We start from the raw sequence: 115,343 nt of genomic DNA, 5'->3' as shown, positions 1-115,343 counted from the left end.
CTACAGGCGGTGATATTGGCAACCCAGGCTTTTATAACATTAACAACACACCCCTACCAGGCATAACCATTACTCAATCTGGTAGTAGCACAGATGTAACTGAAGGTGGTGTGACAGATAGTTACACCATAGTCCTGAAAACTCAGCCTACAGCAGATGTCACAATTAACATCACTGTTGATAATCAGGTAACAACCAGTTCCTCAACTTTGATTTTCACTTCCCAAAACTGGAATATAGCCCAAACTGTAACGGTGACTGCTGTTGATGATAATGTCATTGAAGGGACACACACCAGTACGATCGCCCACAATGTTAGTAGTAGCGATACCAATTACAACGGGATTGCGATCGCTAACATCAACATAAATATTACCGACAACGACGCACCACCCAACACCAATGTCAATGTCCAAATCACCGAGTATATGTACACTGGTGCTAATGGTGAATTCGTCGAGTTTACCAACATTGGTACTACCGCAGTAGACTTTACTGGCTGGAGTTTTGATGACAATACTCGCATTGCTGGTTCCTTCAATCTCAGTGCATTTGGTATCGTCCAGCCTGGGGAGTCGGTAATTTTAACGGAAACTGCGGCGGAGACATTCCGTACTGCGTGGAACCTACCCACCTCGGTAAAAATTATCGGTAACTCTAACCAAGGTTTGGGACGCGCTGATGAAATTAACCTGTATGACAGCACCGGCCAGCTAATAGACCGCCTCGCCTACAACGATGAAGTATTCACCGGGACTATTCGCACCCAAAACGCTAGTGGTTGGACGACAGCAGCGAATCTTGATGCTTTCGAGATTACTACCAACTGGCAGCTTTCTGCCATCAATGATGGTCAGAATTCCCGCTTGTCTACAGGTAATGATGTGGGTAACCCAGGGACTTACATTCCTAACCCCGTATCCACTGTGGGCGCGCCGAAAATTACAGTTAATCCCAGTACAACGGACTTCCTGGATGGGCAAAACCTACCTGTTCCCTTACCCCAAATTGGTGCTGGTGCTATTAGTGGTGTCATTAATGATCCTACCGACCCAGCAAGGACATTGGGTATTAACTTCACCTTGAGTGATACTGACACGCCAGTTGAAAACCTGACAATCACAGTCACCAGCAGCAATCAGGCGGTTGTCCCTGATGCCAACCTGACCTTCACTGGTACTGGTGCAGAACGCAATCTAAAAATTAATCCTGCTGGTGTTGGTTTAGCCAATATTACCGTTACCGTGAGTGACGGTACACTCAGCAGTTCCTACATTATTAACTACGCCGCCTCAGCCGGATCTGTTAGTCCCAGTACCCGTTTCCTCACAGGGACAAGTGACGCTTCTAGTGCGATCGCTATTGATGCTAATTATATGTTCGTTGCCGACGACGAAGACCAAACAATTCGGCTGTACGATCGCCGTAATTCTGGTTTACCACTAGCCAGCTTTGACTTTACCTCATTACTGGGCTTATCCGGTTCCAGTGAAGTAGATATCGAAGCCTCTACCCGCATTGGTAACACAATTTACTGGTCAGGTTCCCACAGCAACAACAGTAATGGTAACGATTCACCCAACCGGGAACGGATTTTTGCCACGCAGATTTCTGGTACAGGGGCAAGTGCTACCCTGACATTCCAAGGATACTATCAATTCCTCGAAGATGATTTAATTGCTTGGGATAATAACAACGGTCATGGTTTGGGCGCTGGCTTTTTAGGGCTGGCTGGAAGTGCTGCAAATGGTGTATCGCCTGAAATTCGCAACGGTTTCAACATTGAAGGCTTGACAGTTGCACCCGATGGCAATACGGCTTATGTTTCCTTTCGTGCGCCTAATCAACCAACAAGCGATCGCACTAATGCCCTAATTATTCCTGTCACTAATTTTACCAATATCCTGAATACCACAGGCGGTACATCTGGTACTGCTAGCTTTGGTGCGCCTATTTTCTTAGACTTAGGTGGTCGTGGTATCCGCAGTATTGAGCGTAACTCTAGTAATCAATACCTGATTATTGCTGGCCCCCCAGGTGGTGCTACAGGAGTAGCCCCCAATGATTTCCGTCTCTACACTTGGACTGGTAACGCTACTGATGTACCTGTATTACGTATTGCTGATTTAACAGCGTTGAATACTAACGGTAGCTTTGAATCCATTGTGGAAGTGCCAGATTCCCTCACCAACAATACCCAGATTCAATTGCTGGTAGATAACGGCGATACCGTTTGGTACAACAACGGCACAATTTCCAAAGACTTAGCTCAGAATAACTTCCAAAAATTCCGCAGTGAAGTCATAACCCTTGGTTCTCCAGTCTTCACTCTACCAGTAGGAGCAATTTCCCTCAAGACTCCTTACTCTCAAGAGTTTAATAATCTGATTAGTTCGGGTTCAGAAACCTGGACTGATAGCTCTACAATCGCTGGTTGGTATACTGCTAGAACCGGAACCGGCACAACCATTGTCGCCTCAACAGGAAGCAACACCGCAGGTAATCTCTACAGCTTCGGTTTGGATAGTTCAGACCGTGCTTTAGGTTCTATCGGTTCAGGTAACGCAGCCGCAGGTACATTTTATTGGGGTAGCAGGTTTTTTAACGACACAGGTAATGTAGTTAATCAGCTGTATGTTAACTATTACGGTGAACAATGGCGTAGTGGTGGTACTACTTCTAATCCTCAAACCGTTGATTTCCAATATCAAACCGGTGCAACAAGCTTAACTGGTGGTACTTGGGTTGATGTCAACAATCTAGATTTTACTAGTCTGATCAACAATACGACTGCTGGCGCACTCAATGGTAATGCAAGTGCCAACCGCAATCTAATCTCCGGCACAATTAGCGGTTTATCTCTCAATCCTGGTGAAGAAATTTGGTTACGTTGGGTCGATATTGACCATCCAGGCACTGATCATGGTTTGAGTATTGATGATGTAAAAGTTTCCACTGCCCCATTACCTAGCATCACCTTAATTGAGTCTGGTGGTAGCACCAACGTTACTGAAGGAGGGGCAACGGATACCTACACCATCGTCCTAAATACCCAGCCCACAGCCAATGTTACCGTTACCATTAACCCTGATTCTCAAACTACTACTAGTGTCAATACTCTCACCTTTACCCCTGCTAACTGGAATACACCCCAAACTGTAACGATAACCGCAGTTAATGATGACCTAGTAGAAGGCACACACACCAGCGTGATTACCCATACAGTAACTAGTGACGATACTAGCTACAACGGAATTAACATCGGCTCAGTTACTGCCACAATTACCGATAATGATGTTGCCCTCACCATTACCAAAATTCACCAAATTCAAGGTAGTGGTACAACCTTTAACTCTGCTTTTGGTAGCATTCGCACAATTGAAGGTGTTGTGGTTGCTGCATTCCCCGGTGGTTCAGGTTTAAATGGCTTTTTCGTCCAAGAAGAAGATGCAGACGCTGATAATGACTCTACAACTTCTGAAGGAATCTTTGTTTTCGACCCCACAGGCCAGTTCTCTGGTAGCGTTGGTGATAAAGTCCGGGTGACTGGCAGTGTGAGCGAATTTAGCACTAACAATGGTGTCAGCAGCCTGACCCAACTTTCTAGCGTCAGCAGCATCATCAACTTAGGCGCAGACATACTACCAACAGTGAGTAATATCCAGTTACCTGTGACGACTGTCGCAGATTTGGAACGCTACGAAGGGATGCGGGTAAATATCAGTGCTGGTAGTGGGGATTTAACTGTTACCGAACATTTTCAACTTGGTCGTTTCGGTCAGGTGGTTCTCTCTGCAACTGGTACTAGTAACCAAACAGGTACGGATGGCAGGTTGGAACAATACACCCAATTTAATGACCCCAGTGTTACCGGCTACGCTGCTTATTTAGATGAGATTGCCAAACGACGGATTATCTTAGATGACGGTAGCAGCACACAAAACCCTGCAACCATTATCTTTGGTCGTGGTGGTGAACCTTTAAGTGCTACCAATACCCTACGGGGTGGTGATACTGTTGCTAGTATCACCGGCGTTTTAGACCAACGCTTTGAAGGATACCGCGTTCAAACCTCAACAGGTGTAGACTTTACACCAGCCAATCCTCGTCCAGCAACCACGCCAGATGTAGGCGGTACACTCAAGGTTGCCAGCTTTAACGTCCTAAATTACTTCAACGGTGATGGTACTGGTAGCGGCTTCACCAGTCCTGAACAAAGGGGTGCAGAAAACCTGACTGAGTTCAACCGCCAGCGTGAAAAGACCATTGCAGCCATTCTGGGGTTAAATGCTGATGTTGTGGGTCTGATTGAAATTGAAAATGATGGTTACGGTGCTAATAGTGCCATTCAAGATTTAATTAATGGACTCAATGCTGTTGCCGGTGCGGGTACTTACGCTTTTATTAATCCAGGACTGTCTCAACTAGGTACGGATGCGATCGCCGTTGGTTTTATCTATAAACCTAATAGTGTCACTCCTATTGGTACAGCCGCCACAGTCGCCGATGGCTTTGGTCAAGGTGCGTTTGATAACAATAACCGTAAACCCCTAGCCCAAACTTTCCGACAAAACTCCACAGGTGAACAGTTCACAGCCGTCATCAATCACTTCAAATCTAAGGGTTCGAGTTCTGGAAATCTTGGTGACGCTGACGCTGGTGATGGTCAAGGTTTATCTAATGGGACACGGACTCGTGCATCCCAAGATTTAGCAGCATGGTTAGCGACAAATCCCACAGGGACTACTGACACAGATTACCTTATTCTGGGCGACCTCAACGCCTACGCCCAAGAAGACCCAATTAGGGCTTTGGAAAATGCCGGATATAACAACCTGCTGCCAAATACTACCTATTCCTACGTTTTTGATGGTCAGTGGGGTGCTTTAGATCATGCTTTAGCTAATGCCTCACTGACATCACAAGTAAGTAATGCTGTCAAGTGGCATATTAATGCTGATGAACCCAATGTCCTCGACTACAACACCAATTTCAAGTCAGTAGGACAACAAACCAGCTTATACAGTCCCGATGCTTTCCGTTCCTCAGACCATGACCCGGTGATTGTAGGGCTAAATTTAAACACTGCACCCGTAGCTGTAAATGATATAGCCACGACCAATGAAAACACTGCTGTCAACATTAACGTCCTGACTAATGACAGTGATGTAAATGGTGATTCTTTACAACTGAGTTTGGTATCTAACCCTGTCAACGGTATTGCTGTTGTCAATGACAATGGTACACCAGGTAACTTTGCTGATGACTTTATTATCTACACTCCCAATACTGGCTACCTTGGCAATGACAGTTTCACTTATGGTATCAGTGATGGTAAGGGTGGCACAGCCACAGCATCTGTGAGTCTGACGATCAATGCTAGTGGCGGCATTATTGGTACTCCAGATAACGATATTCTCACAGGTACTAAAAGGAATGATCTCATCCGGGGTTTGGGTGGTAATGATTTATTAATAGGTGGTGACGGTAACGATACCCTCTATGGTGACAGAGGCAAAGATATCTTACTAGGTGGTAACGGTAACGATACCCTCTATGGTGGTGACGGCAATGATACCTTAATCGGTGGTAATGGAGATGATCTGTTAGTTGGTGGTCAGGAAAGTGACTTATTGATTGGCGGTAACGGCCGCGATCGCTTCTATCTGAGTGATACTAGAACTGGAGAGTTTGATATTATTACTGACTTAAAAGTTGGGCAAGATACAATCTTAATCTCCAAGACAGAATTTGGACTTAGCCAAGCTTTGGGTACACTTGATCCTGCACTCTTCCGCCTCGGTAGTAATGCGACAGCAGCAGGCGATCGCTTCATTTACAACAATACTACAGGTCAACTGTTTTTTGATGAAGATGGCATTGGCGGTGCAGCCAAAATTCACATAGGTTTGTTATCTAATAAACCCGCAATCACTAGTAGCAATATTACTATAGCTGCATAAACTTTCCGCTTAAACAAACCCCAGTTTTTTCACAAACTGGGGTTTTAGTTTATGTATGTATTTCCCAGCAAAAATATAGCCATAGCCAGATAGATTAAAACATCAAGCTAAGATGAAAACCTGACAGCACAATAATTTCAAGTCTGTCAAGCATCAACTGTCAACAACCATAACTGAGTTTATTTGTCATAAATAGACATTATACAGATAATATTTTTCATTGAATAAATAAAAATACTTATAACAGAGATAACTTATAAATCATGCGTACAAACACTGAACGGCAGAGTCAGCGCCCTAGTAAGTTCAGTGAAACGACGATGGTTTATTCAGGCTCTACTAAGGAAAATAATGACAGCTTTGAAGAACATATTACGCAACTCCAATTTGGTGAAAAAAGGAGTTACCACAAGGGAATTTTTATATGGCAGCAAGTGAGTCCTCTATGCAAACTGATGGTATGGAGTTATTGCGCTCATACCACCATAATCCTTCTATTAAACTTCGTAACAGACTGGTTCAATTACACACTGGCTTAGTAAGAAAAATGGCTCATAAATTTAGCCATCAATGTAATGAACCTTATGAAGATTTGGAACAAATTGGTTATTTTGGTTTAATTAGAGCTATAGAGCGTTTTGATCCCAGCCAAGGATATGCTTTTAGTTCCTTTGCTGTGCCATATATTAGAGGTGAAATGCTGCATTTTCTCCGCGATCGCAGTACGCTATTAAAAATTCCTCGTCGTTGGCAAGAATTATATAATGAAGGACAAAAAATCCGTAAAGAATTATCAATATCTCTAGGTCGTCCACCCAAGGATGCGGAAATTGCCAAGCACCTCAAGGTATCGGTGCAAGAATGGCAAGAAACTAAGTTGGCTGCCCAAAATCGGATGCCTTTAAGTTTAGATGCTACGGCAGTACACTATGTAGATTGCCAAATCACCTTGGGTGAAGCTTTACCCTGTCCCCGTACCATTGCCCAACAACAACAGGATGAAGAACGGCAACAACTCCAAGGGGCAATTAGTATGTTAGAAGAAAAGCCCCGTCAAGCTGTGGAAATGGTCTTCTTGAAAGAACTTTCTCGCAAAGATGCTGCTAAAAACATCGGTACTAGTCCTATGACAGTAACGCGATATTTGCAAAAGGGTATTCAAGATTTAATTTGTTATTTACAACCACAAGTAATGCCCACTGGTTCATAGTCAATAGTCAAAAGTCTATAGTTTATTTACTAATGACCATTGACTAATGACTAATCTACCGAGATTTTAGATCAGCGATCGCTCCTTTAGTCATAGCAGCAATGGCTTTATCGGTGGCTTTAGGTAGATGATAATATTTACCTCCTGAGGTTTTCGCTAATTCCTTAGCAAAGCCGGTAGAGACAAATTTACTTTCGGTATCGATAACGAGTAACTGCATCCCCAAAGCCCGGATTCTGGCGGCGATGTTTAATAGTTCGGCTTTGATATCCGGTTTTTCTCCTGATTCTTGTGGTTCACCCAAAGAACGTGATAGAGGAATATTACCCCGACCATCGGTGATAGCTACAATGACGACTTGTCCAACATCTCCACCCATTTGGGCATTGACACCGACGCGTACAGCTTGGGTTAAACCATGAGCTAGGGGCGAACCACCACCACAGGGTAATCTTTCCAGTCGGTTCCGTGCTAAGGCAATAGAACGAGTTGGTGGTAGTAATACCTCTGCTTGTTCTCCCCGGAAGGGAATCAAAGAGACTTGGTCACGGTTTTGATAAGCTTCGGTGAGTAGTTGCATCACCGCACCTTTAGCTGACTGCATCCGATTTAAGGCCATTGAGCCAGAAGCATCTACCACAAAAACAACCAACGCCCCGGCTTTGCGTACCAAGCGCTTTGAGCGAATGTCACCTTGCTCAACAATAACTTTTTTATCAGGCTGTCTTTCTCGTCGTGCTTTTTGATAGGGTGCAGCTGCCCTGAGGGTGGCATCTACTGCAATGCGGCGCACTTTCCCCTTAGGCAACATAGGCTTAATATAGCGCCCCCGGTCGTCGGAAAAGATGATACTCCGACTACCGGATTTACCTTGGCGTTGTGCCATCTGAGCAAAATACAGGACACTGTTATCTAAAATTACCCCTTCTGGGTCAAAGATAAATTCTTCGGGAATGTCAGGGGGTTCTGGCTGTTCTTGTTCCTCTGGTTTATCTTCGTTGTTTTCCTGTTCTTCTTCTTGTTCTTCCTCTGACTCGTCTTGGCTTTGTGGTGGCGGTGGTGGTGGCGGTGGCTGGTCTGGTGGTGGTGTCTGAATCACCGTTGCCCGTGGTACAATTACCAACTCCACCGCCCGCCGCAAATCTTCAGCGTTGACGGTTGTCCGCCCATCTAAAGCCGCCGCCGCTTTAGCAACCCGCACAGCAAATAACTCAGCGCGATGACCTTGGACAGCGCCGCGAATGGCTTCGTCTACTAAGTAGGTTATTTGTTCTTGAGTGATTGTGACTTCCTTCAACCATTCCCGCGCCAAGATAATTTGGGTTTTGAGTGAATCTAAATCTTCGTTGTATTGCTGGAGAAAATCTTGGGGAGATTTGGAATAGGCGATCGCCTGCTCAACAGCTGTTACTCTTTGATCTAGACCGAGAACACCGTCAGCCGAAAGAGCGATCGCAATTCTATCTAGTAAATGTTCCCGTAATGCGCCTTCTTCTGGGTTGTAGGTGGCGATAAACAGAGATTTGCAAGGATGCTGAAAACTAATCCCCTCACGCTCAATTTGGTTACGTCCTTCCGAGAGGACTGTTAATAGCTGGTTGGATATTTGGTCATCTAATAAATTGATTTCATCCACATACAGCACACCCCGGTTAGCTGTAGCGAGTAAACCTGGCTGAAATATGGTGTCTCCTTGCTTCACCGACTGTTCCACATCCACAGAACCCAGGAGTCGGTCTTCTGTCACACCCAGGGGAATCTGTACAAAAGGCGAGGGGATAATTTCCGTGGGGACATCTTGAATATTCTGTTCGGCGTACTCCGCCAATAGATAATCATCCCATTCTTCTGGGTGGTTGGAGTCGCAATTGCTCAATGAGCCTTTAACAACTTCAATGGGTGGGAGTAGGGCGTGGATAGCACGAGCCATTACAGATTTTGCCGTACCACGACGGCCTGCGATCGCTACTCCCCCCAAACCAGGATCGACTGCTGCTAACAGCAACGCTAGTTTGATGGCTTCTTGACCGACTACGGCTGTCAAGGGAAAAGCAGTAATTGTGGGATTAATAGTAGGCGCAGGCATTGGTTTGCAAAATAGCTAGTCTCGGCTTTTAGCATATCAATTTCTGGCACATTTAGAATAAGGGTTATGAGGACAAAGGCTTTGTATTACCCTGGGGATAAAAATCTATGAGTATCGCTCAAGCTAAACGCTTCACCCTTGATGAGTACCAAAAACTCACAGAATTGGGCTTTTTCCACGAAGATGACCACATTGAGTTAATTAACGGAGAGCTGATACAAACGGTATCCAAGGGTAAAGTTCATGAGACTTGCTTACGCAAATTATTACGAGAATTACCTAAATTAGTCGGTGATAGGGCTACTTTACAGTCCCAAGCCCCAATTACTTTACCGCCTAACAGCGAACCAGAACCGGATTTTGCCATTGTGAAAAACCGAGATGATAATTATTTATCTGCTCACCCTAGCCCTAGTGATGTCTTGCTAGTGATAGAAGTTGCTGATTCTTCCTTAAGCTATGACCAAGATATCAAAATACCTCTCTATGCTAAAGCAGGTATTGCGGATTATTGGATATTCAATTTATTTGATAATTATTTGGAATCTTACAGCCAACTTTATCAAAACAGCCAGGGAAAACACGGATATCTTAATAAGAGAATTGTCTTACCTAATCAGGTGATATCCCTACCATATTTCCCTGATTTATCTCTGGATGTAAGTAGAATATTGCCTATAAAACTGAATTTTTAAAGGTTGTATAAATTGTGTTGACAAGCTTTTTATACTATGTAAATCTAGTCTTAGACAGCAATTATAACTGCCTAAAGTTACTGGTTTTTGATGTTGTCTCAGCAGCAGAATTCCTAGTTTCCTTCCCAGTTTTGTGCCATCCTTTCCCTTAAGTATTGATTTAATTAACTTCATCTCCAACAAGATGATGAGCTAATCGAGAGCAATATTTAGGGGAGAAGATGATACAAAACTCCGCAGCAAGCCAGGAATTCTACGGCTGAGACATGAATCAAAAAGAAGTAAGTGAAAGACTGTGGCTAGTAAGGAAACACTTTTTGAGTATGCTTCCTTACACAAAGCTATGCTTTTGCTAGATGTGTGATTGTAATGCTGTCCAGTAAACCAAACAATACTGGATAACTCCCAATGTCAGATATTCTTTCCATCTCAAACAAACAAAAAACCAAAAGCAAAAATACAGTTGCGCTTACTTGTGATTATCAGAATGTTCCATTAACGCCAGACACAGCTAAGTTATTGCTAGAATTTGCTACATCAAAAGGACGATTAATTCACAAAAATATCTACTACAATTCACAAAATGAAAGTCAAGCTGCTGCAAAATCCAATCTAGCCAGTCTAAATTTTGATTTGATTGATGTTCCTTGTCCTTTAAAGAACAGTGCTGACAATCAATTGATGGTTGATTGTCTAGATTATGTTCATAGAGATATGTCACCTGACACATTTATTCTGGCATCGGGTGATGGAGATTTCGCAAAATTAGTTAGTAATTTACAAAAACTGGGAAAGTCTGTCATTGTTATTGCTCAATTCGGTAATGTAAAAAAAGCACTGAAAGAGCTTGCTGATGAGTTTTACTTTATAGATAAGTTAAACCAGGAAATTCAGCAAAATACTCAACATCAAAACACTCCGGGCAAATCTCCAATTACTTATAATGAAGCTATCAAGCATTTAATTGAGGCAATTAAATTTGCATCAGTTCAAGGTAAAACCACAACCTTTTCATCCATTGACAAATTAATGCGTCAGAGTTGTCATCAATATCAAGGATTTTCATCTATCTGCAAAAATGATGGCAAGAAATTTAAAAACTTTAGTCAATTCGTTGATACTGCTGTCAAAGATGGTAAAGTACAAAAGCGTAATGAAAAATTGTTTCTAATTGAATTAGACAGAATACCTGCTTAAATTCAATTATAAAAACCCAGTTTATTTGCTTACCTGAGTTTATCTAAAACCGCAATAGTGGCGGTTTTTTTATGTTTAAACATAATAACCTTTTTCTATTTATCAACTTTCCCAATAGTTAATTCCTGCAACAATCACCACACAAAAATGCACAAAATTCTAATGTTTCGTGATGAGAAACTTTTACGCCGTGCGCTTACTCACCGTTCTTATGTAAATGAAAATCCAGAAGAAGGTGAACATAATGAACGCTTAGAATTTCTTGGTGATGCGATATTAAATTTCTTAAGTGGTGAGTATCTCTATCGCAGTCACCCTGACAGAGGAGAAGATGAATTAACGCGACGGCGTTCGGCGTTGGTAGATGAAAAACAACTAGCAAAATTTGCTATTGAGGTAGGCTTAGATTTTAGGATGCGCCTGGGAAAAGGTGCTATTCGAGATGGCGGTTATCAAAATCCTAATTTACTTAGCAGCACTTTTGAAGCGGTGATTGGTGCTTATTATCTAGATAATAATTCCAATATTGAAGCCGTGCGCGCAATTATAGAACCTTTATTTGAATCTGTACCCGAACAAATTGTAGTTGTTCGCTCTAATGTAGATTCAAAAAATCGGTTTCAGGAATGGGTACAACGCAACATCGGCCCAACTCCTCCCAAATACTTAACAAAACAAATAGGTGGTCTTTCTCATGCCCCAGAGTTTCAAGCTAAGGTTTTGGTAGGAGAAAAAGAGTATGGAGAAGGTATAGGTAAAAATAAAAAAGAGGCTGAGAAAGCAGCAGCCGAAAATGCTTTAGCTAATTTGAACAAACAAGAATTATTACCATGAATATACTCGAACATACCTACAAGATATATTTATCGTGATGCTGTCAAGAATACCTTAATCCGTCTTTCGTTACTTTTGGTAGTGGGTTTTTGTGGGCATTGCCCACCCTACATTTTTGATATTTTTCTATCTGGAAGTTACTAAATAAACTCAATTAATTTTCACGAAACAAACCACCGTCGAATTAACTCCACCTGAAAGCGATAACCATCTGCAACTTCTTCAATCAACTCTCGTTGTAATAATAGTGGAATCGTTCTTTCCCAAACATCAGGAAACTGTTGTGATAAATTTTGCTGGCTGACAATTACCCCTTCCCCTTGAGCCGCAATAAACCGTAAAATCTTCTGTCCGTTTGTATCTACTTGGTTGTTTTGAATATCAGCAAAGAAAAACCCACCACTCTGCAAAGCTTCTGGTATGGCTGCTTCCACATCTGCTAAACTTGCCAAGCGTCGAATAGAAGGGTCTTGCTCATTTTTCAAAACGATAATTTCTCCACAGAGTAGCTGTACTAAAAACGGATGACAACGGGTAAGTTGCAAGACTCGCTCAACTGCGTCTGGTTCATAGCGGAGAGTAAAATCTTTGACTGGATGTTCAATTAATTGTCGTGCTTCTTCTTCCTTTAAATAGGAGATATGCACCACTTGGACGTTAATTAAATAACTAGCCCAACGCTGATATTCTTGGATGGTATGAGAGCCAGCTAATAACATTTTAAAGCGGGGACGATGTTGAATTAAGTGGCGTAACATCCCTAAAACATCTTCCTCATCGAAGCGTCCTCTATTTATGGCGCTGTCTAATGCCTCAAACTCGTCTAACATTAGCAAGGCGGTATTTTGTTCAAGTACTTGTTCTACTTGGTCTAGCCATTCATCAAACCGTGTAAAGGGGTCATCGGCTAATGTTTCGCGTGTAATTTTTGGCAACGTTAAGGCGCTTTGCTGTTTGGCAGAAGTTGTCATTCCTCTAGCAAGATTGTAGAGAAAACCTGCGTAGTCACTGGCTGATGAGGGTGCGCCTTGTAAATCTACAAACATGGGGATGATGGAATTGGGGAGTAACTTCCCGATGTTGTTGAGGAGAGAAGTTTTGCCCATGCGTCGCTGACCGTAGAGTAGTAAGGGAGGACGACGGCGGTCTACAAGTAAATGCTCAATGTGTGTAGCAATATCAGTCCGACCTGTGAAAATTGCTTGCTCTAGTGTCAGGGGTACGCCAGTGATGTATGGTGAGTCAATTTCTTGGCGCAGTTCCGTAGCTTTAACTAGTTCCTCTATATAGTCGGTAATTACATCACGCCAATTTGCGACTATGGGACGGAAACGGAATGTGTATTGGTCGCTGCTACGAGTAAATTCCTGTAAATGTCCATTTAATTTGTCAGCAACATTTCTGAGGACTAGGCGCTGGTTATATGTACTGTTTTGATTGAGTGCAGCGTCTACATCTTCACTAATGCTGCTGAAAATACTAAGTATAGGGTTAACTGGACTTTGTAATTCCCCAATTTCTAGACTGTGGTGAATTTGACGGATAGTTTTGACATCTGTGCAAGCTTGTAAATTGCGTGCATCTAGTTCAATTTGTACTACTTGAGCAGCCCAACGCTGGGGACTGGTAGCTAAATATTCTAGGGCGGCTTTGCTTTCAACTGGGTTATGTTCGATGACACAAAGTAGATGCTTATCTAAGGCTGGTAAATGTAAACGTTGCCATTCATCCCAGAAAGCGGAGTGATAGCGAAATAAACAAGGGCTTTTGGCGTTACGTCTTTTGTCTAATAGATAGAGTAGATTATTCCATACTATGAGAAATAGCCAGAATAGGATAGGCCGCCATGAGTTAATGGTAATTGCCACACCAAACGCCGTGCCAAATACTGGGCCATAATAGGCACCTCTCACCACAGATCCTGCTACGCCTACCGCCATACCATAGGTCACGCCGTACACCATGCCAAACGCCACGTCAAATGCCACACCGAACGCTACACCGTACGCCATACCGAATGCCATACCTCCTGCCACACCTCTTGCTACATCTCTCACCAAGCCATACACCACGCCGTACGTAACGCCGAACACTATACCGTACGCCATACCGAATGCCATACCGAATGCCATACCTCCTGCCACACCTCTCACCACACCGAACACAACGCCTTCCACTACGCGAAAAGCTATATTTATGATTGGTTCACCCAATACCCACAGGGCCAAGCCCAAGAGTAAGTTAGCTAGGATAGGTAAAATCAAGTAGCCTTGAATTATCAGTCGCCATAGGGCAATATTCCGCCATTTTCTCTGTGTGATTAAAGAAATTAAAGGTGTCTCTGTGTCTAATGTGGGGTCAATGCCCTCAAGGTGGTTACGCCAAGCTGCGGGGCGGAATAATAACCAGAAGAGCAATTGCAGGCTACCCAGTATTAAATTTGGGTGCTGTTCTGGTGCATTGGTGTAGGCGTTGCGGGGTATGTTGTTAGGCATTTGATTTGCCTGTTTGGGTGTTAAAGATGAGATGAGAAAGCTTGTTGATATTTATTTAAGAGTTTGCACGGCAGGATGTGCGAGAATTTTCGCGTCAGCCGTTAGTAGCGGACACCCATAAATTCTTGCAGTAGCTACAATAACTTGGTCAAATGGATCTTTGTGAAAGCCTGTGAGTTGAGTTGATTCAACGATTATGGGAATGGTTATGTCGAGTAGCTGCACTCCCGGATAAGCTAAAGCTGCTGTAAACCACTCGTCAACTGGATAAGGTAGAGTTAGCTTACCAATCTCTACTAGTTTGGCAACTTCCCAACAAGACATTATGCTGATTCCAAACCCTTGGGATTCATGTTGTTGCAACCAGCCTTGATATTTTGGGGTTAGTCTTGCATCACCTTGAATCCACCAAACCCATATATGGGTGTCTAATACAATCATTGCAAGGCTTCCCAATCTTCCAGAGGAACAGCAGGTTCAAAAGGGTCATCATAACGATACGGTTGTTTGCCACGCAAGGGATACAGATTCGCCTCTTGGGGATGAGTATGACCTTCTAAAATGATAATTTCAACATTTTCCCCAGCCTGAAATGGTAAGTCTTTGATTATCAAAGTTCCGTCTTCAGTTAATTTTGTTTCAATTCGATGTGCTTTCATGGTGAGTCTACTTTTTCTAATGTAATAAATCAGCAAATCGTTTCATCTGTTGTAAACCTTCCTCACGCCAGTTATCATTATTTTCGCCTTCTTCTAGGGTAAATAATCTTTCTCGACAGAGAATTTGTAATATCAGTGGATGACATTGGCTGTGAGTTAAAATCCATTCCACATCTTCATCCGGAAAAGGTATGGGCAAACTCGCTATTAATTCCCTTGCTTCCAGTTCTGTCAAGGCTTCTATATATGCGGTGTAGCCGAAAATATTGAAAAAGGGTGAACTATGTCCTGTGTTGTGTGCCAATTCGGTCGGTGATTCGGGACTAGATAAAATAAATGCTAGATTTCCCCGTGTATGGTTGGTGACTAAAGACCGCAAGCTTTCCCAAAATGTATCATCCAACTCTGGACAACGTTGTAAACCAACGCCAATCTCATCTAGTAAGATGACTGTGGGAGAAGATAAGTTTTCGCTGACTACATCCATGAAATTCTCTAAATCGCATGGCGTTGGCGCTTTCATTTTTAATGATGCGAGGATGTGCTTTAATAGTCCTTCCCGGCTTTGCATTCGTGTGTCTTGCAAGTCTACAAAAACCCATTGGTAAGTTTCTGGATGGGGTAGCCAATCAGATTTCTGACCAGGACGTAGTTTTTCTGCTGGGGTGGTGGTGATGTTTTTTAAGTAGTGCAGTAAAGAGGTTTTCCCACTGCACTTTTTACCAATAATGGCGGCGTTTTGCAGGGGATGGCGTTTGAGCAGGTTAAACAGGCGCTTTAATTCTTTCTCGCGTCCAAAAAAGTAACGTGGTTGAGTGATGGGTGCGCCAGTGATGAAGGGTGATGCTTCCCCGTTAGTTGGTTGATTTTCTAGTTCTTTATATGCTGTTTCTCGCCAGTCTAGTCCTAATTTTTCACAAATTTCTAGAAAATATTCATAATCAATAGCCTTACCACTGAAAAAGTTTTTGACTGTGGATATTGCAGGTGTTATGTGTTCACAAAACTTTGTCTGGCTGGGATAGCCATTACGCCGAAGTGCTAACTTTACTTTATTAGTATACTCTGGTGCTACCCGAAGCGATCGCGCCATCACTCCTCATAAAAAACTATTGAGAGTATATCAGCATTTGATACCACCTAAGCTGTATTAATAGTGATTGAGCGCCTCAAACGTCTGACAACCTCAAATCATCTAGATAAATCGCAAAAGTCGTCTATTAGCGAACGCTTGCTCAACCTGATACTCAACCAGCCTCATCTTTAAATAAGGATAACGAGTTAAAGGTTATCTAAATGAAACGCGTATTGGGAATTCTGCAAGTTAGTTTACTATTTTCTGGGGTGGTTATGTGCGCTACAGTGACTTATGCGGCGATTAATATGGCTACTGGTCAATATAAGGTGGAGATTGCCGTTAATGATAAAGGACTCAATATTAAGTCGGATATTGACAAGAGAGAATGCAAGATAGATTTAACACATACTCAAGTACTGCAAGGGAAAGACGCTGAACAAAAGCGGTTTAATTAAGGGTAAGTCAGAGGTGGGGAGTGAATCACTTCTCACTTTTGACAGTTGTGAATTTTCTTCCGTCTACTTCCCCTACTTTCTGTTTCTTAATCACTAAAACAAAGCTGGTACTCTTCTGTAGTTATATTAGGGTGGGTTGTGAGATAATTGTGCAGGCGATCGCAAGCACGGTCGAGTAACGCATCTAGATTTAGGGTTTGTAGTTCTATCCCCTCTAGGTTCCAGACTTTGATTGTAGTATCATGCCCACCGGATGCCAAAATTTTACCGTCGGGACTAAAACTTACACTTCTGACACCGCCGCGATGTCCTTGGAATGTTTTTAGTAATGTGCCATTAGTGACATTCCATAGCTTAATTGTGCCGTCATCACTAGCTGAGGCGATGGTTTTACCGTCTGGTGAAAAACTTAGGTTGTAAACTACGTCACTATGACCACGTAGGGTATAGATTAGTTCACCAGCTAAATTCCAGAGTTTGATAGTTTCATCTTGACTAGTTGAGGCGAGAGTTTGACCGTCTGGTGAAAAGTTGACACTCCACACGCTAGCGCTATGACCTTGTAAAGTCCTGATTAGCGTACCATCTAAGCTCCAAATTTTGATGGTTTTATCAGCACTAGCGGAGACAATATTTTTGCCATCAGCGCTAAATTTGATATCTGTCACCCAACCATTATGCCCTGAGAGAGTTTTTAACAAGCGACCGTTGACACTCCAAAGTTTAATGGTTTTGTCAGCACTACCAGAAGCTAATATTTGCTTATCAGGACTGAAACTTAAGCTCGTTATCCAATGGTTGTGACCTGGTAAACTACGGAGTAAAATGCCATCCAGATTGTAAAGGTGGATAGTATGGTCAGGACTAGCTAAGGCAACGATGTTATTGTCTGGGGTGAAACTGACACTGGTGACATCAGGTAGAGGAGACGATAAGGTTTGCAGTAATTTCCCATCCAGACTCCAGATTTTCATAGTGCTGTCGGTGCTGAGTGAGGTAATTTTCTGACCATCATTGCTGAATTTGACGTAACTAACGCTACCTTGATGTCCATAAAAGGTTTTGGGTAGTGTTCTGTTCACAGTCCACAGTCTGACAGTATTATCATCACTACCTGAGGCTAATGTATTGCCATCGGGACTAAAACTGAGACTATTGACTTCATGATTATGTCCAGCGAAAGTTTCTAAGATATTGCCATCACGCGACCACAGGGTAATAGTTTTATCAGCGCTGGCGGTAGCAATTAACTGTCCATCAGGTGAAAAAATTACTTGCCAAACAGCTTCATTATGTCCCTCTAGAGTTCTTAGCAAAGTACCGTTACGATTCCAGAGTTTTACGGTATTGTCTGCACCAGCTGAAGCAATGGTTTGCCCATCGGGGCTAAAACTAACACTCAACACTTGTTTTGTGTGGGAGGGGATGGTGATTAAAGGGCGACCGTCTAAACTCCACAGTCTAATTGTCCCGTCGTCACTGGCGGAGGCGATGGTATCACCTTCTGGGGAAAAACTGACACTCTTGACACCTTGGCTATGTCCATTGAGAGTGAGTAGTAATTTACCTGCACGACTCCAAAGATTAATGGTATTGTCACTACTACCAGAGGCGATAATTTCACCATCGGGGGAAAAACTGACACTCTTGACACCTTGGTCATGTCCTTGGAGTGTGGCGATGAGTTTACCGTTGCGTTGCCAAAGTTTGATGGTGCGGTCTGCACTACCAGAGGCGATAATTTCACCATCGGGGGAAAAACTGACGCTATTTACTCCATCATGATGACCAGTGAGAGTGTTCAGCAATTTACCATCTCTACGCCAAAGATGGATGGTGTTATCTACACTACCAGAGGCGATGACTTCACCATCTGGTGAGTAACTGACACTAGTTACCCAAGCATTATGCAGTAAACGGTTGCGTTCTTGAGTGTTGTAGACTGCTTGTTGTAAAGCGGTTGCTGTTTGTGTGCGGGTATCTGGAGGGATGCCTAAGCTAATATTTTGTACTTCCTTCCCGGCTTGCACACTAGTCATGAGTGCTTCTAATTGTTTGTGGGAGAGGAGAAAGTTTTCCGACAGAGAATTTAAAGCTTGAATTTCTTTGATTTGGGCGTTTTGGGTTTGTTGATAAGCAAAAACCGCTAAACCAAAGGCGGTTAAACCCAAAGTACTGATAATACTGACAGCCCTTTGGGCTTGTCTGAGTCGGCTTTGTTCCTGGTTCTGTTTGCGCCGCCTTTCATGGAGACAAGCTTCAATGAAATGCTGAACATCCCAAGATAGTTCATCGGTGTAATTCAGATAAATTTCCTCGGCTTCTGCTAACCGGACACCTTGTAATAAAAAGTCAGGCTGTTGGTTGTTTTGCTGCCATAAAGCCGCCGATTGTTCAATTTGTCGATGCGATCGCAATCTACTACGATTTTCCTCCAACCACCACCGTAGAGTTGACCAGTGACGAATTATCACCTCATGGGCTACTTCTATCGTCACAGAGGGATTGGGTAAATTTTTCTCCTCTGCACCCCTGCACCCCTGCACCCCTACACCCCTGCACCTTACCTCTTCCCAATCCCCATTCACCACCACTAACTTAGCCGCAGTCAAAACTTGCAATGTTCTTTCTACTAAAGCAACAGGGTATTTTTTGACAATTAACTCAGACTTGAGTAGCCGCCGCCTGGTGTCTTCTGTCCCTTCACCTAACTGTGTCAGGGATAAAAAAATCCATCTTGTGCATTCTTGGGCTTCTGGGTCTAAAGTGTCGTAAACTCCTTGGGCTTTCCTCTCCAATGCGCCTTTAATGCCGCCCAAGTATTGCTGATAAGCTTGTAAGGTAATTACGCCCTTGTCTCGATATTCCCACAATTGTTCGAGAACAAATTCTAGTAATGGTAAATCTCCGGGGGAGTTATGTAACTCTTGTAACAGCACCTCGACTAATTCCGGGTCTACTGTTAATCCTACTTTTTCGGCGGGGTGAATAATAATGCGGCGGTACTCTTCTTGAGTTAAGCAAGGCGGTAGCAAAATACTTGACTGTTGTAAAAGCTTTGCTAAAGTAGGTATTTCTAAACAAGGGGCGATAAAATCTGCCCTGAGAGTAACAATTAATTTAAATTTGTCTGGTGATAACTCCAACGCACCTAAAACAGTGTCCAGAAATCTCTGCCTATCTTCACTGGCTGCCAGGGTAAATAATTCTTCAAATTGGTCTAACACCAACACTACCATTGGTTCACTACGATGATGTAGCCAATGAACAAATCCTTGCGCCCCTTGATATAACATCCCTTCTAGCTGCATTTGTTGGTACGCTTTTTCTTTTTCAGTACCACTATCGACTAAGCAATGGGATAAGTTGACTAGAGGATTTTCCCCAGGACGGAGGCTTTTCATCCACCATTGTTGACTCCCTGGTAATTGCTGACCCCGGCGGAGTTGGGCAATTAAACCCGCCTGGACGACGGAAGATTTACCGCTTCCCGATGCACCCACTACAGCCATAAATGACTTAGTTGCCAAGTCTGCGATAAGTTGTTGGGTGAGGGTTTCTCTACCGTAAAAATATTGGACATCTTCCTCTTGAAAGGCTTGTAATCCTCTGTAAGGACAAATACCTAAATCAACGATGGCGTTTGGCTGTTGACCTTTAGCGGTTGTACTGGCAGGGATAATTTCAATTACCCCTTTTGCACCTGATAGCCAAATGTGTAAAGGTAATGGGGAGGATAGTTGCAATTGGTTAATCCAAGCGGCAACTGATAGGTTTGGTTGTTCCTGATGCGCCTGTAAAGTAGAGTGTAGCGTTTGCAAGAATTGTTGAGGATTTTCTGGTGATGAAGCAGCCGCTATGATACATTGTCCTTGCTCGAACCCCAGTTGTAAGTCTTCTACCCAATCTTGTAAGGATATGTGACTATGTTGGTCTAAAGGACAATCTAAGATGATAATTTGTTGAGAATATAGCGATCGCCTCAATTGTTGTCTTAACCAAGAACGACTCAACTGAATATTTTCTCCCAGTACTAACACAGGTTCACCAGTTGGGCTTTGCGCCAATTTACCCCGCAAATATAACAGGATTGTGGCAAAATTATTTTGCTGGTTGTCTGTCTCTAATTCTCTAGTTTGTAAACAATTGCTAATTGTAGCCTGTAAATCTTGATTGGTATGAGCCAGAGGCCAATACTCAATCCCAAAGCCTCCTACAGTCCCTAACAGTTGACTAAAAGCCAGGGTTGTTTGATTAATTGCTAACCCTTCCACAATCAAGGCTTTTCGAGAGTCGGGAGACACAACTAACGCAGGTTTGACTCCCAAAATTACTTCCCCCACACCTTCAACAATACGTTTTGGTGTTTGCAATGGATATTCTGAATAAACCTGAGTATTTCCCCGACTACGATTTTGTTGATTAATTAGCCGTAATTGTTGGTTAGTTTGTTCAATATATTGTCGTGTCTGGTGATAAACGTAGCGATAAAGCCCATCAGCATCAATCAAACCTTGTATGTCTGCGGCTTCACCCCGCAACCCCCGCATTAAATAATAAGTAAATACGCCGTGTCCTAATTCGGGAAATTCCCAAGATTGTTGATTGGTATCGCAGGAAAGTAAAGCGTAGAATCCTTTACTTTGCTTTGCCCGTTGGCGTAATAATTCCACTATTTGGGGTGTAGGATTAGGCAAAGATGCTGGTGTGTAGTTACTCCTTACGCCTCTAAATGTGAGGCTACCACTATGACAAGCATCTAGCCAAACTAGCTGCGTCTGTGCTTGGCTATTTTCCAAGCATTGCAGAAGTTCTGGTAAACCTAAACCTGTATTTAATAAATCATCTGTTTGAGTATCTGCTAAACACAAAATCGCCTGCTGAGAACTAGGTTCTAGCATTCCGTGACCAGAAAAGTAAAATAAAATTGTGTCTTCTGGTTGAGCCTGATGAGTAACTTGCTTTAAACTATCTTGTACTTTGGCCAGTGTGGGTAGTTGGCTAGCAAAATCATGATGTACCCACTCTGATTTATCAGCAAACCTGCAAGTTGCATCGGCTAAAGCTGTTGCTAAACCTTGACAGTCCACAGCCGAATAACGCAATGCTGGTAGTCTTTCATCTTGGTATTGGTTAACTCCCACTAACAACAGCCAAAGTTTTGCTTTCCCTGTTGCTAGGGTATGAGTTGAATGACTGGTAGCAACACCGAGTGGAGACATTTTTTTAATTCAAAATTTTCTACAGAAAACTAAATATAAGAATCCGAAATTAATATATTTGTACTATCTCGCTTGGACACGATGGCTCGTGACTTACGGGAGGTAAACAGACTCGATATCTTATCTTATATAACTATGGTTTTCTCCCGGATACTATATTGACATAAGCTAGAGTTTAATTGATTAATCTCGACTATAAGTTAGGTTTAATGTCGTTTTATACAACTATGCACCAATAAATTCTGCAAAATGTTAACAATAAAATACATTTCTGAATAATTATTAGTAATATGATATTCATACTTGATTTATAAAATACACCTAGTATTGAGCAATGCCCACCGTATCATGGTTTTGGTGGGCATTACCTACAGATGCTGATATTTTTATGTACAAGTGTGGGTTAAACCAACAATAATCAAATCGGATTCTTTTATAAAAGTTTGGCGAAGTTATTTTATAACTTTTGTATTGAATAAAGATAGTAAAAATTAGCCAACATGGCTACAAAAAGCGACTCGCTTTTGATAGAGTATGCAAAGTAAAGTAATTAAGAGCTTAATTGTTCTATCTTTACTATTTTCAAGAGCATTTAAAGCAGACTGATGTTGATTAGTCTGCTACTTTTTCTAACAATATTGTTAGATTGACGATAGCGATCGCCTACGGTGGGCGTTGAGGCTGTCAACCGAGTTGGTAATACTTTACCACAACACCATCTCCTAGTTTTAAAAGGCAAAATTACACTATCATCCTTTGTTGATTTCCTCTGTTTTTACCTCATACCAATTATGTATGAGGTATTTTTATAGGAAAAAGTTAGGTTTAAAACCCCGCCTCTAGTGGGCGTTCGCGTTAGCGTCTCGTCAGAGAAAAAATCCTTGTTTCCCAAGGTAGGTGGAAACCCCAACGCCAGTTCTCTCAAGTCGGGAAACCCCTTCGGATACTCCTACGGAGAAGCAAGCTACGGCAGTCCACCCGGCGGCATAGCCGCACGTGTGGCTGCACTCACCGCCCACGAGACTGGCTTCCCCTTGTGGGTGGCTGTCTTTAATTTTGAATTTTGTAGCTTTAGCTTCCCGAAGGGTATTTTGAATTTTGAATTGATTCATTTCCCTGAATTTATACCAACTACTCCCACCATAATTAAAGTCATAGAGATAAACTTAACCATTGTCATAGATTCACGAAACCAAATCAAACCAACACCAGCAATTAAAGCAGTTCCTAAACCTGCCCAAACAGAGTAAGCGATACTGATGTCAATATTTTTGAGTGATAGTGTCTGAAAAGTAAAACAAAGTCCATAAAACACAAATATCAAAATAGAAGGTGTCAATTTATTAAAACCATCTGATAATTTCATGCAGGTGGTGCCGGAAACTTCAAATATAATTGCCATCAGCAAGTAAACTAAACTTGTAGACATATTGTGATGTATTTTTAACAAAAGCAAAATGTATGATCAGCAAAAATTAATTATGCTGCCATCTAAATAGTTTATGAATTTATTTTTCCCGTTTCTGCTATCTGGGGAACAGCTATGTTGAAAGTCTCATATTCCAGACTTGCTGACTAAGATTCATGTCTCAAGTAGAGTTTACCGAACCCGTAAATTGTGTATTTTCCCTACCTAATAATACTGTATTTTCTGGTTCGGTCATCATCATCTATTAAGTGATAAAAACCGAATTTACATACACATATTTTCTCAATATGATGAGAACAAATAAAAGATTAATGCCTGGAAGCAATTCCTAGAGAAACCTTAGAGGAGTCAAAACTATGACACTTATTCGTTGGAACCCTTGGCAAGATTTAAACACTTTACAACGTCAATTAAATCATTTGTTTGAGGAAGATATGCTACCATCAACAGTATTAGAAAGAACCTTAACTAGAGTTCCGGCTGCTGAACTACATGAAACAGCAGAGGCAATTCATCTAAAACTAGAACTTCCTGGGATTGACCCTAAAGATGTAGATTTACAAGTCACTGACAAAGCAGTTTATATTAGTGGTGAACGTAAATCTGAAACTAAGACGGAAGATAAGGGTGTTATCAAAAGCGAATTCCAATATGGCAAATTCCAACGTGTAATTCCTTTACCTGCACGTATTCAAAATACCAACGTCACAGCAGAATATAAAGACGGTATCTTGAATTTGACATTACCTAAAGCCGAAGCAGAAAAGAATAAAGTCGTGAAGATTAACATTGAATCTGCTGCTGGCTAACTAGCTTGTAGGATGAGCATATTGCTCATTCTACAAAATATTTGATGAACGGCGATCGCTTACGATATTACATAGGCGATCGCATTTACATTGGACTATCAATATAAAACTTTACTATTGCTTCCACGAAACCTTCAAAAGAACTAAAGTCTGTTGACACAACAGAAACATTCAAACCCAACTTTTCGGCATTTGCGGCGGTGTAGGGGCCAAAACAAGCAACAACACAATGCTGAAACTCACTCTGGGAGTGAAACATTTTTAAAAAACTTTCTATTTCTGCCGTACTACTAAAGGCAATCACATCAATTAAGCCTTGTTGGATTAAATTTATTTCCACCGAGTAAATATTCTTGTCTAAAGATTGAGTTATGTATGCAGGTACACGAATTACCTCCATACCCAATTTTTCTAAATCATTGATAAAATTAGGCACAATATTAGGCTCTGGTATGCCTATAACTTCTGGCACTGGAACCAGAATTTTTTGTCCACTAATTCCATGTATTTGTGAAAATTTAGCCACAATCCCCACTGGGCTAGATTCCTCAGGAATTAAATCGACCCTACCAAACAAAGATAATAAAACATCTATATCTTTTCCTAATGCACATAATTGACAATTTTGCAATTTAGTTATAGAAATATCTAAATTATGTAGACGCTCAAAAAATGCTATGATGCCGTTTCTACTAGTAAATGCAATCCAATCAAATTCATTTATGCAGCTGATCACAGCATCTAATTGAGAAAAGTTAGATAAATAGCAGGTTTCTATCGTGGGCATGAGAATTGGTAAACCACCCTTGCAAATAATTTGTGTAGACAACCTAGAAGCGTAGTTTCTTGGCGCTGTCACTAAAATCCTTTTTCCGTATAAGGGCAATTGGTGAGATGCAGTTAGTAAATTAGACATTGGCAAATATCGAATCAGCAGCGTAATTGTATAGTGTGTTGTTGTTAAGCTGAAAATAAGGGATTAAGTGTGTTAGCAGATATCCGCGCCGCAATCTTTGATATGGATGGTTTGCTTTTTGATACAGAAAGCATTGCTCGCTGGGCATGGCAGCAAGCCCTAGCCAGTCATGGATATATAATGAGTGATAATTTTTATAGTGAATTTGTCGGGCGTGATTTGTCATGGCGAGAAAAAATTCTCAAACAAAGATATGGTAATGATTTTCCTTTTGAGGCGATAAAAAAACACCGCATTGAAATTGGCGATCGCCGAGAACTGCAAGAAGGTTTGCCAATGAAACCAGGTGCGTTAAACTTATTGTGTCAACTAAATAGTTTAGGGATTATCATCGCCTTAGGAACAGGCACATCCCGCAGCCGCACTATCCGCCGTTTAAGCAACGCTGGCATCTTGCCTTACTTTACAACCATTGTCACCAGCGAAGATGTACCACAAGGTAAACCCGCACCAGATATATATCTGGAAGTTAGTCGCAGAATTCATGTTGCACCTGTGCAGTGCGTAGTTTTTGAAGACTCATGTGTAGGGGTAGAAGCAGCCTTCAGTGCTGGGATGTATCCGATTATGGTTCCCGACATAGAACAACCATCACCGGAAATCAGATGCTTGACTTACAAAATTTTAGACTCTTTAGAACAAGCCAGTGAATTTTTAGAACAGAGGCTAAAGGCTTAGATTACCCAATCTATTGTTTGCTACTAGCCATTTGTCTAGGTTAAATTCTCCCCATTTTTCCGATGCTATCTCCGCCGACAAAACGGCAAGATATGAACATCCAAGAAAATATGTAGAGAAAATTGATGTCTTCATTAATAGGGTTATCCAATAGTTTAGCCGAAATAGTCGAACAGGCCGGTAGTTCTGTCGTTGCTGTGAATGCAGGTACACGGATTTCCTCTAGTGGAATTCATTGGCGCAATGGAATTATTATCACCTCGGATGAATCACTTCCTCGCTATGACGAAATTACCATTACTGTATCCGAGGGACAAAGCCTACCTGCGACTTTCCTCGGTCATGATTCAAGTACTGATATAGCCGTCTTTCAGCTACAAGATACCCAAATTCCTGTAGCCAAAATTGGTGATGCAACTACCCTCAAAGTTGGTCATCTAGTATTGGGTTTGGCTAGAAGTAGCCAAGGTGACATCCGTGCAGCGATGGGGTTGGTGAGTGCGTTGAGTGGGGCTTGGCGCAGTATGAGTGGCGGAAATATAGACCAATTCATTCGTCCAGATATCAACCTCTACCCTGGTTTTGCGGGTGGGGCGCTTGTAGATGTTGCTGGCTACTTAGTGGGAATGAACACATCTGGACGACGGGGTACGGCTTTGACTATTCCAGCAACTACAGTTAATCGTGTTATTGACCAATTACTAGCCAAAGGTAGAATTTCCCGTGGCTATTTGGGTGTAGGAATGCAGCCAGTCCGGTTACCCGACAATCTCCAAACAGCCTTAAATTTAAGTTCCACCACGGGGGTAATTGTTGTCAATATTGAAGCTGCTAGCCCGGCTGATCATGCAGGTTTGTTACTAGGAGATGTGTTGGTCAAATTTGATGGTATTGCCGTTCATGATACAGGTGATGTACTGGCATTACTTAATAATAGCGATCGCATTGGCAAATCTATCACATTACAAATCATTCGCGGTGGGGCGTTGCTGGACTTAAATGTTGTCGTCGGTGAAAGTCAGGCGATTGAGGAAGGTAAAAAGCATGAACCACATGGCAGAGGGCATGAGGGCGGTAGAAGACATGAGGGCGGTAGAAGGCATGGCAAGAGATAGGAAAACAGTAATTTGTGGTTAATACTACCAGGAAAAATACGGTATTAAATTAGATGATTGGCGTAATGGTAGTTGCTGCTTCCCATGTGGTAAGGGCGGGATTATCTGCGGTGATAGCGGGTAATCCTCAGATGACTGTTGTGGGGAGTGTATCAGATATTGAGGAAATGACAAAGGAACTTCAGCAATTACAACTAGATTTAGTGCTGCTGGATTGGGGCAGAAACTCTCAATCAGATTGGGATAAATTACTGCTACTACAAGAAGAACAAGACCCATTGAGAGTGATGCTGATTGTCAAAGAACCGGAGGGAATTGATATAGAAGCAGCACTACGTTCTGGCGTGCGGGGTATATTACTTGATACCAGCACAGAATCAGAAATTTTAACAGCAATTGAAGCGATCGCCCTTGGTCTTATTGTCATACATCCAGATGTCCTAGAATTTTTTTCTGTACGGGAAAAAGCAGTAACTAATCCTGTCCAATCCTTAACACCGCGAGAAATCGAGGTTTTACAAATGCTTGGTTCCGGCTTAGGAAATAAAGCGATCGCTCAAAGTTTACATATTTCCGACCATACAGTGAAGTTTCATGTTTCCTCTATCTTTCAAAAACTAGCTGTTTCCACCCGCACGGAAGCCGTTACCGTTGGTGTTCGACTAGGCTTAATTCTCTTGTAATTTTTGCAGTTATATTAACAACTATTAAAGAAAAGATTAAGTAATTGATTAGTATAATTAACTTGTTTTAACTATGTAATTTACGCAGCCATTAAGGTATCATTCTCTAGATAGCTAGATATCAGCCATCTCCTCAATTAAAAGCCTAGAAACGATATTCTTATGCTCAAAATTCCTAATGTGCAGAAGTTATTTTTTACTACTGCTTCTTTAGTATCAATCACAGCAATTTTTTGTAGCCAACCTGCACTTGCAGCCTCTTTTAAGCCAACCCCCCTAATTATCGACGACGATGGCAGCCAAGACGGCATGACTGCATTGGCTTATATGCTAGCCAATCCCAAATTTGATGTCCAAGCAATTACCATTGCCCAAGGTATAGCCCGCCCAGAAAGTTTTGTGAACAACCTGGAACGAATGCTAGGCAGACTAGATACTTCTGGTATCCCTGTTGGCATTGGCAGATCAACTCCCTTGGCAGGAGACAATACTTTTCCAGAATTTATTCGTGCCGGTGCAGACACTTTTTGGTCTCCCTTCGTCCAACTACCTGATACAGCACCACCTGTGGTAACTCGACCAGCCGCAGAACTAATTGTGGAGAAAGTGAAGCAGTCATTAGCACCTGTAGCAATCTTGGCAACTGGCCCTTTGACCAATATTGCTGAAGCATTGCGCCTTGACCCCACAATTATCAACAATATTGCCGTCATCGAAATCATGGGAGGCGCTGTTTTCGTACCTGGAAATCTCCCAGTCCTGCCTGATCCCCCATTTTCTACCAACACTACAGCTGAGTTCAACATCTGGGCTGATCCCTTAGCAGCACAAGAAGTATTTGCAGCCGGAGGGCAAGGATTAAAAATTCAGTTGACCCCCCTGGATGCTACAAACCAGATTGCCTTCTCTCGTGCCGATCAACAAGCATGGCTAGCTACTGCAACACCAGAAAGTGAGTTAGCGGCAGAATTTTTAGACTTTGCCTTGACAGTAATTCAAAGTAACAATGACCCCAACCCAGCTTGGGATTTAGTTGCAGCCATTAACCTGAGTGAACCAGATTTCTCAGTAGAAACTCCCTTATACCTGGAAGTTGATACGACCTCAGATCCTGGGGGTACTCAAGGGCGAACTCGCGCTATTTCTAATTTGCCCCCCAATGTTCTAGTTTCCCTCAATCCCAGTTTTAATAATTTGCCCTTCCGACCAGGCCAAGTCTTCTCTTACTTACAAACCCAGTCTGTTCCCGAACCCACATCAATTGCAGGAATCTTAATTCTAGCCACAGTCAGTGCTGGGATGATGACGCGACGTTCTCAAAAAAAAGTTTAGTAGTGAAGTTTGGGTATAGGGTATGGAAGATTAACTACTTTTCTATGCCCTATGCTTGGCATTCATTTAGCGTTCCGCAGGAAAGACTACGCCAACAAAATCCAAAATTAATTACCCTACAAATAAATCGTGGGTCTGAAATTAATATCTTGCTACAAAACTCATCAATAAAAAACTCCACCCACCATTCTTTTTGAGACTCTACGCCAACGCGTAGTCTTTCCTAAACATTTGTAGGCAAAAATTATGCAGCAGCGAACATTTGCTTCAAATTTTCTGCACTTGTTACTTGTAAATATTGTTTTGCCATTTCTGGTGTTAAAAGTTCTATCATGATTTTGTTTTCTAACCAAAACTCAATCACATCAAAAAAGGAATCACGGTTACAGCGTACTGTTCTCCAACCTTCCCGTTTGCCAATTTCTGCAATTTTTTCTTCTGTAGCAGAGACTGAAATAGCTGCGTGAGTGGCGGTAAAGCCGGAAACATTGGCAGCTTCTGCAAAAATACCTCCTTGCTCACCTTCACCCGGCTTTATATATGTTTCTAAAGGATAAACTTCAATTCCTGTACCGTATTCATCCAACGGAAAAACCATGTAGCTACCTGGATGGGGGAAAAAGGGAACGGCTTCTCCATTCATAACTTCTGCTAGCACCTGAGCAACGTGCTGGGGATTTTCGACAGAAATAGATATGTGGTGAATCATAATATTACCTCTCGCCCTGTCATTATGGGGCTAATAAACTTCATTTTTAGTGGAGTTAGAATTTCCACAATTGCCTTAATTACTTCTCATTGCTGACGCAGCAATTTATGCAATCATGAACAAAAAAATGAGTGAGTGGCTTTCTCTATTATGATTCACTACTATTAATTGGGACTACTTCTCATCCTTTTGGTGTCCATCAATGGGTGTATTTTAACGTGAGTCTCCAACGGAGGCGCTAGGCTAACTTTATGCCAAAGTTGCTACAAGTTCTTTGAGGCGATCGCGCCCATCCCGAAACACAGACCAACCATCTCCAACTAACACGGCTTCTACCTTCTCTAATGCAGCTAATCTGCGAACTGAAGCTGCTACTTTTTGCTTATTCACCAGCTTATCATCAGGTAAGGTTTCCAAGCCCCCTGCTCGATATGCCCGGACTAAATCCCCTGTAATTAAGGTTGTTTCTTCCAATAGTAATGCTAACTCTCCGGGAGTTTTAGACCCTTCGAGTTCCAGTACTTTGAGTCCTGGGACAAGTTCATCACCATCAGATAACCAGCGATCGCAATATATAGGAAAATGCTCTTTCTCTGCGACTGGCCCAGCTATTTTGGTATAGGTTTGGTCGGCAATTTCCTTCGCTGACCTCACATGATCGGAGTTTGTCAGGACAATCCAAGCCACTCCACCCAGAGACTCCAAGTGTTTCCAATCATGATTTGATAAAGCTACTGGATCAATCAAGATATTGCCTTCAGGACGAACCCAGGCAAACCCATTGAAATCAATATTTCTTGCAGGGTTGAAAGTAGACCAGCTATATAGATCAGGACGGTGCAGGGATTTCATAATAATTCTGGTTCTATACCTTCAATAGCTTTCAGTTGATCAATCAGCATCATTAATTTATCAATAATTCCGTCTTTAGTTCAAAAATAAAAATATAGAGATAGAAAGTAGAGGGTAGAGGGCAGTACTCACTACCCCCCACTGCTTAGACATAACCAAAATGGCGTTCTCACTCAGCAACGCCAACAAAATCAACAGTATAAGGTTCTTCCAGTGATTGTTGAGTACTGGCTTTGATGGCATCAAGATAACGGTGGAGTAACTGCAATTGTTGGAAATTGGGGCGGTAGGTGAGATTGCCTTGTTTTTCAAAAAGTGGTGCGTAGCTGTTGGCGTAGCCCGTCGTAGACATCGCTTGATAGTCAAGATTGCTGAGAGAATGTTGGGTAAGCCAGGTAGATTCTGGGGAAGTGGGTATTAAGCCGGCTGGTAATTCTCCTTCGAGGAACGCTAATAGTCTTTGCTGACAAATATTAGTATTGATTCCACGTCCTTCAAATAACTGGAGAACTTCACTAAAAGATAAAGTCCGGTTGGGCAAGAGTCGCAGTAATTCTGTAAATAGGAAGTAGTCTGTGTATTGATGTCTAGATTCTTCCAAGACTTGGGAATGTAGGGGTAGTAAAGCTAAACCACAAGCAACACGACTACAATTAGGTGCGCCATTTTCTCCCAGGTATGAGTCTTGAATAATCTTGGCATTGGGAAGCTTTTGTCGCAACCACAGGTTGACAACCCCTAAATTAGCCACCCCACCGGTGAGAATTGCTTGATTAATTGCTTCTGTGGGGATACCACGAGCTACTAATAATTTGTTGAGTTCACGATTTAGACGACGGGCAAAGGGAACAAATACCTGACTTTCTAATTCTCGACGCTGTAAAACCCATCGTTGGTCTGCTAATTCTAGAGTAAAAGATTCTTGGTGTTGCAAAATCAGCTTTAATGCTAGGGCTGCGTCTAAAACTGCTTGTCCTAACAGAGAACTTTCCAAATGTTGCTGGAGGCGAATCCGTGCTGGAATATCAGGTTCTCCCAAACGAGGCAATTCTAATTTTTCCAATCCCAAACTTTCCCATTGCATCCGGTCTAAACCAGGCATAGACGGTTGCCATTGCCAAGGATTACTGGTAATTTTCTGATTATCTTCTGGGCTTTCCCAGCGAGCTTTCCGATATTTTGGTGATGCGAGTAATTGACAGATAATATCCTGCTCTATTCCTTTGCTGGCATAGGCAAAACTGTGAAGCATGAAATTATTATGTGTCAGTTGGGATAGATTCTCAGGAATATCCACCAGCGCCATTTCTGTGGCTGTTCCGCCGATATTCATGATTAAGGTGTTACCCACCAGAGCATGATCACTATTTTTGGCTGGGGATAAACCTTGGTGGGTGCTTAATTGTACTACCTGACCATTACCACCATCAATAAAACTGAGAAGACTAGCGATCGCCTCTTCCACAAAAAACACTTGTTGGGGATGTTGAACTAACTTACTTGTGAGTAAAGCTTCTCGGACATTAAAGCGATATTGTTCTGACCAACTGGAAGGACAATTACAAATAATTCCCGCAATACTACTGACAATACCATGAAAAGTGCGTTGATTCAGACCGACAGCCGTAGCGATTAACCCTTGAGTTGTGCTGTAGCGGTCTGCTTTGAGGGTTAGGAGTAATTTAGAGAGCGATCGCACCACCCAAATCAAAGGCCCAGCAGATGATTCATTAAATTGCAGTACGGGTTCCCATCTCTGCTGTTCATTTTTGTAGGGAATAGCTACTTGTAAATACGGCTTCAATTGGACTGAATACAGATGATTTTTGATGTCAGCAGCCTCTTGCTCAGAAGTAGCTTGGGGTACAGAAGCCGTCGGTAAATAAACTTCAGCTGGTAGGCGGAACGATTGCTGGAATGAATTTGCACCTGGTTGAGCTTCCGTTGACCAGTAAATAGGATGCACAACACCAGTGGAGCGATTTAACAAAGCAGCAGAAATTCCCGTGGTTCCTAAATCAATGCCTAAATACCAGACGGAATCGTCACTACGAGACTTATTGTCAGTATTTTTATTAACATTATGATTAACAGAATCTACTGAGTTGTTTTGACTAGCAGAGGGAACTTCCGTTGCTTTTTCAGTAATTGTGGTAAAGTTTAAGACATTAGCTGCTGGAGGTGTAACAGAAGTCTGGTTAACTTCAGGAACAGAGAAAGCAACAACATTACTTTTTTCGGTAATCGGTGGTTGGGGAGGCTTTTCTTGATGGTCAGCTACAGTATCAGCGACCTCCGGCTCATTTACTGGCTCTGACTCGGATGACGCATAATCATCTAACTTCGCCAAATCCTGATGTAATTGTAGCCACTGCTCCTCATTCAGAGAAATATCTGGTGGATTAACCAACTGAGTTACTTCAGAAGATAGTAAATTTTCCTGTGGCGAAGCGGGAATATAATGATCTGCCGGATGCTCAGGCTGCTCATGAGGTGTAATAACTTCTATATCTTGGGCAATCTGGAAGACATCTGTCTGTTCTAACAGCACAGTTACATCCACCAACTCTTCGGCAAACTCAATATCTACTAGAGATGTAATCGTATCAGTACTGTTTGGTTGTACAGGTTCAATTTCTGGCAAGACAGAAATATTCAACGGAACTGCTGGCTCTGTTGGTAAACTCGTCGATTGTGGTAGCACCACAGGGTTTTCTGGCGCTGGAGTATCATTAAAATTAAACAGATCAGCCTCTGGTTGATCTAACAACAACGACGTTGTTAATGCCTCTGCTGCTACTTCGGTAGATTCTACCTCTGGAGTATCGCTGAAATCAAACAAATCAGTATCTGATTGATCAAACCATACATCTGGCATAATTGCCGCAGTATCTGCCTCAGCTAGAAAATTACTTTCAATTGCAGGAGGGCTATCATCAACATTCAGCTCCAGTAAATCGGGAGTAATTAAATCTGGGCTGACTTCCAGACTTTCACCTGCAAAACTATCATTACCAAACAAACTGGCATAAATTAGATCAACTTCATCATTAGCAAATTCCCAACTATTGGGTAATAGTGTGGTGAGATTGTCAGGGTTCTCTAAAGATAAAGGTGCATCAACACCAAGCTGCAAAAGTACTGCATCCAGCTCATCAGTATCTGTTTGTGTCGGCAATTTTTGGTCAAGTCCTACTGTAGAAGTTGATTCTTGATGAGATACAGTACTACTAGAGTCAGCTGGTGTTGAGACTTCGATAACAGTATGAACTGGGATTGATGATGGTGGGGCTGTGGGTGCAGGATTTTCCTCTTTAGGAACAGATTGTTGAAAATTAGACAATTGTTGTAGAGATTGCGTCCAATTGTTGATAAAGCCAGCCATCAACTGTTCGCTTTGTAATCCCGTACTGTGCATTCTTGCCAGCGCTTGAGACAGAGATTCGTGATAAGTATTAATATTGCGTTGTAGCGCCTCAAAAACAACGTTAACAGTACCATCTAGTGATAGTAAACGTTGATCTAACTCTTTTGTCAGTTGTGTTAGCCTGTCTCCCTGCTCCGATGATTCCCAAAAAGTTTGAGTCGTTGCAGGAGGTAAGTCTAATCTGGCGCTGTTAGTACTGTGATAACTAGTGGGGTTTACTCCTCCCTCCGTCATTTGTGGTGTTAAAACTGGCAGTAAGCGACTCATGAGTACTTGTAAAAAGTCCGTGATAATCTGCTCTTGGTTGGCTAACTGCTGACTTAAGGAGTAATTTTGTAACCGTTTCTGTTCTAGTTGTCTAATTTCTTGTGCCAGAATTGTTCGCTCTTGCAACAGTGCGGTAATTTCCCCTTGTAACGGCTGTATTAATTCTGACAATTCATTTTTTAATTGTGAGAATGGGATATTATTATCTTCTTGATGTAGCTGATGGGGTTGTGGTGTGGACTGATTTTGACCTTGCTCAACAAATTTTGTCAACAGCCGCGAATTATGATTTGGTTCATTCTCTAACGTTTCACTCTCTTGGAGACTGACCAAAAAATTACGAACTTTTTCTAAAACCTCTTTTGGCTCTTGCGCCTGACTAGACAAAAGCCTAGACAGGCGCTTGCCATTGCTGTTGAGCAAATTGTCAATATCTGCAATCAGTTTTTGAATTTCATCAGTGCGGGAAGTCACTTTAAATTACCTTAGCTACAAATGTTAGGTTAACTGGATTAGAAAATTAATTTACAATCAATTAAAGTACTGAGAGCTAGTCAGTGTATTTGTTTTATTTATGACCGATATTTGTGGCATTCCCTGAGGTTGCCGCCAATACCGTCGATTGATAACTATCAAAAGTGAAAAAGAGGCACTTAGATCAGGTTTTAGAATTGTGATTCAAAACGCTGCTTAAGGCTCTGCTACCGCTAACAGCACTCAACACTTTTTCCAGTCAGTTTCTCAGACGATGTTACAGTCTCTTGGACTTCATAGTATGAAAACATAAAAAAAACCAAACCGCCAAGCAAATTGCCCATTATATAGCAGTGCTTTGCTGCTAAAACGAGGCAAATACACTTAAAATTCCTGCTCATGAAGAGTTATGCTGTCACAAATCTTAAATAGGACTTACGCAAACAGGTTATCTGTTGAGACCGGGTGTAAGGGTTTAAGGGTACGGAGGTGTAAGGATTTCAAGCATTTATACCCCTACACCCCTACAACCTTCTCCCAACCCTTGATCTTTCGGTTTCATGCTTAAGTTCAATTATTTTTTGATGCAAAAGTTCCTGAATGGCAACCCCTGGTATAGATTTATTAGCAAAAATTAACTACTTTGAGTATCATTAAGGTTGTTCGGCGATTTTTGGTCAATTAAGTTAGGTACTAGAAACGTATCTGGGAAATGAGCATGAGGGTGCAGGATAAATTTTAAATAAGACCTTTGTGTAATAACTATTACTCAATCGCTTAGGCTCAATATAGCGTTTTAATTTTTTACATATAGCCGCTTAATTATCATAATGTCGTAATGGAAGACCGATATAGCTTGCAGTCACCTGCTAATCCTTGGATGATCTCGGCTCCCTTTTTTCAAGGGCTACCAGAAACTGCTGTAGAATTAGCCCTCAATCACCTTGTCACTCGTACACACCCAGCTAATCAGGTCATACTACTAGAAAACGACTGGGGCGGCTCTGTATATTTTATAGTCGAAGGTTGGGTAAAAATCCGTACTTATAATCTTGAAGGGAAAGAGGTGACGCTGAATATTCTGGGTACGGGAGAATTGTTTGGTGAAATGGCAGCACTAGATGAAGTACCTCGATCCACTGATGTAATTACTTTGACTACTACGATGATTGGTAGTATGCCGTCTCAAGATTTTGTCAAGTTACTACATACAGAACCTTTGGCGGGAGTGCGTTTATCTCAGTTGATGGCTCGGCGCTTGCGACAAGTAAATCGGCGTTTGCGGCTGCGGGAATCTGATAGTCAGTCGCGGGTAGCAGACACTTTGCTGTTTTTAGCGGAAGGTCAAGGAAAACGAGGACAAACCGGAACGGAACTTCCTAATTTACCTCATCGAGAGCTAAGTAGTTTGAGTGGTTTGGCACGAGAAACTGTTACCAGGGTATTGACAAGGTTAGAAAAAAAAGGCTTGATTAAGCGAGATCAAGACACTATTTGTATTCCAGATTTGTCAGCCTTAGAGAAAATGTTAATTTAACGAATTTTCAAGATGAGTATTTTAGATTCTCTGCCAGATGAGCCAGAGGAAGAGACATCCCCTGAATCTCTAAATCCCCAAAATCCACAATCCGATCAGCAAGAGCCACAGAAACATAATGCTCAGACCAACGGCGGAGGACAACACAATTTACTATCTCCCCAGTTGAAAGTTGATGCGCCCTTAAGGATTGTAGAGACAGCTTTTTTAGCAAGCACCGCTAGCCTGATTTGGTTCATCAATTTTTACTTTCCCCTTGGCCCGGTGTTGCGGATATTTTTTCCTGTACCCATCGCCTTAGTTTATCTGCGTTGGGGTAAACGAGCAGCATGGATGGCAGCTGTTACCTCTGGTTTATTATTGTCTGTACTGATGGGGCCAGTCCGTAGTCTTTTGTTCGTTATGCCTTTTGCGTTTATGGGCGTGCTGCTAGGCGCAACATGGTACCGCCGCGCTCCCTGGATTGTTTCGATTACTCTGGGTACGCTGTTGGGTACTTTAGGGGTCTTTTTTCGGTTGTGGTTGTTGTCTGTGTTGTCGGGAGAAGACCTGTGGATTTATTTAATTACCCAAGTAACAGAACTTATAGAGTGGATATTCTTGAAACTGGGATTATTAAATAGTCCTAGTGTATTTTTGATCCAGCTTGGGGCAGTAGCATTGATTATCCTCAATAACTTTATTTATCTGTTTGTTGTACACTTGGCAGCGTGGCTACTTTTAGATCGCTTAGGAAATCCCATTCCTCGTCCACCTCGTTGGGTACAAGTCCTAATGGATTATTGAAAATTAGTCAATAGTCCATAGTCTATAGTCCAAAACTTTGACTGTTGACCGTTGACTGCTGACTGTTGACTAATGATTGTTGACTAATGACTATTCGCATTTATACTCAACTTGAACAGGGTGAGGCTTGGTTACGACGATATAGCGATCGCCTGCCTTTATTTACTTGTATTCTCGGTTTTACGGAAACTGGTCTAATTCCGGGGATTTCGGCGGCTGGTCGTACTCCAGAGGATCGAAAGTATACTGCTTGTGCTGATGCCGAGTTTTTATACTACGGTGCAGAACACCAGCCCCAATATCCTCTACCACCACTAACAGCAGGTGCATCCCCTGTCCTCATATCCCGCGCTGTGATAGAAGCACTCAAGATACCAATTTATTTATTTAATGCGGGTTTACCTCAGTCCCCTGCCATACCAGCAATTGATTTAGGTGGTTGTCCTGCTAAATGTTTGAGTACAGGCGCGGCGATGGAATTAACCACCGTAGAACATCTATTGAAGCAAGGTTTACTTTGGGGGGAACGCCTAGCGGCTGAAGTTCCAGAAGCATATGTAATTCTCAGCGAATGTGTTGTTGGTGGTACTACCACTGCGCTGGCAATTTTAACTGGTCTGGGCATAAATGCAGCAGGTAAAGTCAACAGCAGTCACCCAGTGTGTAACCATGAGCAGAAATGGCAAGTGGTACATCAAGGCTTGGAGGCGGGGAAAGAAGCAGGGGGGCAGGGGGGGCAGGGGGAGAAATTACTCCAAGATTTTCCCTTAATCCCCAATCCCCAGTCCCCAATCCCCAATCCTCAATCCCCAATCCCCATTACCCCTTATCCCCAGAGGGGGCCCCACCTTCCCCAATCCCCAATTGATCCCCTCAAACTAGTCGCCGCAGTTGGTGATCCCATGCAGATTGTGGTGGCGGGAATGGCGATCGCAGCTAGTCGCGGTTGTGGTGTAATGTTAGCTGGTGGTACGCAAATGTTAGCGGTTTATGCTCTAGCAAGTGCGATCGCTCAAACTTACAATTTATTTTGGCAACCCACAGCCGTGGTAGTAGGTACAACCCGTTGGGTAGCAGAAGACTCAACGGGCGGTACGGTAGAATTAGCCCTAAATATAGGTAAAAACAGTCAATATCTTCAGATGACAACTCCTTCACTTTTGGCTACCCAACTGAGTTTTTCTGACTCTCAATACCCCCAACTCCAAGCCTATGAGCAAGGATTCGTCAAAGAAGGTGTAGGTGCCGGCGCTGCCTGCATAGCCGCTAATCTCTACAAGAATTGGCAACAACATCAACTTTTACAAGCAATTGAAAACCAGATCCAGCGTCTTCTTGCCAGATAGGAAGCAGGGGAGCAGGGGGAGAAACTATTGACTATTGACTACTGACTATTGACCAAAAATAAAAATACCGGACTCAATCAAGTTACCGGTAAATCATTGATAGATTGACTTTTGATTAATTAGGTTAGTGAATTCTTTCTCTAAGTAGCTGTTCTTCTAAAGCTGCAATACGATTGTAAGCTGCTGTTAATTGTGCCGTTAGTCGTTGTATTTGAATTTCTGGTGATATGATTTTTTCCCCACTTTGACGGCTCATGTCTAGATAAACGCCGTCTATCAATACGTCCTTATGTTCTAGTTCCTGATTAAAACCAATCTGTCCTTTGAACTGGTAGTTACCAGCATCATTATTCTCCAGATAATTATCTTTTGCTTCGGTTCTGGCTAAAGAACATTCCGAAAAAGCTTGAGCAACTCTCACATCAAGCTGCTCAATAACCTGGTAGAGGGCATCCAGCTTATGACTCATAGCCAGGATTTGTTGTTGTAATGACTCCATTTAATACCCTCGTCCGCACATTTTCTCTATGTTATTCAATTTACTGACAATGTTAAATATACTTATGAATTATTTAATGTTTCAAACTTTCCTTTGAATAAGGAAACATATTTATTCACTTATCAAAATAATTAAATAATTTATAAATACTCTGCTCATTTTTTAATTAAGTAATGTTAAGAAGTGAGGGATTAAGAAAGGGAAAGCTTTACTGGGTAAACATTTAGAGCTTTATCAACTAACGGTCGTATGATGCCAGAACGTGATGGATCATCTGAATTTATATCTCTTTATGGAAATTTTTGAGCGAAATTGTATTAATAAATACTTTATGGTATAAGCATTAGAGTTGAGCCATGAGGAAACTATGACAATTGTTCATCTACTAGCTATTGAATTTTTAGAAAAAGCCTTAAAGAATGAAAAAGCTATACTAGCTGCTTGAGGCCTTTAAGCTTTACTATCTCTGTTTAATTTATATATATGTATATTCCTAAATCAATGGATAGACGGTTTTTTTTATTAAGCTTGGGTGGTCTGACTTTATCACAACTACTTGTAGGCTGTACTGGCAGTAACCAGACACAACTAAACGTTCAGTTATTAAAAGGTTCTATCCCTGGTCAAGTAGTTAATAAATTTCGCCAAAGTTTAAAACAACAGGCGCAGTTAAAGTTTGCACCAGTTGAACAACTAGAAGAGTTATATAAAAGATTAGTAAATTGGCAGCATAACCCAAAAGCTCACGATGAGCAAGGATGGACGCGCTTCATTCCATTTAGGCAATCTCAAACGTTTCCTTTAGCTGATTTGGTGACATTAGGAGATTATTGGTTAACAACAGCAATTGAGAGAAAACTAATTCAACCCATAGACACAGCGCCATTAAAACAATGGTCTGGCTTAGATGCAAGATGGCGAGAATTGGTAACGCGGAATGAGCAAGGTATTCCAGACCCACAGGGAAAAGTTTGGGCTGCGCCTTATCGCTGGGGTAGTACGGTAATTGTTTATGATCGTGAGAAATTTAAAAAATTGGGATGGAAGCCGGAAGATTGGAGTGATTTGTGGCGTGATGAACTGCGATCGCGTATTTCTTTACTAGACCAACCAAGAGAAGTGATAGGTTTAGTCTTAAAGAAACTAGGAAAATCATACAACACAGAAAACCTAGCAACAGTCCCAAATTTAGAAAAAGAACTGCAAACCTTCAACCAGCAGGTAAAATTATACAGTTCCAATACTTATTTAGAACCCCTGATTATTGGAGACACTTGGCTAGCAGTTGGTTGGTCAAGTGATGTAGTCCCAATTTTGGCGCGTTATCCCCAACTCAGTGTTGTGATTCCCCGTTCCGGAACCTCCATCTGGGCAGATTTATGGGTAAGCCCCAAAGAAATTACTAAGGATGCCCTATCATGGCAATGGATTGATTTTTGTTTACAACCGAATATTGCTAGGCAAATTGCTTTACTTACCAAAACCAACTCACCAGTTGTTACTAATATTGGCACTGCTGACATTCAGGAATCATTAGGTAGTTTATTACTAAATAGTCAAGAAGTATTCGCTAAAGGGGAATTTTTGCTTCCTTTACCACCAGAAGCTACAAAACAATACGAAGCTTTATTTGCCAAAATCAAAGGTTAATTTGTCATTAGTCAACAGTCAACAGTCATCAGTCAACAGTCAACAGTCATCAGTCATCAGTCAACTTCCCCCACTTCATATTCCCCGCTAAACCACAATTATCTGATAATGAACTGAAGAGTGCATACAAGAGATCGACAGAGGTTAACAATGCAAATTCACCAAGAACTATCCCTTCCTAGCATGGGTTGTGGAACTTGGGCGTGGGGAAACCAATTGCTTTGGGGATATAACGAAAGCATGGACGCGCAATTACAAGCTGTCTTTAACCTCTGTGTGAGTAATGGTGTCACCTTGTTTGATACAGGGGATTCTTACGGAACAGGACGATTAAACGGTCGCAGTGAGTTGCTGCTAGGGCAGTTTTCTAGGGAATATCGAGGTGTCAATCAAGAAAATATTTGTATTGCTACTAAATTGGCTGCTTACCCTTGGCGATGGACACGCCAATCGATGATAAATGCTTGTAAGTCCTCTGCTCAACGCCTGGGTAGAAATGTCGATTTGGTACAGATGCACTGGTCAACGGCAAATTACGCACCTTGGCAAGAAGCAGGGCTATTAGATGGTTTGGCGGATTTGTATGAGCAAGGTTTAGTGAAGGGTGTGGGACTATCTAATTACGGAACGAAAAGACTGCAACGTGTACATCAAAAGTTTGCGGAGCGAGGAGTACCAATTAAGACTCTGCAAGTCCAATATTCCTTATTATCTACCTACCCTGTAACTGAATTGGGGCTAAAGGATGTTTGCGATGAACTGGGGATTAAACTAATTGCATACAGCCCTTTGGCGTTAGGGATATTAACAGGGAAATATTCAGAGAAAGGCCCGTTCCCAAGAGGTGTCCGGGGTTTATTGTTTAGACAGTTGTTGCCGGGAGTGCGATCGCTCCTTCAATGTTTACAAGATGTGGCAGAATCTAGAAATAAAACCATGTCTCAAGTCGCGCTTAACTGGTGTATCGCTAAAGGGACTATTCCCATTCCTGGTGCAAAGTCTGTCAAACAAGCCCAGGAGAACATCGGTGCATTAGGTTGGCGATTAGACTCTGGAGAAATCACCGAGTTAGATAAAGCGGCTGCAAGTTCTGATAAAAAAATGGTACAAAATATTTTTCAGACAAAGTGAGATTTCAGCATCCAAGTCTGTTTTATGAATTTTAAATTGGGGAATATTATCTGTAGAAACTCCAGTAAGTAACTACAGAATTATGAATGCAGATGAGTACCTTCTAAAATTACCGAACATAGCCTTAAATAGCAGAGAAATATTACCGGAAAAGCCAGGAATATATTATGTCATAGATGAAAAATATGTTATTTGGTACATAGGACAAGCAAAAAATTTGCGTAATCGTTGGGTAGGAGATAGTCATCACAGAATCCATCAGTTAAAAAAGCAAAAAAAGAGGCAGTTTACCGTCTATTATGAGCTAGTCAACGAATCAATGCTTGATCTTGTAGAGAAACGACGTATCGAGCAGTATAATCCCCAATTGAATGGAACGAAAGTTAATAGTAAGAAGACACACCCAACCGAGACACTTTTACGAAAAACCTTAATGACTATTGCACCATACAGTTTTATATTAGGTGTAGAACCTCCTCGAAACGAGGATATAAATTTAAATGAATATTCTAAAATATATGGTGATAATTGGAGAGTTAACAAATCAGTAATACCTCTCCAAGTAATACATATTTGTATAAATTTAACAGAAATAGAAGAACTGACACAAAATTGGTCATCAGCAGTCCGCTTTCTAAAAAATGTTTTTAGGAAGTGTATTAACTCTTCAGATAATTGGAGTAATCAAGGTGGAAAAAGATATTATCGTCTTCGTAAGTTTGTTTTGAGACGATTGTTAGTAAATGGAATTGCTATAGAAGTCTATGGAGTTGATCCCGAAGTCGTTTCATCTATTCATGACTATACAACGGCTCGATTAGCAGGGGTGGAGATTAAGACTGTTACTGATGTATCTCTGGAGCAAATAAGAAACAAGTGTTTGCTAAATCATATTGCAGGGTTGTATTTAAAGGATGATAAATATACCTCTTCATATGCAGATATTTGTAGTAGCTATATAAAAAGGTTAACTCCCTATAAAGAAGATTTGGTGAAAATATTTTTTAATGAAAGTATAGATATAAGCAAACTATTAACGCCAACTTCAGGGGTTAAAACAAATGAAACAAGCGATACAGGTTTATCGGTCAGGTTAGATAATCTTACTCTTAAGAAAGAGTATTTAAAGAAGTTATTGATAGAGCGTGGTATTGACTTAAATAAATATGAAGTTAAAAATTATTTAGAAAATCTACCAAAGGATAATAATTATTGTGAGAGTAATCGCCTCAAAAAAATGATTGTCTATGTTAAGAATTTCATCTACACTGATCTACGAGAACCTGGTTACTCATCTAGTATGATAAACGGGCAAAAAGGCATTATTTACCAAACACGTAATGTATCTAATAATATTTATGAAGAAGTTTACATGGCGGTTACTGTTGATAGAGCGTTTTGGTTATTATTTGAAAGTTATCTATCTGATTTTGTCAAAGTCACACTTAACGAAAATGAAGGTTACATAGATAAATATTATATATCTCCTAGAAAAACCCTTAAGCCTGCAATAATATCCGTGACTATAAACGGTAAGTGGAAAGCTGATCTTCCAATTAGTCCTAAAAATAATATGTCATATCTAGAAGTTGTGGAAGTTATTAAAACCCGTTTAGAAAATAGTGGTATACCTAATTTAAAGTTTGCATTTAAACTAATGTAATGTAAATTTCTTGGATATCTGTTGCATTGCAGTTAAGTAGCCATTTGACAAACGCTAATAGGCACTCAGATGTAAGATAGCGGCAGATGTTATCGTATGCCAAAGGTCTTTGATTGTAAGTTATAAATAATATTTAGTACAAGATTACTATAAAAAAGGCGATCGCCTTCCTCCAGATATTCCCCGCAAATTCCTAGTTTGTTGCTCCCACAATTTGCTAAACTCCAATTCTTGGGGTTCAAATCAAAATAGTTTGAACGTGGCGAAGTTAGGGGGTTGCGGAGTGGTGCATGATGAAAATCTAGAACAAATTAATCCCAGAGATTGGTCATGGTCTTTCTGGTTCACTTTGCCACTATATCCATACGGTAAGCGGCGGACTCTCCGGCATGAGGTAATTAAAGATACAATCTGGACTTTTGACCAGATGCAAGGGATCTTTTACGTTGTTGTCCCTATTCGAATGACTGTAGTCAAATTAGATGAGGGAGGGCTGTTAGTATATGCACCTGTTGCGCCTACTCCTGAATGTATCCGGCTAGTCAAGGAATTAGTAGCAGAATACGGTGATGTGAAGTATATCATTCTGCCAACTATTTCGGGACTAGAACATAAGGTATTTGTCGGCCCCTTCGCTAGATATTTTCCCCAAGCACAGGTATTTGTAGCGCCGAATCAGTGGAGTTTTCCCCTTAATCTTCCCCTCAGTTGGCTGGGTTTACCAAATAAGCGCACTCATGTACTCCCGGAAGATAGTAGCCAAGCTCCCTTTGCGGATGAGTTTGACTATGCAATATTAGACACAATTAACCTTGGCTTTGGCAAATTTGCAGAGGTGGTATTTTTACACAAGCGATCGCATACTTTACTTGTAACAGATTCAGTTGTTTCTGTACCCGCAGATCCGCCAGCGATCATCCAATTAGACCCCTATCCCTTACTATTCCACGCCAAAGATCAAGCCTCGGATATTGTTGTAGACAATCAAGCCAACCGCCGCAAAGGGTGGGAACGCATCAGCTTATTTGCTTTGTATTTCCGCCCCAGTGCGGTAGATATCCCCAAATGGAATAAAGTATGGAGCGCAGCATTAAAAGCGCCAGAACGCTCATATAGAGCTTATTTTGGCTTGTTTCCTTTCAAATGGCAAAATGATTGGAGGCGATCGTTTGAGGCTTTGCGAGGGGATGGACGTTTATTTGTCGCGCCAGTTCTACAAAAGTTAATTCTCAACCGCGCCCCCAAGGAAACTATTAACTGGGCTAATAAAGTAGCAAATTGGGATTTTCAGTGGATTATTCCCTGTCATTTTGATGCACCCATTAAAGCAGCACCCCATCAATTCCGCCAAGCCTTCTCCTTCTTAGAAAAACAGCTTGCTGTCAGCGCAGGTGTGTTCAATAGTGCTAGCTATCCCTTACCAGAAAAAGATTTCCAAGTTTTGCAAGAAATTGATAGCGGATTATCCAAAAGCAGAATTGTTCCACCAGCCAAAGAGCAGGTGTAACTCATACATCAACTACAATATCTCATTAATTCATAGCCAATTAACTAGACTAACACTCTGCGTTCCTTCGCGTTTACTTAGCCTTCCTCTGCGTTTAAAAAATTCACACATTGACACAAAGCAAATCTAAACTCAATAAATATTAAGCATTTAAGCCAATGACTTCTAAATTGTCTTATTTTGTACGTTATAAAGTATAGTTAAATATCCCAATCTATAAGAATAAACCTATGCAATACGAAGTCAAAATCATCGAACCGACAGATTTGTGGTATTTACAAAATAACATTAATAAAGACACCAACAAATACTATCATCCCACCAAAAATATTCCTTTTGTTCAGCAAGTTGAAATAAAAATTGAAAACTCCGGAGTTGTCATTCAAAAAGGTGCTTTACATAGATGTCTAGGTAAATTAACTCATGGTGTTTACAAAACGGATAACCGTTTAAAAGATGTTTGGGTAGCTTTAATGACAGAGATAGATTATAACGCTCCTGTTTATAAAGGTAGTGGTAACGTCTATCTTGAACCTAGAGCCAAAGGTCAATTTTTACATTACACAGATATTGAAATATCAGAGCAAGAACAATGGGAATTTGATGATGGCATTTTCCAATTTTGTTCTGATAATGTAATTTTAGGAACCAAAAAGCTGAAATTTCGCCAGATGTCTGGTTCGGCTGATGGTAGATGGAGAATTGCCATTAAAGCCTTAGCTGGACAAACAGCTAGAGTTGTGACAGGTACAAATACCCCTGCTAAGATTATTGAAATTCACAGGGGTGAAATCGTCATTGCTGACTATGACTTAGTGAAAGGATTTACCAATGGAATTCAAGAAGATTACCGGAAATTAGGACACTTTGGTAAAGGTGGTGGAGAAGGTTTTGTTTGGATGTATGAAGGTCAAGGTAAGTTATTAATATCGGAAACCGATGGTATGGGATTGGGTTAAATTATTTGATGATTTGATAGTTTCTTAGTTCTAATTTCTTTTTTTACTATTTCTTGAAATCTCTTCACGCCAGTATTGAAAATACTGGTATCGTCTGTTATTATTTCCAAAAATATAGTAAAAAATATTACACAATGGATAATCAAGATTCCCTCATCGATGAGCCAGTAATCATTGTAGAATTCGCTCCCACTGCTGGGATGAGGTCAGTTAGCGTGACACCAGCAGATATCGCCAAAGAATCGGCGAAAGCATTGGATAAAGCCATGCTAACTATCCGACAAATGGCACAAAAGACAATGGCAACAATCGATACATTATCTAACAAGCCATCGGAAGTGGAATTAGAATTTGGCATCAAGTTAAATACTGAAGCGGGTGCAATTATTGCCAAAACTTCGGGAGAAGCCAGCCTCAAGGTGAAGTTACTCTGGGAGCGCAAAGATTCCAATAATGAGCCAGATTCAAAATCTGCGTAACTTTACCGTGCAGATTCGCGGTGTCAATAATGTGATTGTTGGCACTGGTTTTGTAGTTTCCCCTACAGGAAAAATCGTCACCTGTTGTCATGTGGTTCGGGATGCAGGGGGGCAAGTTGCTGAGGGTGTAGAAATTAATGTCTACTTCCCCAAAGCAATAAAGTCAGAACAGAAAGCACATACAGCTACAGTTACAGCTTGTTTTTTAGACCATGATGATGATGTGGTTGTGCTGCAACTGGACACGGCTACACTCCCAGATGGCATAGAACCCGCAATTCTAGGGATGGCTGAAGGTTCAGCAGGTAACAAATTCCGGAGTTTTGGCTACCGCCGACTACAAAATTACCAAGGACTACCAGCTCATGGGGAAATAGTAGACTTTGCTGAATCACCAGAGACGCGGATTTTGCACAGCGACCCTGTAATGTTGAATAGCCAGCATATCGACAGTGGTATGAGTGGTTCCGCCGTTCTGGATATCGAACGTAACTTAGTAGTGGGTGTGATTGCGGAAACTTGGGACTCTGGGGAAAGTGAAAAAGACCGGGACACAAGTTTTGCTGTTGATTGTCGAGTCCTCGCTTTTGACCCCATGTGTTTACCATTAGCAGATGCACCATCTACACCCCAGCCTACAATTAACTCAAACCCTACAGGAGAGCAACCAGTGTCTCAACCAGGGATAATCTCGAACCTGAATAATGCACCAGCACCTTTAGAAGAATGGGTGGGTAGAGCAGATTTTCTCAAAACATTAAATCAGGATTGGGCTGACCCTAATTGCTCAATTGTGGGACTTATTGGTTTTGGTGGCGAGGGTAAAAGTTCCCTCACCCGTCGCTGGCTGGAAGATTTGCTACACGACTCATCTTTACCTCAACCTACTGGAGTGTTTTGGTGGGGTTTTTATGAAAAAAATAATGTGCTTGAGTTTTTGGAAGCTGCATTAGAATTTTTAGTTCCAGGAATTGATCCTTATAAAGTGACTTGGGCAGAAAAAGTCAACTTTATTCATGGAATGCTCAAAAGTGGGCGTTATCTTCTTATCTTAGATGGGTTGGAAGTACTGCAACAGGAAGAGGGCGATGATTACGGCGAATTAACTAATTTAGAACTACGGGATTTTTTACGGGAATTTGCGGCGGGAAAGCATGAGTCATTTTGTTTGATTAACAGCCGTGCGCCACTGGTAGACCTGATTGACTTCACCACTTACACCCATCGGGATGTAGAACGCTTGAGCCAAGAAGAGGGGCGCACTTTACTACGAAAAGTTGGTGTCAAAGGTGCTGATAATGAACTGAATAAAATTGTGGCAGATTGGGACGGCTATGCTTTGGTTCTCAGTTTGCTGGGAGCTTATTTAGTGGATGTGCATGATGGCAATGTAAAATACATCCGTGAAATTAAGCCACCTACAGCAAGCGAACCTCGTTATGAGAGAGTACAGCGAGTACTGCGCCGCTACGATGAGCATCTAACACAAGCTGAAAAAGAGTTTTTAACAATATTTAGTGCGTTCCGGCTAGCTGTTCCACCATCACTTTTTACCTCAGTTTTTCAAGGCGTACTCCCCGGACAACTACCAGGCTACAGACCTCCGACAATTTCCGCCCTAGATGTTTTATTCCTGAAATTGCAAAGCTTCTATCGGTGGTTAATTGACCGTTTCTTTCCTAACCAACGCAGGGAAGCAGTTAGACTCAAAAGACAGTTGAATGCACCATTAGCTGACTTACGAGGTCGTACCTTTAATGGGATGATCCTAAGATTGCTAAATTATCGCATCTTGCGCTTTTACCCAGAGGCAAATTACTACACGATGCACCCGCTTATTAGCGCCCACTACTCTCAGCGACTACAAAAGAATTTGGGTGTACAAAGGAAGGAAATTCATCAACGCATTGCAGATTATTACCTCAAAGTTGCTGGGCCGATACCGGAAAAACCCAGTATAGAAAGTTTGGTGTTCCCAATTGAGGCAGTACATCACCTCTGTTGTGCTGGTAGTTATGATAGAGGATTTGATGTTTTTTGGGAGCGGGTTTTACAGGGGACAAGTCTTGTACTGACTCATGAACTAGATGCCTGGGATGTCAGCCTAGCCTTGATGGTAGAATTCTTTCCTAATGGCGATACCTCCCAAGAGCCACAAGTCAGTACTCTTGCGGAAAAATATTGGATATTAAACAATGTTGGGCTTAGTTTAATGAGTGTGGGTCGTTTGGCTGAAGCCTTACCGTTCTACGAGCGTGTTATTAGTATGTATCCAAGTACAAAAGACTGGCTCAATATGAGCATCTTACACCACAACCTAGCATCGCTATATGCCTTTCTCGGTAAGCTTGAAGCTAGTGCTGATGCTGCTAGAAAAGCATTCAATCTTGCTTGTCTTGCTAGAAGTGAGACCAGTCAGCTCGGTTCATTGAGGCGGCAAGGATGGACTGCACACTTGCAGGGTGATAATGAGATGGCCAGTGTATTTTTTCAACAGGCAGAAGCATTGCAAAGAGAAATTGACCCCTCCAGCAAACTGTATCTAAGCTTCTTGCTGGGCATCCACCAAGCTGATTATCTACTGCGAGTAGGAAGTAAAGACTATGCGCGCCAAGTAGCAGAGGCGAACTTAGAAATTTATCAACGCAAGAACTGGCCTGCTACAGTAAGTAATTATTATCGTGTGCTAGGCGATCTAGATGCAGACGCTAGACAAAACGAAGATGCCCGCGAACATTATAGTGAAGCTCTCAAAATTGCCCGTAGCATATCTGAGCGATCTATCCTGATTGAAGCACTACTAGCACGGGGGCGATGGGCGGCGCGACGGGGTGATGTTGCGGCGGCGCGTGGTGATTTAGAAGAAGCGTTGAATTATGCCTGTACTGGTGGTTATCGCATTTACGAAGCAGATATCCGCGTTGCTTTGGGGTGGATGCACCTGGCAAACCACAATTACTCAGCAGCGACAGTAGAGGCAGAAAAGGCGCGCTTAATGAGTGATGAAATGGGCTATTATTGGGGTCGCGTTGATGCTGATGAAGTTTTGCAAGCTTTAAAACAGAATTTCTAATCTCTAGAATGTGGCTGTGCTAAATCGTGTGGTTGTTGTGGGATTTTGGCATTGCTGCGAGGTGGAATTGTCGCTTTTGCCCCTTCGTTGTCTTAATAATACAGTTGTCTTCGACGCTAACATTAAAGAGTTAAAGACTCTATGCTAATAAAAGCTGTTCTGGCAAGTATTGTTTCCCCACATTGGAAATTATTTTGACACATCCGATTTTAAATGGCTGCAAATACATTCGATAGTAAAAGCAACTCCTTCACAGCTTTTGGTTATTTCGATATAGGAGGTCAAGAATGGCTAAGATGGCACTGGTGATCGGGGTCAGCGATTATGAACCTGGTTTGACCCCCCTGCCTGGATCTGCCAGAGACGTAGAGGCAATGCAGCGAGTATTACAGCAGCCCGATGTGGGTGGGTTTAATGAAGTAAAAATGTTATTAAATCCTACACCACAGGAGATGCAGGAAGCGATTGAAACCTTGTTTTCGGGTCGCAAGAAAGACGATTTAGTACTGCTGTTTTTCTCTGGTCATGGTGTTAAAGACGACAATGGTAAGCTGCATCTAGCTACTCGTATTACTCGCAAAACCCCACAGGGAGAACTGATTCGAGCAACAGCAGTTCCAGCCAGTTTTGTACAAGACATCATGAGCAATAGCCGCTCTAAGCGACAAGTTGTCATTCTAGATTGTTGCTTTAGTGGAGCATTTGCTGAAGGTTGGTTAGCTAAGGATGACGGTTCTGTAGATGTTAAAAGCCAACTGGGAGGAGAAGGAAGGGCTGTCCTTACGTCTTCGACTTCCACCCAGTATTCCTTCGAGCAGGAGGGATCCGACCTTTCGATTTATACTCGTTATCTAGTTGAGGGAATTGTGACTGGAGCGGCAGATATTGATAGTGATGGCGTAGTTTCAATTGATGAGTTGCATGAGTATGCCAAAGGGAAAGTTCAAGAAGCTGCGCCAGCAATGAAACCAGAAATTTATGCCGTTAAAGAAGGCTACAAAATCCGTCTTTTTCAAGCACCCATCGAAGATCCAAAGCTAAGGTATCGCAAAGAAGTTGAGCATTTTGCCATTCGTGGCATGATTTCTGTCGTAGGGCGTAATACCTTAGATGCCCTACGCGATGGGCTGGGACTGCTACCTGAAGTTGCTGCGGCAATTGAAGATGAGGTGCTGAAGCCTTACCGAGAGTACCAGAAAAGATTGCAGCGCTATGAGCAAGTTTTAGTTGAGGCGATTGGGCGTGAGTCTTCTCTCAGCAGTCAGACTCAAAACGAGTTAAAACATTTACAACGAGTTTTACAACTCAGAGATGAAGATATTGCCCTAATTGAAGCTCAAATTACTTCTCAGAAAAAAGCAATTCAACCTTTAAGTGAACCAAAGGAACTGATTCAGGCTGAAACTTCCTTCCGCAGTGAAGATGTGACACTTATCAACCCGTCAAACACAGTTTTAGCTCCCAGCCAAGCTGAAATTACTACGCCACCTAGAATCAGGACTCCAAGAATTCAGCCTATTTCTGCTACGTTTTTGAGCAACCGTAAACTGCTGATTGGGGCAAGCATTGCTATTTCTTTAGCTTTCGTAACTTATTTGGGGGTAACATTATCTCGCGATCAACCAATTGAATCACCTGCGTCAATTGGCAGTCCGAGTTCATCTTCCTCAAGCGTTAGTTCATTGGAATTATATAATCAGGCGTTCAACAAACAAAACCAAGGGGATAAGCAGGGAGCGATCGCCGATTATACTCAAGCAATTCAAATTAACCAAGACTGGGGGGCAGACAATCCTGATACTAACTACTATGGTATTGCCTCTACTTACTTAAATAGAGGTTTAGTTCACTATTTGTTGGGCGAGTTTCGACCTGCTTTTGAAAATTTCCAGCAGGCAATTAGTCTTAAGTCTGACCTAGCTATTGCCTACTACTACCGGGGACTTGCTCGCTATTTCTCAGATGCTGATCACAAAGGAGCCGTCAGGGATTTAATGCAGGGAATTGCTATCAACAAAAACTGGGGATATACCAATCCTGCGGCTAACTATTTTGGTAGAGCCTCTGCCCACTTCAGCTTGGGAGATATCAACTCTGAACTAGGCAATATACCGGAAGCTATTAAAAATTATCAGGAAGCAGTCCCTCTGTTTCAGAAGAGGGGAGAGATATTAAATGCTCAAAAAGCACAGGACAGAATTAAAGAACTCCAAAGGCGCAGTCAGTAATACCAATTCAAAATTCAAAATTCAAAATTAAGCATCAATGCCCATTCATTAAATTTTTCTGCCAGTTTATCAAAATTCAATCCCATAACTACACGTCGAATTGTTGAAGATGAGAGAACCCCATGTTTTTGAATGCCAAATTTCACGCATTTATACCCGTCTATGCCGTTTAACAAAATCTCCCCAACCACGATATCCCACATCCCCATTCATCGTTCCCATTATGACAAACAGCAATATCAGCCACATCGGATGTCTTCGTCCATCAGTCGTTCTAAAATCTTCCACTTGCTTTAATTGTTCAATCAGAGACGCACCCATTATTTTCCCCCTTCTACCCTTGCAATTTTACCTGTTTTAGGGAATGAGACAGTCCTGCTTTTTTAAGGGGATCGCCGCAGGCGGGGGGATCTTAACCGAACCGTATTGAATGTTGGGTTTCGTTCCTCTACCGTGTTGGGTTACGCAAAGCCTCCACCCAACCTACAATTTTTTGCTTCAACTCTGTTAACTGTTAACTGTCAACCGTCAACTGCTATAAATATAAAATTTAACGGAAGATTCAATTATTCAGAACGGGTGTACGCTACCAAATGGGAACGCGCCATCAGAGGAAATAACAAATGGGATATGTAATTGCTACAGCAAACATGAAAGGCGGTGTCGGGAAAACCACCCTCACCGTTAACTTAGCCACCTGTTTGGCGAAAAATTATGGTAAACGGGTGCTGGTGCTGGATTTAGATACGCAAATCAGCGCCACACTCAGCTTGATGTCACCTTTAGATTTTGCCAAGCGCCGCAAACAAAGACTAACTTTCAGATATCTCATCGATGATGTGATTAATCCAGATCCCAACGGCAAGCTGACAATCAACGATATTGTTCAAACTAATGTTTGTAATCTCCCCGGTCTAAATTTATTGCCAGGAGATATCGACTTATATGATGAGTTTGTCGTGTCAGAAATGCTGCACAGACAAACAGTTGCTTTAGGTGAACAAGACTTTGAAAATGTTTGGAATCGCTTCGAAAGAGTCTTGATTAATAACATCTTAAAACCAGTGCGCGACGAATATGATTTTATTCTTTTAGATTGCGCCCCCGGTTATAATTTAATGACCCGTAGCGCCCTAGCTGCCAGTGATTTTTATCTGTTACCCGCCAAGCCAGAACCCTTATCTGTGGTGGGGATTCAACTTTTAGAAAGACGCATTGGCCAGTTAAAAGAAAGTCATGAACAAGAAGCGAAGATAAATATTAAAATGCTGGGAATTGTCTTTAGTATGTGCAACACTAATCTACTGACTGGTAGATATTACAAACAAGTTATGCACCGAGTTGTCGAAGATTTTGGTGTAGAACAAATTTGTAAGGCACAAATTCCAGTCGATATTAATGTTGCGAAAGCGGTGGATAGTTTTATGCCGGCTGTGTTGAACGCACCCCAGTCAGCCGGGTCTAAGGCATTTTTGCAGTTAACTCAGGAGTTGTTGCAGAAGTTGTAATATTATGTCTGCTTAAACACTGATCATATCTTGGGAGTTGGTAATAGGTGATAGGTAATAGGTAATGGTAAAAAATTATCTATTACCGACCCTAGCAACAAATCATTGGGTGAAGAAGACGCGATGAATCGCGTCTCTACAAATGCTTTATTTGTCGTACTGTTTTTTCAGATTGGTATTATATTATTAATCACTTACCAAATTTGACTTAAATCTAAAACAAATCCTGGTAATATATCTTCGCCGCTTAATGTCGAAGGATTATCTAATTCTTTTACAGCTTGATCGGGACGATAAATAAATACTTTACGTTGTTTCCTATCTATTAACCAACCTAATTCTGTACCATTATCTATATATTCTTCCATCTTTTCTTGTAATGTTTTCAAACTATCAGTCTCTGAACGCAATTCCACTACAAATTCAGGACAAATAGGCGCAAACCTCTTTCTTTGTTCTACAGGTATCGCTTCCCATCTGGCTTTTTTAATCCAGGCTGCATCAGGAGAACGTACTGCACCGTTAGGTAAGGTAAAACCACCGCTAGAACCAAAACCTACACCTGTACCATTTTGCTTTGTCCATATCCATAATTGACCAGTTAAATTAAAATTGCGCTCATCTGTTTCTGCGCCTGTGGGTGGCATAATCAATAATTCTCCAAGGTGATTACGTTCAATGCGAAAATCACGGTTTACTTGACAGAAATCAAACAATTGCTCGTCACTAACGATTATGTTTGGTTGCATTTTCAGCACCATTCCTAAGATGTCTGTGGCTACAGGTGATTGCGTGTTCATAATCCCTTCTGAATTTTGGCGTAGAGACGTTGAATAAAACGTCTCTACATTCATGTTAAACCTGTTCTAAAACTCGCCAGCTAAGGCAGGAACGCAGCGTTCACAGAGTAGGGGATGCTCTGCTGATTCTCCCACATGGGTGGAGTAGTTCCAACAGCGATCGCATTTTTCCCCATCTGCATTGACTATCCCAATTCCCCAACTATCAGACTGGGAGGTATATTTCCCATCTTGCAGTTTGTCAGCAGCATCTAACAACTCTACTTGGGATGTCAAGAATAAATAACGCAGTTCATCTACGCCGTTACCAACTTCAGGATTTAAAGTTGCAATGGCGTTGCGAGAGTTGGTATCTTTGACGTAAATCAAAGCTTTCGCTTCTAGGGAAGAACCAATCATTTTTTCTACCCTAGCTTGTTCTAACACCTTGTTAACATCGGTGCGTAACTGGCGTAATTGTTGCCAAAACCCTGCCAACTCTGGATTATGCCATTTCTCCTCTACTTGTACCCAACCAGCTTCAAACACTGATTTATACGGTGTTTTGTACGGGAGATATTGCCAGATATCTTCAGCTGTGTGACATAGCACTGGGGCGATCGCTCGTGCTAAATTTTGTAGAGCAATGTGTATCACTGTCTGACAACTGCGGCGGCGGAAAGAATCGGCTGCGCTGATATATAATCTATCCTTGGCAACATCTAAGTAGAAGTTAGATAAATCCACCACGCAGAAATTCTGCACCGTTTGGAAGAAGCGGAAGAATTGGAAACTTTCAAAAGCTTCCGTCACTTCCTCAAACACCTCACGGATGCGGTGCAGCATATACTTATCTAACTGCGGCATTTCCTCAAACTGTACAGCGTCTTTTTCTGGGTCAAAGTCATGCAAACTACCTAGCAAGAACCGCGCCGTATTGCGAATCTTACCTCTGACATCGTTGAGTTGTTTGATGATATTGCCACCCAAACGCACATCCCCGGTGTAATCTACAGAAGATGCCCACAACCGCATAACATCTGCACCATAAGGTGGTTCTTTCTTCTGGTCTTTACCCCCAGAAATGAGAATTTTTGGGTCAACTACATTTCCTTCTGATTTACTCATTTTCCGCCCTTGTTCATCCAAAACAAAGCCATGAGTTAATACAGTTTTGTAAGGTGCAATGCCATTCACAGCCACACTAGTCAACAAACTCGACTGGAACCAACCGCGATGTTGGTCGGAACCTTCCAAATACATATCCGCCGGGTAGCGTAACTCTGGACGCTGCTTGACTACGGAAGCCCAAGAAGAACCAGAATCAAACCATACATCCATCGTGTCTGTACCTCTGCGGTAAGACCGACCATTATTTCTATAGGACTCTGGTAATAATTCCTCTACCGACAACTCCCACCAAGCATCGGAACCTTTTTCGGCAATGATGGCTTGTACATAGTTGATGGTTTCCTCATTTAGTAGAGGTTCATTGGTTTCCTCATCGTAGAATACCGGAATTGGTACACCCCAGGAACGCTGGCGAGAGATACACCAATCAGAACGTTCCGCCACCATCGGCGTGATGCGATTTTCACCTTGGGCTGGTATCCATTTTACAGTAGCGATCGCCTTTAGTGCCTCATCCCGGAAACCTTCCACCGAAGCAAACCACTGTTCAGTCGCCCGGAAAATTGTCGGCTTCTTAGTCCGCCAATCATAAGGATACTTATGTGCATAAGCTTCTTCCTTCAACAAGGAACCCGCAGCCGTCAACGCATCAATGACCGCCTGATTGCCATCACCCAACACATTCAACCCAGCAAACTGTCCCGCCTCCTGGGTAAAATCGCCATTGTCGTCCACAGGTGCAAGAATAGGCAAACCATAACGCAGACCCACAACATAGTCTTCTTGACCATGACCAGGGGCAGTATGTACCAACCCAGTACCCGAATCAGTAGTGATATAATCACCACCCACAACCACCGGACTTTCCCGGTCAAATAAAGGATGACGGTAAGTAGTATGTTCCAACTCCTTACCTTTAAAAGTAGCTTTCACAGTCAACTGCGCCGAGATAGTCGCCGCCAAACGTTCCACTAAATCAGCCGCCACAATCAAATACTTGAAATTACTTTGCGCCTCTGCGCCTTTGTGTGAGATTTCCACCACAGCATAATTCAAATCGCCATTAACAGCCACCGCCAAATTTCCCGGAATAGTCCAAGGCGTAGTAGTCCAGATAGCCACACCCAAATCAGGCAAATACTCACCCAACAAAGGTTTTGCCGCCTCAGCTAAACTAGTCACAGGAAAAGCCGCATAGATACTCCGGGAAGTATGCCCTTCTGGATATTCCAACTCCGCCTCAGCCAACGCTGTCTTAGAACTAGGACTCCAGTGAACAGGCTTCAACCCACGATATATGTATCCTTTTAAGACCATCTGCCCAAACACACCAATCTGCGCCGCCTCATATTCAGGCTTCAGCGTCAAATATGGATTATCCCAGTCACCCCAAACACCATAACGTTTAAAATTTTGGCGTTGGTCATCAACAGTAGCCAAAGCGAACTCTTTAGCCTTTTGCCGCAGTTGTAGTGGTGTTAAATTTTGCCGTTCTGCTGACTTGAGATTTTGCAAAACTTTTAATTCAATTGGTAAGCCGTGACAGTCCCAACCAGGCACATAGCGAACCTTCCGACCTTGCAGCAGTTGGTAACGATTAATAATATCTTTGAGAATTTTATTTAAGGCATGACCAATATGAAGTGAGCCGTTAGCGTAGGGAGGCCCATCGTGCAGTATAAATAATTCACCTGGGTTATTTTGCGACAGGCTCTCAAAAATTTGATTTTCTTCCCAAAACTTTTGGATTTCGGGTTCCCGCTTAATGGCGTTCGCCCGCATATCAAAATTGGTCTTGGGTAAATTTACAGTATCTTTGTAGCTTCCAGTTTCCGTCACAGCTTCATGCCTAAGATTATGTATGCAGGTTCTATCAATTATAGAAGATGGTAGGAAACCCAAAATTACCTCTTTTGCTCACACCGTCCTTGCTACTTAAGTAATATCACTACTGTTTAGACACAATAAATACCTTAAAATTATATTTTACCGACAAAGTACCATCACAAACTTAGAGAAAAATAAACAACTTTGTATTTTGAATGCAGCCAACATTGACAAAGCGCGGCGAATCCATCAGTAAACTTATAATTTGGATACGAACAGAATATTTATTTAATATCCATATTTGTAATCAAAGACTATCGTAATTTATTGAAACAATTGCTTCTTCATCATCACAATTGCGGAAACATAACACTTTTTCCTGATGAGAAAATCAGGAATTTTACGGATATAAAATAAATTAAAAGTATTTAAAATGATAAGTCAATGAAGATTGATTTATCTATGGGAGTATTCAAATATAGCGATATTATCTAGAATAAAAAACAAGATTAAAGTCGTGGACTAGATGCAGAAGATAATGATAAAAAATCATCAATGATAATATCTTCTGTCACTTTTATCTTTCATGTTTTATCACCTTTCAATGAATTAAACTATAATTCAATCAACTGTTGTTTGACAAAATTCATTTGTCAAACAACAGCAGCTTACTGGTTGGGGTTTTGAGAAAGCTGATTTTAAAATCACAGATATCGAATACAATTTCCCCCGGTCTGATGGTATCAAATAACGTACTTAATGAATTTAAAACTTGTACCCAACTCCAATATAATGGACAGTTAGTTATTAATAGTCCTAAGGGACATCAATGGACTTTCTATTATCGATTGGGTAGGATAGTTTGGGCAACAGGAGGAACTCATCCTTTTCGTCGCTGGCGTAGACTCATGGCTCAACATTGCCCACAGATTGATGTTGATAAAATGCAACTACGTCCGCAAGATATATCGATGAGTTACTGGGATTACCGCCTGTTAGAAATTTTGTATAAAAAGCAGAAGATTCAACGGGAGCAAATTCATAGTATTGTTGATAATACCATCAACGAACTTCTGTTTGAATTAGCCCAACAGAGTAATTTTGTCACTATTAGTTGCGAACGTAACCAAAAAGTTATCCTAGAGACACCAATGAGTTTCACGAGTGCAGATGTGTCAATGAAACAGATGCTAGAATCGTGGAAAAATTGGTCAGAAGCGGGCTTGGTAAATATTTGTCCTGACTTAGCACCAGTAATTTGTAGACCAGAACAACTCCAACAACAGGTAAGTCCATCTGTTTATAAAAACTTTGTCACTTTAATTAATGGCAAATCCACATTGCGAGATTTAGCTGCCAAAATGAGGCAGAATGTTTTGCCAGTCTCCCGTTCTTTGCTACCCTATGTCCTTAAAGGAATCATCGAATTGGTGGAGTTGCCCGATTTACCTTTAGCTGTAGTAGAAACTCTCAATAAGGCGACCTCTGCACAACCTACAAAATCCAAGGTTCCGGTGATAGCCTGTGTAGATGATAGTCCACAGGTTTGTAAACTTCTGGAAGATATTATCACCGCCAATGAAATGAAATTCATCAAAATTCAAGATGCTGTACAGGCATTACCACTGCTGATTCAAGAAAAACCAGACTTGATCTTTTTAGATTTAATCATGCCAGTGGCTAGTGGTTATGAAATATGTACGCAATTGCGGCGAATTCCTACTTTTGCTAACACACCCGTAATTATCTTAACAGGCAATGATGGTCTGTTAGATCGAGTACGTGCTAAGGTTGTGGGTTCTACTGACTTTCTCACAAAGCCTGTAGCAGCAGATAGGGTGATGAGTATAATCCGTAAATACTTACCTATGCAACCTACATCCACAGCCAAAACAGGATCTCGTTTAGAATTTTGTTAATAATCAGTGTCCCTAATTGATGAATACATGGAATCTTTTGATGGTCTAGAGTAATTTATTTTTCAGGATAAATTATTGTTAACTTTGGTACATAATTATTTGCAATAAATAAGTGTATTTCGGTCAAGAAAATATGAAGTATACGTATTTTTCCTGAGCCGAATTTAACATTAAGAGATCAAAATTATAACAAACAACTAGCCTGTGGTTGTCAGGATTAAATACACAATTTGCCTTTGATATTTTAGCTAAAAACCTACAATTTTACAGAAAATTATCATGAATACAGTGTTAGTTATCGAGGATGGTCTCACCGACCGCGAAATTCTTATTCGTTACTTACAACAAGCTGGCTATTCTGTAATTAGTGCCACAAGTAGTGAGGAAGCCCAAGAAAAATTAGATGTAACTCAGCCAGATTTAATATTTCTGGATGTGATTTTACCAGGTAAAAGTGGTTTTGAAATTTGTCGAGAACTGAAAAATAATCCAAAGACTAGCAATATCCCTGTGGTTTTCTGTTCTACCAAAAATAGTGATGTAGATAAAACTTGGGGAAATATGTTAGGGGCAGAAGCTTATCTTTCTAAGCCCATCAATCAGGAAGAGTTAACTTTAACTCTCAAGAGACTTTCTAGATAAAATTTTCTAGAAATCAACCAAATACTAAATAAATTAAAGGGTGAAAATTTGGAAAGTCAGCAGAAATTTTTAAGCTTTAATTTGGGAATCAAAGATACAGCAGTAATTTCCTTGCAGCATATTACAGAAGTTTTACAAGTGTCTTTGATGGATATATGCGGCGTACCCCAAATGCCGGCTTGTGTTCTCGGTGTGTACAACTGGCGCGGTGAAATGTTGTGGTTAGTAGATTTAGAAGAAATGCTAGGCTACCCACCGCTATCACGTACAAGCAATTTTATGGCAAGAATGATGGCAATTGTGTTGGAGGATGATGGTAAGCATTTAGGAATTCTAGTCCGGCAAATGATGGATATTGAGTTTCTAGACAATAATCAAATGAAAGCACCTGCTGCTGAATTATTTTCATCATCTATTACTGATTTTTTGCAAGGATATTTCATTAATAATGATGAGAAAATGATGTTCAATTTAGATGCTAGTGCTATTATTCATTCTCCTATGTGGGTTACTCATAACTAGTCATCAATCAAGCAGTATTGATTATGGCTTTCAAAGCCTATAATCTTCACAATAACTTAAATTTGCTAACAATTACATATCCATCAATTCAAGTGTAACACTAATTAGCAAATATCAAATAATTAAACTAAAAAAAATTGAGGTTTATTGAGATGACGATCGCAAAATATAACAGCAAGGAAAATGAGAAAGTTGCTCCAGCTTCTCAACTAGAAAATCCCAATTTAGCTAATAACGTCCAGAAAGAAGAAATCGGAGTCAATGAAAGCGCCCAACAAGTAAAAATGTGGCGACAGCAGTTGCAAGATATCATCATGCAGATGCGCCAAGCATCAGAGTGGGATGCAGTTTTAAAAATTACCGTGGCGAAAGTTAGAGAAAAAATTGCTTGCGATCGCGCTTTAATTTATCAGTTTACTTCACATGAGTCTGGCACAGTTTTAGCCGAGTCAAGAACTCTTGGTTGGACACCAACTATGGGGGAATTTCTTCCAGGCATTACCTTTGGTTTGGATACGAACCAAGACTATATAGAGCCAATAGCTATTAATAATGTTACTCAAATCCAACTTACTCCCTATCAAAAACAATTATTAGATAAATTCCAAATTAAAGCTAGTTTAAGTTTGCCAATAGTCGCAGACGGTAAAGTGTGGGGATTGCTGGTAGTGACTGGCTGCGTTAGCGCTAGAAACTGGCAAGAAACGGAAATTACTCTATTAACCCAAGTTAGTACAGAGTTAACCTATAGATTGCAGAGTTTTGAATTTAAAACTCAATTACAACTGCAAAATCAGGCTAAACAAGCTGTATCTAAAGTGATGGAAAAAATCTTACGCCTATCAAATACAGATAAGATTTTCCAAAGCACCACGCAAGAGATCCGTCAATTATTAAAGTGCGATCGCGTCGCTGTTTATCGTTTCAATCCTGATTGGAGTGGGGAATTTGTCGCGGAATCTGTAGGTAGTGGTTGGGTAAAACTAGTAGGCCCTGATATTAAGACTGTTTGGGAAGATACCCACTTACAAGAAACCCAAGGAGGACGTTATCGCCATCAAGAAAGTTTTGTTGTTAACGATATTTATGAAGCCGGTCATTTTTCTTGCCATCTAGAAATTTTAGAACAGTTTGAAATCAAAGCCTACATTATCGTTCCTGTGTTTGCTGCGGAAAAATTATGGGGTTTACTAGCAGCTTATCAAAACTCTGGTACTCGTGAGTGGGTAGAGTGGGAATCTAGTTTTTTGGCTCAAGTTGGGTTGCAATTTGGCATAGCTATTTCTCATGCAGAATATTTAGAAAAAACGCGATTGCATTCTGAGCAAATGATGCAGATTGCTGAACAAGAAAAAATCTTCTCCAGAATAGTTAACCGTATTCGCCAAGCTACAGATGTAGAAACTATTTTTAGAACCACAACTCAAGATGTACGCCAATCATTACGATGCGATCGCGTCGCTGTTTATCGCTTTAATCATTATTGGGGTGGTGAATTTATCGCTGAATCAGTGGCTTCTGGATGGACAAAAGTTGTAGGGCCAAATATCAAAACTATTATAGATGATACCTATCTACAAGATACTAAAGGTGGACGCTATGCCAGAGGAGAAAATCATATTGTCAATGATATTTACACAGTAGGTTTTGCACCCTGTCATATCGAAACATTAGAGCAGTTCGATGCTAAAGCTTATATCATTGTGCCTATCTTTTTTGGCGATAAATTATGGGGCTTGCTTGCAGCGTACCAAAACTCTGGTTCCCGCGAGTGGCAATCTTGGGAAGTCAATTTTTTAAATCAAATCGCCCTACAATTTAGCCTTGCCAAATCGCAATTAGACTATCTAGAACAGGTACAAATAAAATCTGAGAAAATAGCTCAGATGGCGGAACAAGAAAAAGCCTTTACTAAGATAGTTAACCGCATTCGTCAAGCTGTAGATATCGATGACATTTTCAAAATTACTACCCAAGAAGTCCGGCAATTATTAAGGAGCGATCGCGTCGCTGTTTATCGTTTCAATCCTGATTGGGGTGGTGAGTTTGTGGCGGAATCAGTAGGTAATAATTGGGTCAAACTCGTAGGGACTGATATTAAAACTGTTTGGGAAGATACCTACATCCAAGAAACTCAAGGTGGTAGATATGCTAAAGGTGAAACCTTTGTTGTTAATGATCTGTACGAAGCAGGCCATTCTCCCTGTCATTTGGAAATTTTAGAACAATTTGAAGTCAGGGCTTATGTGATTGTTCCTGTGTTCATTAACGAACAATTATGGGGATTGCTGGCAACTTACCAAAATTCTGGCCCCCGTGATTGGGAACAATCCCAAGTTAGCCTCCTAGCACGGGTAGGCGACCAGTTGGGATTAGCGCTGCAACAAACTGAATATCTGCAACAACTACAAACACAATCAGCACAGCTAGCAGAAGCTGCAAAGAGGGAAAAAGCAGCCAAAGAGTTACTGCAACAGCGTTCTATTCAACTACTAATGGCTGTGCGACCAGCTTTAAATGGTGATTTGACAGTCCGCGCACCCATTACAGAAGACGAACTAGGCACCATTGCCGACGCTTACAATAACACCTTACAAGCCTTGCGGCAAATTGTCTTACAAGTGCAAACATCTTCTCAGCAAGTCGCCCAAACCTCCACCGATAGCAATGCTTCACTTGCAAGCTTGAATAACTTAGCTAAACAACAATCCCAAGAAATTACTACCGCCTTGGGTGAAATTCAACAGATGCTAGACTCTACCCAAGCCGTGGTAGCTAGCGCCGAGTTAGTACAAGTGGCAGTACAACAAGCAAACAAAACTGTCGAATCTGGCGATGCAGCCATGAACCTGACAGTGCAAGCCATCCAAGCAATTCGAGAAACTGTAGCGCAAACCAGCAAAAAAATTAAGCGCTTGAGTGAATCTTCGCAAAAAATCTCCAAAGTGGTGAACTTGATTAGTAGTTTTGCCACCCAGACAAACGTCTTGGCTTTGAACGCCGCTATTGAAGCCACCCGTGCAGGGGAATACGGTAAAGGTTTCGCAGTGGTAGCCGATGAAGTCCGTTCTTTATCTCGCCAGTCAGCCGCCGCCACAATTGAAATTGAAAAATTAGTCCAAGAGATTCAGGAGGAAACTGGAGAAGTTGCGGTAGCAATGGAAACCGGGATTCAGCAGGTAGTAGAAGGGACAAATTTTGTTAGTGAAACAAGGCACAACTTAAATGCGATCGTTTCTGCAACTGCCGAAATTAGCCAATTAATTCAACAAATTACTGATGCAACTCAAAAACAAATGGGGCAATCTGTATTAGTCACAAATTCGATGAAAGATGTGGCAGCGATCGCCAATAAAACTTTTGCAGAATCACAAGATATTGCCACCGTCTTCCAAGACTTATCAGGTATGGCGCAAGATCTGTTAACAACCGCCAGTAAGTTCAAAGTGAATTAATAATTAGGGACTGGGGATTGGGGGCTAGGAACTAGCTAGTAACTTGTCAATTTTTCTAGTAAGGGTTTTAGTCCCAACTTGAGAAGTACTACAGTCCTGCCTGCCAACCCTCAAAACTATCTTGACAAAATTACCCACCCAATCCCCAGTACCCAATCCCCAATATCCAATTCCCAGTACCCAAATTATGATTACTGATACCGAAATTCGTGAACAAGGCTATATTTATTTTTTAGCAGAAGCGCCAGATTTAATTCAAACTATCGAGCAAGAATTATTCAGTCTAGCTGAAAATCATAGTATAGCCAGAGTTCATAATTTAATGCGTGCTACTCATACAATTAAGGGTGGTGCTGCTACCGTTGGGCTAAACACAATTCAGACGATAGCCCATTCTTTGGAAGATGTGTTTAAGGCTTTATATAGCCCCAAGGTGGTAATAGATGCTGAGTTACACACTTACTTATTTCAGGCTTATGAATGTTTGCAATTGGCATTAACATCGGAATTAACAGGCAGCATTATTAACGAAGAAGAACTTTTACAAAGAGCTACTGATATATTTGCTAAACTTCAAGAAAAATTAGGCGATAATTTTAGTGATAATTCTCATATCCCTACCTCTGAAGAGTTGGGATTCGATATTGTTCAATCTATATTTGAAGTAGGTGTGCAACAACGTTTAGGAAGTATTACTGAAGCTCTTAAAAATATAGAAAATGATACAGAATTAAGAGATTTTTTTAGTTCCCAATTAGAAGTATTTCTCGGTTTGGCAGAGTCTTTAAATTTACCTGGTTTTGGCGAAATTGCACAAACAGCTTTGACAGCGCTACAAGTTAATCCTCGTCAAGTACGCGAAATTACTGAGATTGCCTATGTCGATTTAGAGCAGGCACAACGCAATATTTTAGCAGGTGATCGCACTCATGGTGGTACACCTTCTGCGGCTTTACGGCAATTAACATCAGTTGTGACAAATCAGGCATCTGGGGAAGTTGATTCAGAATTTTTAATTCGCCAAGAAGAATTTTATCAGTTTTTAACTACATTAAATAATAACAAAAGCGAATGTCTTCAGCCTGTAACTGCTCAATTATACTTAAAAGTAGTTCATTACATTTTTGGCTGGTTTAACCATGAAAGAGAAATACCAGAATCAGCTTTAAAATGGGATTTACTTATTACCAATGATGAATTTTCTAGTTCAATTGAATATATTGAAAATTGGCTAGGTAAGTTTTTGAAATTTGTGCGGCAGGAAGTAGATAGTGAAAGTATTTGCCTTTATCGTCAAGGTATTATTTTAATTATACTTTTATCGATTGTCAAATTTCAATATTCAATTAAAAAAACTGCCGATAGTATTCTCCTAATCCAAGCTATTCAAACTAAAATCGGTTTAGTCGCTCAAGAATATAAGCAATATCCTCCTATTACTGCCCAAGAAAAAAACTGGGTTGACAACCCTAAATTACAAAAACTTCTAATTTTTAAAAATATATCAACTTCCTCATCCAACATGAATGATGGACTGTTAGAAGCAATTTGGGGAGGAGAAGCTAGTGAAGAAGAGACTCAAGTTGAGCCACAAATAGAAGTGAATGATATTTCTGAATCTACGACATCTTTAGCTGTAGCTGAAAAATCGAGTACAGAAATTACAGAAACAGCCCTGGATGTTGTAAATGAACAAATAATCGATAAAGTTAAAAATTATCAAGGTAAAAAGAATCATAAAAGCTCATCTGTACGTGTGGAAGTTGAGGGATTAGAACGCATTAATTATTTGGCTAGTGAACTGCTAATTCACCAAAAAAGACGCACTTTAAATGATGAACAAGTGCAAGAAATTATCGATCAGTTATTACAACGCCTTAACAAGCATCAAGAAACTTTAAATCAACTTCGTGATTTACCACTACAACGGCAAAGTTTAGCAACACAACATATACAAAGTTTTGCTTCGGTTAATTTTGATCCCTTAGAAATGGATGCTTATACAGAATTTCATCTGACATTACACGAAGCAATCGAAGAGACATCACAATTACAAGAAGCAACAGAGTCCATTGATTTTTTATTCAAACAAGCTACTCAAATTAGTCAGAAAAAACAAAGTTTAGCTTTCAGTTTGATAGATAACTTAGTTGAAGCGAGGATGTTGCCTTTAGAAAATATCCTCAGCCGCTTCCCCCACATGGTAAAAAACCTCAGTACTGTTTACCACAAACGGGTGGATTTAAAATTTAATGGCACAGATGTACTAATAGATAAGGCGATCGCTGAAAAGCTGTATGATCCCTTGTTACACTTAGTCCGTAATGCTTTCGATCACGGTATTGAATCTCCAGAGGTTCGCCGAGAACGCGGTAAACCAGAACAAGGTGTGATTGAAATCTGTGCTTATCATCAAGGTAGTCAAACAATTATCGAAGTTAGAGATGATGGACAAGGCTTAAAGCTAGACAGCATTCGTAAAAAAGCTATTGAACTGAATTTCATTTCCAAGAACGATCAATCCAAAGAAAATTTATCTCAAATCAATGATTCTGAACTGTTAGAATTCATGTTCGCACCAGGATTTACTACTGCGGAAAAAGTTAGTGAACTTTCTGGACGCGGGATGGGACTAGATATTGTCCGTTCTCAACTGCAAGCACTCAACGGCTCAATTTCTGTGCAGACTTTGCCTAATCAAGGTACAAAATTTATCCTTAAAATACCCTTTTCTATGACTACCGATCAATTAATGCTAGTACAAGCTGGCGGTGTTGTTTATGCTCTACTATTGGATAGTATTGAAAAAATAGTCATTCCCTCAGCGCAACAAATTCAAGAATTTGAAGGTAAACGCGTTTTACATTGGGATAGCGGTAATGAAGATACTATGCTTAGTCTGCATCAACTCTCAGAGTTGATGTATTATAATGGTAGCTGTTTTAATAATTTGAATACGAGTAATTTACTGCCTGAGCATAACACAGAAGAGATGAATCATCCTGTATTATTGCTGAGACGAAACCAAGGCATTTTCGCTTTACAAGTTGACCAAATTATCGGTGAACAAGAACTAGTAATTAGACCATTGGGAAATGCGATCGCTCCCCCCAAATACGTGTATGGTTCCAGTAGTTTAGCTAATGGCAACCTCATGCTAGTTATTGATGGTGCTTTGCTATTAGAGTCCGTGGAGATGCAGGCAACCCTTGATACCTTGGCGCTACCAACAGATGAATATGCCAATCAACAAGCCTTATCAATATCCCCATCTACTATTCCATCGCTACCTTTATTATCCGCTACTGTAGAGACAAATCAAAAATTATCAAAAGTAATTTTAGTAGTGGATGATGCTATTAGTTTGCGGCAAACCTTATCCTTAACTCTGCAAAAATCTGGTTATCAAGTAATCCAAGCACAAAACGGGGCTGAAGCTTTAGAACAGTTACAACGACACCCAGAAATTCAACTTGTTGTTTCTGATTTAGAAATGCCCCGGATGAATGGCTTTGAATTCTTAAGCCATATTCAACATAATCCCAAATACACCAAAATTCCTGTAATCATTCTCACTTCTCGTAGTGCGGAAAAGCATCGTCAACTCGCCCAAGAATTAGGTGCAAAAGCTTATTTATCAAAACCTTATTTAGAACATGAGTTGATTAATACTATTGAAAGTTTAATCAATTCAGCAAAAGACAATTTAAATCGATTAATCACAGTTTGAAGAAGGCGGATAATTTTTTGGGAGCGATCGCAGAGTGACTAACTTTGAGCTAATTGTTCTATAAGTTGCAGTAGATGTTGCTCAATTTGCCCAAGGGCTTCGGTTGCAGAGGTTTTATCGATGTCGTGAACTAGCCAGTATTCAATTACATCAACCCATTGAGGAAAGCGCTCATTCATTAGTGGGCGGTGTTCTGCTTCATCTAGGGCAATAACCTTGGTAGCTGATTGAAAATCTGGCTCACAGGCTGGCTGGGGAAACCGTTCATCATCAGATATATTCACTAAACGCGCTGCTAAAGCTTCAGCCGCATATTGGGAAATTGCCCCCACATTGTTTACACCCCGTTCCAGTGCTAATCCTCTGGAATCAGCCTGCCAATTTAACCCCTGTTTGGTAGCCAACCAATTAAATAGGTGTTCGGCAAAGCGACTGCGGTAGTAGTTACCTGTACACAAGAACAAGATTTTATTCATTTGACTAAATGATTTTGATTAAGCCTACGGGCTTTTTACTGGTAAATGGGTTTATTTGCAAGATATCTAGGCTACTTTTCAATAAATCAGATGGTTGCAATAAAGTGATTTTGTACCAATACGGGAGGGCGATCGCCTAATTACAAAGGATTAGCCTCTGTCACCACTTCAGGCAGTGGAATCAACTCTGTTTCATCTGGCACAGTAGCAAAGCGACAGTCTCGCCAATCGGATTTAGCTTTCTCTATTCGCTCTGGTCGGCTAGAGACAAAATTCCACCATTTGTAGCGTGTACCCAATGGCTCTCCACCAATCACAATACACCGAGCAGCGTCAGTAGCAGAAACCTTGACCTCGTGACCTGACTCTAAGATAGCCAGGCGATATGGCTCTATGGGCTGATCATTAATGCTTATCCCTTCTGTAACACTGTATACTGCTCTCTCTGAATAATCAGTAGGAATATTGAAGTGACCATTGGCAGATAGCACTCCATCTAAATAGAGGATGGGTGAAAAAACTTTCACAGGTGAGGTATGGTCATATGCTTCTCCAGCAATAAGCTTGATGGTAACACCGTTCTTGTCCCAGGTGGGAAGGTTTTCAGCTGGATAATGAGTAAACCAAGGATCAGTTTCTTCGTATTCGACAGGCAAAGCAATCCAGGTTTGGATACCATGAATGGTAGTTTCGTTGTGACGGTCAAAGTCGGGCGATCGCTCTGAATGTACAATCCCCTTTCCCGCCGTCATCCAGTTCACTGCACCCGGTTGAATCTCTTGCACGATACCTAAACTATCGCGGTGCATTATAGAACCATCGAATAAGTAAGTTAAGGTGGCAAGATTAATATGAGGATGTGGTCGTACATCAATGCCTTTGTTGGGTGGTAAAACAGATGGGCCAAGATGATCAAAAAAGATAAACGGCCCGACCATTTGACGATGCGGATATGGCAAACTACGGCGGGCAACAAACCCACCCAAATCTTTAACTTCAGGTTCAATCAGTTGAAGTATTGCCATAAGTAGCGGGGGGTAATTGGTAGATGCTGCAATCATTATAAGTAGATTCACCTGACAAAAAGCTCATACCAATTCAAAATTCAAAATACCCTTCGGGTTCTCCGAAGGAGTACAAAATTCAAAATTAAGAATCAAGAGAGGACAAGCGTTTGGGGTTGTACATCTGTCACATTTTTTTTTCAAATTGGTATCACCTTTGTGAATTATCTATTTGTGCATAGATGAAGATGGAATTAAAAAGTGGGAGTACAGAAATACCTATGGAGAAAGCAACATTTGGGGCTGGCTGTTTTTGGGGCGTGGAGGCGGCATTTCGCAAGGTAAAAGGGGTAGTATCAACCTCAGTTGGCTATATGGGAGGGCATTTCCCTAACCCTTGCTATCTTGATGTATTGTCGAGGATAACTGGTCATGCTGAGGTGGTGCAAATAGAATATGACCCTCAACTTGTTAGTTATGAAGATTTGTTAGCAGTTTTTTGGGATATTCATGACCCGACAACCCTCAACCGCCAGGGGCCAGATAAAGGAGAACAGTACAGGTCTGTAATCTTTTTTCACAATGAGCAGCAAGCAGAAGCGGCGCAGCAGTCAAAAGCCAAGCTTCAGGTGTCAGGCAGATTTGAACGCGATATTGTGACCGAGATTAAGCAGAATAGTGAATATTACTTAGCGACAGAGGAACATCAACAGTATTTTGAGAAGCAGGCAAAACGCTAATGGAAAAAGACAGTCCCTATCAAGCAAGTTTCACAGTCAAATCAGGTGATACGCACCTAAATCAAATATTCATGCGTCAGGGCTGTCCATAGTCAAGAGTCCAGAGTCAAAGGCTAGCTTGGACTGTGGACTTTTGACAACCTGAGTGCGAAATATACAATTTAAATGCGTAAAAGCTTATGAAAGATGTCTTTTCCCTACACCCTTACACCCCTTTCAATTCAGGAGGGCAAATATTTTTAGCAATAATAGTTAGTAAAGCGAGTTGAGATTTAGCTAAGTATGGATAACTCACCTGAAAGCAAGTCTAGCTACCCTGCTGGGGGTGGTTTACCAGTGATTCAGTATTGGGTAGAACAAACTCTCTCACCACAAGGATTACAGTTATGGCAAACTCTCAATCATAAAAGCGCGTGTTTATCTTGTGCTTGGGGTACGGGTGGACAAAAAGGGGGATTTGTTAATGAAGCGGGAGAATATTTACAACGCTGTGCTAAAAGTGTAGAGGCGATCGCTGCGGAATTGCAACCAGGAATTAAGCAAGATTTTTTCCAAGAATATAGTATCAGTGAATTACAAAACCTCACTTCTCAAGAATGCGATCGCTTGGGTAGATTAAGTTATCCTCTGATTCTCAGATCAGGTTCGTCTCATTATCAACGTATTAGCTGGGAAGAAGTTTACCAAATCGCTACACAAGCCTTTAATTTACCACCAGCGCGAATTGCCAGCTATAGTTCTGGACGTTCATCTAATGAAGCTGCCTATTTACTACAATTATTAATGCGATCGCTAGGTAGCAATAATCTAGCCGACTGCTCAGATTTATGTCACGCTCCCTCAACAGTGGGGTTAAAAAAAGTTTTTGGTTCAGGTACATCAATGGTAAGCCTAGAGAGCCTAAAACATAGTGATTGTCTTGTTTTAATTGGTTCTAACGCACCAGCGAACCATCCCCGCTTGATGAACGAATTAATCAAGTTGCGGGAAAGAGGTGGAAAAGTAATTATTATTAATCCACAAATAGAAATCGGACTAGTTAAATTTGCCTCTCCTGCATTTCCCATTAAATCTTTACTCACCGGTGGTTCAGATATATCTTCCTTATATTTACAACCAATTCCTGGGAGTGATGCGGCATTATTTGTGGGATTGCAGAAATCACTCATAGAACAGAATTTAATCCAAATAGAATATCTCAAAGCTTATACTCAAAATTGGCAAAAAGTTGTAGATTACGCTAATCATATATCGTGGGATGACATTACTAATACCTGTGGTATATCTCAGGAAGAAATCACAGCCACAGCTTATATAATTGGAAAATCAACGCGTGTAGTTTTTGCCTGGGCAATGGGCGTAACTCAACAAGCTAACGGTGTAGATAATATTTTTAGTATTGCTAATACAGCTTTAATTACAGGTAACGCTGGTAAAATTGGGGCTGGAACTATGCCCATTCGAGGCCATTCCAATGTGCAAGGATTTGGTTCGATGGGTGTGACTGTAAATTTGCGAGAAGAAATCAAACAAGCATTATCTCAACTATTAGGAAAACCTCTGAACGAAACTCCTGGTTATCATACCCGTGACTTAATAGAAGCAGCAGAAACAGGAAAGATAGATACACTATTCTGTTTAGGGGGCAATCTGTATGCAGCCAACCCAGACTTACAGCAAGCAAAACAGTCGTTATCGCAAATAGATACCATTTTTTATGTGGCGACTAAACCGAACTTAGGACATTTTCACGGATTAGCTAAACAGCAAACTCTAATATTACCTGTATTCAATCGTTTTGAAAATCCTCATAAAACTACAACTGAATCAGGCAATAATTTTGTGAGGTTAAATGATGAAGGCAAAAGTCATTTACAACCATCTAATTCTGACTTGATTTCAGAAATAGAATTAATTACAGAAATTGCTCATCGTTTACATAGTGAAACACCAATAAATTGGCGTAAACTGCAAGATACAGCTTATATCAGAGAATTAATTGCTAAAACTATTCCTGGTTATGAAAAAATTGCCACAATTGACCAAACTAAACAGGAATTTCTGATTGAAGGGCGGATTTTAGAAGAACCAAAATTTCCTACATCTGATGGCAAAGCGCAGATGTTCGTTACACCTTTACCACAATTATCATTACCAACTAAAGCAGCATTTGGTGTATCAGAGCATCAGCCAGGAATTGTGCTAATTTTGGGAACAGGACGCAGCTATGGTCAACATAATACTGTAGTTTATCGTAGTGAAGATAAATACAGAGGAATGCCTCATCGTGAATGTATTTTAATGAATCCTCTGGATGTAAAAAAAGCGGGATTTCAGGAACATCAGCGAGTCATAGTCAAAGGAGATAAGGGAAAGTTAGACAATATTGAAATTATTTGTGGAGCAATTCGTGAGGGTGTAGCTTTTATGTTTTATCCTGAAGCTAATGTTTTATTTCAAGCAAAAATTGATCCACAAAGTGGCACACCTGCTTATAAAAGAGTTCCAGTTTGTATCATAGCAACCTGATTTAATTAAGAAGTTGAGTAGCTGGGAATTAATCATGATGAAATTATGCGGTAATAACTATTGTTTATTACCCAACCATCGGTAGAAGTATCTAAAAGACGATTATCATTCATACCAGAGCTAGAAGGCAAAACAGTGACTGCCTATCTACGATACAAAGGTCAACAAAGGCAATGTACCTCTAAGCCAATTACTAAGTATTAAGTTCATTTAATTACACGGAAGATGGTTGGTCTCGCTCAGTATAGCTGTTGACGGTTGACTGTTGACTGTTGACAGACCTGAAAGCATTGTTTTCTCAGGGTTTTATCTCATACCAATTTGAAAAAAGAATGTGACAGATGTACAACCCTAAACGCTTGTCCTCTCTTGATTCTTAATTTTGAATTTTGAATTTTGAATTTTGAATTGGTATTAGCTTGATGTCCTAATCTATTTGCCTAAGACTGTAGAGGCCAATTTCGGTAACGATTTTTTACATTACCAATTACCCGTACTTAAACGAACTTTATACGAAAATGACATTTGTTGAGGAGACAAAAATGAGGTCGTGACCTGGCTAGAGTTCTGGAAATCGTCATGCACGAACTATTTCACCCTATTTTTGATAACAGTGAGGAAAAAGCTGCTCTGCAACAGTTGATAATTGCTTTAGGTTCCTCAGGTCAACATTACTTCCTGAGAAATGATATTTTACATACTTTTTCTCAATACTGTCAGCAAGCCCAAAAGCCCACATACTTCTACTATTCTTCATCTGTGGGCAAACTGATTCAATATACCCATGAAATCGTTTTAGCAGAGGACAGTACATGGTTTGTAGTGCGTCCAAGGATTGCTAGTCAGGAAGTTTGGCGACTGACATCAGACTTAGCTCAGTTTGATTCTATGCCAATTGATGCGTTTTTAGATGTGAGCGATCGCCTAGTTAATGCCTACGAACCCAACATTTTAGAAATTGACCTCAGTTCATTTTACGAAGCTTCCCCCAGTATTAGCGACCCTAGAAATATTGGTCAAGGTTTAGCCTTCCTCAATCGTTATCTATGCAGTCAGATAGAAGCTGACCCCCAATACTGGGTCGAGTTAGTGTACTTAGCTTTACGGGGCTTGCAATACGATGGCATTAACTTAATGATTGGGGATGCTATTCCCTCAGGTATCCACCTCGCTAAACAAATTCAGACAGCGATTAAATTCCTCTCCTCCCTACCCCCGGAAGAACCATACGCAAAATTCTATATTGAACTACAAAAACTCGGCTTTGAGCCAGGGTGGGGTAATACAGCCCAGCGCATCATGGAAACTATTACGCTACTAGATAAATTGATTGATTCTCCCCAACCTGCTGTATTAGAAGCATTTGTCGCCCGTGTTCCTGCTGTCTTTCGGGTCGTCCTAGTTTCGATTCACGGTTGGGTAGCGCAAGAAGACGTTATGGGAAGGGATGAAACCTTAGGTCAAGTTATCTATGTTTTAGAGCAAGCACGCAGTTTGGAGAATAAATTACAGCAAGAAATCAAGCTTGCTGGACTGGAAGTGTTAGGTATTCAACCCCATGTTATTATTCTTACCCGGCTGATCCCTAACTGTGAAGGTACATACTGTAACCTGCGCTTAGAAAAATTACATAACACAGAGAATGCTTGGATTTTGCGGGTTCCTTTCGGGGAATTTAATCCCGAAATTACCAATAACTGGATATCTAAATTTGAGATTTGGCCTTATCTAGAAACCTTTGCGTTAGATGCCGAAAAACAACTACTAGCCCAATTCCAAGGTAAACCCAATTTAATTATCGGTAACTATAGCGATGGTAACTTAGTCGCCTTCCTCCTCGCCCGTCGTCTCAAAGTCACCCATTGCAATATTGCTCACTCTCTAGAAAAGCCGAAAAATTTATTTAGTAACTTATATTGGCAAAACTCTGAGGAAAAATATCACTTCTCAGTACAATTTACCGCCGATTTAATTACGATGAATGCGGCTGACTTTATCATCACATCATCCTACCAAGAAATTTTCGGCACACCCGAAAGTGTGGGACAGTACGAGTCCTACAAGTTCTTTACCATGCCCCATTTATATCATGTAGTTGATGGCATAGACCTGTTTAATCCTAAATTCAATATGGTTCCGCCAGGGGTAAATGAGCAAGTTTTCTTTCCCTATAGTCAAACAGCAGATAGAGACCCCAATCTTAGTAAACACGTCCATGATTTACTATTTCATCGTCAAGATTCCCAAATCTTCGGTTATTTAGACCAACCCCAAAAGCCACCCATCTTTGCAGTTGCGCCTATTACCTCTATCAAAAATCTGACTGGTTTGGCTGAATGCTTCGGTAAAAGTCAGGAATTACAAGCCCACTCTAATTTGATCCTCCTTACCAGTAAGTTAAACATAGATGAAAGCACCAATCCCGAAGAAGCCAGGGAAATTGAAAAACTGCATAACATTATTAACCACTATCAGCTAAACGGGCATATTCGCTGGCTAGGGTTACGACTTCCTAACCAAGAAGTTGGCGAAGCTTATCGCTTAGTAGCAGATTATCGGGGAATTTATATCCACTTTGCCAGGTATGAAGCCTTTGGACGCAGTATTTTAGAAGCCATGATTTCTGGCTTACCCACCTTTGCCACTAAGTTTGGTGGTTCTTTAGAAATTCTAGAAGATAAAAATAATGGATTTCGGATTAATCCCACAGACTTAGAAGGAACAGCCGAGAAACTTTTGGCATTCTTCCAAGAGTGCGATACCCATCCCGAACATTGGCAAGAAGTGTCTCAATGGATGAGCCAACGCATTCATCAAAAATACAACTGGCAATTACACACCAGTCAATTACTAGCACTGACTAAAATCTACAGTTTCTGGAACTTTATCCGCCCAGAAAGCAGCGAGGCCAGAGTCCGTTACATGGAAAGCTTATTCCACCTAATTTATAAACCCAGAGCCGAACAGATTTTAGCAAAGCACATGAGTTGTCATTAGTCCACAGTCAATAGTCAATAGTCATCAGTCAATAGTCATTCACCATGAACACAAAATGTCCTGCTCGTGATTTTATTTATCAGGATTGGATATTAACTGAAACTAGGTTTAACCCTGAGCAATTACATTCTAGAGGTACTGTCTTCACCATCGGTAACGGTTACTTAGGTACCAGGGGTAGCTTAGAAGAAGGTCACGCCCGTGGTTTACCGGCTACTTTTATTCATGGTGTCTATGATGATGTACCTGTAGTTTATACGGAACTTGCCAACTGTCCTGATTGGTTGCCGATGATTATTACGATTAATGGCGATCGCTTCCGCATGGATCAGGGAGAAGTATTACAATACGAACGTAAACTTGATGTCAGTCAAGGTTTGCTCAGTCGTTCTCTGCGTTGGCGTAGCCCCAGTGGTAGCATCATTGATATCCACTTTGAACGCTTTGCTAGTCTGGCAGATCAGCATATATTAGGGCAGCGTTGCCAAATCACAGCTCATGATGGTGATTGCTTAGTTGAAATTCAAGCTAGTATCAACGGCTACGCAGAAAATCAAGGCTTCAATCATTGGGAAGGAATAGACCAAGGTAAAACTGAGTCTGGTATCTGGTTGGAAAGTCGTACCCGTGGAACTCAAATTGAAATCGGTATGGCAGCCAAAATGACCATATCAGGGGCAGAGGCCGCGTTACAAGTGAGCATCGTCCCTGGATATCCCACTATCAGCGCCAGTTTTTTAGCTAAATCTCAACAAACTATCACGGTGGAAAAACTGGTGACAGTGTTTACCTCAAGGGAAGTCAATAAACAAGTTACCGCCGCTCAAGAAAAACTTGCACAACTACCAGACTACACAACTTTACTCACGGCGAATCAGCAAGCCTGGGACGAAGTATGGCAAAAAAGCGATATATACATAGAAGGAGACCCTAAAGCCGCTTTTGCTGTCCGCTACAACCTGTTTCAGTTGCTAATTGCTGCCCCATCCCATGATGAAAAAGTTAGTATTCCCGCTAAAACCCTTTCCGGCTTTGGTTATCGTGGGCATATTTTCTGGGATACAGAAATTTTTATCCTGCCTTTTTTCATTTTTACCCAACCAGCTTTAGCCCGGAACTTACTCAGCTACCGCTATCACACCATCAACGGGGCGCGACGCAAAGCCACCCATTACGGCTTTAAAGGGGCGATGTATGCGTGGGAAAGTGCGGATACTGGGGATGAGGTAACACCTCGTTGGGCATTGCCTGATGATTATTATGGCGAAGATGTGCGTATTTGGTGCCGCGATCGCGAAATTCATAACAGTGCAGATATTGCCTATGCTGTCTGGCAATACTGGCAAGCTACTGGTGATGATGTTTGGATGGGCGATTATGGTGCAGAAATTATCTTAGATGCCGCTATCTTCTGGAGTAGTCGAGTTGAGTATAACTCCCAAGGCGATCGCTATGAAATCCGTGGGGTGATTGGTACGGATGAATACCACGAGTTTGTACACAACAACACCTTCACTAACCGAATGGTGCAATGGCATCTGGAAAAGGCGCTGAAAGTTGCCGACTGGTTACGTCATACCTTCCCCGAAGGAGCCAAAGAACTAGAAGAAAAACTGCAAATTACTCCAGAGTTAGAAGCGCACTGGCAAGACATCATCAAGAAAATCTGCATTTTTTACGACTCTTCAACCGGATTAATCGAGCAATTTGAGGGATTTTTCCAATTGAAAGATATCAACTTGGAAGACTACGAACCACGCCAGCGTTCTATGCAAGCCATCTTGGGTATAGAAACCGCTAACCAACACCAAGTCCTCAAGCAACCTGATGTCTTGATGTTACTGTACCTAATGCGCCCATCAGCAGAGTTTCCTTACAACGAAAAAGCTTTAAAAAGCAATTGGGATTATTACGCACCCAGGACGGATATTACCTACGGTTCATCACTAGGCCCGGCAATTCATGGCATCTTAGCTTCAGATTTGGGAAAATCTGCCACAGCCTACGAACGGTTTATGCAGGCACTCATGGTGGATTTAGAAGATAGTCGAGGTAACGCCAATGACGGTATTCACGGAGCCAGCGCTGGCGGAATTTGGCAAGCAGTAATTTTCGGTTTTGGTGGCATCCAATTCACAGAACAAGGCCCCACAGCCAACCCCCATTTACCCCCAAATTGGACACGCCTGAAGTTCCAGCTACATTGGCGCGGGCAGTGGTATCAGTTTGATTTGCCTGGGGGACAGGAGGCAGGAGGCAGGGAGCAGGAAGAGAAGTCGCAAGGAGGGTTTCCCTCCGGGCGAACTTCGGGAGCAGGGGAGCAGAGTAGCACGCTGAAAGCGTTCCCGTTGGCGTTGCCTCTCGTAGAGAAGGGTGGAGCAGAGGAAGAAGTTTTCACTCTCCAATCCCCACTCCCCAATACCCAGTCTCCAGACATTAGAGGATTTATCTTCGATTTAGATGGCGTATTAACTGATACAGCCGAATATCATTATTTAGGGTGGCAAAGACTGGCTGATGAAGAGGGGATTCCTTTTGATAGGGAAGCTAATGAAGCCTTAAGGGGCGTGTCTCGTCGTGAATCCTTGATGCGGATTATTGGGGATAGACCTTATTCAGAAGCGCAAATTCAAGAGATGATGGAGCGTAAAAATCGCTACTATATAGAACTGATTGAACACATTACACCTAAAGATTTATTGCCGGGAGCGATCGCTCTTTTAGATGAACTAAGGCAAGCAGGAATTAAAATAGGTATCGGTTCAGCTAGTAAAAATGCTCACACAGTGATCGAAAGGCTAGGACTTGCTGATAAAGTAGATGCGATCGCTGATGGTTACAGTGTGCAGACACCCAAGCCAGCACCAGATTTATTCATCTTCGCTACCCATCAGTTAGGACTAGAACCAAAACAATGTGTAGTTGTAGAAGATGCCGCCGCAGGTGTAGAAGCCGCTTTAGCCGGGGGAATGTGGACAATAGGACTCGGCCCGATAGAGCGTGTGGGCGCTGCTCATGTAGTTCTTCCCAGTCTTGCAGGAGTGACATGGACAGACTTACGCACTAAGTTAAATGAAGCTGCGAGGGTGTGAGGGTGTAGGGGTGTGAGGGTCTAAGGGTGTAAGGGAAACAACTAATAATTAAATCAAGATACCTTATAAATACTGTTCTTCTCTTAGCCCCTAAACCCCTAAACCCCTACACCCCTATACCCCTATACCCTATTGAGTTCTCATCACTCATCGGGCATTCATAATAGCGACAACCCTGACAAGGGCCACTGGGGTTAACAGCACAACGGAGATAGCCGGAACGTGCGTTGAATTTGCAACTGATGTCACCAATTAAGTAACCTACCCCTTCTAAATAATAGCGATCGCTTTCTAAAGGTCTAATATTTTGCTGTATCCTTATCCTGGCAATATTTGTGGCTGCTTGTCTGAGGCGTGAGCGCGTCCGTAATTGGGTTTTACGGATTACCCACAAGGAGAACATGGACGGTAAGAAACCAATGATAATTACTAAAAGTATTCTTAACACCTTCTGTTAACCTCTTAACCAGGGCTTTATAACATATAGCTGTTGACAGTTGACGGTTGACGGTTGACAGACTTGAAAGTCTTGTGTTGTCAGGGTTTGATCTTGACTTGATGTCCTAATCTATCTGGCTACGGCTATAGCTTCCATCAGCATAACTGTTTCAGCCCAATGGGTAAACGCTGATGTCACTCTAAGTTAGTCAGTTGTCAGTTGCTAATAAAATGTTGTTTCCCTGCTCTTGCTTTAAGTTTTTTATCGGTGTAGGTTTTTTCTTCTGTGTGTGCTGGCGGAGTTGTTGCGCTAGTTGTGCAGCTTCTCGCTCGGCTCGAAATAAATCAACTTTTCGGGTTGTCAGAATAAATGATTGATCTGGCTTTTGTTTCACCAAAGGGACGCTCACAGGTGAATACTGGCAAATATTTATATATGGGCTATGTGGGCGATCGCTATTTTCTGCTAAATAATTAATTTGACTATTAATAGTACTGGCTATTGTCTTGAGTTCTAATATCTTTGCTTCTAACTCCATTGCCATCTGGTTGATATCCTGTACAACAGTCATCAGATGTTCCCATCCACTGCTCAGATTTTCCGATTGGGGTTGTAGAGGCACTATGGCTTTATTGACTGTGACCGGTGGCAACATTAATGGCAGGGAAATAGTAGTCTTGTAGCTAGGTTCGATTTGCTTCATAAATGTTATCGCCCTCCTACTGAGTTTGCATGATATTTTTATAACTTAAGTACAATTGTACTACAAAGTAGCAAATTGAGTTCATAAATCTTTGAAACTCCTATACCCTTACACCTGGTTTCAACAGACAACCTATTTGCGTAAGTCCTAAACCAAAAGGTATTATAGGCGACCAAAAAAAATTACATACAAATAGGGACAGTATACTAATCTGTCCCTAATATTTTTTAATATATTAAGTTTATTGAATAAAAAAATATTTAAAGATATAGAATTCTGTTCCGAACTCTAGAAATTATCAGCGATCGCCCAAAATCATACAATATTTAAGAAGGTTATAACTAAGTCTGATTAATTTGCTTATAGGTTCTACGCCACTTTTCCAGACTATCTATTGATATAGATTTAGTCGTAACATTGATACCATTTCCGCGCCAATCAATATCCGAATCTGTGGTAAAAACCCCACATTCTAACTGTTCAGAGCGTATATCCCAATATTCACCAAACCGACTTTTTAGGGTAATTACCTGTTCAAATACCTTATTTCTATGTTTATTTCTGCGTTTTCTTTCTGTTGCGCCCGTTGCTTCTGTATCAATAAATTTTGTTTCTATTAAAAATAGATTACCTTGAAATGTTAGATAAACAAAATCGCATTTACCTAAGTCTGTATAATCAGCAATTGGGGACTTTTCAAACAAGAGCAATTCATAACAGGAAGGAAACAAGTTTTGAATATTTAAAAATAAATAAGCCTGCAAAAGAAGTTCCTTATCATAAGGAAAAGCAATCACCCCTTCAAAAAACTGCTTGATGTCCTCCTGAGTTTGGGGTTGAATTTTTTTACAATAGGAAACAAACTTACTCAAATCATTTGCAATCATCAAAATATTAACTCCTTCCCCTAGCTCTTGCCCAAATCCTCATGGCATAAAAAGATACCACTTACTACAGAAAAACATCATCCGCATAAGTAACGAAAAAAACTGTGAAGCTCAAGAATTACTATGTCAATATACTGTTGACGTAGTAGTTTAACTAATATGATCATTTCTCAGTAATACTGAGTACTGAGTAAGATATTCTTCTCCTTGCCCCCTTGTTACTGAGCGTGTTGCAGGGAACGCACAGAAGTATCCCTCTTTCCCCTTCCCTTGCCTCTTTTAACTCCCTCATCTCCTCACGAACCACCAATCAGAGGTTTAAGTTGTGCAGGAAATCTGGCATTTTGTAATGCTTGCACAGTAATTCGAGCATCTTGAACACAAAATTGCCAACCTAAGCGCACTAACCGCCGAGAATTTTCAGATTGCACAATTCCAATTACGGGCATTTTGGCTTTTTCTTTATCTCCACATTGTTCTTGCAAAATTGTTTTTAAGCGATGTAATTCTTCAATATTGGCTGCTTGTTGAGGCTGAAGTTCTACCATCACCATTTGTACAGTTTCTACTGGCTCTGCATCTTCTACAATTAATTGAGTTTGTTCGTCGCGTCGGTCTACCTTACCCCAAATAATTAATCTGGCATCTACTTGCAGTAAAAAACTAATGCGCTCATAGGTTTTAGGAAAAACAACTGCTTCTGACTGAGATGTTAAATCTTCAAGTTGCAGAATTGCCATTGCATCGCCTTTCTTGGTCATGACTTTTTTTACACCGTTAAGCATGACAATCACACATAATCTTGTGTCTTCTCGTTGTTCTCCTAGTTGTGAAAGATTAATTGGTGTTAAGAGTGGTGCTACTGATCTTAAAGATTTTAAGGGATGGTCTGAGACATAAAATCCTAATAATTCTTTTTCTAAACGTAATTTTTCCTGTGGGGGATAATCTAGTACAGGTTTAGCTTTAGGAGCAGTTTCAAAGGCATTATTAGCTGTTTTGGTATTAGTAGAAGAATATCCACCTAATAAATCAAACAAGTTTCCTTGACCACTAGCACGATCTCGCGCACGAGATTGGGCCCAATCATAGACTAATTCTAAATCTTGGATTAATTGGTGACGATTCGCTTCAATTTTGTCAAAGGCTCCACAGTAAATAAGTGATTCAAGGGTGCGGCGATTAACAGCACGCAAGTCTACGCGATCGCAGAAATCAGCTAATGATTTAAACTCTCCTGTTGTCTCTCTTGCTTCTAAAACTGAGGCGATCGCATTCTGTCCTACGTTTCTCACAGCCGAAAATCCAAATAATATCTTACCCGCGACTGGGGTAAAGTCTACACCAGAGCGATTGATATCCGGCGGTTCTATCTGAATATTCATGCTTAGACAAGTAGAAATATATTTCTGCACCTTATCTGTATCGTTGCTATTAGCCGTCAGCAACGCCGCCATATATTCCAATGGATAATTAGCTTTCAAATATGCAGTTTGATAAGTAACATATCCATAAGCTGTGGAATGGGATTTATTAAAACAATTAGAAGCTATTAAGCCATTTTTGACGAAAAAATTGTGATCACGCTCAACCCCAATGTCATAAACATTTTCTACACCCAAAAACTTACGGCTTGCTATTTTAATCATCTATTTATACCTCGAAATAATTTTATAGTTAAGAAATCAATTTCTATATTTAGCTAAAATTTAACCTTTACTAAAATCCATCTTATATAATTTATTGGCGAGTGAACACTGCTATACCCTTACACCACAATAGCTAAAATTATTAGCCAATTATTCAGCAATTTCTGGCTACTTTTTGTTAAATTTTAAATAAACACTGAAAATACAGTTATTACACACCTATTTGCTGTTTCTTTAATTAAAAATTGGGTAAAGGGAGCAGAGAGAAGTCCGAGCGGAGGCTTCCTCCGATCGGAACTTCGGAGGAAGCAATGGGAAGAATTAATGTATAGACGTTGTATACAACGTTCCTTCTATTGACAACTGACCCCTCTGGGGAACGGCAGTTGCTACAAGTCGGGGAACCCGACGACAGTCGCTTCAAGTCGGCAAAGCCGCCCACAGCGCTGTCTCCCCAACGCACTGCCTCACCACTGACAATTGACAACTGACCATTGACCAATCCCGCACAATATGTACTAAAATCAATGACTTGAGTCACTAAGAGAGCAATCATGGCATCCATCCGCGAGTTGCACGAACAGCTAGTTAAAAAAGAACGTTCTGCCGTTGAAATTACCCAAGAAACTTTAGACCATATTCAAGAGCTAGAGCCAAAGCTGCATAGTTTCTTACACATCACGGCACAGCAGGCGTTAGAACAGGCTCGTGCTGTGGATGCCAAAATAGCCGCAGGTGAGGAAATTGGGCTACTGGCGGGGATTCCTATCGGCGTTAAGGACAATATGTGTACCAAGGGAATCCCCACCACCTGCGCTTCTCGGATTCTAGAAAATTTTGTGCCGCCTTATGAGTCAACTGTGACACAAAAACTGCTAGATGCAGGGGCTGTAGTGGTTGGTAAAACCAATTTAGATGAATTTGCGATGGGCAGTTCAACTGAAAATTCTGCCTATCAAGTAACAGCGAATCCTTGGGATTTATCGAGAGTTCCTGGCGGTTCTTCTGGTGGTTCGGCTGCGGCTGTGGCGGCGGAAGAATGTGTGGTGGCGCTGGGTTCGGATACTGGTGGTTCCATTCGTCAACCAGCTTCTTTTTGTGGTGTGGTAGGACTCAAACCTACTTACGGGCTAGTTTCCCGTTATGGTTTGGTAGCTTATGCTTCATCTTTGGATCAAATTGGCCCCTTTGGCAAGTCAGTAGAAGATACAGCGATATTATTAAAGGCGATCGCAGGTTACGATCCCAAAGATTCCACCAGTCTCAAAGTGGAAATCCCTGACTATGTAGCCAGCTTAAAACCAGACCTCAAAGCCAGAAGTAAACTCAGGATTGGCGTAATCAAAGAAACTTTTGGCGAAGGTTTAGATGCTGTTGTTGAACAAGCCGTTACTAAAGCAATTGAACAATTACAACGTCTAGGGGCTGAAATTCATGTAATTTCCTGTCCCAACTTCCGTTATGGCGTACCTAGCTATTACATCATTGCTCCATCAGAAGCATCAGCCAACCTAGCCCGCTACGATGGCGTAAAATATGGCTGGCGTGCGCCGGAAGGAGACAATTTACTGTCTATGTATAAGCGTACCCGCGCCACTGGTTTCGGCGCAGAAGTCAAGCGACGAATCATGATTGGTACTTACGCTCTTTCGGCTGGCTATTACGATGCTTATTATCTCAAAGCCCAAAAAGTACGTACTTTGATTAAGCAAGACTTTGAAAATGCCTTCAAAAATGTCGATGTGTTAGTGTGTCCAACCGCTCCCACTACAGCATTTAAAGCGGGAGAAAAAACTGCTGACCCCATCAGTATGTACTTAAACGACTTGATGACTATCCCCGTTAACTTAGCTGGTCTCCCAGGCTTAAGCCTCCCCTGTGGTTTTGATGAGCAGGGATTACCAATTGGACTACAACTAATTGGCAAAGTACTGCGAGAAGACCAACTACTACAAATAGCTTACGCTTATGAACAGTCTACTAGTTGGCATCTAAGTCAGCCAAAAATTTAGTCAAGAGTCCATAGTCCATAGTCAAAAATTTGAAACGTTAATTCTTAACTATGGACTAATAACTACTGACTAACAACCTCCGGAGTATATGTTACTTCTTTGACAATACCATTACTGCCCAGGGGTTCTGCTGGCTTCTCATTGACCGAAACTAGTACAGCACCTGCATTACCAGAACGTACAGTTAGCTGTTTTTTTGCTGTCCAGGTTCGGCGATCGCCTTTGGTTAATTCGCCAACAAATTCTGTCTTACCGTCGGCTGTCACTTGTAACCATGAATTACCTTGCAGTTCTAACGTCACTGCAACGGCTGAATTACCATTATTTTCATTACCAGGTGTGGCTGATGGTGTAGTTGCGGGACTATCACCTAAAGCTGCGGTTGTAGACGATGGTGGGGAATTTTCCGAGTTTGAAACTATTGATTCTGGTGAGTCTGGTGTTTGAGCCTGGGGTGCAACTGTCAGAGGTGAAGGCTCGGCTTGTTTTGGGGTAGTCGCTTCTGAGTCTTGTTTATTTGCCAGAGATTGAGTGATTAATTTGGGATTAAGTACATAAATCAGTCCAACCGCCGCAACTGCTAGCAATAAAACGTAAGGGACAAACAAAGGAATACGAATTTTTGGTTTTGGTTTTATCTGTTCGTTGTCATCACGATGGGATTCTTGAATTGCAGATTCACCATTGAAACTAAAACTTTTCGCCAACGCCTGTCCATCCAAACCCAAGATATCTGCATAGCGACGGATAAATCCTTGGATGTAAACAGGCTCAGGTAGTTCAGCAAACTTGCCTGCATCTAAAGATTGTAAGAAATATAGTCTAATATTTGTTTTAGCAGCTACTTCTTCTATACGTATACCTTTCTCTTCTCTTACTTGTAATAAATATTTACTTATTTCCTTAAGTTGTTGTTCTTGAGCCTCATTTAATAGGTTCACTGTCTTCTCCTAGTATGAGTTAATGTTTACTATCTCGCAGTGAGACTACTTGAGTACAGTCAATATTGTTACTAATTTATGAATAAATTTTTGTAGTCCGTCTAATTTTAATGCCAAATTCCAGTTCAAGAATCTTAATCTCTATTGCTGAGTCAAAAATTATGTGGTTTTTGGGAAATTTTTTGACAAAATAGCATCATACTGTACTGTTATTCGTCATAGGATTACCATCCTGAGGTACCTCTGTTGAGAATAATAGCAGCGATCGCCTGTTGTGCTATTGATCCTCTCAAACGCTGACATAAGTCCTCATCCTTAAAACACACATAATCAGTGTTTAACTAGGCTTTAACGCTTGGTTCCTACCTTAATACAAGTGTTTTCACAGAAAAAACTTCAGTAGCTCAAAGTCCCAACCCACAGCGATTGAGTTATTTTCAGCAATTTTTTGTAACCAAATACTTGTGAGGAGAAATCATGCGACATTTCTTTGGAGCATTTTTGCTAGGAATGGCTACACTAACAGTTATGCCAACAGAAAAAGTCCTAGCAGGAACCTTAACGGGTCAACCTCCTATTGTTATTGGACACCGGGGAGCTAGCGGTTATCGTCCAGAACACACCTTAGCAGCTTATGAACTAGCTATTCAAATGGGTGCTGACTATATTGAACCTGATTTAGTTGCCACTAAGGATGGTGTTTTAGTCGCCCGTCACGAAAACGCTTTAGCAATTTTGAACGCTGATGGTACGCTCAATCTCACAGATACCAGCACAGATGTTTTTGAGCGTCTACAGTTTGCAGACCGCAAAACCACTAAAGTCATCGATGGACGCTCCATTACAGGCTGGTTTACAGAAGACTTTACCCTAGCTGAATTAAAAACTCTCCGCGCCATAGAGAGAATTCCTGGTATCCGTCCCCAGAATACCCAATATGACAGACAATTTGCAATTCCTACTTTGCAAGAAGTCATCGATTTAGCCAAAGCACAAAGCGCAGCCTTGGGACGGACTATTGGTATTTATCCTGAAACTAAGCACCCGACTTATTTTGATTCCATTGGTTTATCAATGGAAGAAATTTTGGTGAGCGTTTTAAATGCCAATGGATATGTTGATGAAACTGCGCCAGTTTACATCCAATCATTTGAAGTTAGCAATTTAAAAGACCTCAATGAATTAACTGATGTCTCTTTGGTACAACTAATTAGTCCTAGTGGAAGACCTTATGATTTTGTAGTTAATGGAGATCCTCGGCTTTACAGGGATTTAATTACACCTTTAGGTTTAGCAGAAATTGCTACCTATGCTAACGGAATAGGAGCCAATAAAAACTTAATTATTCCCAGAGATAGTCGAGGTAATTTATTATCACCCACAACCTTAGTTGATGATGCTCACGCAGCCGGCTTAATTGTTCACGCTTGGACTTTCCGCGATGAAGATGTTTTCTTGCCAACAAACTTACAAGGAAATCCCCAAGAAGAGTATAAGCAATTTTATCAAACAGGTATAGACGGTTTATTTAGCGATAATCCAGACACAGCTTTTGCGGTGCGCTCTACCTTAGTTCCCGAACCCGGTACAATCTTTGGATTAGGTTTTGTGCCACTTTTAGGATGGTTATTTCGCCGTCGTAAGTAAGTTGAACAATGATTAAATAGCTTGTAGTCAGCGCTTTATTTCTTATTTTTTTAGTACTAAAGTGCTGACTGCAAAGCTAAAAATAAAAACTTATCTGGCTAGCCACAAAGCAGCATTACGCACAAAAGCTTGAATATCTTCTAAAGCACGAGGTTCTAATTTCATGCCATTTCCGGGCGGTTCATCGACAAAAGAAGGACAACCTTTTTCTATGTCCCAATTGTAATCAACAAAATGATGAAAACTGGAAGTAGCGATCGCCCTACCCAGTCGATTTTTTTCTGCATCTGTATGGTGTTCCGTTGCAACAATCAAGTTAAAGTTGCGATGAGTAACTAGACTTTTTCCCAATGCAATTACTTGGGAATTTAAATTATTGGGATTGACTCCGATACCACCTTCATGGGGATGAGACGGGAAAAATTCAATCAAGCCAGAAGGTGAATTAGGGTTATGTAAGAGTTCATGGACTGGTTCTACAGGAATGATTTTTTGATAATCTCCATTAGCTCCAGAATGGTAGTTAGGCCAGGAAATATACGTTGTATGTGGATCATCACGAATCCAACGCGAATCGTCAGGGTCGGGATTTTTGGTATTAAAATAATGAACATCACCAATATCAATTAAACCGCACATAGAGCAGCCCATATCTTGATGGTCTCGTGTTGTGAGAATGCCACCACCCCGTTTTCTAAAAGCGTTAATTCCAGCAATATCTTTGTCTGTTAAACCATCACCAGTATCTAGAGCAAATAGCCAGAGTTCATCAAAATCTGACTGGTCTAGTGTCCCTAAAATGGGGTCATTCCCGTCGGCATCAGAGGAGCGATCGCGTGATAAAACTGTAAATAACGGTTTTCCCGATTCATCGTGGACAGATTTTAAATAATCCTGCAATAGAGAAAAACGAAAGATACTCCAGTCATCTTCAGTGGAGGCGATCGTTGTTTGTAAAAGAATGCGAATTGCTTCTGCCATAAACTTTTTCAGTGAATTTTTCTACCGAAAATTAAGGGGTTAGAGCCTTGCCCTTTTAGGGCAACTTTATTCTAAAAATCGTAACGTCGATTAGTAGATGTAGGATTAACAAGTTTTATTGCTACTTCTAATGGACTAACCGTCAAGCGCCCAAGGTTTTTTGTAGATGCCGAACGCAAGCTTAAATTGCTGCAACAGCGTGTCACGAGAAAACGACTAGGCTCAAACAATTGGCGCAAAGCGCAGAAGAAGGTAGCAAAATTACATGAGTACGTTGCCAACTGTCGCCAGGACTGGCATAGGAAACTGTCTCACCAAATCTGTAACGATGCCGGAATGCTATTTGTTGAAGATTTGAACCTAGTCGGGCTATCTCGTGGGATGTTAGGGAAGCATTGCTTAGACGCTGGATTTGGTCAATTCTTCCGCATCTTGGAGCAGACTTGTTTTAAGAGTGGTGTCTATTTCCAAAAAGTAGACAGTCGTAAAACCAGTCAAATTTGCCCTAACTGTGGTGTCGAGACAGGTACAAAGGAATTGTCTCAACGTACTCATGCTTGTTCAAATTGTGGTTATACCACTGATAGGGATGTGGCAGCCGCTCAAGTAGTTCTTATAAGAGGACTTGCAGCCGTAGGGCATACGGTGAGTCAGCCCTGAAGGAGGGTTTCCCTCCGTAGGGGACTGCGAACCCGAAGGGTCAAGATGCTTGCTGAGGGTAAATTCATTGGAATCCCCGTGAAGCAAGAATCACCACACTTATAGGGCGGTGAGTGTCAACAATATACTCATGGCAATAAATACTTGCATTAATTTACAACAAATTGCCATCAAGTACCAAAAGATGACTGAATACGCAACAATCCCCACACTTATGGAATTACTTCAAAATTTTCAATTGTAAGAAATAATTCTTCATCAGCTATTTGACTGTTGTAATCAATATTAATTCGAGTGGGATAACCAAATTTATGGTTGTAACTGATGTCTAAACTAAATGCTTGACTTTGAATAGCATATTGAATCACGTTAAAAAGTTTAGGAATTGTGTTGTATTTTTGAAAAAATTCTGGATTAATTGCTTGCTCAGGATTCACAGGTGTAATAGAAGTTGTCTTACCATTGCGGACTTCAATGACCACCGGGCCTCTAGCTTCAGGTATACAAAAACAGCTATTACTCAAAGTATATCGATAGCTAGAAATATTTTTTTTATTCCACAATATGCGATTAAAGTTTAATTTTCTTGAATTTAAATTATGACGCGCTGATAATTGTTCTATCTGCACTCTTGATTCAGACATGGCTGGAATATTCATGCTCAAAGATAGAATAAATCCCAGTCCAATAGTAATAGGTAAACGCATATTTTTGTTGGTTAAGTTAGTTTGATTCACTCAAGATATATCCGATGAATTCATGGGAATATAACTATATTTTTGCATAAATTGTTTAAATTCAATTTATTTTTTGATTAAAAATTACGCAAAACCCCGATTTAAAAACTTCGGGGTTTATGTTTATCATGAGATGAAAATTAAGATGCTAAGTTTTGGTTTTTAGCTGTCTTGCTAAAAATTTTGTAGTACAACCAAGTACTAATTTCTTTCAATGGAAAAAACACATAAGTAAGAGGATTAATCGTCACAATAATATTGCGGAAATCTCGACGAGCCAAAAACAAAATTGCACGAGCTACCTGCTGTGGTGACATCACTCCATAGGGATTGAGTTGACTTTTAAAGGGGCCAAGAATTAATTTGCGAATTACACAGTCCCCATCCAAGCGCTTGAGAGTCACAAGATTTCCTAATGTACGTTTGCTGAGTTCATAAAGCGGACTGAGTGCAGGAGAGACTTCCGCCTCGGAAGTATTCACCCAAATTTCTTTGGTTGCTTTTGCTTGTGGCCCTTTCACTGTGGTTAAGAATATATCCATCAGTCGCAATGCAGAAAAAGCATTTACTTCATAAGAAGAGTTAATTGCTGCTGGCGTGCGACTGCTGTAAACATTAATTCCGTGGTTGATAATCAAAATATCCACTTTTTCTAAACTGGCTTTGAGTGCGGCTTCATTACCCAACTCCCAAGCAATTACCTTAAAACTACCATCGTCGGTTGGGAATTTATCTGGATTAGTGGTTAAAGCCACAACCTTGGCATTTTGCTGAAGCAATTGCGCCGTCAATGCTTGGCCTAAAGCACCAGACGCACCGGTCAGCGCAACAGTTTTACCCTTGAGAGATAGTCCTGTTCCCAAAATTTTATCTACTAAGGAAAATACACCACTATAATAAGCGTCAACATCATCAAAATGGTGTCGCCAATGGTAAGACCGATTTACCCACCAAACAGAAGGAATTGCCTCTAATGGGCCTGGTAGGTGATTATAATCTGTGTCGATTGTCCCTTGGAAATATCGCAGGGATGCGCCAAACAGAAATGTACAAGCATAGGCTACTCCCAGCCACAACCCAATTTGTTGGACAAATAAGGCAATTACCGTTAATAGAACTACTAATAGGCTTGATTCTAAAATGTCGTGATAGAGTTGGGACTCTTGGTAAGCTTTGAGGGAAACTATCGACAAATCCCGGCGATATGCTGCATGATGCTTGTTGTGCCATTTACTGAGCCAATTGACTTGGTGACACAAGGCATGGTAACTGTCCCTCAATATCTCTGCTAGGAGTAGGGAGAGCAATCCCCAAGTTGCAAACTGCCAGCAGGTATTTACTAGGGTTCCATCAATTTTTACTCTAGTCAAAATTTCAGTTAAGCTTTCAGCCAACATAGGTATCATGTCTTTGCAGGTGTTACTCGTCTTAATGTTTGTTTATATTCTGATCAGAATAGATTAAGGAAGAGTTACAAAGCAAATGCAATTGGCTGTGTCAATCTTTTTTGTGGGTGTGATGGGCGCACTCAACTTTCCACACGGTTCACCCATAATATCAGTGATAATCCGCTAGTCTCTACTAATATGCAGTATCTCATAACACAAGGATACTTGAATATCCTGATATAGCTATAGTCAGGGTACGCAAGCTATTTTTTAAAAATTAAACCTGAATCGTCAAATTCTACAAACCAAACTCATGAAAAACCTTCCTACCCCCACAAAAAGATGGGGGTATTTTTATTTCCATTAATTGTTCGTTAGGTAATTGTGAATAAATACTTATTGTAATATTAATAATTTCTTAAGCCTTAATTAAACGCAGGTTGGTAATCAATTTTCTTAACAACTAGATGACCATTATCTAGCTTTTTTATTCCCTTTTTATTGTATAAATCTCAACAAGGATTTTTATGGGGCGTGTTCATTTACATCGCTTGCTGTCCTCTCAAGCAAAGCGGCGACGTTTTCTGCTCGGTGCTGGAACATTGACTGCAAGTGCCATAGCCAGTCTTTGGACTCATAAAGTTGCCGCCAAGTCAAGATTCTCAGCCTATCCCTTCAGCCTTGGTGTTGCTTCTGGTGATCCTTTACCAGATAGTGTAATTTTATGGACAAGGCTAGCTCCAGACCCTTTAAATGGTGGTGGAATGCCGCCCGTAAACGTACCAGTACGGTGGCAAATTGCTGCGGATGAAAATATGAGAAAAGTTGTGCTACGGGGCGTGACATTGGCAACCCCCGAATTAGCGCATTCTGTCCATGTCAATGTGCGTGGCTTACAGCCTGACCGTTGGTACTGGTATCAGTTTACAGTGGGTAGTGAAGATAGTCCCATTGGTCGTACCCGCACTGCTCCAGCAATTGGCTCTAGGTTGAATCAGCTCAACTTTGCGTTTGTTACTTGCCAAAAATGGGAGGATGGTTACTATTCTGCTTATCGTCGCCTAGCAGAAGAAGATTTAGATTTAGTTTTCCACTTGGGTGACTATATTTACGAATACGGCATCTCTGCCAACGGCGGTGTGCGTAATGTATCTTTACCCAGTGAGTTTAGAAAAGAAACCAATACGCTAGAGCAATACCGCCTGCGATATGCTCTCTATAAAACTGACCCGGATTTACAAAAAGCTCACGCCTTATTTCCCTTTTCAGTCACCTGGGACGACCACGAAGTTGAAAATGACTACACTGATAACCTTTCGGAAAACAACGATCCAGTGGCCAAGTTTCTGCAAAGGCGTGCAGCTGCTTACCAGGCTTATTATGAGCATATGCCACTGCGGGAATTTTCCATACCACAGGGGCCAGATATGCTGATTTACCGTCGGTTGACCTTTGGTAATCTAGCTGAGTTTAGCGTCCTCGATACCCGCCAGTACAGGAGTGATCAACCATGTACTGATGGTGAAACACCCCGTTGCCCAGCAGCGTTAGATCCTGCAAAGACTATGCTTGGTACTCAGCAGGAACGTTGGTTGCTGGATGGTCTTGACCGTTCTCAAGCACGTTGGAACATACTTGCCCAACAGGTGTTGATGGCGGAGTTAGATCATAAAATTGGGTCAGGTGAAATTTTTTGGAACGACTCGTGGGACGGATACCCTCTCGCGCGTAACCGTGTTTTAAATCACATTGCTAACCGTAGGATTTCTAATCCAGTGGTGATTACTGGGGATTGGCACTCCATATTTGCCAATGACCTCAAGCTGGATTTTAAGGCTACTAACTCTCCTACAGTAGCTACGGAGTTTGTAACTCCGTCAATTTCTAGCAATGGTGATCGGAATGTTTACGGCCCCTACTACGGCCCGATGATTCCAGAAAACCCACACATCAAATTTTTTGACGGCGATCGCCGGGGCTATTTCCGAGTTAACCTTAACTATGATCGCTGGCAAACTGATCTGCGTATCGTCACGACTGTGAGTCGTCCAGATGCACCTGTATACACTTTTGCTTCGTTTGTTGTTGAGAATGGTCGCCCAGGTGTTCAAAGTGCATAAGGAGCAAAGGGCATTGTTGCAAGTGTGATGAAACTTTTGTGTACTCAAATACTTGAGTATTTGATACCGTTTCTTGATAAAGATGCACTTTATTCTGTACTGTAGAGACGTTGTATGCAACGTCTCTACATCATATTAATTTGGTATGAGTATTTGAGTATTTAAATATAATCGAAAAAACAAAGATCGCTGCTACTAATAGAATTTAATTTTTATCTTTTAGGACTTACGCACTGAACCAAAAAAGCCAGAAAATTAATCACACTGCGTAAGTCCTATCTTTATTACTTTAGTATAAATATAGTTAAGTAGTATAAATGTATTTTATTCGACTGATAGCATACGTAATATAACTTGGATTGGGCGATCGCTAAATACTGTGCAAATTTTTTCTCTCTCAGTCGGTGTATCTCTTCTTGAGGATTGAGATCCTGTCCTCATGGATTTGTATAGAAGCAGAGATAAAAGCATTACTCAAGAGCTTTTATGGCATTGGCGATGGCGTTCCGCCCACCGGAGGCGATCGCATTTTTCCCGTAATTACTACATCTTTACGACCGAAGGAATGAAGACGAATTACATTGATGCGAATCCGGAGGTTTGCTTACAGGTAGAAGAAATTCATAACTTTACGACTTACGCACCCAGATTTTCTGTTGAGACTGGGTGTAAGGGTGTAGGGGTGTGGGGATTTAAAACATTTATTTTGAATTTTTAATTTTGCAAAATCGGGTAAATCAACACAACCAACAGCCTTAGCAAAGCTCGCCGTAGACAGTCAGTCGAGCAAGACTAAGTTTAAACTCTTACTAAAAAATGTTACCTAAACTTTAACTTCCCAGACGTGTATCTATCTTTGAGAGACAATAAAAATATAGAGACGGTGAGGCTAGATTGACAATTAAACTCTGTTTCTATGAATTTGTTCCATACCTCATCAGACTTGATAGAGGCTACAAATGGAGGTGTACAATGACTCACGATTTTCCTATATATGACCCCAGTACTTACCTGATTTTCAAAATCAGTATGCTAGTTTTAATGCTGCTTGTATTGTTGATAATTTCCGCAGCTCCAGCTATTTAGAAATAACTTAATCCATCTCAATTATCCCTATTGCACCAATTTCTATGAAGTTGGGATGAGATTATGCTAAACAGAAGCAATCTCGCACAAAAGCTGGTAATCTTTACCGCTTTGTTAAGCATTGGGCTAGTTTTTCAACAGCAAGTTAAAGAACCGCAAAGACTATTTCAGTTCAATTCCCACTTTTGGGCATCAGAGAAAAAAGTTAATATTGCAAATTTAGCAGATGGCAACTACCAGTTTTGTAGCCAACCTGATCCTCAAGATTGGCGAGATGGTGCAGGCGTTTGTGCCAATTTTCACAAAACTGGACATCGCTTTGATGGCTATTATGGCTATCCCCACTCGGATAACTTTGTCTGTATTCGAGGAAATATCAAAGGTAATTTGATTGCAGGTGAAGCGTTATCTATATTATGGGCTGATGAGGAGCAAAATAATATATCTACATCTGGATTTAAATGGGATTCAGAGGAGCGATTGACACTCAGCCAAGGTAATTTCATTAGTACTGCCAATCATGAGGATGCTGTGCAGTGGATTATTTATCGCCAAGCTTTACTAAATCTTGAGGGATTCTATCAATACAACCGCCCTCGGATGACACCTGTATCTCAACTATGTCAGTGGAAGTGAAATCACCAATTAACTAGCGTGGTTCCAGTCGCTTAACAACTCATATTCCTGTTTAATTTTTTTAGCTTTACGTAAAGGTACTTTAGGAGTGCCGATATCCATACTCATAAAAGATTGTTGTCTTTTTTTGTCCGATTTTTTAGCTGCTTTTGGACAAATAGTCTGTATAGTTGTCATTTTTGGATAAATCCTTGATATAAACCGAGAATTCAGTTTATATCAACAATTTCAAAACGGCAAATATCCTATAGACATAGCTTTGGGTTATATTTTTTAACCTATTAGTATATTTTGCAATGATGTATCAGTTGTCATTTGTCAGTTGATATCCGTTGTCTCAACCCACCAAGGTGGAATCTGATTTTCTTTATTACATAGGCGTAAGCCTTTCCTGCCAAACGCAACGCAATAATAGTAATTACGAATTACAAGCACTAGTTTTTTGCCAAGAATCAGGGGATTTTGTATTAGGTGTATTCACAGTGAGAACAACTTCACCTTGAGGGCTGATTACCCATCCTGTAGCTTCCGCAATATTAGTTTGGGTTGGAGTAGAGATGCTTTTGGTGATAGGAGTATTGGGGATGTTTTCTAGATTACTCACAGCTACCCAATCTGTAAGGACAGCATCAGAATAAAGGAGTTCATTAGGGTTATTTGGCAAACCACCTCGTCCAGTGATAGTAAAACTGTCTTGATTTCGTCCTGCAACTCCTTGACAGACTTGGGCTAGCTGAGGTTCAACGGGTTGTGTTGGTAAATTAATTAGTCCTTGGTCGGGTTGAACTTCTGGGGTATCTATTTCGACTGTACCGTTTAGCCCGAATTCAGAACTGGCTGTGATGTCGTTGGTAAGTGGGCTATCTTTTTCTCGAAACTCTATGCCAAAAACGCTAAAAGCATTGATGCTAACGTTACCACCTTGGCCTTGAAAAGCATTAGCTGTAATGTTGCTATCTTCACCAGGAACGGCAACGATAAAGCCATTGGGCATATTAATATTTATATTACCGCCATTACCACTGCCGCTTGTAGTACCTGCTGTAGTAGAAATTAGGCTATTACCGCCTAACAATAGCTGCCGATCAATTTGCAAATTGAGATCGCCACCATTACCTGAGCGAGTTGTAGCATTCAAATTTGCTTTACCATCAAGGCGAATTTCGCGGGCATTAATTTCTATTTTGCCAGCATTCCCTGTACCTAAAGCGTCCACTGTGACTGTAGAGCGATCGCCCATATTAAGTTGACCTGTAGTAATTAATATGGAACCGGCATTGCCACTACCTCGACTGCGAGCAAACAAGCCACTAGTGAATTGACGAATTGGCGAACTTCCGCTTATTTCTATAAAATCAGAGGCTTTTATTGTAATATTTCCCCCATTACCTTGACTATTTGCCAGAGTTGTAGCTGATATGACTGCACTATTTTGGACAAACAAAACTGGAGTATCAATTATTAAGGAGCCTGCATTCCCAGCGCCGGAAGTTTGAGCAAACACACCACTGGGACGTTCTCTAGAATCCTTTGTATTGCCTCTGAGTTTGACAAACTCTGATGCAGTTATTTTGACTGTGCCGCCAACACTCCGAATATCATTTCCTCTGGTACTAGCTGATATGTTGCCTCCATCCTCAACAATTAACCTACCCGCTTCAATTGTCAAATTTCCTCCAGGGCCTTTACCGAGAGTTAGAGTAAACAGCCCAGTATTAAAACCTGCATTTTCTAGTCCATTGGGGACTATTCCAGCCACTCGTACAGAATCACTTGCCTTGACTGTGACATTGCCCCCAGAAGCGGTAGACTCAGCACCAGTTACGGATGCTGTTACCTGTGAGCCGTCTGCCAGGGTTAAGTTTTTTGCCTGGATAAAAATTCCGCGACTACTTTGACTACCCTCTGTATCTGCTACCACTTGCGATGCACGAGAGAGTCCAATCTGCTTACCTTGAATCTCGATATAGCCAGCACCCTGACCACTGACATCTACTCTGGCTTGATTTTGGAGGAATACGTTACCTAATGCTACATCATCAGAAAAACTTAAAATTGGGTTATTGATGTCGTTATTAGCATTCAAATTTATTCCTACTGTACCTACTCCTAGTATTCCCCCTATAGCGATTTGGCCACTTTCCGCCTTGATAGTCCTACGCTGGAGAAAGCCAACGTTACCACCATCCAGAGTTACATTTCCACCGACTAAGGCCAATGTTTTGCCTGTGGGAACTGCTAATTCCCCTTGCACATTTATCTCTCCCCCTGTTCTCCCAAATTGCAGTCCTATAGGTACATTCATTGTCAGTAAAGGTTGGGGAGAAGTAGCGCTAAAAATGGTGCGATCGCCAAACTGAATCCCACTAGCCGTACTCGCCACGAAAGAGCCACCTATATTCAGTCTGGCATTTGGCCCAAAAAAAATTCCATTGGGATTAATCACAAACAAATTAGCATTGGTACCAGAAGTCTCTAGCTTGCCGAAAATATCAGAGCGATTATTACCTGTAACTCTGACAAAAATATTCTGGATGCTACTGTTGGGAGCTACGAACAGTGTTGAACGTCCTTCATGAACGTTAAATTCTTGGAAACTATGGAATAGGTTATTACCCCGAACTGATCCTCCTGTAACTGCTTCGGTGGGATTATTATTGTAGTTTTCACTCACCTGAGACCTTTCATTACCTAAGGTTTGATCAGGAATAATGACACTTTGAGCAAAGGCACTTTGAGCAACAGAATAAGCGATACTTGTGCCTATAACACCAACAGATGTTAGGGAAATTGCTAAGTTCAATTGCCATGAACTACCTTTGCCGTTTTGAGTCATTTCAGTTAATTATTTAGTGTCTTTACTAGCTGAAAAATAGGGAGGGGGACGGGGAAATGAGAGAGGGGGAAGCAAGGTAAAAAATTACCGAAAGATTCCCACTATTCCCCCTACCTCCTCACAAAGACATTTCTTATTCAGAATCAGGGTCTATTGCGGGAGATGTGGACGGATCAGCATCCGGATTAATCACCTTTTTTTTCGGCTTTGCTGATGGGTTAAATATTTCGTCAAATTCATCTGCAATGTCCTTTGGATCGGGGCTGATTGGTCTATCGTCACCATCATGAATGGCGAATATAGTTCCCAACTTTAATATTGCGCCAATGTTGAACCAAGAATTAGCTTGTCTTAATGTGTAAGCTGTCATATTGATGTACCCCCCTTGCAAAACATAGAATTGAATCCGACAAGGCAGAAGCGTTGTAACCAAGTCACAAAAACTTCATCACAAGTTATGGAAAATACAACTGTTAAGTAAGGGAACACAAAAAATAAATTATCCCAAAATAGCTTTTAGTAGAGTGCGTCAATACGAATAACTTCTTGATATTTCGAGATTTTATCTGACTGACGTACCCTATATAGGGATATTCTTTATCTGGAAGTTCTGAAAAAACTAATCCATCTGTGTACTTATCAGTAACGTTTTCCAGTTTTATGCAGTAATTTCACAATTTTTTAGCAGTAGGCCGTTTCTATAAGCTTCTTACACCACCAAATATGAAAAAGGGAATAGACAGAGGGATGAGAGGTTAATATTTTTTCCTGAAAAGTGTTGCCTGACCTACAAAATTGGGAACTATAGTTTATACACTACCCCTATGAGTAGAGTCGGTCAAGCAAGTAATAGCTTAATATTTTGGTATAAGTATTAACTTAATAATCGCCTCCGGGTGATTGTCTATACCATTTTGCTTTGACTTCTGTAGTTTGTGGATGAGAACTATAAATTAGGCTAAACCAGGAATAGAGCAGGATGACGCTGGCTGAACTACAGATTACACTGTGTGTAATGTCTATCGCTCGTTGCTTTTAGCAACACTTAAATAAATTCTTAAAAGTCTTAATCCTGCTATATCAAAAATTACCTATGTCATTGCAACAGCGTAATTTTGGGGAGACTGGCGATTTGATCCTGGGTACGCAAAACCAAGAGCAAAACTTGCCAGCAACTTCGGCTCCTGTCGGCACACTAGCCCGCAGAAAAGGTACTATTTCTACATTTCTTGCTCCCTTAACTCAGGATACTTTTAAACAAGTTGTTACAGAAGTCGAGCAAAAACTCCAAATTGTGCATCAAACCCTGTCGATGTTGGATTCTCACGGGTTTGAAAATATCCTGCAAGAGATGTTGCAGTCGATTACCTTAAAAACAGGGGAATTGTTGGGGGCAGATCGGACGACTATATTTTTGCTAGATGAAGAAAAACAAGAATTGTGGTCGATTGTCGCCGCCGGAGAAGGCGATCGCTCCCTAGAAATTCGCATCCCCGCCGATAAGGGGATTGCCGGTGAAGTCGCTACTTTTAAACAAGTGGTTAATATACCCTTTGACTTTTATCACGATCCTCGGTCGATATTTGCCCAAAAACAAGAGAAAATCACTGGCTACCGCACATATACCATGCTGGCTTTACCGCTCTTGAGTGAGCAAGGGCGATTAGTAGCGGTGGTACAGTTACTCAACAAATTAAAACCTTATAGTTCTCCTGATGCACTACTGGCAGAACGGATTGATACTAAAGGGTTTACCAGTGCTGATGAGCAGTTATTCCAAGAATTTGCACCGTCGATTCGCTTGATTTTGGAGTCTTCACGCTCCTTTTATATAGCGACGCAAAAACAAAGGGCGGCGGCGGCGATGATGAAGGCTGTGAAGTCCCTGAGCCAGAGTAGTCTGGATTTGGAAGATACCCTGAAACGGGTGATGGATGAAGCCAAGGAACTCATGAATGCCGATCGCAGTACCTTATGGCTGATAGACCGCGATCGCCACGAATTATGGACGAAAATTACACAAGATAATGGTTCTACTAGGGAATTGCGCGTTCCCATAGGTAAAGGTTTTGCGGGGATAGTCGCCGCATCCGGTCAAAAACTCAACATCCCTTTTGATTTATACGACCATCCAGACTCGGAAACTGCCAAACAAATCGACCAACAAAATGGCTACCGCACCTGTAGTTTATTATGTATGCCTGTATTTAACGGCGACCAAGAATTAATTGGTGTGACCCAATTGGTAAATAAAAAGAAAACTGGAGAGTTCCCGTCCTATAATCCAGACACATGGCCGATAGCGCCCGAATGCTTCCAAGCGAGTTTTGACCGCAACGACGAAGAATTCATGGAAGCTTTTAATATCCAAGCCGGGGTGGCGTTACAAAATGCTCAGTTGTTCGCCACAGTCAAGCAACAAGAGCAAATGCAACGGGATATTCTGCGGAGTCTTTCTAATGGTGTGATTTCCACAGATAAAGCCGGGACAATTATTGCGGCGAACGAAAGCGCCCAACGTTTGTTGGGATTGGAATCAGAAGACCGTTTGGAAGGTAAACTCATAAGTGAGGCGATCGCTATTAAAGAAGGCGATTTTAGTAAATGGTGCGGAGATGCTTTACACGGTACAGACCTCAAACGCCGCCAGCAATATTATCCTGACCGCACACTTGTAAGCACTGACACAGCACAACACAGCATTAACTTATCGATTAATACCATTGCTGATGCTAGCGATCCCCAGCAAGTCTGCGGCGCGTTGGTGGTGATGGAAGATATTAGCGATGAGAAACGCCTCAAGAGTACGATGTATCGTTACATGACCCAGGAATTAGCCGAAGAATTACTAAAATTGGATGATGCTAAACTGGGAGGCGATCGCAAGGAAGTTTCCATCCTCTTTTCTGATATTCGCGGCTACACTACTTTGACGGAAAATCTGGAAGCAGAAGAAGTGGTAAGTATGCTTAATGAATATTTTGAGTCGATGGTAGAGGCTGTATTCAAACATAAAGGCACTCTGGATAAATACATCGGTGATGCCATCATGGCAGTGTTTGGTTCTCCTTTGCCCCTGGAAGAACACGCTTGGATGGCTGTGAAAACATCTATAGAAATGCGCCATCGCTTACAGGAATTTAATCAAAAACGTTATGCAGCCAATAAACCCCGCATCAACATTGGTATCGGCATCAATTCCGACACCGTAATTAGCGGTAATATTGGCTCTAGTAAACGTATGGAATTTACAGCCATTGGTGATGGTGTAAATCTGGGTTCCCGCTTAGAAAGTGTGAGTAAGCAGTATGGTTGCGACATTATCCTGAGCGATAATACTTTTAAACCATGCCAAGAACATATTTGGGCTAGAGAACTAGATTTCATCCGTGTTAAAGGCAGAAATGAGCCAGTATCTATATATGAGTTAGTTGGTTTACGTTCTGATCCCATCCCTAGTGAGAAATTGCAGGTAATTGAGCATTATCACAGGGGACGGGAATATTACTTAAACCGCCAGTTTCCCCTAGCAAGAGCCGAATTTGCCAATGTTTTAGCCGTTGATAAACATGACAAAGCAGCGATGTTGCACCTGCTACGCTGTCAGCATTGGCTACAAACGCCACCAACAGATTCAGAATGGGATGAAGGGGTGTGGACGTTTCAGGAGAAGTGATATCAATTCAAAATTCAAAATTCAAAATTCAAAATTCAAAATTCAAAAATTAGGACTAAGTTACATCAGTCCTAAGTTTTGCGTATCCACTCCCTCACCTCCACTCTTCACCCTAATCCTAGTTCTCGTTTGAGTAAATTAATTGAGTTTGCACCGATGTAATTATCTACTTTAATTAATTTTGGTGGACGGATGATGTCTTCGGAGGCGGCTTGGACTGCGGCTTGCACGGTTGCATAACAGGCTTGGTCACAGATAATCACTTCGGCGCGCTTGACGATCGCCTGCATTTTGTAATTATCTTTTGGTTGGGTGGTCATGACTAATAACTCGTCACCCCGCAAACCGTGGAGGATGACTTCTGCTTGGCGACCAATTCCCGAACTGAGGCTGACTATTCCTACACAGTTATCTTTGGGTAGGTTTTTCAGCAGGTTGATTTCTTTGTTGTAGTCGTAGATATCTAGAGGGATGACACGGATAGCTTTAGGGGCGGCGATCGCTTCCACATCGTTGATAAAATAGCGACTGGTAACAACTGTGGCTGAGGTGGTTTTATCCAGCACGGCGGCTAACTCATCTATCGCCACTATCTGCACGGGAATTTCTAGTTCTTCTTCTAACTCATAAGCCATTAACTCCCCCACACCCATATCTTGAGTGGGGGATGCTACCAGTACCCGCGCACTACAACGCAAGCGCCAGTCAATTTCTGCCAAAAAGATTTCTCTTGCTTGACTGAGTGAGTAGCCTTGTCCTAGTAATTCATCAAGTGCTTGTTGTAAAACTTTTGATGCTTCAGGATGTTGTGTGAGGATGGGCGATTGTAACCTACTACCGCCTTCATGACCTTGAGCGCGGACATAAATTCCTGAGCCTGCTAAACTTTCGACAAAACCGTCTTCCTCTAACTGACGATAGACTTTACTAATAGTATTGCGATGTAACCCCGTTTGCATTGCCAAAGCCCTAGTGCTAGGCAATTTGTATGCAGGTGGATATTGCCGAGAAGCGATCGCAAACCTGAGTTGGTTAAATAGTTGGGTTGATGCGGGAATCTCACTATCTGGCTGAATACGGAATTGAATCATCACCCAAACTCCTGAATAAGCAATTCAAAATTCAACATGAAGAACAACCAAGAACCCAAACATTTTGGCGATTTTATGTTGGGTATTTTCGGGTTTAAATTTCTTATGTGGTGACTATTGGTAGTTGATATTTTCATAGAAGTAGCCTAGTTATATCAAATAATTAGAGAAATTCACCACACAACGCGGGTAAAAATTATTATGACTGAGCAAGTAGTTGCCACAGAAACCGTTAACCTTTCGCAAGACAGTCTACAAATAGCTGCGTACTTAGCGCAGCCACAAGCACCAGGTTCCTACCCAGGAGTTGTAGTTTTACAGGAGATTTTTGGCGTTAACGGTCATATTCGGGACGTAACCGAACGGATTGCTAAGTTAGGGTATGTGGCGATCGCTCCGGCGCTATTCCAACGTCAAGCACCAGGCTTTGAAACTGGATACACACCCCAAGATATTGAAGTTGGTAGAGGTTACGCGATGCAAACCAAAGCATCAGAGTTACTAAACGATATTCAAGCAGCTATAGATTATCTGAAAACTCTCCCCCAAGTGAAACAAAATGGCTTTGGTTGTATTGGCTTCTGCTTTGGGGGTCATGTAGCCTATCTTGCTGCCACTTTACCAGATATCAAAGCGACTGCCTCCTTTTACGGTGCGGGAATTGCTACTCGTACATTTGGCGGCGGGAATCCTACTGTCACCCGTACACCAGAAATCAAAGGCACACTATATGGCTTTTTTGGTACGGAAGATGCCAGTATTCCCCCAGAGCAAATAGACCAAATCGAGACAGAGTTAGAAAAATACAACATTTCTCATCGTGTGTTCCGCTACGATGGAGCTGATCACGGATTTTTCTGTGACCGTCGTGCCAGCTATAATCCTCAAGCAGCAGCTGATGCTTGGGAGCAGGTGCAACAACTATTTAAGACTGTGTTAACAACATAGGTTTAAAGACTCCAATTCCCATACCACCACCTTAAGCGGAGCCTTGTTCATTAAGAATTACGTAGCTTGCTTACCGTAGGGTATTACGAATTATCAATTCCCTTGGTTTCTAATAAAATAACAACAATTCAATTTCAATAGTCATGAATTCCGAATCGAAACTATCTCAAAAAGCCAACTCGTCTTTCACAATGGACGACTTTGCCAAAGCACTAGAAAATCACGACTACCAGTTCCAAAAGGGGCAAGTTGTTTACGGCAAGGTTTTCCAACTTGATCCTGATGGCGCTTATGTTGATATTGGTGGCAAGTCGTCAGCTTATATCCCCCGCGATGAGGCTTCTTTGAGGGCAGTTAACGATTTAGCGGCAGTCCTGCCGTTGCATGAGGAGCTTGAGTTTATTATCATCCGTGAACAGGATGCAGAAGGTCAAGTAACTCTTTCTCGACGGCAGTTAGAAATAAATCATATCTGGGAAAAACTGGCGCAAATGAAGGAAAATTCCCAGCCGGTGGATGTGAAGGTGACAGGTGTGAATAAAGGTGGTGTCACTGTTGATGTTCAAAGCTTGCGGGGATTTATTCCGCGATCGCACCTCACAGAGCGTGATAATTTAGAAGCCCTTAAAGGTCATACTCTCACGGCTGGCTTTTTAGAAGTAGACCGCAATAACAAAAAACTCGTCCTTTCCCAGCGTTTGGTAACTCGTTCTAGTAACTTCAATCAGTTAGAAATTGGTCAACTAGTAGAAGGTAAAATAACTGGAATTAAACCTTTTGGTGTGTTTGTTGATTTAAATGGTCTCAGCGCCTTGTTACATATCAAACAAGTTAGCCAAAAATTCATCGAATCTCTAGAAAAAGTCTTTCAACCTGGTCAAACAATTAAAGCTATAGTTATCGACTTGGATCAAGGTAAAGGTCGAGTGGCTATTTCTACCAGAGCCTTAGAAAACTTCCCTGGTGAAGTGTTAGAAAATTTCGAGGAAGTCATGGCTTCAGCCGAAGCACGGGCTAACAGAGCTGCTAATAAAATGAATGAAGGGGGTGTGGGGGTATAGGGGTATAGGGGTATAGGGGTGTAGGGGTGTAGGGGTGTAGGGGTGTAGGGGTAAATCTTTCTTTTCCTTACACCCTCACACCCTCACACCCTTTTAAATATTCTTGGGTTTACGCAATTGCTGAGAACCGATTGGGCCGAGAATTTGGTTGAGGGTGCGTAGTTGGTCGGCTGTACCCATGCAAATCAGGGTGTCTCCCGGCATTAACACCGTATCTCCTGTGGGGCCGCCGATCAGCATACCATCTAGACGACGAATAGCCAGGACTAATGCCCCACTTTGCGATCGCAGTTTGGCTTTTTGCAAGGTTTGACCGACGAAGGGACATAAGGCCGGGTCGAGTAAAAATTCTTCCATGTAAAGTTGACGGTCTGCACCTGTGAGAATCCCGTCTACAAAGTCTAATACTTGCGGTCTGAGGGCGGCGGCTGCCATCCGCTTACCACCCGTGATATATGGGGAAATGACGGCATCTGCACCGCCTCTTTGTAATTTTTGCAGAGCTTCTTCGGTGCTGGCTCGTGCGATCGCTCTAATTCGGGGATTCAGCGTTTTTGCTGATAAAACTGTGTATAAATTTTCTGCATCAGAAGGGAGAGCCGCAACTAAACAAATTGCCCTTTCAATCCCAACTCTCAATAAAGTATCATCCAGTGTGGCATCTCCTTGAAATGCTGTATGCCCCTCGGCCTGCGCTCTTTCTATCGAATCAGCATCAGAATCAATCACCACAAATGTTACACCTTCCGCCCGAAATTCCTTGGCAATTTGGCGACCAGTCCGACTGAATCCACAAATGATGTAGTGTTCTGATAAGGATTCCATTAAGCGCCTCTGTTGTCTGAGCCGAATACCTTGTTGAAAGTAACCCTGAATAACTGCTTCTGTAAACCTGTTGACAATGTAACCAAGATTGATTACACCCAACAAAATTAAGGCAATAGTAAATAAGCGTCCACGACTACCAAGGGGGTTGGTTTCGCCATATCCTACGGTGGCTAAGGTAATAACTGTCATGTAAGCTGCATCTTCCCATGACCAACCCTCAACAAACCGATACCACAAAGTACCGAGAATTAATACACCACACAGCGCGATCGCCCCGGCCATTAACTCTTTTTGGATGCGTTGGTATTTCTGTTCAAGAGTTGAATACAAAATTATTTTCCACTATTGCCACAGGTTTGAGGATATATAATGTTAAGCTCAAGAGAAAGTAAGAAACACAATAAATAAAAATTTATTTTTAAGAAACTCTAGGAAACTAGTAAGTAAGTATACAATCAAAAATCCGCAGGAGGAGCGTTAGTGAGCCTACAAACTCTCATTGAGCAAGCCACGAACCCCCCAGAGTCAGGTTCTGCTGCATCTAGCCCCTTTACTACAGATAGCTTTGACGCATCTGTTATGTCCACATACGGACGCTTTCCCCTCGCCTTAGAACGAGGTGCAGGTTGCCGAGTATGGGATACCCAGGGCAGAGAATACCTAGACTTTGTGGCGGGGATTGCCACTTGTACACTAGGACACGCCCACCCAGCTATGGTAGAAGCCGTAACGCGCCAAATCCAAAAGCTGCACCATGTATCTAATTTGTACTACATTCCCGAACAAGGTGAATTAGCCCAATGGATTATTCAAAACTCCTGCGCTGATCGGGTATTTTTCTGTAATTCTGGTGCTGAAGCCAACGAAGCCGCTATTAAACTGGCTCGTAAATATGCCCATACAGTTTTAGACATAGAAAAGCCTATTATTCTCACCGCCAATGCCAGTTTCCACGGACGGACATTGGCAACTATTACCGCTACTGGGCAAGCAAAGTATCAAAAATATTTTGACCCCCTAGTACCCGGATTTCACTATGTAAATTACAACGATATCAGTGCGGTAGAAGCAGCTATTAGCGAGTTAGACGAGGGAGATTACCGAGTAGCGGCAATTCTCATCGAACCATTACAAGGGGAAGGCGGTGTTCGTCCTGGTGATGTGGAATACTTCCAAAAGCTGCGGCAAATTTGTGATGACACCGGCATTTTGTTGATGTTCGATGAAGTGCAGGTCGGGATGGGACGCAGTGGTAAATTGTGGGGTTATGAATACCTGGGTGTAGAACCAGACATTTTCACCAGCGCCAAAGGTTTGGGTGGTGGTATCCCCATTGGGGCGATGATGAGTAAGAAATTCTGCGATGTCTTCCAACCAGGAGAACACGCCAGCACCTTTGGTGGTAATCCCTTTGCTTGTGGTGTAGCGTTGGCTGTGTGTCAGACCTTGGAAAGGGAGAATATTTTGCAGAATGTGCAAGATAGAGGGGAACAATTAAGGAGTGGCTTAAGAGCGATCGCTGCTAAATATCCCCATCATCTAACTGAAGTTCGCGGCTGGGGTTTAATTAACGGTCTGGAATTAGCCGCAGATATTCCATTAACTGCTGCTGATGTCGTCAAGGCTGCTATCAACGAGGGCTTATTGTTAGTACCAGCCGGGCCAAAGGTCGTCCGCTTTGTACCACCATTAATTGTCACAGAGGCAGAAATCAACACCGCTTTAAAATTACTGGAAAAAGCATTAGCAACTGTGACAGCGTAAATCATAGACTGCTGGCAAAAATAGCGAAAATAATCACCGCCGATACACACCAATGAACGCTGATAAATGTCTGTGTTCATCTACTGGAATCGGCGGCTTATTTTTATAAAATATAGCCGTAGTCAGATAGATTAGGACATCAAGCTAGGAGCAAAAGCTGACGACACAAGGCTTTTAAGTCCGTTAACCGTCAACTGTCATCCGTCAACAGCTATATCTTTACTACTTCAGCTAGATGCAATTTTAAAAATAGAACATAATCGCTAATAAAGATATACTTTGCTCACTCAATATCTGATTATTGCTTGAATAATCCCGATACCATACCATCTTGATCTCTTTACGTCTTGTATCTAAAGGTAGAAAATAAAGGTTAACTTAAAGTTGGGCAACCTGAGGAAGGTTCTATCTGCTCAAGAGTAACCTGCCAATTTATATGCGGTACAACTGAGGTCAAATGACGCAATCTTGCAATCGAGTCAACGTTTGGGAAGAACGCCGTAACGAAGCTAATACCTACTACAAGCAGGGAAAATTTTCAGAATATCTTGACTTAGTAACAGAAAATTTACAGTTAGCTAGAGCAATTCCAGACCGAGCTAAAGAAGGTCATACATTGAACGATATTGGTTTAGCATATCTTGGGTGTTGGCAACCGCAAAAAGCATTAGATTGTTTCCATCAGGCCCTAGCTGTAGCTGTAGAGATTGGTAATATCCAAGCAGAAGCCACAGCTTTAAGTAATCTAGGTTCTACTTGCAGTCGTCTCGGTAAACTTACCCAGTCCCTAGAGTATTTTGAGAAAGCCGCGCAAATATTCAGAGAGTTACAAGATACTCAAGGAGAAGTTTCCACCCTCAATGATATGGCGCTAATTTACATCAGATTGGGTGAACCCAAGCGATCGCTCTTGCTGCAAAATCAAATTTTAGGAATGCGGCGTTTGTTAGGAGACTTTTCTGGTGAAGCCACCACACTCAATGGCATTGGATTCGCCTACAGTGTTTTAGGTGAGTTTGAGAAAGCACTAGACTATCTCCAACAAGCATTACCTATTCAAAAAGCAGTTAAGAACTTAGCAGGTCAAGCCATAACTCTGAACAACATCGCTTCGATCTATCTAGACTTAGGGCAACCCAAACAAGCCCTGTTACTCTACCATCAAGTTTTGTTAACACGCCAGTCCATGAGCGATCGCCCAGGCGAAGCCACTACGCTCAACAACATTGGCTTTACCTACTCTAAATTGAGCAGTCACCGCAAAGCACTGAAATTCTACAAACAAGCACTAGTAATTTACCAAGAACTAGAAGATTCTCTCGGAGAAATTTCGGTTTTGTTGAATATGGGCAATCTTTACGTCACTACAAAACGCAAAAAGTTAGCTCTATTGTGTTATCGCAACGCTCAAGAATTGGCAGAAAAAATTGCAGATCAAACAATCTTTGAGAAAGTAAAGCAATTCATGGATGCTCTTTAGGGAACATAATTCATTAGCAGATGAATCTATAGGAAACACCGAAGCCAACGTGATCCTCCAAAATAATGAGAGTCTAACGTTCTCCATATTCCATACCATTAGCCTCGGCGTAACGGTGCATAAAGCGCATGAATCGCTCCCAATGATCATCACGCTCAACTTCAAATTTGCACTCTACCCCTTGTAATTCGTCACCTTCGTCACCCCCAAAAATAAATCTTGTAGCAGAAGGGGTGACGCTTATTTCCCCTTCTTCATCGGTTAATAATAGAGAATTCAAGGATTGTTTAGTAAAGCTGTTGAATCCTTCTATTGCTTGGAGTTGATTAAACTTCATCATAACGATGCGTTTGCCAGTACGGACTTCTCGCCGCAAACTAACATTACTCAATTCTTCAAAAATACCTGCAAAAAATTGAATTGAGGGGGTGATAGATGTCATGAGTGGATCTAAATTTAATTGTTATATCCACAATTTACAACAGTTCGTAACCTAATAGATCCCACTGAAAAGGGCAGTCCCGATGAAGCAAGTTGCATCACCAAACATGAAAATGCTTTTCTGTCTCTACCTCCCCATTGCCTTCCAGTCCTAGATTTTCATCGTCTATTGTTATGTTTATCATGGAACTTGCGCTCTGACTACCACATCAGCAATCCTGAAAATAGGTTGTTATATTGGACTAGATAACTATTCTGCTCAACCTGGGAAAAGCTGTGCGTAATGATTTACAAGATTTAGAAATTAGTCATAAAGAATTGGAAAATTTGACTAATCTACCTGTGAAATCAGAATTAATTATTATCAGGAACATTTTTAAAAAGATTTGTAAAAGAATTTTAACTCAGATTAAAGGCTCTGAAGGCGCTACAGTAATTTTTCTGAGTTTTTCTGTATTAATTTTTGCATACTTAATATTTGATATTTTTATCAAAATATTTGCCAACTGGATAGAGATGCCATCCTGGTTATTATTAATAATTTTAAGTTTGTTAGGTGGTGTTAGTATACAGACTTTTTTATATTACTGGTGGCGTAACCAGCAAAAAATTCTGAGAAAAAATATGACAAATTCTCTAGAAATACTTTTAAACGATGTTGATAGATACAATGCAGTTATTAAAGCTATAGATATTAATGACCAGATAGAAGATGCAGGGAATACAGGAGTAAGCATCAAGGAAAGAGAAAAAGTTATCGATGCCCTGAAACTGACAAGATCCGATCTAATTAGAGCCTTAAGAACAGAAAGAATATTAAGAGAAAATCAGAATTTTATTCTCAGTAATACAGAATTGTTTACAAATAATTTAGCCACTCTAACCGCAATGCAAGTGACGGAACAAGCCACTGAACATGGTAGGTTACTAAATGAGGCATTACAAATTGCTTTAGATGTGCAATACGAAATGAAAAGCTTACAAAGTCAATCTAATCTATAAAATGTGATAAAAGCTCTTAGCTTGTTTTATCCCAACCTAGAAAATTTCTGAGCAAATCATTAAACGACAAATCTAAGAAACCATCTTTAAATATGCCGTTTTCGTACCCTCCATTTACTCCCCAAGGATTGTAAAGCCTAAATCTTTGTGTGAAAGAGCTATAACCTACTAAAACATAGGCATGGCTAGATACAACGTTAGTCGCAACCTGTGTTGAACTCCTAGAGGCAAAACAAATCATTTGTCCTTGATTAAATGCGGTAACTATCGCATTCATATCTAGACTGTCTAGATTATCATATTGTGTACTACTGCCTGTAATGTCGGTTAAGGCACGTCCAGCATAACCACTTACAATGGCTTGATAGGAGTTCCTTCGCTGACCACTGGCAGGGCCACGAGTCCACCCTGATTCGTTAATTTGAGCGTAAGCTTTTTCTGCTAAAGCCACCCACAATTCAGTATTGGGGTTATCATGCCTTCCACCAATTTTTGCATAGGGTATGTTTCCACCTGATACGTAATTACTATTAAGGTTATTCAGAGTAGCTAAAAATTTATCTACAGTCACAAAATCTGCAACTTTATTATTATAAAAACGAACTGTAAAAGTATTATCACCATTATCGATGAACATACTTTGGATAACATTAGGTGTTCGTAGTGCAGTATTGGCTAATCCAGCAAGAAAATAGCAATTACCAATCGCTCCTTGATCAACATCTTGATAACTAATTCCGTTTTGGAATAAAGTGCCTCTGGCTTCCCGGTAAGTGAATTGAGTAGAAGTTAATTGTGGGCGATCGCTACCAAAAAACCATTTGCCTAATAGTTTTTCTAACTGGTCTGCGCTACTCCCTGCAAATAAGTTGCCAATACCAGAATTTATATTTGCCATATCGCTATTGGCAACTTTATTCGACAAAATCCTCACATGGTCTTGTATTGTGAAACGAGGAGAATTATTAATAATAACTCTTAAGTCAGATAACTCATTTACATCAACCACACTATTATCTTTCGTATCTCTAAAGATAGTAATCATGTCATTACGACTTAAATTACCATCTTGAGCTAAGTTTTTTACTAGAGTAAGCATTTGTTGATCTTTCAGATTTTGACTGAACCAATCTGCTTGAACTGTGAAAATTCGTTCAACAACTTGGCTGGAATTTCTGAATGTATCCAACGCAGTAGCTCGAAGAGTATAATTACCACCAGCTAGATTTAATCCAACCAAGGATAAATTATGTGTGAAACTTCCCCAGCGATTATCATTAGCATTTGTCGTGATGCGTGTAACGTCGTTAGAAATAGAATTAACTAACAGCCCATTTTGAAAAATTTGAAAATCGATGACAGAAATATCACTAGCACCATTAGCATCGAAAACTTGACCGCGACTAATATTTAAGCTTCCTGTGTTATTAATGGTGGGATTATCGATAGTAAATGCTAATGAGTTCGGTGCAGTATTAATTGAAAGACTGAGATTATAGTTTGTGCCATTAAACGTAGAACCAATTCCTGGGAAAATCCGAATAAAATAATTTCCTGTATCTAAAGTAGTTCTGATTGAATCGTTGGCTATTTCTAATAAATTGGAACTACCTATAATTTCGCTAGTACCATCGATAATTCCATTTGAATTGGTATCTCGAATTATTTGTATGTCTGCATTTGTCGTTAAACCGCTCAGAGTCAGGTTTAAACTACTACGAATATTCAGACTGAAACTATAAAAATCATTGACATCACTGGAACCTATGAAATCCGTAAATGTCTGTGTTGTGGTTGTCAAGTTAACTCTTCTTGCACTACCTAATGTATTCCCTGCATTATCGAAAATCATATCTGTTCCTATTTAGTTAAAATTGCAAAAAGTTAGCAATCCCAACAAAATAAATGATTGTTTTCAATTTTTTTATGGGTGCTTATACCCAATATTCATGTATTATCCGGATAAAGTTCTACCGTAGACTTGCTTAATTTTTTTTTTAAATGCAAGTAAATTCGCAAGCTTTTTTTATGAAGAGATCAACTTTACTTAGTTGTTCATTACTGAGTAAAATTAAATTCAAGGCGGTTGCGTATTAAGCTTTATGTTGCATTCATATTGAAGTATGGTTTTATTCATTTAACCTAGATTTACAAAAAGTAGTGGAAAATATTTCTTAATTAAGCTGAAAATCTCACCCCAGCATAAATTCTGCACTAATAGCTAAGGTAAATTTTAGCTAACTAGGCAATCTTTTAAGCCATGTAAATAGATTTAAACTTTAAGCTAGAAATTTATTTTCCGATTTTTAACCAAGCAGTATTGGACGTAAGGAGAGAAATATTCATAGTCTTGTTGTGGTAATTGCCGGTGGGGTTCTGGTTGGAAAATGACTAATCCAGGGTCTAACATAAAGAAGTGTAAATTAAGCGATCGCCTACAGGGATGGATTGGAAAGAAATTAGAGGTAATTGGGTGCTGGTTCCGCGCAATCCAGTCGGGATCATTCATTTCTTGGGCGGTGCGTTTGTTGCCACTGCGCCCCATCTTACTTATCGTTGGTTACTGGAACAGTTGGGTAATAAAGGGTATGTAGTGATTGCCACGCCCTTTGTAAATACATTGGATCATATTGCGATCGCTAAGTCTGTGCTATTGAACTTTGAACGCACAATAGAAAGATTGCATGACTCTGGGGCATTACGCAAGCTTTACTTACCCACCTACGGAATCGGACATAGTATGGGGTGTAAACTCCATTTACTCATTGGCAGTCTTTTCCCTGTAGAACGAGCAGGCAATATTTTAATCTCTTTCAACAACTATGCTGCTAAGGATGCTATACCCTTAGTGGAACAGTTCAACACTACTTTGGCCATTGAATTTACTCCCTCGCCCTTGGAAACAAACAAACTCGTGCAGGAAAGTTATAATATCCGGCGCAACTTATTAATCAAATTTAATAACGATAACCTGGATCAATCAGCAGCTTTAACCAAAATTTTACAAACACGCTTTCCAGAAATGGTAACAGCTCAGACTTTACCAGGAACACATACTACGCCTTTAGGTCAAGATGTCAAATGGCAAACAGGGTCATCATTCACCCCCTTTGATGCGTTAGGGCAGTGGTTCAAACAAGAAGTCTATCGTGACTTAAATCAGCTAAATCGTGCCATCCTCTTGTGGTTAAATCCTCTTTCGCCACCATAAGACGCAACAGGCATGAGGGAATACTATAGTATATCTCTCACGACTAATGACCAATAACCAATGACCAATGACTATGTTCCAAATTTTGATAATTGATGATGATACATCAATTCAAATATTATTAAAAAGAATTTTACAAAAACAGGGTTATCAAATAGTTACTGCGAGTAATGGTGAAGAAGGAATTACTCAAGCATTGACTAGTCGCCCAGCACTAATTATTTGTGATTGGATCATGCCTGGCTTAAATGGTCTGGAGGTTTGCCATCGCATCAAGACAAACCCGAATCTATCCACGACCTTTTTTATTTTGCTCACCTCCTTGGATTCTGTAGCCGATCGCGTTAAAGGTTTAGATGCTGGTGCTGATGATTTTATCACCAAGCCGATTGAACAAAATGAACTGCAAGCAAGGGTTAGAGCCGGATTGCGACTGCATCAACTAAGTCGAGATTTGCGGACTCAAAAGCTGCTACTAGAAGAAGAACTAGCAGAAGCCGCCGAATATGTGCGATCGCTTCTACCAGAACCCATAGATGAACCCATCAGCATCAATTCTCGATTCATCCCTTCTCGTCAACTCGGTGGTGATTGTTTTGATTATTACTGGCTGGATGACGATTGCTTGGCACTATATCTACTAGATACAGCCGGACACGGATTAAAAGCTGCTCTCCCCTCAATTTCTGTTCTTAATTTACTGCGTTCTCGCGCCCTGAAAAATCTCGATTATTATCAACCGAGCGATGTACTGAAAAGTCTGAATGAAACCTTCCAGATGAATTATCAAAATGATAAATACTTCACTATCTGGTATGGTGTTTATCACCGCGTCAAACGACAGCTAACTTATGCTAGCGCTGGTCATCCACCTGCAATTTTGATATCTGGAACATCCCCAGGTAGTACGGAAGTACAAATTTTAAGAACTCCAGGAATGCCCGTTGGTATGTTTCCCGAAGCCCAATATGTTGATGCGTATTGCGATGTCGAAAAGTTGAGCAGTTTGTATATCTTCAGCGATGGCGCTTACGAAATTACTAAATCAGATGGCAAACTTTGGAGTTTAGATGCTTTCATTCAGATACTCGCCAGCGTACATCATAAAGAAGATTATCAACTGGATCAGGTCTTAAATTGTCTTATCGCCTTGAACTCCAAAGATACGTTTGAAGATGATTTATCAATCTTACAAGTTAAGTTTGACTAACTATTTGCCAGTATAATTTGATTAAATTCATCTTGATTATTAAATATTTCAAACACCTTATCCATACCAGTTAATTCAAATAATATTCTTACCTGTTCATTAATTGAACAGAGAAATAATTTTGTCCCTGCTGCTCTCAATGTTTTAAAAGCTAATACTAATGCTCCCAAGGCGGAACTATCCATAAAAATCACATCCTGACAATCAACTAAAACAATTTTTATGCCGCTATTCAGGAGATGGGTAATCTCTTCTCGAAGTTCCTGTGAATTTGCCGTATTGATAATTCCACTGAGCTTAATAACTTGTACTTGCTGATTCATAGTGTTCTTAACCAATTTACTGTAAGAGGATGTACTAAATTTGCCAATATTATATAGCAATGCACACAATTTTAGTGAAACATATGCCCTTCAAGAGGCTTACTTATTCCTTATAGACTCGATTTGGAACCAAAGAACAAGTCAATTTTACCTCAATCAATAAATCTAGATTTTGAATTTATCTTCATATAATTATGAACTTGATTCAAGATATAAGATTGAGGCAAGAGATATGAAGATAGCCTAATTCCTCAATATTATTTTGTATATCTTGTACCCAAAAGACTAATTTTTTCGTAAATTCATCAAACAATATTATCACACAACATAGATTAGAGAAATTGGCTAATCATTTTTGCAAAATTGTAATTTAAGCTGCAATTCGTTCGCATAGCGTGTTGTACTCAGAAGCTGCGCGTAAACCTCGGCGTGAAGTCAATCAGCCAAACGCTTACTTAAGCGCAGGGGTACACAACAAAACTTTAATTATTTACCCTGTTCTACTTAGTCGCTGAATCTTATTTCCTTTAAATAGGTATTAAATAGGTATTTCTATTTCAAATTTCGTGCCTTGTCCTGGGATAGAAATACAGTTTAATTTTCCACGATGCTGCTTAACTATAATTTGATAGGCAATAGAAAGTCCTAAACCAGTACCAGAGCCAACGGATTTGGTAGTGAAAAAAGGATCAAAAATGTGGGATATTGATATTTCATCTATACCAATTCCATTATCACTAATAGAAATTTTGACTGTATTTTCTGAAAAAATTACTCCTGTCTTAATTTCAATTATTGGCTGAGTAATTGTATTAGAGGCAGATCGTAAGGCATCAATTGCATTATTCAAAATGTTCATAAATACCTGATTTATCTGGCTAGCATGGCAATTGATTTTAGGAAGTTGCTGGTATTCTTTAATTACTTGGATTTGTGGTAAAAGTTCATTAGCTTGCAATCGATGTTGCAGAATTAGCAGAGTACTTTCTATCCCTTCATGCAGGTCTATCAATTTTTTGCTTGATTCATCGAGGCGAGAAAAATTGCGTAAACTTAGGACAATATCTCTAATGCGATCGCTTCCCGTTTCCATAGATTTAAGCATTTTAGTAACATCTTTTTGCAAAAAATCTATATCGGCTTCTTTAATTTTTTGTTGCAGGGAGATAGAAGGATGAGGATATTCTAATTGATATGCCGCAATCAGTTCTAAAAGAATATTTATACATTCTCTAGTATGAGTAATGTTGCTATAAATAAATCCAATGGGATTATTGATCTCATGAGCAATACCTGCGACAAGATGTCCTAAACTAGACATTCTTTCTGCCTGAATCAGTTGTATTTGGGTTGTATGCAGCTCTTTGAGAGTTTGTTCTAAGTGAATATTTTGCTGTTTAAGTGCTGTTTCTGCTAATTGGCGTTCAATTTCTGCTGCGGATCGAGCAGCAAATATTTTTAAAATAGCTTCTTGTTCTTCGTAACTGTGTTCTAATGGTTTAGTATGTAAGCCAGCAATATGTCCAAGAGGCTTACCCTGAGGATCTAAAATTGGCACGCCTAGATAGCTTTCCACATTCAAGTTAACTAAATCTAGGTCATCGGGAAACTTTTTTTGGATACAATAGAGCTATCTTTAAAATAAATTTTGTGAGAAAATAAACAGAAAAATATAATTGTGTGTATAAATAATGACAAGTCCCCTAGAAAGAATAGAATTATATCCCCAGGA

General features: G+C 41.0%; 81 protein-coding genes and 1 pseudogene (1 of these 82 running past the window's edge). 46 read left to right on the top strand and 36 right to left on the bottom strand.

The annotated features are described in order from the left end of the window. Positions 1-5,963: the 3' portion of an ExeM/NucH family extracellular endonuclease gene (locus H6G14_RS14525; RefSeq protein ID WP_190568080.1), read on the top strand. 1,078 nt of this gene lie to the left of the window's left edge; 5,963 of the gene's 7,041 nt are visible here — the last part of the coding sequence; its start codon lies off the left edge, out of view; the stop codon is at positions 5,961-5,963. Positions 5,964-6,387: 424 nt separating this feature from the next. Further along, a complete protein-coding gene (locus tag H6G14_RS14520) occupies positions 6,388-7,173 on the top strand; it encodes an RNA polymerase sigma factor SigF (protein ID WP_190568079.1) in 786 nt (261 codons plus the stop codon). 55 nt (positions 7,174-7,228) lie between these two features. Here H6G14_RS14520 and bchD read toward each other — a convergent pair whose 3' ends face one another. Continuing rightward, positions 7,229-9,259 carry a magnesium chelatase ATPase subunit D gene (bchD, locus tag H6G14_RS14515; RefSeq protein ID WP_190568078.1) on the bottom strand — a complete coding sequence of 677 codons (2,031 nt, stop codon included), beginning with the start codon at positions 9,257-9,259 and terminating at the stop codon, positions 7,229-7,231. Between the two features lie 107 nt (positions 9,260-9,366). On the opposite strand from bchD, the gene H6G14_RS14510 reads away from it, so the two are divergent. From H6G14_RS14510 to rnc, 3 genes are all read left to right on the top strand, one after another. After that, a complete protein-coding gene (locus H6G14_RS14510) occupies positions 9,367-9,954 on the top strand; it encodes a Uma2 family endonuclease (RefSeq protein WP_190568077.1) in 588 nt (195 codons plus the stop codon). Positions 9,955-10,362: 408 nt separating this feature from the next. Beyond that, positions 10,363-11,151, top strand: coding sequence for an NYN domain-containing protein (locus tag H6G14_RS14505; RefSeq protein ID WP_190568076.1), 789 nt, complete (start codon positions 10,363-10,365; stop codon positions 11,149-11,151). A gap of 147 nt (positions 11,152-11,298) precedes the next feature. After that, complete coding sequence (rnc, locus tag H6G14_RS14500; protein WP_190568075.1) at positions 11,299-11,985, top strand: ribonuclease III; 687 nt, start codon at positions 11,299-11,301, stop codon at positions 11,983-11,985. Between the two features lie 161 nt (positions 11,986-12,146). On the opposite strand, the gene H6G14_RS14495 is transcribed toward rnc, so the two are convergent. Genes H6G14_RS14495 through H6G14_RS14480 form a run of 4 tightly spaced genes read right to left on the bottom strand, consistent with a single transcriptional unit; the run spans position 12,147 to position 16,232 of the window. Continuing rightward, on the bottom strand, positions 12,147-14,480 hold the full coding sequence (locus H6G14_RS14495; protein WP_190568074.1) for an AAA family ATPase: 2,334 nt from the start codon (positions 14,478-14,480) through the stop codon (positions 12,147-12,149). A 51-nt stretch (positions 14,481-14,531) separates the two neighbouring features. Then, positions 14,532-14,921: a type II toxin-antitoxin system VapC family toxin gene (locus H6G14_RS14490; protein ID WP_190568073.1), complete on the bottom strand. Its 390-nt coding sequence runs from the start codon at positions 14,919-14,921 to the stop codon at positions 14,532-14,534. Then, positions 14,918-15,139 (bottom strand): hypothetical protein, encoded by a 222-nt coding sequence (locus H6G14_RS14485; protein WP_190568072.1) that lies wholly within the window; start codon positions 15,137-15,139, stop codon positions 14,918-14,920. The genes H6G14_RS14490 and H6G14_RS14485 overlap by 4 nt, the downstream gene beginning before the upstream one ends. 16 nt (positions 15,140-15,155) lie before the next feature. Beyond that, positions 15,156-16,232: an AAA family ATPase gene (locus tag H6G14_RS14480; RefSeq protein WP_190568071.1), complete on the bottom strand. Its 1,077-nt coding sequence runs from the start codon at positions 16,230-16,232 to the stop codon at positions 15,156-15,158. A 203-nt stretch (positions 16,233-16,435) separates the two neighbouring features. Here H6G14_RS14480 and H6G14_RS14475 point away from each other — a divergent pair, with 203 nt between their 5' ends. Further along, a complete protein-coding gene (locus tag H6G14_RS14475) occupies positions 16,436-16,672 on the top strand; it encodes a hypothetical protein (RefSeq protein ID WP_190568070.1) in 237 nt (78 codons plus the stop codon). A gap of 86 nt (positions 16,673-16,758) precedes the next feature. On the opposite strand, the gene H6G14_RS14470 is transcribed toward H6G14_RS14475, so the two are convergent. The 3 genes from H6G14_RS14470 to H6G14_RS14465 all read right to left on the bottom strand — a co-directional run bounded on the left by H6G14_RS14470 (position 16,759) and on the right by H6G14_RS14465 (position 23,323). Continuing rightward, positions 16,759-21,894: an nSTAND1 domain-containing NTPase gene (locus H6G14_RS14470; protein WP_190568069.1), complete on the bottom strand. Its 5,136-nt coding sequence runs from the start codon at positions 21,892-21,894 to the stop codon at positions 16,759-16,761. 592 nt (positions 21,895-22,486) lie between these two features. Continuing rightward, a complete protein-coding gene (locus H6G14_RS33355; RefSeq protein ID WP_206757604.1) occupies positions 22,487-22,633 on the bottom strand; it encodes a hypothetical protein in 147 nt (48 codons plus the stop codon). A 369-nt stretch (positions 22,634-23,002) separates the two neighbouring features. Then, positions 23,003-23,323 (bottom strand): DMT family transporter, encoded by a 321-nt coding sequence (locus H6G14_RS14465; protein ID WP_190568068.1) that lies wholly within the window; start codon positions 23,321-23,323, stop codon positions 23,003-23,005. A 356-nt stretch (positions 23,324-23,679) separates the two neighbouring features. Between H6G14_RS14465 and H6G14_RS14460 the strand changes: the two genes are divergently transcribed. Beyond that, entirely contained in the window at positions 23,680-24,132 is a 453-nt protein-coding gene (locus H6G14_RS14460) for an Hsp20/alpha crystallin family protein (protein WP_190568067.1), read from the top strand. An 85-nt stretch (positions 24,133-24,217) separates the two neighbouring features. On the opposite strand, the gene H6G14_RS14455 is transcribed toward H6G14_RS14460, so the two are convergent. Continuing rightward, entirely contained in the window at positions 24,218-25,048 is an 831-nt protein-coding gene (locus H6G14_RS14455) for a uroporphyrinogen-III synthase (protein WP_190568066.1), read from the bottom strand. Between the two features lie 69 nt (positions 25,049-25,117). Here H6G14_RS14455 and H6G14_RS14450 point away from each other — a divergent pair, with 69 nt between their 5' ends. The 4 genes from H6G14_RS14450 (at position 25,118) to H6G14_RS14435 (ending at position 28,916) form a co-directional block, all read left to right on the top strand. Continuing rightward, complete coding sequence (locus H6G14_RS14450) at positions 25,118-25,786, top strand: HAD-IA family hydrolase (RefSeq protein WP_190568065.1); 669 nt, start codon at positions 25,118-25,120, stop codon at positions 25,784-25,786. A gap of 125 nt (positions 25,787-25,911) precedes the next feature. After that, entirely contained in the window at positions 25,912-26,901 is a 990-nt protein-coding gene (locus H6G14_RS14445; protein WP_190568064.1) for a S1C family serine protease, read from the top strand. A 53-nt stretch (positions 26,902-26,954) separates the two neighbouring features. Further along, a complete protein-coding gene (locus H6G14_RS14440) occupies positions 26,955-27,584 on the top strand; it encodes a response regulator transcription factor (protein ID WP_190568063.1) in 630 nt (209 codons plus the stop codon). Between the two features lie 162 nt (positions 27,585-27,746). Beyond that, a complete protein-coding gene (locus H6G14_RS14435; RefSeq protein ID WP_190568062.1) occupies positions 27,747-28,916 on the top strand; it encodes a nucleoside hydrolase in 1,170 nt (389 codons plus the stop codon). A 244-nt stretch (positions 28,917-29,160) separates the two neighbouring features. Here the strand turns inward: H6G14_RS14435 and H6G14_RS14430 are convergent, their stop codons facing one another. The 3 genes from H6G14_RS14430 to H6G14_RS14420 form a co-directional block, all read right to left on the bottom strand. Then, positions 29,161-29,625 carry a hypothetical protein gene (locus H6G14_RS14430; RefSeq protein WP_190568061.1) on the bottom strand — a complete coding sequence of 155 codons (465 nt, stop codon included), beginning with the start codon at positions 29,623-29,625 and terminating at the stop codon, positions 29,161-29,163. A 249-nt stretch (positions 29,626-29,874) separates the two neighbouring features. Then, entirely contained in the window at positions 29,875-30,477 is a 603-nt protein-coding gene (locus H6G14_RS14425; protein ID WP_190568060.1) for an MBL fold metallo-hydrolase, read from the bottom strand. 169 nt (positions 30,478-30,646) lie between these two features. Beyond that, a complete protein-coding gene (locus tag H6G14_RS14420) occupies positions 30,647-34,645 on the bottom strand; it encodes a hypothetical protein (protein WP_190568059.1) in 3,999 nt (1,332 codons plus the stop codon). An 838-nt stretch (positions 34,646-35,483) separates the two neighbouring features. On the opposite strand from H6G14_RS14420, the gene H6G14_RS14415 reads away from it, so the two are divergent. The 3 genes from H6G14_RS14415 to H6G14_RS14405 all read left to right on the top strand — a co-directional run bounded on the left by H6G14_RS14415 (position 35,484) and on the right by H6G14_RS14405 (position 38,314). Continuing rightward, positions 35,484-36,182 (top strand): Crp/Fnr family transcriptional regulator, encoded by a 699-nt coding sequence (locus H6G14_RS14415; RefSeq protein ID WP_011319805.1) that lies wholly within the window; start codon positions 35,484-35,486, stop codon positions 36,180-36,182. Positions 36,183-36,194: 12 nt separating this feature from the next. Further along, on the top strand, positions 36,195-36,968 hold the full coding sequence (locus H6G14_RS14410; RefSeq protein ID WP_190568058.1) for a DUF2232 domain-containing protein: 774 nt from the start codon (positions 36,195-36,197) through the stop codon (positions 36,966-36,968). Between the two features lie 86 nt (positions 36,969-37,054). After that, complete coding sequence (locus H6G14_RS14405; protein ID WP_190568057.1) at positions 37,055-38,314, top strand: nicotinate-nucleotide--dimethylbenzimidazole phosphoribosyltransferase; 1,260 nt, start codon at positions 37,055-37,057, stop codon at positions 38,312-38,314. 124 nt (positions 38,315-38,438) lie between these two features. Here the strand turns inward: H6G14_RS14405 and H6G14_RS14400 are convergent, their stop codons facing one another. Next, positions 38,439-38,813 carry a hypothetical protein gene (locus H6G14_RS14400; RefSeq protein WP_190568056.1) on the bottom strand — a complete coding sequence of 125 codons (375 nt, stop codon included), beginning with the start codon at positions 38,811-38,813 and terminating at the stop codon, positions 38,439-38,441. A gap of 501 nt (positions 38,814-39,314) precedes the next feature. On the opposite strand from H6G14_RS14400, the gene H6G14_RS14395 reads away from it, so the two are divergent. From H6G14_RS14395 to H6G14_RS14360, 8 genes are all read left to right on the top strand, one after another. After that, positions 39,315-40,463: an extracellular solute-binding protein gene (locus H6G14_RS14395; protein WP_242053431.1), complete on the top strand. Its 1,149-nt coding sequence runs from the start codon at positions 39,315-39,317 to the stop codon at positions 40,461-40,463. 150 nt (positions 40,464-40,613) lie between these two features. Continuing rightward, entirely contained in the window at positions 40,614-41,594 is a 981-nt protein-coding gene (locus tag H6G14_RS14390; RefSeq protein WP_190568054.1) for an aldo/keto reductase, read from the top strand. Between the two features lie 82 nt (positions 41,595-41,676). Further along, positions 41,677-43,257, top strand: coding sequence for a GIY-YIG nuclease family protein (locus H6G14_RS14385; RefSeq protein WP_190568053.1), 1,581 nt, complete (start codon positions 41,677-41,679; stop codon positions 43,255-43,257). A 259-nt stretch (positions 43,258-43,516) separates the two neighbouring features. After that, positions 43,517-44,764 carry a DUF4336 domain-containing protein gene (locus H6G14_RS14380; RefSeq protein ID WP_190568052.1) on the top strand — a complete coding sequence of 416 codons (1,248 nt, stop codon included), beginning with the start codon at positions 43,517-43,519 and terminating at the stop codon, positions 44,762-44,764. Positions 44,765-44,994: 230 nt separating this feature from the next. Next, entirely contained in the window at positions 44,995-45,723 is a 729-nt protein-coding gene (locus H6G14_RS14375; RefSeq protein ID WP_190568051.1) for an AIM24 family protein, read from the top strand. A 134-nt stretch (positions 45,724-45,857) separates the two neighbouring features. Beyond that, positions 45,858-46,202, top strand: coding sequence for a CU044_2847 family protein (locus H6G14_RS14370; RefSeq protein ID WP_190568050.1), 345 nt, complete (start codon positions 45,858-45,860; stop codon positions 46,200-46,202). After that, entirely contained in the window at positions 46,177-49,275 is a 3,099-nt protein-coding gene (locus H6G14_RS14365; protein ID WP_199326163.1) for a tetratricopeptide repeat-containing S1 family peptidase, read from the top strand. Before H6G14_RS14370 ends, H6G14_RS14365 begins: the two co-directional genes overlap by 26 nt. A 287-nt stretch (positions 49,276-49,562) precedes the next feature. Then, positions 49,563-51,503 carry a caspase, EACC1-associated type gene (locus H6G14_RS14360; protein WP_190568049.1) on the top strand — a complete coding sequence of 647 codons (1,941 nt, stop codon included), beginning with the start codon at positions 49,563-49,565 and terminating at the stop codon, positions 51,501-51,503. 150 nt (positions 51,504-51,653) lie between these two features. Here the strand turns inward: H6G14_RS14360 and H6G14_RS14355 are convergent, their stop codons facing one another. Beyond that, positions 51,654-51,824, bottom strand: a complete 171-nt coding sequence (locus tag H6G14_RS14355; RefSeq protein ID WP_190568048.1) for a transposase family protein — start codon at positions 51,822-51,824, stop codon at positions 51,654-51,656. A gap of 302 nt (positions 51,825-52,126) precedes the next feature. Between H6G14_RS14355 and H6G14_RS14350 the strand changes: the two genes are divergently transcribed. Then, on the top strand, positions 52,127-53,011 hold the full coding sequence (locus tag H6G14_RS14350; RefSeq protein WP_190568047.1) for a ParA family protein: 885 nt from the start codon (positions 52,127-52,129) through the stop codon (positions 53,009-53,011). A gap of 194 nt (positions 53,012-53,205) precedes the next feature. Here the strand turns inward: H6G14_RS14350 and H6G14_RS14345 are convergent, their stop codons facing one another. Together H6G14_RS14345 and ileS are read right to left on the bottom strand one after the other, a co-directional pair. Then, positions 53,206-53,811 (bottom strand): Uma2 family endonuclease, encoded by a 606-nt coding sequence (locus tag H6G14_RS14345; protein WP_190568046.1) that lies wholly within the window; start codon positions 53,809-53,811, stop codon positions 53,206-53,208. Positions 53,812-53,877: 66 nt separating this feature from the next. Beyond that, positions 53,878-56,760, bottom strand: a complete 2,883-nt coding sequence (ileS, locus tag H6G14_RS14340) for an isoleucine--tRNA ligase (RefSeq protein ID WP_190568045.1) — start codon at positions 56,758-56,760, stop codon at positions 53,878-53,880. Positions 56,761-57,485: 725 nt separating this feature from the next. Between ileS and H6G14_RS14335 the strand changes: the two genes are divergently transcribed. From H6G14_RS14335 to H6G14_RS14315, 5 genes are all read left to right on the top strand, one after another. Then, positions 57,486-58,667 (top strand): response regulator, encoded by a 1,182-nt coding sequence (locus tag H6G14_RS14335; protein ID WP_190568044.1) that lies wholly within the window; start codon positions 57,486-57,488, stop codon positions 58,665-58,667. Between the two features lie 279 nt (positions 58,668-58,946). Further along, positions 58,947-59,309: a response regulator transcription factor gene (locus tag H6G14_RS14330; protein ID WP_011320475.1), complete on the top strand. Its 363-nt coding sequence runs from the start codon at positions 58,947-58,949 to the stop codon at positions 59,307-59,309. Between the two features lie 48 nt (positions 59,310-59,357). Continuing rightward, the gene (locus H6G14_RS14325; protein WP_190568043.1) at positions 59,358-59,831 is read left to right on the top strand and encodes a chemotaxis protein CheW; all 474 of its coding nucleotides are present in this window, start codon (positions 59,358-59,360) and stop codon (positions 59,829-59,831) included. A 152-nt stretch (positions 59,832-59,983) separates the two neighbouring features. Next, positions 59,984-63,286, top strand: a complete 3,303-nt coding sequence (locus tag H6G14_RS14320; RefSeq protein ID WP_190568042.1) for a GAF domain-containing protein — start codon at positions 59,984-59,986, stop codon at positions 63,284-63,286. Between the two features lie 187 nt (positions 63,287-63,473). Then, positions 63,474-67,016 (top strand): hybrid sensor histidine kinase/response regulator, encoded by a 3,543-nt coding sequence (locus tag H6G14_RS14315; protein ID WP_190568084.1) that lies wholly within the window; start codon positions 63,474-63,476, stop codon positions 67,014-67,016. A gap of 38 nt (positions 67,017-67,054) precedes the next feature. Here H6G14_RS14315 and H6G14_RS14310 read toward each other — a convergent pair whose 3' ends face one another. Together H6G14_RS14310 and H6G14_RS14305 are read right to left on the bottom strand one after the other, a co-directional pair. Continuing rightward, positions 67,055-67,492 carry an arsenate-mycothiol transferase ArsC gene (locus H6G14_RS14310; RefSeq protein ID WP_190568041.1) on the bottom strand — a complete coding sequence of 146 codons (438 nt, stop codon included), beginning with the start codon at positions 67,490-67,492 and terminating at the stop codon, positions 67,055-67,057. Between the two features lie 140 nt (positions 67,493-67,632). Next, positions 67,633-68,517, bottom strand: a complete 885-nt coding sequence (locus tag H6G14_RS14305) for a pirin family protein (RefSeq protein WP_190568040.1) — start codon at positions 68,515-68,517, stop codon at positions 67,633-67,635. A gap of 260 nt (positions 68,518-68,777) precedes the next feature. On the opposite strand from H6G14_RS14305, the gene msrA reads away from it, so the two are divergent. The 4 genes from msrA (at position 68,778) to pgmB (ending at position 77,854) form a co-directional block, all read left to right on the top strand. Continuing rightward, positions 68,778-69,236: a peptide-methionine (S)-S-oxide reductase MsrA gene (gene msrA / locus H6G14_RS14300; RefSeq protein ID WP_190568039.1), complete on the top strand. Its 459-nt coding sequence runs from the start codon at positions 68,778-68,780 to the stop codon at positions 69,234-69,236. A 282-nt stretch (positions 69,237-69,518) separates the two neighbouring features. Beyond that, complete coding sequence (locus H6G14_RS14295) at positions 69,519-71,765, top strand: FdhF/YdeP family oxidoreductase (RefSeq protein WP_190568038.1); 2,247 nt, start codon at positions 69,519-69,521, stop codon at positions 71,763-71,765. A gap of 579 nt (positions 71,766-72,344) precedes the next feature. Beyond that, complete coding sequence (locus H6G14_RS14290; RefSeq protein ID WP_190568037.1) at positions 72,345-74,762, top strand: sucrose synthase; 2,418 nt, start codon at positions 72,345-72,347, stop codon at positions 74,760-74,762. Between the two features lie 44 nt (positions 74,763-74,806). Then, a complete protein-coding gene (pgmB, locus tag H6G14_RS14285; RefSeq protein WP_190568036.1) occupies positions 74,807-77,854 on the top strand; it encodes a beta-phosphoglucomutase in 3,048 nt (1,015 codons plus the stop codon). Positions 77,855-77,960: 106 nt separating this feature from the next. Here pgmB and H6G14_RS14280 read toward each other — a convergent pair whose 3' ends face one another. The 5 genes from H6G14_RS14280 to H6G14_RS14260 all read right to left on the bottom strand — a co-directional run bounded on the left by H6G14_RS14280 (position 77,961) and on the right by H6G14_RS14260 (position 82,088). Then, positions 77,961-78,302: a DUF6464 family protein gene (locus H6G14_RS14280; RefSeq protein WP_190568035.1), complete on the bottom strand. Its 342-nt coding sequence runs from the start codon at positions 78,300-78,302 to the stop codon at positions 77,961-77,963. A 199-nt stretch (positions 78,303-78,501) separates the two neighbouring features. After that, positions 78,502-78,996, bottom strand: coding sequence for a hypothetical protein (locus H6G14_RS14275; RefSeq protein WP_190568034.1), 495 nt, complete (start codon positions 78,994-78,996; stop codon positions 78,502-78,504). Between the two features lie 341 nt (positions 78,997-79,337). Next, a complete protein-coding gene (locus tag H6G14_RS14270; protein ID WP_190568033.1) occupies positions 79,338-79,883 on the bottom strand; it encodes a hypothetical protein in 546 nt (181 codons plus the stop codon). Between the two features lie 296 nt (positions 79,884-80,179). Further along, positions 80,180-81,532, bottom strand: coding sequence for a helix-hairpin-helix domain-containing protein (locus H6G14_RS14265; RefSeq protein WP_190568032.1), 1,353 nt, complete (start codon positions 81,530-81,532; stop codon positions 80,180-80,182). Between the two features lie 238 nt (positions 81,533-81,770). Beyond that, positions 81,771-82,088, bottom strand: a complete 318-nt coding sequence (locus H6G14_RS14260) for a hypothetical protein (RefSeq protein ID WP_190568031.1) — start codon at positions 82,086-82,088, stop codon at positions 81,771-81,773. On the opposite strand from H6G14_RS14260, the gene gatA reads away from it, so the two are divergent. Beyond that, a complete protein-coding gene (gene gatA / locus H6G14_RS14255) occupies positions 82,087-83,544 on the top strand; it encodes an Asp-tRNA(Asn)/Glu-tRNA(Gln) amidotransferase subunit GatA (RefSeq protein ID WP_190568030.1) in 1,458 nt (485 codons plus the stop codon). The genes H6G14_RS14260 and gatA overlap by 2 nt on opposite strands. Positions 83,545-83,606: 62 nt before the next feature. Here the strand turns inward: gatA and H6G14_RS14250 are convergent, their stop codons facing one another. Then, positions 83,607-84,485 (bottom strand): RodZ domain-containing protein, encoded by an 879-nt coding sequence (locus H6G14_RS14250; protein WP_190568029.1) that lies wholly within the window; start codon positions 84,483-84,485, stop codon positions 83,607-83,609. A 477-nt stretch (positions 84,486-84,962) separates the two neighbouring features. Here H6G14_RS14250 and H6G14_RS14245 point away from each other — a divergent pair, with 477 nt between their 5' ends. After that, positions 84,963-86,132, top strand: a complete 1,170-nt coding sequence (locus tag H6G14_RS14245) for a glycerophosphodiester phosphodiesterase family protein (RefSeq protein ID WP_190568028.1) — start codon at positions 84,963-84,965, stop codon at positions 86,130-86,132. A gap of 90 nt (positions 86,133-86,222) precedes the next feature. Here the strand turns inward: H6G14_RS14245 and H6G14_RS14240 are convergent, their stop codons facing one another. Then, on the bottom strand, positions 86,223-87,113 hold the full coding sequence (locus H6G14_RS14240; protein ID WP_190568027.1) for a hypothetical protein: 891 nt from the start codon (positions 87,111-87,113) through the stop codon (positions 86,223-86,225). 105 nt (positions 87,114-87,218) lie between these two features. On the opposite strand from H6G14_RS14240, the pseudogene H6G14_RS14235 reads away from it, so the two are divergent. Next, positions 87,219-87,773: pseudogene (locus tag H6G14_RS14235) on the top strand (RNA-guided endonuclease InsQ/TnpB family protein); the annotation flags it as partial. A gap of 212 nt (positions 87,774-87,985) precedes the next feature. On the opposite strand, the gene H6G14_RS14230 reads toward H6G14_RS14235, so the two are convergent. Both H6G14_RS14230 and H6G14_RS14225 read right to left on the bottom strand, forming a co-directional pair. Beyond that, positions 87,986-88,480, bottom strand: coding sequence for a DUF6174 domain-containing protein (locus H6G14_RS14230; RefSeq protein ID WP_190568026.1), 495 nt, complete (start codon positions 88,478-88,480; stop codon positions 87,986-87,988). A gap of 170 nt (positions 88,481-88,650) precedes the next feature. Continuing rightward, complete coding sequence (locus H6G14_RS14225) at positions 88,651-89,916, bottom strand: bifunctional sterol desaturase/short chain dehydrogenase (protein ID WP_190568025.1); 1,266 nt, start codon at positions 89,914-89,916, stop codon at positions 88,651-88,653. A 509-nt stretch (positions 89,917-90,425) separates the two neighbouring features. Here H6G14_RS14225 and H6G14_RS14220 point away from each other — a divergent pair. The 3 genes from H6G14_RS14220 to H6G14_RS14210 all read left to right on the top strand — a co-directional run bounded on the left by H6G14_RS14220 (position 90,426) and on the right by H6G14_RS14210 (position 93,740). Continuing rightward, positions 90,426-92,018, top strand: coding sequence for an alkaline phosphatase D family protein (locus tag H6G14_RS14220; protein ID WP_190568024.1), 1,593 nt, complete (start codon positions 90,426-90,428; stop codon positions 92,016-92,018). A gap of 416 nt (positions 92,019-92,434) precedes the next feature. Continuing rightward, positions 92,435-92,587, top strand: coding sequence for a hypothetical protein (locus tag H6G14_RS14215; RefSeq protein ID WP_190568023.1), 153 nt, complete (start codon positions 92,435-92,437; stop codon positions 92,585-92,587). A gap of 580 nt (positions 92,588-93,167) precedes the next feature. Further along, complete coding sequence (locus H6G14_RS14210) at positions 93,168-93,740, top strand: hypothetical protein (protein WP_190568022.1); 573 nt, start codon at positions 93,168-93,170, stop codon at positions 93,738-93,740. 9 nt (positions 93,741-93,749) lie between these two features. Here H6G14_RS14210 and H6G14_RS14205 read toward each other — a convergent pair whose 3' ends face one another. The 3 genes from H6G14_RS14205 to H6G14_RS14195 all read right to left on the bottom strand — a co-directional run bounded on the left by H6G14_RS14205 (position 93,750) and on the right by H6G14_RS14195 (position 96,946). Continuing rightward, complete coding sequence (locus H6G14_RS14205) at positions 93,750-93,917, bottom strand: hypothetical protein (protein WP_190568021.1); 168 nt, start codon at positions 93,915-93,917, stop codon at positions 93,750-93,752. A gap of 241 nt (positions 93,918-94,158) precedes the next feature. Then, positions 94,159-96,576: a two-partner secretion domain-containing protein gene (locus H6G14_RS14200; RefSeq protein WP_190568020.1), complete on the bottom strand. Its 2,418-nt coding sequence runs from the start codon at positions 96,574-96,576 to the stop codon at positions 94,159-94,161. A 133-nt stretch (positions 96,577-96,709) separates the two neighbouring features. Then, positions 96,710-96,946, bottom strand: coding sequence for a hypothetical protein (locus H6G14_RS14195; protein WP_242053430.1), 237 nt, complete (start codon positions 96,944-96,946; stop codon positions 96,710-96,712). A gap of 723 nt (positions 96,947-97,669) precedes the next feature. On the opposite strand from H6G14_RS14195, the gene H6G14_RS14190 reads away from it, so the two are divergent. After that, positions 97,670-100,252, top strand: coding sequence for a GAF domain-containing protein (locus tag H6G14_RS14190; RefSeq protein ID WP_190568019.1), 2,583 nt, complete (start codon positions 97,670-97,672; stop codon positions 100,250-100,252). A 107-nt stretch (positions 100,253-100,359) separates the two neighbouring features. Here the strand turns inward: H6G14_RS14190 and H6G14_RS14185 are convergent, their stop codons facing one another. Further along, positions 100,360-101,343: a GntR family transcriptional regulator gene (locus H6G14_RS14185; protein WP_011320433.1), complete on the bottom strand. Its 984-nt coding sequence runs from the start codon at positions 101,341-101,343 to the stop codon at positions 100,360-100,362. 201 nt (positions 101,344-101,544) lie between these two features. Here H6G14_RS14185 and H6G14_RS14180 point away from each other — a divergent pair, with 201 nt between their 5' ends. After that, positions 101,545-102,291 (top strand): dienelactone hydrolase family protein, encoded by a 747-nt coding sequence (locus tag H6G14_RS14180; RefSeq protein WP_010995251.1) that lies wholly within the window; start codon positions 101,545-101,547, stop codon positions 102,289-102,291. 143 nt (positions 102,292-102,434) lie between these two features. After that, positions 102,435-103,352: a S1 RNA-binding domain-containing protein gene (locus tag H6G14_RS14175; RefSeq protein ID WP_010995252.1), complete on the top strand. Its 918-nt coding sequence runs from the start codon at positions 102,435-102,437 to the stop codon at positions 103,350-103,352. 93 nt (positions 103,353-103,445) lie between these two features. On the opposite strand, the gene H6G14_RS14170 is transcribed toward H6G14_RS14175, so the two are convergent. Next, a complete protein-coding gene (locus tag H6G14_RS14170; protein WP_277884316.1) occupies positions 103,446-104,510 on the bottom strand; it encodes a potassium channel family protein in 1,065 nt (354 codons plus the stop codon). Between the two features lie 150 nt (positions 104,511-104,660). On the opposite strand from H6G14_RS14170, the gene H6G14_RS14165 reads away from it, so the two are divergent. Both H6G14_RS14165 and H6G14_RS14160 read left to right on the top strand, forming a co-directional pair. Further along, complete coding sequence (locus H6G14_RS14165) at positions 104,661-105,944, top strand: acetylornithine/succinylornithine family transaminase (protein ID WP_190568018.1); 1,284 nt, start codon at positions 104,661-104,663, stop codon at positions 105,942-105,944. Between the two features lie 457 nt (positions 105,945-106,401). Continuing rightward, positions 106,402-107,424: a tetratricopeptide repeat protein gene (locus tag H6G14_RS14160; protein ID WP_190568017.1), complete on the top strand. Its 1,023-nt coding sequence runs from the start codon at positions 106,402-106,404 to the stop codon at positions 107,422-107,424. 73 nt (positions 107,425-107,497) lie between these two features. Here H6G14_RS14160 and psb28 read toward each other — a convergent pair whose 3' ends face one another. Beyond that, positions 107,498-107,866, bottom strand: coding sequence for a photosystem II reaction center protein Psb28 (psb28, locus tag H6G14_RS14155; protein WP_190568016.1), 369 nt, complete (start codon positions 107,864-107,866; stop codon positions 107,498-107,500). 275 nt (positions 107,867-108,141) lie between these two features. On the opposite strand from psb28, the gene H6G14_RS14150 reads away from it, so the two are divergent. Next, positions 108,142-108,867, top strand: a complete 726-nt coding sequence (locus tag H6G14_RS14150; protein ID WP_190568015.1) for a hypothetical protein — start codon at positions 108,142-108,144, stop codon at positions 108,865-108,867. A 16-nt stretch (positions 108,868-108,883) separates the two neighbouring features. Here the strand turns inward: H6G14_RS14150 and H6G14_RS14145 are convergent, their stop codons facing one another. Then, entirely contained in the window at positions 108,884-110,719 is a 1,836-nt protein-coding gene (locus tag H6G14_RS14145) for a C2 family cysteine protease (protein ID WP_190568014.1), read from the bottom strand. A 591-nt stretch (positions 110,720-111,310) separates the two neighbouring features. On the opposite strand from H6G14_RS14145, the gene H6G14_RS14140 reads away from it, so the two are divergent. Beyond that, a complete protein-coding gene (locus H6G14_RS14140; protein ID WP_190568013.1) occupies positions 111,311-112,078 on the top strand; it encodes a DUF1350 family protein in 768 nt (255 codons plus the stop codon). Positions 112,079-112,151: 73 nt separating this feature from the next. After that, positions 112,152-113,288: a PP2C family protein-serine/threonine phosphatase gene (locus tag H6G14_RS14135; RefSeq protein WP_190568082.1), complete on the top strand. Its 1,137-nt coding sequence runs from the start codon at positions 112,152-112,154 to the stop codon at positions 113,286-113,288. On the opposite strand, the gene H6G14_RS14130 is transcribed toward H6G14_RS14135, so the two are convergent. Both H6G14_RS14130 and H6G14_RS14125 read right to left on the bottom strand, forming a co-directional pair. Beyond that, positions 113,285-113,611: an STAS domain-containing protein gene (locus H6G14_RS14130; RefSeq protein WP_190568012.1), complete on the bottom strand. Its 327-nt coding sequence runs from the start codon at positions 113,609-113,611 to the stop codon at positions 113,285-113,287. The two genes, H6G14_RS14135 and H6G14_RS14130, sit on opposite strands and share 4 nt — an antisense overlap. 538 nt (positions 113,612-114,149) lie before the next feature. After that, positions 114,150-115,169, bottom strand: a complete 1,020-nt coding sequence (locus H6G14_RS14125; RefSeq protein WP_338421194.1) for a sensor histidine kinase — start codon at positions 115,167-115,169, stop codon at positions 114,150-114,152. Positions 115,170-115,343: the final 174 nt, after the last annotated feature.

Source organism: Nostoc parmelioides FACHB-3921 (genome assembly GCF_014696625.1).
GTDB lineage: Bacteria > Cyanobacteriota > Cyanobacteriia > Cyanobacteriales > Nostocaceae > Trichormus > Trichormus parmelioides.
This window is presented reverse-complemented; position numbering and strand designations above follow the sequence as displayed.

Coding starts and splice junctions, on each gene's coding strand:
- H6G14_RS14475 (WP_190568070.1), top strand. CDS start 16,436: ATGAAACGCGTATTGGGAATTCTGCAAGTTAGTTTACTATTTTCTGGG.
- H6G14_RS14390 (WP_190568054.1), top strand. CDS start 40,614: ATGCAAATTCACCAAGAACTATCCCTTCCTAGCATGGGTTGTGGAACT.
- H6G14_RS14490 (WP_190568073.1), bottom strand. CDS start 14,921: ATGATTGTATTAGACACCCATATATGGGTTTGGTGGATTCAAGGTGAT.
- H6G14_RS14435 (WP_190568062.1), top strand. CDS start 27,747: ATGCTCAAAATTCCTAATGTGCAGAAGTTATTTTTTACTACTGCTTCT.
- H6G14_RS14265 (WP_190568032.1), bottom strand. CDS start 81,532: ATGATTAAAATAGCAAGCCGTAAGTTTTTGGGTGTAGAAAATGTTTAT.
- H6G14_RS14190 (WP_190568019.1), top strand. CDS start 97,670: ATGTCATTGCAACAGCGTAATTTTGGGGAGACTGGCGATTTGATCCTG.
- H6G14_RS14290 (WP_190568037.1), top strand. CDS start 72,345: ATGCACGAACTATTTCACCCTATTTTTGATAACAGTGAGGAAAAAGCT.
- H6G14_RS14270 (WP_190568033.1), bottom strand. CDS start 79,883: ATGATTGCAAATGATTTGAGTAAGTTTGTTTCCTATTGTAAAAAAATT.
- H6G14_RS14375 (WP_190568051.1), top strand. CDS start 44,995: ATGCAATACGAAGTCAAAATCATCGAACCGACAGATTTGTGGTATTTA.
- H6G14_RS14445 (WP_190568064.1), top strand. CDS start 25,912: ATGTCTTCATTAATAGGGTTATCCAATAGTTTAGCCGAAATAGTCGAA.
- pgmB (WP_190568036.1), top strand. CDS start 74,807: ATGAACACAAAATGTCCTGCTCGTGATTTTATTTATCAGGATTGGATA.
- H6G14_RS14505 (WP_190568076.1), top strand. CDS start 10,363: ATGTCAGATATTCTTTCCATCTCAAACAAACAAAAAACCAAAAGCAAA.
- H6G14_RS14465 (WP_190568068.1), bottom strand. CDS start 23,323: ATGTCTACAAGTTTAGTTTACTTGCTGATGGCAATTATATTTGAAGTT.
- H6G14_RS14305 (WP_190568040.1), bottom strand. CDS start 68,517: ATGGCAATACTTCAACTGATTGAACCTGAAGTTAAAGATTTGGGTGGG.
- H6G14_RS14495 (WP_190568074.1), bottom strand. CDS start 14,480: ATGCCTAACAACATACCCCGCAACGCCTACACCAATGCACCAGAACAG.
- H6G14_RS14320 (WP_190568042.1), top strand. CDS start 59,984: ATGACGATCGCAAAATATAACAGCAAGGAAAATGAGAAAGTTGCTCCA.
- H6G14_RS14405 (WP_190568057.1), top strand. CDS start 37,055: ATGACTATTCGCATTTATACTCAACTTGAACAGGGTGAGGCTTGGTTA.
- H6G14_RS14180 (WP_010995251.1), top strand. CDS start 101,545: ATGACTGAGCAAGTAGTTGCCACAGAAACCGTTAACCTTTCGCAAGAC.
- H6G14_RS14315 (WP_190568084.1), top strand. CDS start 63,474: ATGATTACTGATACCGAAATTCGTGAACAAGGCTATATTTATTTTTTA.
- psb28 (WP_190568016.1), bottom strand. CDS start 107,866: ATGACATCTATCACCCCCTCAATTCAATTTTTTGCAGGTATTTTTGAA.
- H6G14_RS14425 (WP_190568060.1), bottom strand. CDS start 30,477: ATGAAATCCCTGCACCGTCCTGATCTATATAGCTGGTCTACTTTCAAC.
- H6G14_RS14355 (WP_190568048.1), bottom strand. CDS start 51,824: ATGGGTGCGTCTCTGATTGAACAATTAAAGCAAGTGGAAGATTTTAGA.
- H6G14_RS14470 (WP_190568069.1), bottom strand. CDS start 21,894: ATGTCTCCACTCGGTGTTGCTACCAGTCATTCAACTCATACCCTAGCA.
- H6G14_RS14135 (WP_190568082.1), top strand. CDS start 112,152: ATGTTCCAAATTTTGATAATTGATGATGATACATCAATTCAAATATTA.
- H6G14_RS14330 (WP_011320475.1), top strand. CDS start 58,947: ATGAATACAGTGTTAGTTATCGAGGATGGTCTCACCGACCGCGAAATT.
- H6G14_RS14185 (WP_011320433.1), bottom strand. CDS start 101,343: ATGATTCAATTCCGTATTCAGCCAGATAGTGAGATTCCCGCATCAACC.
- H6G14_RS14455 (WP_190568066.1), bottom strand. CDS start 25,048: ATGTCTAATTTACTAACTGCATCTCACCAATTGCCCTTATACGGAAAA.
- H6G14_RS14230 (WP_190568026.1), bottom strand. CDS start 88,480: ATGCGTTTACCTATTACTATTGGACTGGGATTTATTCTATCTTTGAGC.
- H6G14_RS14175 (WP_010995252.1), top strand. CDS start 102,435: ATGAATTCCGAATCGAAACTATCTCAAAAAGCCAACTCGTCTTTCACA.
- H6G14_RS14510 (WP_190568077.1), top strand. CDS start 9,367: ATGAGTATCGCTCAAGCTAAACGCTTCACCCTTGATGAGTACCAAAAA.
- H6G14_RS14275 (WP_190568034.1), bottom strand. CDS start 78,996: ATGAAGCAAATCGAACCTAGCTACAAGACTACTATTTCCCTGCCATTA.
- H6G14_RS14370 (WP_190568050.1), top strand. CDS start 45,858: ATGGATAATCAAGATTCCCTCATCGATGAGCCAGTAATCATTGTAGAA.
- H6G14_RS14460 (WP_190568067.1), top strand. CDS start 23,680: ATGACACTTATTCGTTGGAACCCTTGGCAAGATTTAAACACTTTACAA.
- H6G14_RS14210 (WP_190568022.1), top strand. CDS start 93,168: ATGCTAAACAGAAGCAATCTCGCACAAAAGCTGGTAATCTTTACCGCT.
- H6G14_RS14365 (WP_199326163.1), top strand. CDS start 46,177: ATGAGCCAGATTCAAAATCTGCGTAACTTTACCGTGCAGATTCGCGGT.
- H6G14_RS14245 (WP_190568028.1), top strand. CDS start 84,963: ATGCGACATTTCTTTGGAGCATTTTTGCTAGGAATGGCTACACTAACA.
- H6G14_RS14440 (WP_190568063.1), top strand. CDS start 26,955: ATGATTGGCGTAATGGTAGTTGCTGCTTCCCATGTGGTAAGGGCGGGA.
- H6G14_RS14220 (WP_190568024.1), top strand. CDS start 90,426: ATGGGGCGTGTTCATTTACATCGCTTGCTGTCCTCTCAAGCAAAGCGG.
- H6G14_RS14335 (WP_190568044.1), top strand. CDS start 57,486: ATGGTATCAAATAACGTACTTAATGAATTTAAAACTTGTACCCAACTC.
- H6G14_RS14240 (WP_190568027.1), bottom strand. CDS start 87,113: ATGGCAGAAGCAATTCGCATTCTTTTACAAACAACGATCGCCTCCACT.
- H6G14_RS14415 (WP_011319805.1), top strand. CDS start 35,484: ATGGAAGACCGATATAGCTTGCAGTCACCTGCTAATCCTTGGATGATC.
- H6G14_RS14200 (WP_190568020.1), bottom strand. CDS start 96,576: ATGACTCAAAACGGCAAAGGTAGTTCATGGCAATTGAACTTAGCAATT.
- H6G14_RS14350 (WP_190568047.1), top strand. CDS start 52,127: ATGGGATATGTAATTGCTACAGCAAACATGAAAGGCGGTGTCGGGAAA.
- H6G14_RS14485 (WP_190568072.1), bottom strand. CDS start 15,139: ATGAAAGCACATCGAATTGAAACAAAATTAACTGAAGACGGAACTTTG.
- gatA (WP_190568030.1), top strand. CDS start 82,087: ATGGCATCCATCCGCGAGTTGCACGAACAGCTAGTTAAAAAAGAACGT.
- bchD (WP_190568078.1), bottom strand. CDS start 9,259: ATGCCTGCGCCTACTATTAATCCCACAATTACTGCTTTTCCCTTGACA.
- rnc (WP_190568075.1), top strand. CDS start 11,299: ATGCACAAAATTCTAATGTTTCGTGATGAGAAACTTTTACGCCGTGCG.
- H6G14_RS14130 (WP_190568012.1), bottom strand. CDS start 113,611: ATGAATCAGCAAGTACAAGTTATTAAGCTCAGTGGAATTATCAATACG.
- H6G14_RS14480 (WP_190568071.1), bottom strand. CDS start 16,232: ATGGCGCGATCGCTTCGGGTAGCACCAGAGTATACTAATAAAGTAAAG.
- H6G14_RS14520 (WP_190568079.1), top strand. CDS start 6,388: ATGGCAGCAAGTGAGTCCTCTATGCAAACTGATGGTATGGAGTTATTG.
- H6G14_RS14410 (WP_190568058.1), top strand. CDS start 36,195: ATGAGTATTTTAGATTCTCTGCCAGATGAGCCAGAGGAAGAGACATCC.
- H6G14_RS14345 (WP_190568046.1), bottom strand. CDS start 53,811: ATGAACACGCAATCACCTGTAGCCACAGACATCTTAGGAATGGTGCTG.
- H6G14_RS14385 (WP_190568053.1), top strand. CDS start 41,677: ATGAATGCAGATGAGTACCTTCTAAAATTACCGAACATAGCCTTAAAT.
- H6G14_RS14260 (WP_190568031.1), bottom strand. CDS start 82,088: ATGATTGCTCTCTTAGTGACTCAAGTCATTGATTTTAGTACATATTGT.
- H6G14_RS14205 (WP_190568021.1), bottom strand. CDS start 93,917: ATGACAACTATACAGACTATTTGTCCAAAAGCAGCTAAAAAATCGGAC.
- H6G14_RS14400 (WP_190568056.1), bottom strand. CDS start 38,813: ATGGAGTCATTACAACAACAAATCCTGGCTATGAGTCATAAGCTGGAT.
- H6G14_RS14195 (WP_242053430.1), bottom strand. CDS start 96,946: ATGACAGCTTACACATTAAGACAAGCTAATTCTTGGTTCAACATTGGC.
- H6G14_RS14145 (WP_190568014.1), bottom strand. CDS start 110,719: ATGATTTTCGATAATGCAGGGAATACATTAGGTAGTGCAAGAAGAGTT.
- H6G14_RS14160 (WP_190568017.1), top strand. CDS start 106,402: ATGACGCAATCTTGCAATCGAGTCAACGTTTGGGAAGAACGCCGTAAC.
- H6G14_RS14295 (WP_190568038.1), top strand. CDS start 69,519: ATGGATAACTCACCTGAAAGCAAGTCTAGCTACCCTGCTGGGGGTGGT.
- H6G14_RS14140 (WP_190568013.1), top strand. CDS start 111,311: ATGGATTGGAAAGAAATTAGAGGTAATTGGGTGCTGGTTCCGCGCAAT.
- H6G14_RS14395 (WP_242053431.1), top strand. CDS start 39,315: ATGGATAGACGGTTTTTTTTATTAAGCTTGGGTGGTCTGACTTTATCA.
- H6G14_RS14225 (WP_190568025.1), bottom strand. CDS start 89,916: ATGATACCTATGTTGGCTGAAAGCTTAACTGAAATTTTGACTAGAGTA.
- msrA (WP_190568039.1), top strand. CDS start 68,778: ATGGAGAAAGCAACATTTGGGGCTGGCTGTTTTTGGGGCGTGGAGGCG.
- H6G14_RS14310 (WP_190568041.1), bottom strand. CDS start 67,492: ATGAATAAAATCTTGTTCTTGTGTACAGGTAACTACTACCGCAGTCGC.
- H6G14_RS14360 (WP_190568049.1), top strand. CDS start 49,563: ATGGCTAAGATGGCACTGGTGATCGGGGTCAGCGATTATGAACCTGGT.
- H6G14_RS14430 (WP_190568061.1), bottom strand. CDS start 29,625: ATGATTCACCACATATCTATTTCTGTCGAAAATCCCCAGCACGTTGCT.